The 115,343-nt window shown below is 31.6% G+C and carries 102 protein-coding genes (1 of these 102 only partly in view); 36 read left to right on the top strand and 66 right to left on the bottom strand.

Features of this window, described 5'->3' with window-relative positions; all coding sequences use genetic code 11:
- On the top strand, positions 1 to 88 hold the end of the coding sequence (locus MUN68_RS06990; RefSeq protein WP_249994338.1) for a cold-shock protein. Its footprint begins 374 nt before the window's first position; the window shows 88 of its 462 coding nt (coding positions 375-462); its start codon lies beyond the left edge, outside the window; its stop codon occupies positions 86 to 88.
- 51 nt (positions 89 to 139) lie between these two features.
- Here MUN68_RS06990 and MUN68_RS06985 read toward each other — a convergent pair whose 3' ends face one another.
- The 4 genes from MUN68_RS06985 to MUN68_RS06970 all read right to left on the bottom strand — a co-directional run bounded on the left by MUN68_RS06985 (position 140) and on the right by MUN68_RS06970 (position 4,646).
- Positions 140 to 712 (bottom strand): pseudouridine synthase, encoded by a 573-nt coding sequence (locus MUN68_RS06985; RefSeq protein ID WP_249994336.1) that lies wholly within the window; start codon positions 710 to 712, stop codon positions 140 to 142.
- Between the two features lies 1 nt (position 713).
- Positions 714 to 3,026, bottom strand: coding sequence for a type IA DNA topoisomerase (locus MUN68_RS06980; protein WP_249994334.1), 2,313 nt, complete (start codon positions 3,024 to 3,026; stop codon positions 714 to 716).
- Positions 3,027 to 3,123: 97 nt separating this feature from the next.
- Positions 3,124 to 3,768, bottom strand: coding sequence for a toxin-antitoxin system YwqK family antitoxin (locus tag MUN68_RS06975; protein WP_249994332.1), 645 nt, complete (start codon positions 3,766 to 3,768; stop codon positions 3,124 to 3,126).
- Positions 3,769 to 3,833: 65 nt separating this feature from the next.
- Positions 3,834 to 4,646, bottom strand: a complete 813-nt coding sequence (locus MUN68_RS06970; RefSeq protein ID WP_249994330.1) for a DUF1853 family protein — start codon at positions 4,644 to 4,646, stop codon at positions 3,834 to 3,836.
- Between the two features lie 156 nt (positions 4,647 to 4,802).
- Here MUN68_RS06970 and fabG point away from each other — a divergent pair, with 156 nt between their 5' ends.
- The 13 genes from fabG to MUN68_RS06905 all read left to right on the top strand — a co-directional run bounded on the left by fabG (position 4,803) and on the right by MUN68_RS06905 (position 19,630).
- On the top strand, positions 4,803 to 5,549 hold the full coding sequence (fabG, locus tag MUN68_RS06965; protein ID WP_249994328.1) for a 3-oxoacyl-[acyl-carrier-protein] reductase: 747 nt from the start codon (positions 4,803 to 4,805) through the stop codon (positions 5,547 to 5,549).
- Between the two features lie 46 nt (positions 5,550 to 5,595).
- Positions 5,596 to 7,629 carry a VWA domain-containing protein gene (locus MUN68_RS06960; RefSeq protein WP_249994327.1) on the top strand — a complete coding sequence of 678 codons (2,034 nt, stop codon included), beginning with the start codon at positions 5,596 to 5,598 and terminating at the stop codon, positions 7,627 to 7,629.
- An 11-nt stretch (positions 7,630 to 7,640) separates the two neighbouring features.
- Positions 7,641 to 8,453, top strand: a complete 813-nt coding sequence (locus MUN68_RS06955; protein ID WP_249994325.1) for a prohibitin family protein — start codon at positions 7,641 to 7,643, stop codon at positions 8,451 to 8,453.
- A gap of 9 nt (positions 8,454 to 8,462) precedes the next feature.
- Positions 8,463 to 9,008 (top strand): hypothetical protein, encoded by a 546-nt coding sequence (locus MUN68_RS06950; RefSeq protein ID WP_249994323.1) that lies wholly within the window; start codon positions 8,463 to 8,465, stop codon positions 9,006 to 9,008.
- Positions 9,009 to 9,252: 244 nt separating this feature from the next.
- Complete coding sequence (gene hisG, locus MUN68_RS06945) at positions 9,253 to 10,110, top strand: ATP phosphoribosyltransferase (protein WP_249994321.1); 858 nt, start codon at positions 9,253 to 9,255, stop codon at positions 10,108 to 10,110.
- Positions 10,110 to 11,396, top strand: a complete 1,287-nt coding sequence (gene hisD, locus MUN68_RS06940) for a histidinol dehydrogenase (protein ID WP_249994319.1) — start codon at positions 10,110 to 10,112, stop codon at positions 11,394 to 11,396. Before hisG ends, hisD begins: the two co-directional genes overlap by 1 nt.
- A 67-nt stretch (positions 11,397 to 11,463) precedes the next feature.
- Positions 11,464 to 12,513 (top strand): histidinol-phosphate transaminase, encoded by a 1,050-nt coding sequence (gene hisC, locus MUN68_RS06935; protein ID WP_249994317.1) that lies wholly within the window; start codon positions 11,464 to 11,466, stop codon positions 12,511 to 12,513.
- On the top strand, positions 12,510 to 13,643 hold the full coding sequence (gene hisB, locus MUN68_RS06930; protein WP_249994314.1) for a bifunctional histidinol-phosphatase/imidazoleglycerol-phosphate dehydratase HisB: 1,134 nt from the start codon (positions 12,510 to 12,512) through the stop codon (positions 13,641 to 13,643). Before hisC ends, hisB begins: the two co-directional genes overlap by 4 nt.
- Complete coding sequence (hisH, locus tag MUN68_RS06925) at positions 13,643 to 14,224, top strand: imidazole glycerol phosphate synthase subunit HisH (protein ID WP_249994312.1); 582 nt, start codon at positions 13,643 to 13,645, stop codon at positions 14,222 to 14,224. The genes hisB and hisH overlap by 1 nt, the downstream gene beginning before the upstream one ends.
- Positions 14,221 to 14,937, top strand: coding sequence for a 1-(5-phosphoribosyl)-5-[(5-phosphoribosylamino)methylideneamino]imidazole-4-carboxamide isomerase (hisA, locus tag MUN68_RS06920; RefSeq protein ID WP_249994302.1), 717 nt, complete (start codon positions 14,221 to 14,223; stop codon positions 14,935 to 14,937). Before hisH ends, hisA begins: the two co-directional genes overlap by 4 nt.
- A gap of 3 nt (positions 14,938 to 14,940) precedes the next feature.
- Complete coding sequence (hisF, locus tag MUN68_RS06915; RefSeq protein ID WP_249994300.1) at positions 14,941 to 15,699, top strand: imidazole glycerol phosphate synthase subunit HisF; 759 nt, start codon at positions 14,941 to 14,943, stop codon at positions 15,697 to 15,699.
- 74 nt (positions 15,700 to 15,773) lie between these two features.
- On the top strand, positions 15,774 to 16,370 hold the full coding sequence (gene hisIE, locus MUN68_RS06910) for a bifunctional phosphoribosyl-AMP cyclohydrolase/phosphoribosyl-ATP diphosphatase HisIE (RefSeq protein ID WP_249994294.1): 597 nt from the start codon (positions 15,774 to 15,776) through the stop codon (positions 16,368 to 16,370).
- Positions 16,371 to 16,474: 104 nt separating this feature from the next.
- Positions 16,475 to 19,630 carry a zinc-dependent metalloprotease gene (locus MUN68_RS06905; RefSeq protein ID WP_249994284.1) on the top strand — a complete coding sequence of 1,052 codons (3,156 nt, stop codon included), beginning with the start codon at positions 16,475 to 16,477 and terminating at the stop codon, positions 19,628 to 19,630.
- Positions 19,631 to 19,743: 113 nt separating this feature from the next.
- Here MUN68_RS06905 and MUN68_RS06900 read toward each other — a convergent pair whose 3' ends face one another.
- A complete protein-coding gene (locus MUN68_RS06900) occupies positions 19,744 to 20,979 on the bottom strand; it encodes a S41 family peptidase (RefSeq protein WP_249994273.1) in 1,236 nt (411 codons plus the stop codon).
- Positions 20,980 to 21,074: 95 nt separating this feature from the next.
- A complete protein-coding gene (locus MUN68_RS06895) occupies positions 21,075 to 21,872 on the bottom strand; it encodes a LytTR family DNA-binding domain-containing protein (protein ID WP_249994272.1) in 798 nt (265 codons plus the stop codon).
- A 101-nt stretch (positions 21,873 to 21,973) separates the two neighbouring features.
- On the opposite strand from MUN68_RS06895, the gene MUN68_RS06890 reads away from it, so the two are divergent.
- A complete protein-coding gene (locus MUN68_RS06890; protein WP_249994271.1) occupies positions 21,974 to 22,759 on the top strand; it encodes a tRNA pseudouridine synthase A in 786 nt (261 codons plus the stop codon).
- 1 nt (position 22,760) lies between these two features.
- Here MUN68_RS06890 and MUN68_RS06885 read toward each other — a convergent pair whose 3' ends face one another.
- From MUN68_RS06885 to tsaD, 3 genes are read right to left on the bottom strand one after another with little or no spacing between them, the layout of a single operon-like run.
- Positions 22,761 to 23,351 (bottom strand): hypothetical protein, encoded by a 591-nt coding sequence (locus tag MUN68_RS06885; protein ID WP_249994270.1) that lies wholly within the window; start codon positions 23,349 to 23,351, stop codon positions 22,761 to 22,763.
- The gene (locus MUN68_RS06880; protein WP_249994269.1) at positions 23,352 to 23,678 is read right to left on the bottom strand and encodes a TfoX/Sxy family protein; all 327 of its coding nucleotides are present in this window, start codon (positions 23,676 to 23,678) and stop codon (positions 23,352 to 23,354) included.
- Positions 23,679 to 23,681: 3 nt separating this feature from the next.
- On the bottom strand, positions 23,682 to 24,704 hold the full coding sequence (gene tsaD / locus MUN68_RS06875; protein ID WP_249994268.1) for a tRNA (adenosine(37)-N6)-threonylcarbamoyltransferase complex transferase subunit TsaD: 1,023 nt from the start codon (positions 24,702 to 24,704) through the stop codon (positions 23,682 to 23,684).
- A 164-nt stretch (positions 24,705 to 24,868) separates the two neighbouring features.
- Here tsaD and MUN68_RS06870 point away from each other — a divergent pair, with 164 nt between their 5' ends.
- The 5 genes from MUN68_RS06870 to MUN68_RS06850 all read left to right on the top strand — a co-directional run bounded on the left by MUN68_RS06870 (position 24,869) and on the right by MUN68_RS06850 (position 32,686).
- Positions 24,869 to 29,221 carry a translocation/assembly module TamB domain-containing protein gene (locus MUN68_RS06870; protein ID WP_272792421.1) on the top strand — a complete coding sequence of 1,451 codons (4,353 nt, stop codon included), beginning with the start codon at positions 24,869 to 24,871 and terminating at the stop codon, positions 29,219 to 29,221.
- 135 nt (positions 29,222 to 29,356) lie between these two features.
- Complete coding sequence (pfkA, locus tag MUN68_RS06865; RefSeq protein WP_249994266.1) at positions 29,357 to 30,343, top strand: 6-phosphofructokinase; 987 nt, start codon at positions 29,357 to 29,359, stop codon at positions 30,341 to 30,343.
- 45 nt (positions 30,344 to 30,388) lie between these two features.
- A complete protein-coding gene (gene gap / locus MUN68_RS06860; RefSeq protein WP_249994265.1) occupies positions 30,389 to 31,381 on the top strand; it encodes a type I glyceraldehyde-3-phosphate dehydrogenase in 993 nt (330 codons plus the stop codon).
- 78 nt (positions 31,382 to 31,459) lie between these two features.
- Positions 31,460 to 32,320 (top strand): N-acetylglucosamine kinase, encoded by an 861-nt coding sequence (locus MUN68_RS06855; RefSeq protein ID WP_249994262.1) that lies wholly within the window; start codon positions 31,460 to 31,462, stop codon positions 32,318 to 32,320.
- Between the two features lie 3 nt (positions 32,321 to 32,323).
- Positions 32,324 to 32,686 (top strand): methylglyoxal synthase, encoded by a 363-nt coding sequence (locus tag MUN68_RS06850; protein WP_249994260.1) that lies wholly within the window; start codon positions 32,324 to 32,326, stop codon positions 32,684 to 32,686.
- Here the strand turns inward: MUN68_RS06850 and MUN68_RS06845 are convergent.
- The 3 genes from MUN68_RS06845 to MUN68_RS06835 form a co-directional block, all read right to left on the bottom strand.
- Positions 32,679 to 34,409 carry a sodium:solute symporter family protein gene (locus MUN68_RS06845; protein WP_249994258.1) on the bottom strand — a complete coding sequence of 577 codons (1,731 nt, stop codon included), beginning with the start codon at positions 34,407 to 34,409 and terminating at the stop codon, positions 32,679 to 32,681. The two genes, MUN68_RS06850 and MUN68_RS06845, sit on opposite strands and share 8 nt — an antisense overlap.
- A 105-nt stretch (positions 34,410 to 34,514) precedes the next feature.
- Positions 34,515 to 34,937, bottom strand: coding sequence for a hypothetical protein (locus MUN68_RS06840; protein ID WP_249994257.1), 423 nt, complete (start codon positions 34,935 to 34,937; stop codon positions 34,515 to 34,517).
- Between the two features lie 129 nt (positions 34,938 to 35,066).
- A complete protein-coding gene (locus MUN68_RS06835) occupies positions 35,067 to 35,291 on the bottom strand; it encodes a hypothetical protein (protein WP_249994254.1) in 225 nt (74 codons plus the stop codon).
- A gap of 200 nt (positions 35,292 to 35,491) precedes the next feature.
- Here MUN68_RS06835 and corA point away from each other — a divergent pair, with 200 nt between their 5' ends.
- The 5 genes from corA to MUN68_RS06810 all read left to right on the top strand — a co-directional run bounded on the left by corA (position 35,492) and on the right by MUN68_RS06810 (position 38,518).
- Positions 35,492 to 36,562, top strand: coding sequence for a magnesium/cobalt transporter CorA (gene corA / locus MUN68_RS06830; RefSeq protein ID WP_249994252.1), 1,071 nt, complete (start codon positions 35,492 to 35,494; stop codon positions 36,560 to 36,562).
- Positions 36,563 to 36,679: 117 nt separating this feature from the next.
- Positions 36,680 to 37,183, top strand: a complete 504-nt coding sequence (locus MUN68_RS06825) for a Dps family protein (protein ID WP_249994250.1) — start codon at positions 36,680 to 36,682, stop codon at positions 37,181 to 37,183.
- Between the two features lie 169 nt (positions 37,184 to 37,352).
- Positions 37,353 to 37,514: a DUF1328 domain-containing protein gene (locus MUN68_RS06820; protein ID WP_249994242.1), complete on the top strand. Its 162-nt coding sequence runs from the start codon at positions 37,353 to 37,355 to the stop codon at positions 37,512 to 37,514.
- 48 nt (positions 37,515 to 37,562) lie between these two features.
- On the top strand, positions 37,563 to 37,748 hold the full coding sequence (locus MUN68_RS06815; protein ID WP_249994240.1) for a hypothetical protein: 186 nt from the start codon (positions 37,563 to 37,565) through the stop codon (positions 37,746 to 37,748).
- Positions 37,749 to 37,840: 92 nt separating this feature from the next.
- On the top strand, positions 37,841 to 38,518 hold the full coding sequence (locus tag MUN68_RS06810; RefSeq protein ID WP_249994237.1) for a DUF2461 domain-containing protein: 678 nt from the start codon (positions 37,841 to 37,843) through the stop codon (positions 38,516 to 38,518).
- 1 nt (position 38,519) lies between these two features.
- On the opposite strand, the gene MUN68_RS06805 is transcribed toward MUN68_RS06810, so the two are convergent.
- A complete protein-coding gene (locus MUN68_RS06805; protein ID WP_249994235.1) occupies positions 38,520 to 38,933 on the bottom strand; it encodes a glyoxalase in 414 nt (137 codons plus the stop codon).
- Positions 38,934 to 39,112: 179 nt separating this feature from the next.
- Here MUN68_RS06805 and MUN68_RS06800 point away from each other — a divergent pair, with 179 nt between their 5' ends.
- The gene (locus tag MUN68_RS06800) at positions 39,113 to 39,502 is read left to right on the top strand and encodes an acyl-CoA thioesterase (protein ID WP_249994233.1); all 390 of its coding nucleotides are present in this window, start codon (positions 39,113 to 39,115) and stop codon (positions 39,500 to 39,502) included.
- A gap of 78 nt (positions 39,503 to 39,580) precedes the next feature.
- On the opposite strand, the gene MUN68_RS06795 is transcribed toward MUN68_RS06800, so the two are convergent.
- From MUN68_RS06795 to MUN68_RS06780, 4 genes are all read right to left on the bottom strand, one after another.
- Entirely contained in the window at positions 39,581 to 40,825 is a 1,245-nt protein-coding gene (locus MUN68_RS06795) for a mechanosensitive ion channel family protein (protein ID WP_249994232.1), read from the bottom strand.
- Positions 40,826 to 41,122 (bottom strand): DUF3817 domain-containing protein, encoded by a 297-nt coding sequence (locus MUN68_RS06790; protein ID WP_249994230.1) that lies wholly within the window; start codon positions 41,120 to 41,122, stop codon positions 40,826 to 40,828.
- A 46-nt stretch (positions 41,123 to 41,168) separates the two neighbouring features.
- Positions 41,169 to 43,352: a T9SS type A sorting domain-containing protein gene (locus tag MUN68_RS06785; RefSeq protein ID WP_249994228.1), complete on the bottom strand. Its 2,184-nt coding sequence runs from the start codon at positions 43,350 to 43,352 to the stop codon at positions 41,169 to 41,171.
- 195 nt (positions 43,353 to 43,547) lie between these two features.
- Positions 43,548 to 44,375: an OmpA/MotB family protein gene (locus MUN68_RS06780; protein ID WP_249994226.1), complete on the bottom strand. Its 828-nt coding sequence runs from the start codon at positions 44,373 to 44,375 to the stop codon at positions 43,548 to 43,550.
- Positions 44,376 to 44,555: 180 nt separating this feature from the next.
- Between MUN68_RS06780 and MUN68_RS06775 the strand changes: the two genes are divergently transcribed.
- A complete protein-coding gene (locus MUN68_RS06775) occupies positions 44,556 to 45,251 on the top strand; it encodes a DUF6090 family protein (protein WP_249994224.1) in 696 nt (231 codons plus the stop codon).
- Between the two features lie 3 nt (positions 45,252 to 45,254).
- Positions 45,255 to 45,977: a hypothetical protein gene (locus MUN68_RS06770; RefSeq protein WP_249994222.1), complete on the top strand. Its 723-nt coding sequence runs from the start codon at positions 45,255 to 45,257 to the stop codon at positions 45,975 to 45,977.
- A 126-nt stretch (positions 45,978 to 46,103) separates the two neighbouring features.
- On the opposite strand, the gene MUN68_RS06765 is transcribed toward MUN68_RS06770, so the two are convergent.
- From MUN68_RS06765 to MUN68_RS06700, 14 genes are all read right to left on the bottom strand, one after another.
- A complete protein-coding gene (locus tag MUN68_RS06765) occupies positions 46,104 to 46,727 on the bottom strand; it encodes a YqaA family protein (protein ID WP_249994220.1) in 624 nt (207 codons plus the stop codon).
- Positions 46,728 to 47,739: 1,012 nt separating this feature from the next.
- Positions 47,740 to 48,102 carry a LytR/AlgR family response regulator transcription factor gene (locus MUN68_RS06760; protein ID WP_249994219.1) on the bottom strand — a complete coding sequence of 121 codons (363 nt, stop codon included), beginning with the start codon at positions 48,100 to 48,102 and terminating at the stop codon, positions 47,740 to 47,742.
- An 87-nt stretch (positions 48,103 to 48,189) separates the two neighbouring features.
- Positions 48,190 to 50,928: a S9 family peptidase gene (locus tag MUN68_RS06755; protein ID WP_249994217.1), complete on the bottom strand. Its 2,739-nt coding sequence runs from the start codon at positions 50,926 to 50,928 to the stop codon at positions 48,190 to 48,192.
- Between the two features lie 441 nt (positions 50,929 to 51,369).
- Positions 51,370 to 51,939, bottom strand: a complete 570-nt coding sequence (locus MUN68_RS06750; protein ID WP_249994215.1) for a hypothetical protein — start codon at positions 51,937 to 51,939, stop codon at positions 51,370 to 51,372.
- Between the two features lie 34 nt (positions 51,940 to 51,973).
- On the bottom strand, positions 51,974 to 52,591 hold the full coding sequence (locus MUN68_RS06745) for a hypothetical protein (protein WP_249994213.1): 618 nt from the start codon (positions 52,589 to 52,591) through the stop codon (positions 51,974 to 51,976).
- Between the two features lie 322 nt (positions 52,592 to 52,913).
- Positions 52,914 to 53,072: a hypothetical protein gene (locus tag MUN68_RS06740; RefSeq protein ID WP_249994211.1), complete on the bottom strand. Its 159-nt coding sequence runs from the start codon at positions 53,070 to 53,072 to the stop codon at positions 52,914 to 52,916.
- A gap of 143 nt (positions 53,073 to 53,215) precedes the next feature.
- Positions 53,216 to 53,659: a CocE/NonD family hydrolase C-terminal non-catalytic domain-containing protein gene (locus MUN68_RS06735; protein WP_249994209.1), complete on the bottom strand. Its 444-nt coding sequence runs from the start codon at positions 53,657 to 53,659 to the stop codon at positions 53,216 to 53,218.
- A 45-nt stretch (positions 53,660 to 53,704) separates the two neighbouring features.
- Positions 53,705 to 54,412 carry a CPBP family intramembrane glutamic endopeptidase gene (locus MUN68_RS06730; protein ID WP_272792419.1) on the bottom strand — a complete coding sequence of 236 codons (708 nt, stop codon included), beginning with the start codon at positions 54,410 to 54,412 and terminating at the stop codon, positions 53,705 to 53,707.
- A gap of 9 nt (positions 54,413 to 54,421) precedes the next feature.
- On the bottom strand, positions 54,422 to 54,985 hold the full coding sequence (locus tag MUN68_RS06725) for a hypothetical protein (RefSeq protein ID WP_249994205.1): 564 nt from the start codon (positions 54,983 to 54,985) through the stop codon (positions 54,422 to 54,424).
- A gap of 117 nt (positions 54,986 to 55,102) precedes the next feature.
- Complete coding sequence (locus MUN68_RS06720) at positions 55,103 to 55,705, bottom strand: hypothetical protein (protein WP_272792418.1); 603 nt, start codon at positions 55,703 to 55,705, stop codon at positions 55,103 to 55,105.
- A gap of 89 nt (positions 55,706 to 55,794) precedes the next feature.
- Entirely contained in the window at positions 55,795 to 56,265 is a 471-nt protein-coding gene (locus MUN68_RS06715) for a thioredoxin family protein (protein ID WP_249994201.1), read from the bottom strand.
- A 14-nt stretch (positions 56,266 to 56,279) separates the two neighbouring features.
- Positions 56,280 to 56,975: a hypothetical protein gene (locus MUN68_RS06710; protein ID WP_249994199.1), complete on the bottom strand. Its 696-nt coding sequence runs from the start codon at positions 56,973 to 56,975 to the stop codon at positions 56,280 to 56,282.
- A gap of 44 nt (positions 56,976 to 57,019) precedes the next feature.
- Positions 57,020 to 58,105, bottom strand: coding sequence for an acyltransferase family protein (locus tag MUN68_RS06705; protein WP_249994198.1), 1,086 nt, complete (start codon positions 58,103 to 58,105; stop codon positions 57,020 to 57,022).
- A gap of 12 nt (positions 58,106 to 58,117) precedes the next feature.
- Complete coding sequence (locus tag MUN68_RS06700; protein WP_249994196.1) at positions 58,118 to 58,711, bottom strand: ankyrin repeat domain-containing protein; 594 nt, start codon at positions 58,709 to 58,711, stop codon at positions 58,118 to 58,120.
- A 236-nt stretch (positions 58,712 to 58,947) separates the two neighbouring features.
- On the opposite strand from MUN68_RS06700, the gene MUN68_RS06695 reads away from it, so the two are divergent.
- The gene (locus MUN68_RS06695; RefSeq protein WP_249994195.1) at positions 58,948 to 61,047 is read left to right on the top strand and encodes a helix-turn-helix domain-containing protein; all 2,100 of its coding nucleotides are present in this window, start codon (positions 58,948 to 58,950) and stop codon (positions 61,045 to 61,047) included.
- 331 nt (positions 61,048 to 61,378) lie between these two features.
- On the opposite strand, the gene MUN68_RS06690 is transcribed toward MUN68_RS06695, so the two are convergent.
- The 6 genes from MUN68_RS06690 to MUN68_RS06665 form a co-directional block, all read right to left on the bottom strand.
- Positions 61,379 to 63,601: a CocE/NonD family hydrolase gene (locus MUN68_RS06690; RefSeq protein ID WP_249994193.1), complete on the bottom strand. Its 2,223-nt coding sequence runs from the start codon at positions 63,599 to 63,601 to the stop codon at positions 61,379 to 61,381.
- Between the two features lie 30 nt (positions 63,602 to 63,631).
- Positions 63,632 to 64,366 carry a CPBP family intramembrane glutamic endopeptidase gene (locus MUN68_RS06685; RefSeq protein ID WP_249994191.1) on the bottom strand — a complete coding sequence of 245 codons (735 nt, stop codon included), beginning with the start codon at positions 64,364 to 64,366 and terminating at the stop codon, positions 63,632 to 63,634.
- A gap of 37 nt (positions 64,367 to 64,403) precedes the next feature.
- A complete protein-coding gene (locus MUN68_RS06680) occupies positions 64,404 to 65,024 on the bottom strand; it encodes a hypothetical protein (protein ID WP_249994189.1) in 621 nt (206 codons plus the stop codon).
- Positions 65,025 to 65,170: 146 nt separating this feature from the next.
- On the bottom strand, positions 65,171 to 66,349 hold the full coding sequence (locus tag MUN68_RS06675) for an alpha/beta hydrolase-fold protein (protein WP_249994187.1): 1,179 nt from the start codon (positions 66,347 to 66,349) through the stop codon (positions 65,171 to 65,173).
- 11 nt (positions 66,350 to 66,360) lie between these two features.
- The gene (locus MUN68_RS06670) at positions 66,361 to 67,083 is read right to left on the bottom strand and encodes a LytR/AlgR family response regulator transcription factor (protein ID WP_249994185.1); all 723 of its coding nucleotides are present in this window, start codon (positions 67,081 to 67,083) and stop codon (positions 66,361 to 66,363) included.
- On the bottom strand, positions 67,070 to 68,158 hold the full coding sequence (locus MUN68_RS06665) for a sensor histidine kinase (RefSeq protein ID WP_249994183.1): 1,089 nt from the start codon (positions 68,156 to 68,158) through the stop codon (positions 67,070 to 67,072). Before MUN68_RS06665 ends, MUN68_RS06670 begins: the two co-directional genes overlap by 14 nt.
- Positions 68,159 to 68,319: 161 nt before the next feature.
- Here MUN68_RS06665 and MUN68_RS06660 point away from each other — a divergent pair, with 161 nt between their 5' ends.
- Positions 68,320 to 71,862: a T9SS type A sorting domain-containing protein gene (locus tag MUN68_RS06660; RefSeq protein ID WP_249994181.1), complete on the top strand. Its 3,543-nt coding sequence runs from the start codon at positions 68,320 to 68,322 to the stop codon at positions 71,860 to 71,862.
- Between the two features lie 607 nt (positions 71,863 to 72,469).
- Here the strand turns inward: MUN68_RS06660 and MUN68_RS06655 are convergent.
- From MUN68_RS06655 to MUN68_RS06645, 3 genes are all read right to left on the bottom strand, one after another.
- On the bottom strand, positions 72,470 to 73,612 hold the full coding sequence (locus MUN68_RS06655) for a hypothetical protein (RefSeq protein ID WP_249994179.1): 1,143 nt from the start codon (positions 73,610 to 73,612) through the stop codon (positions 72,470 to 72,472).
- A 516-nt stretch (positions 73,613 to 74,128) separates the two neighbouring features.
- Positions 74,129 to 77,230: a metallophosphoesterase family protein gene (locus MUN68_RS06650; protein WP_249994178.1), complete on the bottom strand. Its 3,102-nt coding sequence runs from the start codon at positions 77,228 to 77,230 to the stop codon at positions 74,129 to 74,131.
- Between the two features lie 386 nt (positions 77,231 to 77,616).
- Positions 77,617 to 78,417, bottom strand: coding sequence for a hypothetical protein (locus MUN68_RS06645; protein WP_249994176.1), 801 nt, complete (start codon positions 78,415 to 78,417; stop codon positions 77,617 to 77,619).
- A gap of 685 nt (positions 78,418 to 79,102) precedes the next feature.
- On the opposite strand from MUN68_RS06645, the gene MUN68_RS06640 reads away from it, so the two are divergent.
- A complete protein-coding gene (locus MUN68_RS06640) occupies positions 79,103 to 84,067 on the top strand; it encodes an FG-GAP-like repeat-containing protein (protein WP_249994174.1) in 4,965 nt (1,654 codons plus the stop codon).
- A gap of 172 nt (positions 84,068 to 84,239) precedes the next feature.
- Positions 84,240 to 84,485 carry a LytTR family DNA-binding domain-containing protein gene (locus MUN68_RS06635; RefSeq protein ID WP_249994172.1) on the top strand — a complete coding sequence of 82 codons (246 nt, stop codon included), beginning with the start codon at positions 84,240 to 84,242 and terminating at the stop codon, positions 84,483 to 84,485.
- A gap of 22 nt (positions 84,486 to 84,507) precedes the next feature.
- Here the strand turns inward: MUN68_RS06635 and MUN68_RS06630 are convergent, their stop codons facing one another.
- From MUN68_RS06630 to MUN68_RS06530, 21 genes are all read right to left on the bottom strand, one after another.
- A complete protein-coding gene (locus MUN68_RS06630) occupies positions 84,508 to 85,902 on the bottom strand; it encodes an alpha/beta hydrolase family protein (protein WP_249994169.1) in 1,395 nt (464 codons plus the stop codon).
- 88 nt (positions 85,903 to 85,990) lie between these two features.
- Positions 85,991 to 86,443 (bottom strand): hypothetical protein, encoded by a 453-nt coding sequence (locus MUN68_RS06625; RefSeq protein WP_249994167.1) that lies wholly within the window; start codon positions 86,441 to 86,443, stop codon positions 85,991 to 85,993.
- 110 nt (positions 86,444 to 86,553) lie between these two features.
- Positions 86,554 to 87,210 (bottom strand): hypothetical protein, encoded by a 657-nt coding sequence (locus tag MUN68_RS06620; protein WP_249994166.1) that lies wholly within the window; start codon positions 87,208 to 87,210, stop codon positions 86,554 to 86,556.
- Positions 87,194 to 87,685, bottom strand: coding sequence for an RNA polymerase sigma factor (locus tag MUN68_RS06615; protein ID WP_249994164.1), 492 nt, complete (start codon positions 87,683 to 87,685; stop codon positions 87,194 to 87,196). Before MUN68_RS06615 ends, MUN68_RS06620 begins: the two co-directional genes overlap by 17 nt.
- Before the next feature lie 361 nt (positions 87,686 to 88,046).
- Positions 88,047 to 88,667 carry a DUF6515 family protein gene (locus MUN68_RS06610; RefSeq protein ID WP_249994162.1) on the bottom strand — a complete coding sequence of 207 codons (621 nt, stop codon included), beginning with the start codon at positions 88,665 to 88,667 and terminating at the stop codon, positions 88,047 to 88,049.
- 283 nt (positions 88,668 to 88,950) lie between these two features.
- On the bottom strand, positions 88,951 to 89,649 hold the full coding sequence (locus MUN68_RS06605; RefSeq protein ID WP_249994160.1) for a thioredoxin family protein: 699 nt from the start codon (positions 89,647 to 89,649) through the stop codon (positions 88,951 to 88,953).
- Positions 89,650 to 89,658: 9 nt separating this feature from the next.
- On the bottom strand, positions 89,659 to 90,195 hold the full coding sequence (locus MUN68_RS06600) for a TlpA disulfide reductase family protein (RefSeq protein ID WP_249994158.1): 537 nt from the start codon (positions 90,193 to 90,195) through the stop codon (positions 89,659 to 89,661).
- 196 nt (positions 90,196 to 90,391) lie between these two features.
- Positions 90,392 to 91,126, bottom strand: a complete 735-nt coding sequence (locus MUN68_RS06595) for a LytR/AlgR family response regulator transcription factor (RefSeq protein ID WP_249994156.1) — start codon at positions 91,124 to 91,126, stop codon at positions 90,392 to 90,394.
- A 3-nt stretch (positions 91,127 to 91,129) separates the two neighbouring features.
- Entirely contained in the window at positions 91,130 to 92,104 is a 975-nt protein-coding gene (locus tag MUN68_RS06590; protein WP_272792416.1) for a sensor histidine kinase, read from the bottom strand.
- Between the two features lie 69 nt (positions 92,105 to 92,173).
- A complete protein-coding gene (locus MUN68_RS06585; RefSeq protein WP_249994154.1) occupies positions 92,174 to 93,394 on the bottom strand; it encodes an ABC transporter permease in 1,221 nt (406 codons plus the stop codon).
- Between the two features lie 2 nt (positions 93,395 to 93,396).
- Positions 93,397 to 94,140: an ABC transporter ATP-binding protein gene (locus MUN68_RS06580; RefSeq protein ID WP_249994153.1), complete on the bottom strand. Its 744-nt coding sequence runs from the start codon at positions 94,138 to 94,140 to the stop codon at positions 93,397 to 93,399.
- A 5-nt stretch (positions 94,141 to 94,145) separates the two neighbouring features.
- Positions 94,146 to 95,354, bottom strand: coding sequence for an efflux RND transporter periplasmic adaptor subunit (locus MUN68_RS06575; protein ID WP_249994152.1), 1,209 nt, complete (start codon positions 95,352 to 95,354; stop codon positions 94,146 to 94,148).
- Between the two features lie 11 nt (positions 95,355 to 95,365).
- A complete protein-coding gene (locus tag MUN68_RS06570) occupies positions 95,366 to 96,694 on the bottom strand; it encodes a TolC family protein (protein ID WP_249994151.1) in 1,329 nt (442 codons plus the stop codon).
- Positions 96,695 to 96,835: 141 nt separating this feature from the next.
- The gene (locus MUN68_RS06565) at positions 96,836 to 97,933 is read right to left on the bottom strand and encodes a type 1 glutamine amidotransferase domain-containing protein (protein ID WP_249994150.1); all 1,098 of its coding nucleotides are present in this window, start codon (positions 97,931 to 97,933) and stop codon (positions 96,836 to 96,838) included.
- Between the two features lie 72 nt (positions 97,934 to 98,005).
- Entirely contained in the window at positions 98,006 to 99,112 is a 1,107-nt protein-coding gene (locus tag MUN68_RS06560; RefSeq protein WP_249994148.1) for a serine hydrolase domain-containing protein, read from the bottom strand.
- Positions 99,113 to 99,122: 10 nt separating this feature from the next.
- The gene (locus MUN68_RS06555) at positions 99,123 to 99,992 is read right to left on the bottom strand and encodes an SDR family oxidoreductase (protein ID WP_249994146.1); all 870 of its coding nucleotides are present in this window, start codon (positions 99,990 to 99,992) and stop codon (positions 99,123 to 99,125) included.
- Positions 99,993 to 100,002: 10 nt separating this feature from the next.
- Positions 100,003 to 100,593, bottom strand: coding sequence for a hypothetical protein (locus tag MUN68_RS06550; RefSeq protein ID WP_249994144.1), 591 nt, complete (start codon positions 100,591 to 100,593; stop codon positions 100,003 to 100,005).
- Between the two features lie 15 nt (positions 100,594 to 100,608).
- Positions 100,609 to 101,868, bottom strand: coding sequence for a serine hydrolase domain-containing protein (locus tag MUN68_RS06545; protein ID WP_249994142.1), 1,260 nt, complete (start codon positions 101,866 to 101,868; stop codon positions 100,609 to 100,611).
- 132 nt (positions 101,869 to 102,000) lie between these two features.
- Positions 102,001 to 103,788, bottom strand: a complete 1,788-nt coding sequence (locus MUN68_RS06540) for a helix-turn-helix domain-containing protein (protein ID WP_249994140.1) — start codon at positions 103,786 to 103,788, stop codon at positions 102,001 to 102,003.
- Between the two features lie 214 nt (positions 103,789 to 104,002).
- Positions 104,003 to 105,112 (bottom strand): serine hydrolase domain-containing protein, encoded by a 1,110-nt coding sequence (locus MUN68_RS06535; RefSeq protein ID WP_249994138.1) that lies wholly within the window; start codon positions 105,110 to 105,112, stop codon positions 104,003 to 104,005.
- A gap of 74 nt (positions 105,113 to 105,186) precedes the next feature.
- Positions 105,187 to 106,320, bottom strand: coding sequence for an AraC family transcriptional regulator (locus MUN68_RS06530; RefSeq protein WP_249994136.1), 1,134 nt, complete (start codon positions 106,318 to 106,320; stop codon positions 105,187 to 105,189).
- Between the two features lie 205 nt (positions 106,321 to 106,525).
- Between MUN68_RS06530 and MUN68_RS06525 the strand changes: the two genes are divergently transcribed.
- Positions 106,526 to 108,709: an amino acid permease gene (locus MUN68_RS06525; protein WP_249994134.1), complete on the top strand. Its 2,184-nt coding sequence runs from the start codon at positions 106,526 to 106,528 to the stop codon at positions 108,707 to 108,709.
- Positions 108,710 to 108,712: 3 nt separating this feature from the next.
- On the opposite strand, the gene MUN68_RS06520 is transcribed toward MUN68_RS06525, so the two are convergent.
- The 4 genes from MUN68_RS06520 to MUN68_RS06505 form a co-directional block, all read right to left on the bottom strand.
- Positions 108,713 to 110,248: an SDR family NAD(P)-dependent oxidoreductase gene (locus tag MUN68_RS06520; protein WP_249994132.1), complete on the bottom strand. Its 1,536-nt coding sequence runs from the start codon at positions 110,246 to 110,248 to the stop codon at positions 108,713 to 108,715.
- Between the two features lie 132 nt (positions 110,249 to 110,380).
- Positions 110,381 to 110,572 (bottom strand): cold-shock protein, encoded by a 192-nt coding sequence (locus tag MUN68_RS06515; RefSeq protein WP_034058905.1) that lies wholly within the window; start codon positions 110,570 to 110,572, stop codon positions 110,381 to 110,383.
- 72 nt (positions 110,573 to 110,644) lie between these two features.
- The gene (locus MUN68_RS06510; protein WP_249994130.1) at positions 110,645 to 111,094 is read right to left on the bottom strand and encodes a KTSC domain-containing protein; all 450 of its coding nucleotides are present in this window, start codon (positions 111,092 to 111,094) and stop codon (positions 110,645 to 110,647) included.
- A gap of 77 nt (positions 111,095 to 111,171) precedes the next feature.
- On the bottom strand, positions 111,172 to 112,485 hold the full coding sequence (locus MUN68_RS06505) for a DEAD/DEAH box helicase (protein WP_249994128.1): 1,314 nt from the start codon (positions 112,483 to 112,485) through the stop codon (positions 111,172 to 111,174).
- Positions 112,486 to 112,703: 218 nt separating this feature from the next.
- Between MUN68_RS06505 and MUN68_RS06500 the strand changes: the two genes are divergently transcribed.
- From MUN68_RS06500 to MUN68_RS06490, 3 genes are all read left to right on the top strand, one after another.
- Positions 112,704 to 113,216, top strand: a complete 513-nt coding sequence (locus MUN68_RS06500; RefSeq protein ID WP_249994127.1) for a hypothetical protein — start codon at positions 112,704 to 112,706, stop codon at positions 113,214 to 113,216.
- Positions 113,217 to 113,356: 140 nt separating this feature from the next.
- The gene (locus MUN68_RS06495) at positions 113,357 to 113,926 is read left to right on the top strand and encodes a Crp/Fnr family transcriptional regulator (protein ID WP_249994126.1); all 570 of its coding nucleotides are present in this window, start codon (positions 113,357 to 113,359) and stop codon (positions 113,924 to 113,926) included.
- 74 nt (positions 113,927 to 114,000) lie between these two features.
- A complete protein-coding gene (locus MUN68_RS06490) occupies positions 114,001 to 114,741 on the top strand; it encodes an acyl-CoA desaturase (RefSeq protein ID WP_249994125.1) in 741 nt (246 codons plus the stop codon).
- An 18-nt stretch (positions 114,742 to 114,759) separates the two neighbouring features.
- On the opposite strand, the gene MUN68_RS06485 is transcribed toward MUN68_RS06490, so the two are convergent.
- The gene (locus MUN68_RS06485) at positions 114,760 to 115,329 is read right to left on the bottom strand and encodes a hypothetical protein (RefSeq protein ID WP_249994124.1); all 570 of its coding nucleotides are present in this window, start codon (positions 115,327 to 115,329) and stop codon (positions 114,760 to 114,762) included.
- Between the last annotated feature and the right edge of the window lie 14 nt (positions 115,330 to 115,343).

Below are 115,343 nucleotides of genomic sequence, written 5' to 3'. Positions count from 1 at the left end.
TGATGAAATTCAAGAAAACGACAAAGTACAATTCGAATTAGAAAAAGGAAATCGTGGTATGAACGCGGTTCGTGTGAAACTCGTATAAGTTTTACCAAAATATAAAAAGAAAAACCAGTGATTAATCATTGGCTTTTTTTTATGTGATATCATTTAACTCTTTAACATCTCCCATTTGTAAACCTTCTAAAGTAACCTTACCAACCCGAACACGAACCAAACGCAAAGTTGGAAATCCAACTTGTGCAGTCATTTTACGGACTTGCCTAAACTTGCCTTCATTAATGGTAATAGAAATCCATGATGTTTTTCCATGACGTTCATCACGGATTTTCTTTGCTCTTTCTGGAAAATCAGGATTTTGATATAATTGAAATACTTGACATGGTTTAGTGAGATAGGTTTCACTTTGATAGCTAATAGCAACACCTTGTTCTAATTGTAAAATGGCATCATTTGTAATTTCTCCATCTACTTGAACATAGTATTCTTTATCTGTTTTAGAACTTGTAATCTCATAACTCACTTTTCCATCTGTTGTGAGTAGAAGTAAGCCTTCAGAATCTTTATCTAATCGACCAATTGCCATTATTCCTTCAGGAAAATCATATAATTCGCCTAAGAATTTCTTATTGCGTTCGTGCTTCGCATTGGTTTGAAACTGACTTAAATAACCATACGGCTTGAAGAGTTTGAAATGACGATGCTCCATATTAGAAATCACCTTTTAAAATGGCATGCACCAAATCTTTAGTCAGTTGTTTGTCTTTAGCTTTTGATCGAATACTATCAAAAGACATTTTAAAATCACAACCCAATTTATAGTCGCTACAACCATAAGCTGTTTTGCCTTTAATGACGTTTCCTTTTGTGCATTTCGGACATTTAATAGTGTCATTTTGTTTTGCTTCGGAAGCTTTAGTTGCTTGTTTTTTTGGTTCTAATACCAATTTAAAAAGGTCATCAAAACGAATTAATCCTTCAGTAATTCCTCTTTCAGAAGAAAACCCTTTAAGGTTTACTGTTGATCCTTTTTGTAGCAAACGAATACATTGCTTTTCTGAAATCTTTTTTCCGAAGACTTTAAAAGGCATTACAAAATCACAACCCGATTTAAACTGACTACAACCATAAGCCGATTTGCCTTTTAGTAGAGTTCCTTTTTTACATTTCGGACAGAATTCAGAGCTTATTCCTGTTTTTTTAGTTTGCTTAGCTTTTAAATCTCGTTGTTTAACAACAGTAGCTTGAGAGATGTTTGCACGTTTTGTTTCACTACGAACTTCGTACACCAATTCGTCTACCATTTTTTTCATATTCTTAATGAACAAACTGGCACTGTATTCTCCTTTTTCAATATCCTTAAGTTGCTTTTCCCAAAGACCTGTGAGTTCTGCAGATTTTAATAATTCATTTTGAATAGTATCTATCAAAGCAACACCTGTAACTGTTGGAATTAATTGCTTTTTATTACGTTTTATATACTGACGTTTGAACAAGGTTTCAATAATATTGGCACGTGTTGATGGTCGACCAATACCATTTTCTTTCATCAAATCTCGGAGTTCGTCATCATCAACTTGTTTGCCTGCAGTTTCCATGGCACGTAGGAGAGAGGCTTCGGTAAATTGATTTGGTGGCTTCGTTTGTTTTTCAAGGAATGAAGGCTCATGTGGACCTTTCTCACCTTTCTCAAAATTTGGAAGTGTGTCTTTTTCAGATGTATTTGAAGAGGTCTCTTTTCCAAATTTAAAAACAACTTTCCAACCGTCTTTTAAAATCTCTTTTCCTGTGGTTTTAAAATTAACATCATCTGCTTTTCCGATAACTGTTGTATTTGAAACATCACAATCTGGATAAAACACAGCAATAAAACGTTTGACAATAATATCATAAACCTGCTGCTGGTTGTATTGTAAATTAATCTGAATTCCTGTAGGAATAATAGCGTGGTGATCGGTTACCTTTTTATCATTAAAAACCTTTGCAGATTTTTTAATTTTCTTACCTAATAATGGTTGCGTTAACTGAGAATAGTTAGTCAGTTTCTGAAGTATTCCTGAGACTTTCGGATACACATCATTTGGTAAAAACGTGGTATCAACTCTGGGATAGGTCACCACTTTTTGTTCGTATAATTTCTGTACAATCTTTAGTGTTTCATCTGCTGAAAATCCGAATTTCGTATTACAATACACTTGCAATCCTGTTAAATCAAACAGCTTTGGAGCATATTCTTTACCTTTCTTTTTAGTCGTAGATACAATTTCAAATTCCGATGCTTTTACTTTATTAGCTAGTAATTCGCCATCTTCCATTTTTAAGAAACGACCTTCTTCATAAGCAAAAAGTGTGTCACGATATAGGGTTTGTAACTCCCAATAAGGTTGCGGCTTGAAATTTTCAATATCCTTAAAACGATTAACAACCATTGCCAACGTTGGTGTTTGCACACGACCAACTGAAAGCACTTGTTTGTAACCTCCATGTTTTACAGTGAATAAACGTGTCGCATTCATTCCTAATAACCAATCTCCAATAGCACGCGAAAAACCTGCGTAATAGAGGTTGTCATAATCTTTTGAATTTTTAAGGTTACCAAAACCTTCTTTAATCGCTTCAGTCGTTAACGAAGAAATCCAAAGTCGCTGAACTTTACCTTTATAATTCGCTTGATCTAAAACCCAACGCTGTATAAGTTCTCCTTCTTGTCCAGCATCACCACAGTTAATGACTAAATCAGCCTTGTCAAATAAAGATTTTACGATATTGAATTGCTTTTCAATTCCAGCATTCCCAACGACCTTCGTTTTAAACTTTTCTGGAAGCATTGGCAAATTGTTTAAGTCCCAACTTTTCCAATATGGCTTGTAATCATTTGGTTCCATGAGCGTGCACAAATGACCAAACGTGTAAGTCACAGCATAGCCATTACCTTCATAATAGCCATCACGTTTTGAATTGGCTCCAAGGACTTGGGCAATTTCTCGTGCAACGCTAGGTTTTTCGGCAATACAGACTTTCATTTATTCTAACAACTTTGATTTAAACTGAACTGCAAAATAGGAAATTGTATGTGTTTATTGAAAGAGATTTATTGAGAGTTATTAACCAAAATCAATATTATTGTTCGAAGTGCCTCACTGTGTTTATCAATACGCCTTTATGATATGTTTTGGTTTGAAGTAACTTGCCATTATCGTCATAAACGTTCCAATCTCCATGGTCTTTATTATCAACTTTTTCTCCAGCTCTATACACTTGTCCGTTTTTGTAATAATCCATCCATTTACCTTCAGCTTTGCCGTCTAAATAAGTCTCAACACTAGCTATTTCACCAGAATCGTAATAGCTTTTCCATTCTCCATTATTTCCTTTATCAGAATAGTGACGCTCATATTTAAGGGTACCATCATTCAAATAATGTTTCCAAGCACCAATTTTCTTATTGTCTTTATGCTGACCAACCATTCTTTTTTCACCATTTAAATGAAAAACATTCCATACACCATCTAACAAACCATCTTTGTAATTTTCAATTTTATATGGTTTTGCGTTATCAAAATAATGAATCCATTCACCAGATTTCGTGTTTCCAGAATACTGTCCTTTCATTTTTAAAACTCCAGAATCGTAATAATCTTTAATTAAAGTCACTTTTTTTTCCGAAGAAATTGTAATGCCATTATTCGGATTTAATCTCACTTGATCTTTACAATTTAATAGACAAATAAAAGTCAGTATATAAAAAGATGCTTGTAATTTCATAGAGTATATTATGCTTTAAAAGCAAAGATAAACATACAACTCTGCTTATCTAATATTTAAAATAATTACCACCAAACTAAAAAACTCTTTAATAACGTATCATCTGTTTTTTTTATCCAAATTAAAGGTGATTTAGATTGCTCTAAAAACACTTCAACTTCAGTTTTAAAGGATTCAAAGTTTAACCAATTTACTGAATGCTCAGTATTCAAAAACCAATCTAACTTTGGTGGAATATGAAATTTACAGGTATTAAAATCATTTAGTTGTGCTTTGTTCATATAAAATCCGCAAACACATGCGTTATTTAATTGATTAAAATTAGCAGGTTTCAGATATGGCGTAAACAGTTGTGCTTTAAACAATACGTTTTGTTGAAAGCTTTGATTATTTAAATCCAACTCATTTAAAGCAGACTCACAGTTAGAAGAATAGAGTAGTGGCAACTGCTTATCTTTGAGTTTCGTGATTTTTTCAATTAAGCTATCGTTTCTATTTGGACCAATCCATTGTTCTATTTCAGAAGTGCCTAAGGTTGCATCATATAAATAGAATTTGTAGACGATTTCAAGATGAATAGAACCTTTATCGAACTCAATTAATGCATCTAATTCACCAAGCGTTTGTTTTTCTTTTTGAATCTGTAAGTTTTCAGCTAAAATCCTACAATTCTCAAGTTGCTCTAATTGATTGAATACAAATTGTTCTGCAAGCAAACCTAGACGCAATTTTTTTTCTAAAGACCTCTTAAACAAAAATGTGTCATAATTTTGAAACTGAAGTTGTTTCAATCCCAATACAGGATTAGAATTCCACAATAAAGGCGTATTCAAAAATCCTTGATATAAACGTTGTAAATGTGATTTAGACAAATTCATGAATTCACAAAATTACAGATAAGATAATTAGTATTTTATAATCGAATTAAATCTTCGTCAATACCTCATAATAAAATTATAAATTTTGAGGTTTTTATATTTGATGCAACTTCAATTTGCTATATTTGAAAACCAACTATATTAACACTATCATACATGAAATTATTAGAAGGAAAAACAGCAATCATAACAGGCGCAAGCCGTGGAATTGGAAAAGGAATCGCTGAAGTTTTTGCTCAACATGGTGCAAACGTAGCTTTCACATATAGCGCTTCGGTAGAAGCAGCAAATGAATTAGAAAACCAATTAAATGCTTTAGGTATAAAAGCTAAAGGTTATCAAAGTAATGCCGCTAATTTTGAGGACTCTCAAAAACTTGCTGAAAAGGTTTTAGCTGAATTTGGTAGTATTGATATTTTAGTAAATAATGCAGGAATTACTAAAGATAATTTATTAATGCGAATGGGAGAAGAAGACTTTGATAAAGTGATTGAAGTGAACTTAAAGTCCGTTTTTAATATGACCAAAGCAGTACAACGTACGATGTTAAAACAACGTAAAGGCTCTATCATTAACATGAGTTCTGTAGTTGGAGTTAAAGGAAATGCTGGTCAAACAAATTATGCAGCTTCTAAAGCTGGAATTATTGGTTTCTCAAAATCTGTAGCTTTAGAATTAGGATCTAGAAACATTAGAAGTAACGTGATTGCTCCTGGTTTTATTGAAACAGAAATGACAGCAAAACTAGATGAAGAAACTGTAAAAGGATGGCGTAATGCAATTCCGTTAAAACGTGGTGGAACTCCTGAAGACATTGCCAATGCATGTGTGTTTTTAGCTAGCGACATGAGTGCTTATGTTACTGGCCAGACACTTAACGTTGATGGTGGAATGCTAACTTAGAATTTTAATACAGAGGTCACCTTGAGCGCAGTCGAAAGGTAAATGAATGCAAACAGACACAATAACATATATCATTATATCTGGAATATTAGCGCTAGTATTAGCGCTTTTTCAGTATATTTTTAAATCAAAAAAGACAACCAAGATTTATTGGTTTCTAGCATTCTTAAGGTTTGTTAGTATCTTTTCTATTTTAATGCTTTTAATCAATCCTAAGTTTGATAACGTTTCATTTTATGATGAAAAACCAAATTTGATTATTGCAGTAGACAATTCAGAATCTATCAACTACCTCAATCAATCACAAAACACAACAGATTTAATAGAGACATTAAAACAAAATCAGCTACTTAAAGACAATTTTAATCTGGAATATTACACTTTCGGAAAGTCTGTAATTCAAAGTGACTCTTTAGCTTTTAATGAAAAACAATCTAACATTGCCGAAGTGTTAGACCGTCTATCTGAAGTTTATAATAATTCGGTGTCTCCTACATTGCTAATTACAGATGGTAATCAAACCTATGGTTATGATTATGAGTTTATGACCAACCGTTACAAACAAGCCATATTCCCTGTTATTTTGGGAGATACAACAACCTATACAGATATAAAAATTCAGCAACTAAATGTCAACAGATATGCCTATTTAAAAAATAAATTTCCTGTTGAAATTATTGCAACTTACAATGGAAATAGTACTGTAAATTCTCAATTGAAGATCCAGTCAGGAACCACAACAGTGTTTTCTCAACCTATTACTTTCAGTAAAAATCAAACATCTCAAATAGTTAATTTAGACTTGCCTGCAAATCGAGTAGGAGTTGGAAGTTATAAAGCTGAAATCATTCCGTTAGTTAATGAAAAAAACACTGTCAACAACGTTAAAAACTTTGCTGTTGAAGTTATTGATCAGAAAACAAATGTCGCTATAGTTTCAGATATTATGCATCCCGATTTAGGTGCTTTGAAAAAATCTATTGAAAGTAATGAACAACGCAAAGCAACTATATTAAATACAGTTGATTTTTTAAAGCAATCCGAAGATTTTCAATTAGTTATTACCTATCAGCCTTCAAACAACTTTAGGTCATTATTTAAAGAAATTGATCGTTTAAAATTGAATAAGTTAGTCATTACTGGTACGAAAACAAATTGGTCTTTATTGAATCAATTGCAAACTAATTATAGTCAGCAAATCACAAATCAAACAGAAAATTTTCTGCCTACTGTTAATCAAAATTATAGTACGTTTATTATTGACGATTTAAACTTTGATGAATTTCCTCCTTTGCAATCTGAATTTGGTGAAACAACATTTACTGTTCCTTTTGAAACCTTACTTTTCAAAACTGTTGATGGTACACAATTGGAAGAACCACTTTTGTCAACTTTTGAAATGAATGATAAAAGAGAAGCTTTGCTTTTAGGTGAAGGACTTTGGAGGTGGAGAGCTCAAAGTTATTTAGATGAAAAATCGTTTAATACATTTGATAATTTTATTGGAAAATTGGTTCAATATTTAAGCTCTAAACAAAGACGTTCTCGATTAAATGTTAGTTATGAATCCTTTTATAATGGGAATGATAATGTAAAAATCACAGCACAATACTTTAATAAAAATTATGAATTTGATGCAAATGCGAATATCAATATTGTTTTAAAGAATAAAAGTAACGCTGATATAACAACATTTCCATTTGTATTAAAAAACACAAATTATCAAGTAGACTTAAGCGGTTTAGAAGCTGGAGCATACAGCTTTACAGTAAAAACATCAAGCGGAAATATCTCAAAATCAGGAGAACTTAAAATTCTAGACTACAATGTTGAGCAACAGTTTCTAAATGCTAATGTTTCAAAACTTGAAAACTTGGCGACTAATAGTAATGGTAAGTCATATTTTATTAATAATACAAGTACAATTATAAACGATTTATTATCCGATTCTAGGTTTGCTACTGTTCAAAAAAGCAGTAAAAAAGTCGTACCTTTGATCGATTGGAAATACCTTCTTGCACTCATCGTATTTAGTCTAGCGACAGAGTGGTTTATTAGAAAATATAACGGACTAATATAAAAACAAAAACTATGGAAAAATTACCTAAAGTAGCATTACCTGTAATAATTGGTGCTGTTGTATTAATCATATTATTAGCAAAATCAGCAGTAACAATTGGTCCTGGTGAAGGCGGTGTTTTATTTGAACCGTTTGGTAATGGTATTAATACTGAACGAACTTACGGAGAAGGATTCCATATTGTTGCGCCTTGGAATGATATGATTGTACAAAAAGTGAGACAACAATCAATTTCTGATGATATGAATGTGTTATCTGTAAATGGTTTAGATATTACAGTTAGCGGAACGATTTGGTTTCAACCAGAGTATAAAAACTTAGGTAAATTAATTCAGACTAAAGGTGAAGATTATATTCGTGAATTATTGAGTCCTGCAATTAATGCAGCTGCAAAAAGTGTTGTAGGTCGTTATACACCTGAGCAATTATATTCTAGTAAAAGAGATGTCATAGAACTAGAAATTTTAGAGCAAGTAAAAATAGAACTCGATGGACAATATGTTGTTGTAAAGCGTGTTTTGGTAGAAAATGTAAAGCTACCAACTACAATTAAAGACGCAATTGAACGCAAATTGAAACAAGAACAAGAGTCTTTAGAATATGAATTTAGATTGGAATCAGCAAAAAAAGAAGCTGAGAAAGTAATTATTGAAGCACAAGGTAAAGCAGATGCAAACCGCATTTTAAGTGCGTCATTAACAGATAAGATTCTTCAAGATAAAGGTATTGAAGCTACCGTAAAACTTTCAGAATCACCAAATAGCAAAACTATAATTATAGGTTCTGGAGATTCAGGACTACCTATCATTTTAGGAAACCAATAGCATCGTATCTTGAAATGTTTTAGACTTCTATTATTATTATTATTTAGTATTAATCTTTTCGCACAAGAAAGCGATACAATTCATTATAAAAACTTAGTAGAAGCCTATTACGATAAAGAAACTAAAAAGCCATTATATATCTATGATAATATCAAAGGTATTATCGTAGATACTTTAAAGAATATAGACACTAAAAACTCTTGGTATAAAATTGCTATTTTAGATAGTGAATATGGTTGGTTTAAAATTAAAAACATCCAGAGGTTGCCAAATGCTTACAAAAATTATGGCTACGAAAACTATTGGGTTAAAACTTCAGATTTTTTAATATCTGTTGATCATATTGACAAAAAACATAGAGCATATCTCTATGACGAACCAACGAACGAATCCAATAAAATTCATAAAATAGACAGCTTCAAAACAGTACATGTGACTGAAACTATAGATTTGTGGGCAATGGTAAGCTTCAAAGTTGGAAAGAAAACAATTAGAGGTTGGCTGAGTTTTAAAGATCAATGTGCTTATCCTTGGACAAGTTGTACTAAATATTAAATAATTTATAAAAAATTTGAATGCATTTGGAATTGTAAATTATTATTTGCAATCTTTGTTCAACAAAAAAAACAAATGACTTTTATTCAATTACATCATCATTTTCATACTAGCGCTCAAGCGAGGTGAGAATGTATTGAATAAAATCAACATATTTTAAAAACCGTTTGAGTAAATCAAACGGTTTTTTGTTTTTATAACATTCTGCTTAAAAGATTTACTCAATCAAAAATCAAAAATAAAAATGAGTAAATTAAAAATTGCTGTACAAAAATCGGGAAGACTTCACGATGATTCTATGACCATATTAAAAGATGTTGGAATTTCTATAGACAATGGAAAAGATCAATTAAAGGCATCGGCAAAAAATTTCCCTCTTGAAGTATTTTATCTTAGAAATGGAGATATTCCACAGTATTTAAAAGATGGTGTTGTAGATGCAGCTATCATTGGAGAAAACGTTTTAATTGAAAAAGGAAACGGAATTTCAGTTATAGAAAAACTTGGTTTTTCATCTTGTAAAGTATCCATTGCAGTACCGAAATCTTCAAATTACAAATCCATTATTGACCTAGAAGGTAAGCGTATTGCAACATCTTACCCAAATACTGTTAATCAATTTTTAAATCAAAATAATGTAAACGCAAAGCTACATATCATTAATGGTTCTGTTGAAATTGCGCCAAATATTGGATTGGCAGATGCTATTGTAGATATTGTTTCTAGTGGAAGCACATTGTTTAAAAACGGCCTCAAAGAAGTTGACATTCTATTACAATCTCAAGCTGTACTTGCTGTATCACCACTAATAAATTCTGAAAACCAAAACATTCTAAATAAACTTCAGTTTAGATTACAGTCTGTTTTAAGAGGACGACAAAACAAATATGTGCTCCTTAATGCACCTAATAAAAAACTAGATGACATTGTGAATATTTTACCAGGAATGAATAGTCCAACGATTTTACCTCTAGCAAAAGAAGGTTGGAGTTCATTACATTCTGTGATTAATAAAAATGCTTTTTGGGAAGTTATAGATGAATTAAAACTAAATGGTGCTGAAGGCATTTTAGTTTGTCCAATTGAAAACATGGTGCTCTAATGAAAACAATCATAAATCCAAGTAAAAATGAGTGGTCAAGACTATTAAAACGACCTACACAAACTGTTGAAAACATTGAAGACACTGTAAACGAAATCTTCAATGATGTACAAAGAATAGGAGACAAAGCCATTTCAAAATACACTAAACTATTTGATGGTGTTGCTTTAGAAAACAATGAAGTAACTTCGAAAGAGATTGAAGAAGCCATAAGTCTTGTATCTACTGAATTAAAAAACGCTATACATACGGCTAAATCAAATATCGAAAAGTTTCATGCAGCTCAAAAGACGCAACGTATAACTGTTCAAACAACACCAGGAATTACTTGTTGGCAGGAAAAACGTCCCATACAAAAAATCGGATTATACATTCCAGGAGGAACAGCACCTTTGTTCTCAACAGTCCTAATGTTAGCTATTCCAGCTCAGTTATCAGGCTGCAAAGAGATTGTATTATGTTCTCCTCCAAATAGCGAAGGAAAAATTGCAAAAGAAATTTTATATACAGCACAATTATGTGGAGTGACTAAAATCATAAAAGTTGGAGGCATTCAAGCAATTGCTGGTCTAACATTTGGAACCAAAACCATTCCTCAAGTCTATAAAATTTTTGGACCAGGAAACCAGTTTGTAACAGTCGCAAAACAATTAGCCACAAAACATGGTGTAGCTATAGACATGCCTGCTGGACCAAGTGAATTATTAGTTGTTGCTGACAATTCAGCAAAGGCTAATTATGTTGCTTCAGATCTATTGAGTCAAGCCGAACATGGTGCAGATAGTCAAGTGATTTTAATTTCAACATCAAAACAATTATTGTATGCTGTAGAGAAAGAAATACAAATACAACTTTCAGAATTACCTAGAAAAGAAATGACTAAAAAAGCAATTAATAATTCTAAACTCATCTATGTTGAATCGAATCAAATTGCTTTAGATATGATTAATGAATATGCTCCTGAACACTTCATCATTTGTACAAATAACAATGATTTTTATATTAAAAATATCGAAAACGCAGGATCAGTTTTTATAGGCAATTACACACCTGAAAGTGCTGGAGATTATGCTTCAGGCACAAATCACACCTTACCTACAAATGGATTTAGTAAAGTCTATTCTGGAGTGAATTTAGATAGTTTCACTAAGAGTATAACCTTTCAAAAAATAACAAAAGAAGGTCTATTAAATATTGGTCAGACTATTGAACTTATGGCAGAATCAGAAGGCTTACAAGCTCACAAAAATGCGGTTTCATTGAGATTAAAAGATTTAAAAGAATAACGTATGCTGTATGTGTTTTAGCATGACACAAAATTATGAAACACTGAAATAATTTAGTAAAATAGATATGACAAAAGAATTCAGATTAAATAGTTTAATAAGAGATAATATAAAAGCCATGAAGCCGTATTCATCTGCTAGAGATGAATATAAAGACCTAAACGATGACATGGTGTTTTTAGATGCTAATGAAAATCCTTTTAAAAATGGTTTAAATCGATATCCTGATCCGCAACAACAAAAAGTTAAATCCTTGCTTTCAAAATTAAAGAATATTCCAACGAACCAAATATTATTAGGTAATGGAAGTGATGAAGTTCTTGATTTAATTTATAGAGTATTCTGCGAACCAAGGCTAGATGAAGTCGTAATTATTCGTCCAACTTACGGAATGTATAACGTATTTGCCAATATTAATAATGTTAATATTCGAGAAATCAACTTAGATGCTAATTTTGATATAAATGTAAATACAGTTTGCAATCTCAAAAATAAGAACGCCAAGATTTTATTTTTATGCTCTCCTAATAATCCAACAGGACAAAGCGTTGATCCTAAAAAAATGGAACGTTTATTAAATAAATTTCCTGGTATAGTAGTTATCGATGAAGCCTATATTGATTTTTCAGAAAATGAAAGTTGGTTATCACGTATTAATGAATTCCCAAATTTAATAATCACACAAACCTTATCTAAAGCTTATGGAATGGCAGGAATTAGATTAGGAATTTGTTATGCTTCAAAGAAAATTATTGCTGTTTTAAATAAAATTAAACCACCTTATAACATTAGTGAGTTAACACAACTTAAAGCTATAGAACGCTTATCAGAAACAACAAAAATTTCAGAAGAAATACATAGAATACAACAACAACGCAATTGGTTAATATCTGAATTTAAAACGATTCCGCTTATTCAAAAAATATTCGCTACTGATGCCAATTTTATTTTAGTAAAAGTTGACAATGCAAATAAAAGATATCAAGAGTTAATTGACAAAGGAATCGTTGTTAGAAACAGAACCAATCAACCTCTTTGCGAAAATTGTCTGCGAATAACAGTGGGATCAAAAATTGAAAATATAAAACTAATCACAGCATTAAAATCATTAAAATGAGACGCGTATTATTTATAGACAGAGACGGAACACTCATAAAAGAACCAGCAGATGAACAAATTGATTCCTTTGAAAAATTAGAGTTTTACCCTAAAGTATTTCAATATTTGAGTAAAATAACTAAAGAGCTAGACTTTGAAATCGTTATGATTACAAATCAAGATGGTTTAGGCACAGAAGTTTATCCTGAAAACACTTTTTGGCCTGTTCATAATTTTGTTTTAAAAACTTTCGAATCTGAAGGTATTAAATTTGAAGAACAATTTATAGATAGAACCTTAGCTAAAGACAATGCTCCAACTCGTAAGCCGAATACTGGATTATTGACAAAGTATTTTTCTTCAGAATATGATTTAGAAAACTCTTACGTAATTGGTGATCGATTGACTGATGTGGAACTAGCAAAAAATTTAGGTTCAAAAGGGATTTTCATAAATGACAACACCAATTTAGGTACTGATGAAATTACTGTAAAACGAGAAACTTTAGTAGATTTTATTGCATTAGAAAGTAATGATTGGGAAACCATTTACACCTTTTTGAAAGCTAATGCTAGAACTGGAAACATTGAAAGAAACACCAACGAAACCAAAATTAAAATCGATTTAAATCTTGATGGAACTGGTCAAAGTAATATCGACACTGGAATTGCCTTTTTTGATCACATGCTTGATCAAATTGCGCGACATGGTCAGTTAGACTTAAACATTAAAGTCAATGGAGATTTAGAAATTGATGAACACCACACCATCGAAGATACTGCAATTGCTTTAGGTGAAGTGTTTGCTAAAACTTTAGGAGATAAATTAGGGATTGAACGTTACGGATTTGCACTTCCTATGGACGATTGTATTGCTCATGCTGCAATAGATTTTGGTGGAAGAAATTGGCTAGTTTGGAAAGCAGACTTTAAACGGGAAATGATTGGTAAAATGCCAACCGAAATGTTTTATCACTTTTTTAAATCCTTTACAGATGGCGCAAAATGCAATCTCAATTTAAACGCAGAAGGCAGTAACGAACATCACAAAATAGAAGCCATTTTTAAAGCCTTTGCAAAAGCAATAAAAATGGCAGTTAAACGAGATGTTGAAAAAATGATTTTACCAACTACAAAAGGCATGTTATAATGAATGTAGTTATTATAGATTATGGAGCAGGTAATATTAAAAGCATACAGTTTGCTTTTAAGCGATTAGGAATAGAAACTACATTATCAAATAACCCAAAGGTTATTAAAAATGCTGATAAAGTCATTTTTCCAGGTGTAGGCGAAGCAAATTCAGCAATGAAAATGTTAAAATTAAGCACGCTTGACACACTCATTCCTGATTTAAAACAGCCTGTATTAGGAATATGTTTGGGCATGCAACTCATGTGCAATTATACTGAAGAAGGCAATACCAAAGGGCTTGGTATTTTTAATGTTGATGTAAAACGTTTCAACGATAAGCTTAAGGTTCCACAAATTGGATGGAACACTGTAAAAAATTTAAAATCAGACTTGTTTAAGAATATAAAAGAAGGGGATTACATGTATCTTGTGCATAGTTATTATGCTGAAAACTGTATAGAAACTATTGCCAATTCAGAATATGGTTTAGAATATGCATCAGCTTTAGTAAACAACAACTTTTATGGTGTGCAATTTCACCCAGAAAAGAGCAGTACAAAAGGAGAACAACTATTAAAGAACTTTTTAGAATTATGAGAATTATACCAGCAATCGATATTATAGAAGGAAAATGTGTTCGACTTACCAATGGTGATTATAACACAAAAAAAATATACAATGAAAACCCTGTTGAAGTTGCAAAAGAATTTGAAGCATCAGGAATACAATACCTTCATTTAGTAGACTTAGATGGAGCAAAAGCTAAACATATAGTTAATTACAAAGTTCTGGAACAAATATCTTCAAAAACAAATTTAAAAATTGATTTTGGAGGTGGTCTAAAAACTGATGAAGATTTGCACATCGCATTTAATTCAGGAGCAAAACAAATTACTGGTGGAAGTATTGCTGTAAATAAACCAGAAATATTTGAAAGATGGCTTTCAAAATATGGAGGCGTAAAAATAATGCTTGGAGCAGATTGCAATAATGAAAAAATTGCCGTAAACGCTTGGCTAGAAGATAGTGATATGGAAGTCATTCCTTTTATAAAATCCTATGAAAACAAAGGAATTAATTATGTAATTTGTACCGACATTGCTAAAGATGGCATGCTCGAAGGACCATCTTTTGACCTTTATAAACGTATTTTAAATGAATCAAAAAGCATCAAATTAATAGCATCTGGTGGTGTAACTTCATTAAACGACTTAAATGCATTAGAAGATCTAGGATGTGAAGCTGCTATTATTGGTAAAGCGCTTTATGAAGGCAAAATTTTATTGCGAGATTTAGAAATCTATTCATAATTTATGTTAACAAAACGTATAATTCCGTGTCTGGATATTAAAAACGGCAGAACCGTTAAAGGCATCAATTTCATCAACTTACGTGACGCTGGTGATCCTGTTGAATTAGCAAAACAATATGCAAAACTAGGAGCTGATGAATTAGTGTTTCTAGATATATCAGCAACTATAGAAGGACGTAAAACCATGCACGATATGGTTCTAAAAGTTGCAGAACATGTAAATATCCCTTTTACGGTTGGAGGTGGTATTTCGTCAATTGAAGATGTTGATGATTTGTTGCATTGCGGAGCCGATAAAGTATCTATAAACTCAAGTGCAATAAAACGTCCTGAATTAATTAATGAATTATCAAATAAATTTGGTAGCCAATGTATTGTGGTTGCCATTGATGCCAAACAAATCGAAAATGAGTGGTTTGTTCACTTAGCTGGAGGAACTATTCCTACAGAAATTAAATTATTCGATTGGGCAAAAGAGGTTGAAAAAAGAGGTGCTGGTGAACTATTGTTCACTTCAATGAATAATGACGGAACAAAATTAGGTTTTGCTAATGAAGCTTTATCCAAACTATCAGAAATTGTAAACATTCCTATTATTGCTTCTGGTGGAGCAGGAACAGTTCAACATTTTATAGACACATTTACAAAAGGCAAAGCTGATGCTGCTTTGGCTGCTAGTGTATTTCATTTTGGTGACATTAATATTTTAGAATTAAAAAAAGAATTAAAAGAAAATAGAATAGAAGTAAGATTATTATAATGTCTTTCTGAGTGTAACGATGAATCTAAAAAAATAGATGCTTCACTTCATTCTGAATTATAAAACAAACTAATATGAACATAGATTTCAATAAAAATAACGGACTAGTTCCTGCAATTATACAAGATGCTACGACAAACAATGTATTAATGTTGGGTTATATGAATGAAGAAGCCCTAAAAAAAACTATAGATTTAAATTTAGTAACCTTTTTCAGCAGGACGAAACAACGCATTTGGACTAAAGGAGAAAAAAGTGGAAATGTTCTCAACTTAGTAAGTATAAAACTAGACTGCGATAATGATACGCTCTTAATTAAAGTGCACCCAAAAGGACCAACATGCCACAAAGGCTCAGACAGTTGTTGGAACGAAAACAACTCTCAGCAATATGGTTTTTTAACCGAATTAGAATCCATAATTGAAACAAGAAAAAATAGTGCTTCAAAAGATACGTCTTACATTGCTTCATTATTTTCAAAAGGAATTAATAAAATTGCTCAAAAAGTAGGAGAGGAAGCTGTTGAAGTTATCATCGAAGCAAAAGACACTAATGATGATTTATTTTTAAATGAAAGCGCAGATTTATTATTTCACTATTTGATTTTATTGCAAGCCAAAGGTTACAAAATAGAAAATGTAATAGAAATCTTACAAAAAAGAAGTAGATAATCGTTAGTATTTTCATTTAATCGATAAAAATTCATCGATTATTGTTTATAGTAGGTATATTTCTGTTATATTAGCAAAAATATAATCAACCTAACAAACTCATTATGAATTTAAAAACAAGTTTAATTGTACTAATATGCCTTTTTAGTATCAGTACTACTATTTTAGCTCAAGAATGTGGATTTGACAAACAAAGAGATTTACTGCGTCAAAATCCAGAATTCGTTCAACAAGAATTACAATTTGAACAAAAAATTCAAAATCGCATATTACCAGAAAACATGCAAAGCAGAAGAGCTACTGGTGTTTTAACAATTCCTATTGTTGTTCACGTACTACATTTAGGAGAAGCTGTTGGTTCTGGAACCAATATTTCAGATGCTCAAATTCAAAGTAGTATCGATAATCTTAATGACTTCTACAGAGGTCAAACTGCAGCTAGTCCACTAGATTTTGAAATGGAATTTGCTCTAGCTCAACGTGATCCAGATTGTAATGCTACAACTGGTATAAACAGAATTGATGCTTCAGCAGTACCAAACTATGCTACTGATGGTGTATCTTTTCAAGGTTCAGGAGCAGATCAAAATACATTAAAAGATTTAAGTCGCTGGCCAGAAACAGATTACTTCAATGTTTGGATTGTAACTGAAATTGATGGCAACAATGGAGGTGGAGGTTTTCAAGGCTATGCCAATTTTTATAATGGAAATTTCCGTGAAGGTTCTGTAATGATGTATAGTGTTTTTGGATATGATCCAACGAATGCAAATCCGTCTTGGCCTTTAAATTTCGCAAGAGATAATAGTACTGTTAGCCATGAAGTTGGCCACTACTTTCATTTATACCATACATTTCAAGGTGATGATGCTGACAATAATGGTATTTCAGATCAATGTCCAGACGATAGTGACGTTGGAACTAATGGTGATGGTTGTGCAGACACAGTACGACACCAAAGAGAAACAAGTACCTGTCCAGCAACAAATGCTTGCGATAGTGGAAACCCATGGGCTGATGATAATACCATAAATAATATTATGAGTTATTATTCATGTACAGATTTAATGACTAACGATCAAAAAACAAGAGTTAGAGCTGCAATGGAAGGTACATCACTTGTAAATTCTAAAGGTGATGAGCCTGTAGATCCAACTTATGCAGCTCCAGTTGCTGTTTGTAGTAATAACTTAACTTCTACTAATTCTGCTGGTATTCTCGGTGTTGAATTAAACGGAGTTTCATTTACATCGTTTTCTTCTGCTAGTGATGGCGGAAATATTGATGATTCTGGAAATTGCTCTAATTATTTTGAAATCGATGCGTCAACTTCAAATACAATAAATGTAACTATGTTTCCAAGTAATTTTCAACAATTAGCAATTTGGATTGATTGGAATGACGATGGAGATTTTAATGATGATGCAGAAAAACAACATTATTCTGAAGATATTCTTGAAGATTCAGTCGTTCCTGTTACTTTAACTTATCCTTCATCTATTCCTTATGATGATTATGTTAGAATTCGATTACTTACTGAATTAGATAATAGATATGGTGCGAGTAGTATTGACGATTTACCTTGTGATATGTCTTTACAATATGGACAATCAGAAGATTATGCCATTTATGTGATGCCAGATCTTGCAGGTCCAACAACCTACACCTATAATAATGGATGGTCACCAAGTGATCCAAATGGCGTTGCTACTGCTGGCGAAGATATTATAATTGCTTCTGGAAATGCTAGTATTAATTCAAATACAACTTGTAATAGTTTAACAGTAAATGCTGGAGCTGGCCTTACAGTCGATTCAGGAGCGACACTTACGGCTTCTAACGGTTTAACTTTAGAATCTAGCTCAACGTCTTACTCTAGTTTAATTCTTGATGGGTCTGTTGCTGGAACAATTAATTATGAACGTCATGTAAACATCAATGGTTCTGGTGAAACTGGAAATAACGATTTAATTTCTGCGCCTTTAACTGGTCAAGAATTTGATGACTTTGTAACTGCTAATCCAAATATTTTAAACAATGGCACCTTATATTTATTTGGTCCTTTTGACAAAACTATAGGAGACTATACAACCTACAATGGTTCAGCAACAACAACTCTAGATGCAGGTATTGGTTATAGAGCAGCATCAAGTGACAATGACACATTTACATTTACTGGAGCTGCCAATAGCGGAACAGTAACTCAAGATATTACATATTCTGGACCAACAGATGAACAATGGAACCTTGTTGGAAATCCATATCCTTCATATTTAAATGTGCAAGCATTTCTTAATCACGAAGTAAGTTCTGGTGTGAATAATTTAGATTTAATGAATACAGGAACTGCTGCGATATATGGATATGATGGAAATGCTGCAGACGGTTGGGTTATTTATAACCTAGCAAATACTAATGCGTCAACTGTAATTGCACCTGGTCAAGGATTCTTTGTAAGTGCAGACCCAACGAATGCACCGCTTTACGATTTAGAATTCACACCTACAATGCGATCTACTGGTACAAGTGACGATTTTATTTTAGGTCGTTCTGCAAATTCAACAAATTCAGTTTTAAGCAAATTATTTTTATCAAATTCAACTAAAACGTCAAATACAAGTATCTACTTTATTGAAGGTACAACGAGAGGTTTAGATAATGGCTATGATGCTAGTTCTTACCAAAGAATGTCTGGTGAACTTTCAATATTTACGCATCTTTTAGAAGACAATAATGGGTTAGATATCGCAATTCAATCATTACCATACAATGACTTTAATGATGTTGTGATTCCTTTAGGCATAAACGCAGGAGCAGGAAATCAAATGACTATAGGTCTTGAGACTAGTTCATCGTTACCTTCTAACATTAATGTATATTTAGAAGATACTCAAAAGAATACGTTTACATTACTGAATACTTCAGATTATGTATTTACACCTACAACTGATCTAGCTGGTGTTGGTCGTTTCTTTTTGAGATATTCTTCAAATACTATTGCTTTAAATTCAAATGATGACCTTAATGAGTTAATCATTTATCCAAATGAAAGTCATAACGATATTATCATTAAAGGGATGCTAACTGCAACAACAAATGCTGATTTGTATGATATTCAAGGACGTTTGGTATTAAGTAATACATTAGATCAATCTAACTTGACCAATACAATTGATGTATCATCAATTAGTTCTGGCGTTTATATTATTAGAGTTTCTAATAAAAATAGCACTAAGACACAAAAACTTATTATTAAATAGTAAAAAATTTATTCTTAAAAAAATTGAAATATAAACTGCCACTAAACTTAATTAGTGGCAGTTTTTTTTTCTAATGTAGAACGTTTAATCTTACATTAGAACCACATAAATTATTATTTATTATTCCCAATAATAGTAAGCGTTTGATTTATCCAATCACTATCAAAATCTAATGCTATCTCAGGAGTAATACCTTTGCCCTCATATTCATAAAATTCGTGGAAGTTCATGTCTGTAGGTGTTATTCTAAAATAACCTGAAGGTGTATCATAGCTTCTGCCGTAATTAAGTCCATAAGCGATGATTCCAAAAGTAGCTTGACCTAAGTGTTGAGTGTTTTTTAAATTTTTAAGTTTTACTGTAAATTGCTCACCATTACTCCCTGTAAAACAATTAGTTAAAACATAAATATTTTTATTTTTTAAAAGCTTCAAAAACGGGTCTGAGAATTTTTTATTTCCACCACTATTACTTCTAAGGTCAACGATAACATTCTCAGCAGTAAGTTTATTTTCAACATCTTTAAAGAATTTTTGATGTTCACTTTTCTTACTGTTACTGAAATCTCCAAAGTATAAGTACTGTGTATTCTCATTGATTTGTTTAAAATCTAATTGAGGCAAACTAGCGTCACGAAATTCGTTGTTATCTGTGTTCCCTTCTTTTTTATAAGACCATAATCTGCCATTTTCAAAAGTGAAGCTTTTTACTTGACTAGGTGTTCTAGTAATTCTATCATAATGATATACATTATATTTATGACCAGTTGTATGTGTCGCGTAAAATCTAATTTCCCCAGCTTCCCATTGATTCAAACTACTTTCTAAAACCACACCAATTAAGTCTTTTTGGTTGCCTGCATAATAGATACCAATTTTTTGCTCATCACCATAATAATCATAAATCCCTTCTATATCTTCTAGTGCTTTTTTAGATAATTCTTCTTGTAATTCTGAAAGATTACGAGTAGTTCTAGGATGGTTTTTATACCGCTCTGTAGCCTTGAAAGCTGCTAACTTAATCTCATCTTTTGAATCTTCTTCAGATAAATAAATTTCATTTACTTTAATTGATGCATGGTTATCATTAATGAAAGACATTTGTTTTAATAGCATTTTATAGCAATCTTCAATTAAAATGGGCTGTTGCATTTTAGTTGAAAGTGTATGATATGAATTTGTAAACTGAGTCGCTTTTTCGCCTTTTATTTGCTTCTTATATGAAGGCATTTTTTTAATTTTTTGAACTATAAAATCCAAATCAGTTTTGCAATCGCAGGTATGAGATTGAGAAAAAGCTGAAGCTACTGTGAATAAAAAAATGATACAAATTGCTGTTGAAATTTTCATTATTAATTGATTTATGTGATTAAATTTTCTGAAACAAATATATTTCAGAAATCACATATAATCGAATTACAATAGGTGTTTGGGACGAAACACACTTAATCTGTGGCGGAATTTAACTGTGCTTTTACATTATCTAAATACGTTTTAGAAATTGGCACTTCAATATCGTATGCGAGTAATAAAAAATGTTTCCCTTTTTCAGTTTTCCAAGATTGAAAATGAAATGGGTTGATAATAAAACTACGATGTGTTCTTAATAATTCTGGAAATGATTCGTCAATAACAGATAATTTATTTCTGATGAGTGTTTTCTTTAAATTAGCTCCATTGAAATAAAAAACTTCGATATAATTATCAGAAGATTGAATGCAGATTAATTCATTTAACTGAAGTCGTAAACTTTCATAATTGCCTTCCCCTTGAATTTCAATTTTTTGTTCTTCTAATTTCTTCTCTTTATATTTTCCGAAGGCAAAGCGACCTATTATTACAATTGGCAATATGGTTAGCATCGCAGGGAAAATAATTGATTTCAGATGATACCAAAAAGTGTAAGCATTTGGATGCCATTCCACAATGAAATGCAAGTAAAAAAGACGTAATCCAAAAATTGCAAAAACTATAAATAAACCTAAAACGAGTAGTTCTTTTGAAAGTTTCCATTTAGCGTTACTTTTTTTTAACAACCACATCTGAAACGGAAGAACCATAACATACAACAAGGCTCCTATTAATCCGTAAAGAGGTAAATATATTAATTTTTCTGTGTTTTCAAACTCATTCACATCAAGTGGTTCTGTGAAATATAGAAATACAAAAATCCAAACACATAAACCTAATGCAATGAGCAAATGGTGTTTTATTGAAGGATCAAATGGATATGTTTTAGACACTAGTAAATTTTATGCTTAAAAATAAAACTTCAATATAGAACTACCAATAACAAAGACATCAAAAATTTTGTAAAAACTCATAAAATAGCGTTCTTGCTAATATGTTTAATAAGAAACGTTACTATTATTTAATTAAGATTCAATACTTAGGATATCGATTTCATGGTTGGCAAAAACAACCTAAACTGAAAACGATTCATTTAATGATAGATAGAACACTAAATTTCATTCTTAAAGGCAAAGATTTTAAAACCTTAGGCTCTGGAAGAACTGATGCCATGGTTTCTGCAAATGAAACGGCATTCGAACTTTTTATTTATGAAAAGATAGAAGACGAAACGGCCTTTTTAGAATTGTTTAATCACAACCTTCCACAAGACTTAAGAGCTTTAGCAATAGAAGAAGTTGATGCCGAATTTAACATCATTCAGCATTCAAAAATTAAAGAATATATTTACCTATTCACATTCGGACAAAAATGTCATCCGTTTTGTGCACCTTTAATGACTACCATTCTTGATGATTTGGATATTGAACTTATGAAAAAAGGTGCAACTCTTTTCGAAGGAGTGCATAATTTCAAACCGTATTGTTTTAGAGCTACAGACAAAGGGTTGTATATTCGAGAAGTTGAAAGCTGTCAATTGGTTGAAAACACTTTGTATACTGCAAATTTCTTTCCGAAGCAAACATACACGCTAATTGTAAAAGGAAAAGGTTTTGGACGTAATCAAATTCGGCTAATGATGGGAACACTAATCAAATTGGGTAGAGGAGAAGTGGACTTAAATTACATTCAAAATTCATTAAAACCTGAAAGTACAGAAGTGATGGATTTTATTGCTCCTGCTTCTGGACTAATTTTAAATTCAGTGAATTTTGAATAAGCTAGTCTAGTTTTCTATTTTTAAAAATTGCCCAACTCACGAATACCAAAGCACTAAAAAGTATAGAATTCTCTATAATATACGATGCAATAATAATTATGATATCAGTATTAAACTGATTTGTTTCCATCATGTAATCTCTATGATATGATGCATTAATAATTACTAATTTTTCAAACATTGATCCTGAGAAAAGAGAAACAATAAACACTAAAAATGTAATGCTAAAAATATTTAGCATTTTATTAGCGATTCTTTTTAACCAGAAAAACTGAAGCAATCCACAAAAAACAATTGGCCTGATTAACATAAGCCAATAAGCCCAAGCATATGGACCAGTAGCTCTTTCAGAAAAGAAATCAAATTCTTTCGAAGCGTAATAAAAACCTAAAGACACTGTATAAATAACCATGTAAAAAATGGCTAAGTTTCTTGACACAAAAACTGCATACTCAATAAATATTTTTAGTTCTTTCTTTTTAAAGAAAACAAAAACCACTAAAGCCAATATTGTTACTATACCAAATCCGAAAAACAATCCTTCAAGAAATTCACAGATAGCTCTAATTATTTTATATGCCTGAGTATCCATTTACAATTTACTTTTGGCATGCTCTAGACCCAATTCAATATAATACAATAATTCTATTTCGGTTGTAATACCATCTTGTGAAACATAAACAAATTCTTTCATTGGTCGTTTTGTAAAATCCATTGGTCTTACATTATCTTTGACTAATTCTGCTTCTATTTTATCTGAAAGAATTCTTACCATTAAATCTTCTTTAACGATACCAACAGTCATTTTTCCATTATATAAATAACAGATGCCTCCAAACATTTTCTTTTCAGTGAATGCCTCAGGAAATAATTTAAGCTGTTCTCTTATTCTGTTTGCGAGTTGTTCGTTGAAAGCCATAATTTAAATTTTCAGCCTTGAAGATGCCATGACACGTTGATCTGCGTAATTACCTTCTAAATATTTAAAATGCCCAACGATGGCTATCATTGCGGCATTATCAGTCGTGTATTCAAACTTTGGAATGTAGGTCGTCCAGCCAAACTTTTGTTCTCCATCTTTCAATGCTTGCCGAATTCCAGTATTTGCCGAAACACCTCCACCAATTGCGATATGAGTAATGCCAGTTTCTTTAGTCGCTAGTTTCAACTTGTCAATTAAAATTCCAATAATTGTATATTGGATAGAGGCACAAATGTCATTCAAATTCGCTTCAATAAAATTCGGGTTGGCTTTAACTTGTTTCTGAATGAAATATAATATCTGAGTTTTCAATCCTGAAAAACTAAAATTCAAGCCGCCAACTTTTGGCTTTGTAAATTGATATGCTTTCGGGTTTCCTAGCTTTGCTCGTCTATCAATTTCTGGTCCAGCAGGATAACCTAAACCTAAAATTTTTCCACTTTTGTCAAATGCTTCACCAACAGCATCATCAATAGTTTCTCCTATAACATCCATTTCAAAATATGAAGACACATTTACAATTTGCGTATGTCCTCCAGAAATGGTCATTGCCAAAAACGGGAAAGGCGGTTTAACAAAATCTGGTTCTTCAATAAAATGAGCCAAAATATGAGCTTGCATATGGTTCACATCTATCAAAGGAATATCTAATCCGTAAGCCAATGATTTTGCAAAAGAAGTGCCAACCAATAACGAACCCATTAATCCTGGTCCACGAGTAAAAGCGATGGCACTTAATTGTGATTTATCAATATTCGCTTTTTTTAGCGCTTGATCTACAACAGGAACTATGTTTTGTTGATGTGCTCTTGATGCCAATTCAGGAACAACGCCTCCATAAGCTTCATGTATTTTTTGAGTCGCTACAATGTTGCTCAAAATTTTACCGTTAAGCATTACTGCTGCTGCAGTATCATCACATGACGACTCAATTGCAAGAATATATATATTTTGTGAGCTCATTAATATAAATTAGGCACAATAATTGTTAATTTTGAGGTCAAAGTTATAACTTTTAAAGGCGTATCAAAAAATTCCTAAAAATACTATCAAAAATAGTAGCAATTGTTTTATTGCTGTTCATCATTTTGGTGCTAATATTATCTATTCCTGCAGTTCAAACTTCTTTGGGAAAATATGCAACAAATTGGGTTAATGATGAATTTGGTACAAATATCAATATTGGAAAAGTCGGACTTCAATTTAATGGTGATGTTGAGTTAAAAGAAATCTACGTTGAAGACTATAAAAAAGACACCCTTATTGCCATTCAAGAATTAAACACTTCAATTCTTAACTATAGGAACCTTTCAAATGGTAAACTCAATTTCGGTGACATTGATATTATTAATTTAATATTCAATATTAAAACCTATGAAGGAGAATCAGATACTAATCTAGACGTATTTGTTGCAAGATTTGATGAAGATAATCCACGTCCTGGAAAAAGCGGATTCTTATTATCTTCTAGTGATGTTTCAATTTATGAGAGTACATTTCGACTTATTGATGAAAATAGAGAAACACATAAAGTTTTAGAGTTTACCGATTTAAATATAAACGCAACAAATTTTGTAATTGATGGTAGCGATGTAAGAACCCGAATTAACACATTGGCATTTGTAGATAGTAGAGGTGCTCATATTAAAAATCTCATGACAGATTTTGAGTATACGCTTACGCATATGAATTTTAATAATCTAAGCATTAAAACCGATAAGTCAATTTTAAAAGGGAAATTACGTTTTGATTACAATCGTGAAGATTTCAAAGATTTTGAAGATAAGGTACAAGTCACAGCAGATTTTTTAGATTCTGAAGTCGCTTTAAATGATTTAAATACATTTTATAATGAATTCGGTATCGATCAAAAAGCAACACTTAATGTGAATTTAACAGGAACTTTAAATGATTTGAACGCCAATAACCTTCAATTAAATGCCAGTGGAAGAACTCAAATTTTTGGCGACTTAAATTTCAAAAACCTCTTTAGTAGTGCTGAAGGTGATTTTTCTATGAATGGACGCTATGACAACCTAACGTCAAACTATTACGATTTAAAGGCACTGCTACCAAATATTTTAGGCGAATCAATTCCAACCGTGTTTTCAAAACTTGGAAATTTTAAAATTACAGGCACATCTTACATAACTGATACAACTATTGATGCAAATATTAACATTAATACCGATTTAGGAATTATTGTTTCTGATATGAAAATGACACATGTTGACGATATTGATAATGCAAATTATATAGGAAATGTCGTTTTTGATGAGTTCGATTTAGGTGTATTATTAAACGATCCAGTAGTAAAAACGACATCTTTTGACTTAGATGTTGATGGAAAAGGATTTACAGTTAAAAATTTAAGCACTCAAATTTCAGGTGAAGTTTTTCAAATTGAATACAATGATTATAACTATCAAGATATTAATGTTTCTGGTAAATTAGGAAATCAAGTCTTTAATGGACTTCTTGAATCTAAAGATGAAAACTTTAAATTTAAATTTAATGGTTTAGCCGATTTATCAAAAGAGATTAAAAGCTTCGACTTTAACGCAGATGTAGACTATGCAAATCTTAAAGCTTTAAATTTTATAGAAAAAGATAGCGTTTCAGTATTTAAAGGCATTGTAACAATGTCAATGAAAGGATCTGGTATCGATGATGCTTTTGGTTCTCTAAATTTTAAAAACACTACTTACATCAATGAAAATGACAATTACTATTTTGAGGATTTTATAGTAACATCTTCATTTATTGGCAAACAACGAACTCTAAAAATAAATTCACCAGATATTATTGAAGGCACCATGAAAGGTGATTTCAAATTTGTAGATCTTGCTAAACTTGCAGAGAATTCAGTAGGAAGTATTTATACCAATTATTTACCTCATAAAATTGAAACAGATCAATATGTAGAATTCAATTTCAAGATTTACAACAAGATCGTTGAAGCATTTTACCACGATTTAGAATTGGGTCCCAATACCACTATAAAAGGACGAATTGAAACCAACGAGAAAAAATTCAACCTTACGTTTAAATCACCTCATATAAAGCTCAAAGATTATTATGCAAATGATTTATCTGTTTTAGTAGATAATAGTAATCCTGTTTTCAACACCTATATTGAAGTGGATTCATTGCAAACAGATTTTTATAATGTATCCGATTTTAGCTTAATTAACGTAACGCAAAGAGATACTTTATTTATTAAATCTGAATTTAAAGGCGGAACGCAAAATACTGATAATTTCGATTTAAGTCTATATTATACCATAAATGAAGAACAGAACTCTGTTGTAGGATTTAGAAAATCTGATATTACTTTTAAAGAGAACACATGGACAATTAATGAAGATAAAAATAATGCCAATAAAATAACGTTCGATAGAAATTTCGAATCTTTTGACATTGACAATATTATGATGACTCACTTTGATGAACAAATTGAACTTTATGGCAATATTGATAATGCAAAAACAAAAGACATCAATCTTAATTTTACAGAGGTAGATTTAACTAAGATAACTCCTAGAATAGACAGCCTAAGCTTAGCAGGAAAAGTCAATGGAGGTCTTAAAATCCTGCAAAAAGATGGTATTTATTTACCAACATCTAGTGTTACCATAAGTGACTTAAGGGCAAATGACTACGAACTTGGAGAACTAAAAGCTATCGTTTCTGGAAATCAATCGCTAACCAATTATGTTGTAGATCTTAGCTTAAAAAATGATAATTTAAAATCTTTAGCAGCCAAAGGCACGATCGATGTTAGCGAGAACAATTCTAATATTGACCTAAATGTTAATTTTGATGAGTTTTTATTAGATCCATTGGATCCGTTTGGAGAAGGTGTTATTACGAATATTAGAGGTTTAGTAACTGGTAATGCCAAAGTAACTGGAAGTTTGGAAAACCCTCAATTTAATGGCGATTTATTACTAGATAATGCTGGCTTAACAATTCCATACCTTAATGTTGATTATAGTTTTGATTTTGATTCTCGTGTAAAATTAGAATCTCAAAAATTCATTTTTCAAAATGTAGAAATTACTGATTCTGAATATTTCTCAAAAGCGACTCTAAACGGTTTCATAGGTCATAATAACTTTTCAGATTGGAAACTAGGTTTAGAAATTGATACGTCTAGACTTCTAGTATTGAATACAGAGTATGATGAAGAAGAGTTGTATTACGGAACAGGTTTTGTAAACGGGAAAGCAGATATAATTGGCCCTACAGATGCTCTTAAAATTGTTTTTAATGGTAGTACTGCTGAAGGTACAATATTTAAAATCCCATTAAGTGACTTAGAAACTTATGGTGACAACTCATACATTCGATTTTTATCACCTGAAGAAAAGAATGCAAGAAAGAACGGAGAAATCATTCAAGAAAATGAATTCAAAGGTTTAGAATTGGAGTTCAACTTATTTGTAAATCCTTATGCAGATATTGAAATCGTAATCGATAAAAATTCAGGAAGTACAATTCATGGCAAAGGAAATGGGAATTTACTATTTGATATTAATACCAACGGAAAATTTCAAATGTTTGGCGATTTTCAAATAGAAGAAGGTGATTATAATTTCGCTTATGGAGGATTAGTCCAGAAAAAATTAACCGTTGTTCCTGGTGGTTCCATTCGTTGGGAAGGTGATCCGCTTAAAGCACAAATAGGATTAACTGCCATATACAAAGCACAAGCAAATCCTTCAGTATTATTAGACAATCCAATTAATAGAAATATTGATGTTGAAGTAAAAATTAATCTTGCTGGACAATTAGAACAGCCAGAACCAGATTTCAGTTTCGATTTCCCAAATGTGGATTCAAATATCAGATCTGAATTAGAATACCGATTAGAAACCAAAGAGTCTAGAGAGTTTCAAGCACTTAACGTCTTGTCTTTTGGGTCTTTTGCTAGTGAATTTAGCTTAGGTCAAAATGCCTATGGAACGATTTCAGATCGTGTGAACTCACTGTTTAATAGTATTTTAGGTAACGATGGCAGCGATAAAATTAATATTGGTGTTAATTATCAAGTTGGTCAACAAACCACAGAATATGAAACAAATGATGAAATTGGACTCACTCTCAGCACCAAAATTAGTGACAGAGTACTTGTTAATGGAAAAGTTGGAGTGCCAATAGGTGGTGTGAGTGAAACCGTTATTGCAGGTGATGTTCAAATAGATGTACTTTTAAATGAAGAAGGAACACTAACTGCCAAATTTTTTAATAGAGAAAATAACATTAGAAATTTTGGAGAAGAAATTGGTTATACTCAAGGTGTTGGTTTATCTTATAATGTAGAATTTGATACTTTTAAAGAATTAATTCAAATCATTTTCACTGGAAAAAACAAAAAAGAAGAAAAACAAAAAGAAGAGAAGCCGAAAGAAGATGAAGAAAAACTACTACCAGATTTCATAAATGTGAAGTCCAAAAATGATAAAAAGAACAAATAATCTTCTGCTTTTATCATTATTTTCAATTAGTTATTAACGAAAACGTTTGAAATTTTTTCGTGCTGTTAAATTATCACAAATACCACAGTTAATTTAGTTTATGTTTACTAATTTTACTAAAACAAACGTGTTTTTATGTTACACACCATTAAGAAAATAGGAGTATTAACCTCTGGAGGAGATTCTCCAGGAATGAATGCTGGAATCCGTTCTGTCGTAAGAACATGTGCGTTTCACAACATCGAATGTATCGGTATTTATAGAGGCTACGAAGGCATGATTGAAGGGGATTTCAAATCCATGAATGCACGTAGTGTAAAAGGCATTATTAATAAAGGTGGTACAATTTTAAAATCAGCGCGTTCAAAAGAATTCAGAACAGTCGAAGGACGCAAAAAAGCACATGAACAACTTGTAAAAGCAGGTATTAATGCCTTTGTAGTTATTGGTGGTGATGGTAGTTTTACTGGAGCAATGATTTTTAGTCAAGAGTATAATATGCCAGTCATGGGTATTCCTGGTACGATTGATAATGATATCTTCGGAACCACGCATACTTTAGGTTACGATACAGCTTTAAATACAGTTGTAGATGTCATCGATAAAATTCGAGATACTGCAAGTTCTCATAACAGATTATTTTTTGTTGAAGTCATGGGAAGAGATGTCGGACATATTGCATTAAATGTAGGTGTTGGAGCAGGAGCTGAAGAAATCTTAATTCCTGAAGAAGACTTAGGTTTAGATCGTCTTTTAGAATCTTTAAGGCGCAGTAAACAATCTGGAAAATCATCTAGTATAGTAGTTGTGGCTGAAGGTGACAAAATCGGAAAAAGTGTATTTGAACTAAAAGATTACGTCGAAGAACACATGACCGAATATGAAGTACGTGTTTCTGTACTTGGTCATATGCAACGTGGTGGTTCTCCTTCCTGTTTTGATCGCGTATTAGCGAGTAGAATGGGAGTGAAGGCTGTTGAAAGCTTAATTACAGGAAAAACAAATTGTATGGTTGGCTTAAAAAATGATGTTATGGCATTGACGCCTTTAGATCAAGCTATTAAAGGACAATCAAAAATAAATTTAGAATTATTACGTGTATCAGATATCATGTCTATATAAGTAATCTCAAAATAATTGAATATAAATAATTAGAAAACTAAAAAGATGAAATTAGGAATAAACGGATTTGGTAGAATTGGTAGAATCGTATTTAGAGCAACTGTAAAACGCAATGATGTTGATGTTGTAGCAATTAACGATTTATTAGATGTAGAACATTTAGCATACTTATTAAAGTATGATTCTGTTCATGGAAGATTCGATGGTGACGTTGAAGTTAAAGATGGTAATCTAGTAGTTGACGGAAAAACAATAAGAGTTACAGCAGAAAGAGATCCTAAAAATTTAAAATGGGATGAAGCTGGTGTTGATGTAGTTGCTGAATGCACAGGTATCTTTACAACTTTAGAAACTGCTCAATATCATATAGATGGTGGTGCTAAAAAAGTAGTAATCTCTGCACCTAGTAAAGATGCTCCAATGTTTGTAATGGGCGTAAATGATGATAAATTAACTGCTAGTCATACGATTACATCTAATGCATCATGTACAACAAACTGCTTAGCGCCTTTAGCAAAAATCATTGAAGATAACTTCGGGATTGAAGAAGCTTTAATGACTACAATCCATGCAGCAACTTCTACACAATTTACAGTAGATGCACCTTCACGTAAAAATTACCGTTTAGGTCGTAGCGCATTAAATAATATTATACCAACGTCTACAGGTGCTGCAAAAGCTGTAGGAAAAGTAATTCCTGAATTAGATGGAAAATTAACTGGTATGGCTTTTAGAGTTCCAACTGTAGATGTTTCTGTAGTTGATTTAACTGTTAAAACTTCAAGAGAGACATCTTTAGCAGAAATTAAAGCTGCTGTTAAAAAAGCTTCTGAAGGATCAATGGCAGGTGTAATGGGATATACTGAAGACGCTGTAGTATCTCAAGATTTCGTTAGTGAAGAAAGAACAAGTGTTTTTGATGCAGATTCTGCTATTGAATTAAATTCAAAATTCTTTAAGCTTGTAGCTTGGTACGATAACGAGTTCGGGTATTCAAATAAATTAGTTGATTTAGCTCAAAAGGTTAATTCATTATAAATAGAATTCATTTTAAATCTGTAGTTGAAAACTTAATTTGTTTAATCAACTACAGATTTATTTATTTAACCCATAACTATGATTTTAATAACAGATAGCGGTTCTACAAAATGTGATTGGATTGTAATTGACAAAGAAGGAAGTCAAATGCATGAAAAAATTCGTACAAAAGGTCTTAATCCTGCCATTTTAAAAGAGAAAAAGCTTTCTAAAATCATCAAAAAAAGTGATGAGTTAATGCAATTTAAAGATAAAGTAACTCATATTTTTTTTTATGGTGCAGGTTGTGGTACTGCGAAACCAAGATTAGCACTCACTGAAATTTTAGAATCAATTTTTACAAATGCAATAGTTGATGTTCAAGAAGATACAATGGCAGCTATAAGAGCTACTATTAATCATAATGCAGAAGCAGCTGTAGTTTGTATTATGGGAACAGGATCTAATTGTAGTTATTTTGATGGTAATAAATTACATCAACGTGTTGTATCGTTAGGATACACACTAATGGATGAAGCCTCTGGAAATTATTACGGAAAGGAATTAATTAAAGATTACTATTTCAACAATATGCCAGAAGATATTAAAATAGCATTTGAGCATAAATATAATGTAGAAGCAGATTACATTAAATACAATCTTTATAAACAGCCTAATCCAAATGCTTACTTAGCAAATTTTGCTGAGTTTATGTTTTTAAATAAGGATTCTGAATATATTGTTGAATTGATAAAAAAAGGATTCCGCCTTTTTACTAATAACATGATTTTTCAATTTAAAGAAGAATTAAAAACGGTTCCAGTTCATTTTGCAGGATCTATAGCTTATTTTGCAAAAGATGAAATAATCCAAGTTGCTAACGAGTTAGGTTTTACAGTCGGCAATTTTGAAAGACGACCAATTGAAGGTTTAGTTAAATATCACACTAACGAATTATAAATCATGGAAATAGCTATTATCGCACATGATGGAAAGAAAGCTGAAATGGTTCAATTCTTAAATGAACATAGAGCAATTCTACTCCACAAAAGTATTAATTTAATTTCTACAGGAACTACTGGAAAAAAAGTTAAGAAAGCTGGATTTGAAGTAGAACGTTTACTTTCTGGTCCTTTAGGAGGTGATGCACAAATAGCTGCGAGAGTTGCTGAAGGTAAATGTGATATGGTGTTATTTTTTAGAGATCCTCTTGAAAAACATCCTCACGAACCAGACGTACTTATGCTAATGCGCTTATGTGATGTTCATGATGTTCCTTTAGCTACCAATCCTGCTACAGCAGAATTATTAATCAAAGCTATTTAGATTCTGCTTTAAATGATTTAATAATTACAAAAGCACATACTCCTGTTATTGCTAACAATCCAAAAGCTAATGCTGTTTTTCCGTAGATAAAGTTTCCAATTGCAAATAATGTACAATACACACCAATAACTCCACTAAAAAACCCTAGAATTTTCATTCCGAAGCCTTTAAATTTAGATTCTTTTCCAAAAATTAAAGCATTAAACGTTTGAAGCGTATCATCATCAGTAGGCTTAGTCAGTAATGTAACAATCAACCATCCAATAGTCGTAACAACAACACCAAAGACTAATTGCCAATGACCAGCAAGTTCTATCATTGGAGTATCTAGCTTTCCGTTAACAAAAAAGAACACTGCAATTACAAATGAGATAATCATAGCTGCAATTTCACTATACGGATTAATTCGACTCCAAAACCATCTTAAAATAAACAGCAAGCCTGTACCTGCACCAATCTGTAATAATAAATTGAGAACTTCACCTGCCGATTGTAAAAAGAATGAAAATAATGCAGCGCAAATCATAAGTACTACAGTTGAAATTCGCCCAACTAAAACTTCATCTTTATCAGTAGCATTCGGGTTTAAAAAACGCTTATAAAAATCGTTTACGATATAAGAACTTCCCCAATTTAACTGCGTTGAAATTGTACTCATAAAAGCTGCAATAAGTGATAATAAAACAATACCAATTAATCCTGAAGGCAAATAAGTCATCATTGCAGCATAAGCGACATCTTCACCTTGCATTGAAGAAGATAGTCCAGGAAATGCATGGTTTATACTTTCTAAACTAGGAAACACGACTAAAGATGCCAAACTAACAATAATCCATGGCCAAGGACGAATAGCATAATGTGCCACATTAAAAAAAAGTGTAGCCCAAGTGGCATGCTTTTCATCTTTTGCAGCTAACATTCGTTGTGCTATATAACCGCCTCCTCCAGGTTCTGCTCCAGGATACCAAGTACTCCACCATTGAACAGCTAAAGGAATAATTAACATGGTCACTAAGGCTTCAGTATCGCTAAAATCTGGAAAAAACGCTAATTTATCACTCACATTTATATGTGTTAATAAATTTGTAGTGCCTCCAATTTCTGGCAAGTTTACAATATAAATGGTTGCCCAAACGCTTCCAATCATTGCGATAATAAACTGAATAAAATCCGTTATCAAAACACCTTTCAAACCTCCAAAAGCAGAATAAATGACTACAATAATAGAAGAGTAGAGAAGCATTTCTCCTTGAGATATTCCTAAAAGGATATTTGCGATTTTTGCTCCAGCCAAACAAACTCCTGCCATTGTTATAACATTAAAAATAACACCCAAATAAATCGCTCTAAATCCTCTTAAATAGCCTGCAATTTTTCCGCTATAGCGTAATTCATAAAATTCTAAATCTGTTGTAATTTCACTTTTCCGCCAAAGTTTAGCATAAAAAAATACAGTAAGCATACCTGTTAGCAACATTGCCCACCATACCCAATTTCCTGAAACACCATTTTGTCTTACAAGTTGAGTTACTAGTCCTGGAGTATCAGCAGCAAACGTTGTTGCCACCATACTAACACCTAGCAACCACCAAGGCATATTGCGTCCTGACAGAAAAAATGCTTTAGAGCTTTTTCCAGCTTGTTTAGATACATAAATTCCGATGCCAGCAAAGAGTATTAAAAAAGAAATTATAATAACCCAATCAAGTGTAGAAATAGTCATAATAGAAATTGAAGTGTTAGTGTCACAAATCTAATATATAAATTGAAATAAAAAAGGCATCAGCGCTTAACTAATACCTTTTAGAAATTTTGATTTGTAAACCTCTTATTTAAGCCATCCTTTTGCGGAAGACATTTTTGAAAACCATACTAAAAACGCACAAACTATAATAACCATTAATGGCATTACTGGACTTGCTCCTTCTACAGTAGCTATAATATATACTTGTTGAATTGTAGCGGTTACAAATGAAATTAGAAAGAGCATAAAAGCCCATTTTTTTCTAATTAACAAGGCAAGACAGCCTAGAGCTCCACAAAAAACTGCTAAAGCAAATGCAGCTGTATACCAAGAAGGGTGTTCAATTAAAAACTCAGCTTGTTGTTCTTCTGGTAATGCTGCAATCATATCATCTGTCATAAAAGCATGAGTGAGATACATTAAAACTCCCATACCATTCCAAATAAGGGCAACTACAGCAATGATCCAAAACCAAACAGGTGGTTTTGAGTTTGAATAATCAGTCATAATATTTTACATTTAGTTAGTTATTGACAACAATTTATGAAAATAATTGCTAAAACATAAAAAAACCTTCCTTGTATTTACGTTTTACGCAAATTCAAGAAAGGAATAACTTATAAAAAAAATATGTAATTAATCTTCTACGACATGCAAAACAGGTGTTTTAGTTACCCATTTTCCATTTTTAGATTCACCAAGAATATATACGTCTTTAGTTAGTTCGTACTCCTTAATGGTTCTTAACATTTGTTCTTTAGTATCTCTATGTAACTTAATACCAGAATTTTTTCCTTTGTTTCTTAATTCGATATAAAATCCATCTCTGAATTTTATAGGTTTCGTTGGAGGTCTTCCCATGTGTAATATTTTATGAAGGATTGAATTTGCATATTAGTGAAAATAAAATAAATATGCAAGCCTTACTTTAATTTATCAAAAGTAAATCAATAACAAATACTAAAACAGCATTTTTTATAGCTAATAGTTATTAATAAATTGATTAATGCTATACCAAATAGTTTTTATACTTTTAACATAGGTCTAAAATTTAATATTTAATGAAAGTCAAAACTAAAAAAAGAGCATATAAAGCTTCAAATTTGCCTCCAGGAACAATGGCATATAGAGGAAAAAAAGCAGCTTTAAAAACAGTAGTAGATATTATTAACTATTCAAATGCGGCTTTTAAAAAAATTGATAGCAACAATGTAGAAGACGGGTTCAACTTTGAAGGAAACAAACAAGTTACTTGGATTAACATAAACGGACTCAACAACTTAAAAGATATCGAGAAACTTGGTGAACATTATAATTTACATCCATTAACTCTTGAAGATATAGTTAACACGAGTCAAAGACCTAAGCTTGAAGAGTTCCAAAATTATATTTTTATTGTTTTCAAAATGTTATATTTTAAGGATAATGATATTTTACAATACGAGCATTTAAGTATGGTCGTTGGTAAAGATTATGTATTAACATTCCAAGAAGCTGATGGTGATATTTTTGATGATTTAAGAGAACGCATTGAAACTGCTAAAGGTAGAATACGTTCGCAAGGTGCCGATTATTTAATGTACGCAATTTTGGATGCTGTTGTAGATAATTATTTTAGTGTTATTGAAGCAGTAGGAGATAAAATTGAAGATTTAGAAGCCAATATTTTTGAATCTAAAGCAGATAATACAAATACACCAAGTCAAATTCAGTATTTAAAACAAGAGGTTTTAAAAATAAGACGCTCTATATTTCCGTTACGAGAAGTCATAAACAAGCTTGAAAAATTAGACAATACAATTATTGATGAAAAATCTCTAAGTTATATAAGAGATTTATATGATCATATTATACAAGTCAATGAGTCTATTGATTTATATCGCGAAATGGTCTGGAGTTTAATGGATATGTACATGACCATCATTAGCAATAAAATGAATGAAGTCATGAAAGTACTAACCATTATTGCTACTATTTTTATTCCTTTAACTTTTATTGCAGGTATTTACGGTATGAATTTCACTAATATGCCAGAGCTACAATCTCAAAATGGATACTACATTTTACTTGCCGTTATGTTTGTTCTTTTCATTTTTATGTTAATTTATTTTAGAAAGAAGAAGTGGCTTTAACATAATTTATGTTAAACGAATCTTGATATCGTTAAAGGTCGTTAAAACGCTTGCCAAATCTCAAATATCCTATAGTTTATATAGTGTAATTAATTATTAACACTAAAAATAAACACGATGAGTTATTTGAATATGAAAGATGAAAATTTAATCCCAGTTGTTGTAGAATTAAATACACTATCGGCTAACTACCATGTATATTACCAAAAACTAAGAAGTTTCCATTGGAATATTTTAGGAGAAAATTTTTTCGATTTACACACTAAGTTTGAAGAATTATACACTGATGCTCGAATAAAAATAGATGAAATTTCAGAACGAGTATTAACACTAAGGCATCATCCAATGAGTAAGTTGAGTGATTACTTAGAAATTTCTGAGGTTAAGGAAGTATCGCCTCTAAAATCTGACAGAGATATGGTCATTGAAACCCTTAACGATCATAAAATATTACTTAAACAAATGAGTAATGTGATTAAAAAAGCCGAAAATGCTTCAGATGAAGGCACTTTAGATTTGATTGGAGCTTATATCAGAGGCTTGGAAAAATCAAGTTGGATGCTAAATGCATGGACAAAAAACACGTCTGATAAATTGAAAGTTGATATGATTGAATCTTAATTCGACACATCACTATTTGCATACATAAAGGCAAATTCAACAAAATCTATCTAGCAAATTACAACAATATCATCTACGTTTGATAGGTAACTATTCTATAAAATTATTAGAAATTCAAGAGTTCTGATCGTCAGACACACTCAATACTAATCATTAAAATTTTAAAATTATGTTACGTTGGACAATCACATTTATAATTATAGCAATTATAGCTGGAATCTTAGGTTTCGGTGGAATTGCTGGAGCATCAGCAGGAATTGCTAAAATATGTTTCTATATTTTCATAGTCCTTTTTATATTATCCTTATTAAAAGGCATCGTAAAAAAATAGGAGCAGAGCACTTTAAAAACAAATTACAACTATTAAAAACCATTCAAAATGAAAAAATTAACATATTTATTTATCGCATTATTTAGTTTAAGTTTATTAACTACAAGTTGCAGAGAAGAAAAAACTGCAAGCGAAAAAGTTGAAGAAGCTATTGAAGACACAGGCGATGCTATCGAAGATGCAGCAGATGACGTTGAAGATGAAGTTGAAGACATCACTGATGATAATAAATAATTAATACAATTGTATTAGCTTAAGTCTCGGCACTATTGTCGAGACTTTTTTTGTACTTTTAATCACATATTTGCAATTAGACAAAAATTAATATGAACGAAACGATACCTAGAGAAACCTTTACTTTTTTTAAAACCTTAGAGAAGAATAACAATCGCGATTGGTTTAATGATCATAAAAAAGAATTCAAAGAGATTGAAGCTGAAGTAAAACAAGTGTATCATCAATTATTTGAAAAACTTAGTAAACATGACCAAGTAGATAAATTTAAAATGTTTCGGATTTATCGTGATGTGCGCTTTTCAAAAAACAAATTGCCTTACAAAACACATTTTGGTGGTTCTTTTGGACGAAAAAAACCAGAATTAAGAGGTGGTTATTATTTACATATACAACCTAATAACGAATCGTTTATTGCAACAGGTTTTTGGGAACCTAATAAAGATGACTTATTAAGAATTAGACGCGAATTTGAACAAGATGCTGAAGACATTAGAAAGATCATCAGTCAAAAAGCTTTTAAATCGGTTTGGGGAAACATTGTCGGTGATGAATTAAAAACTGCTCCTAGAGATTTTGATAAAGAACATCCAGCAATTGATCTAATACGAAAAAAGCAATACATTTTTACGAAAAAATATACAGATAAAGAGGTGCTTAGTAGTGATTTTATAGACAATGTTAATGATTCATTTAAAGCAATTCGTCCGTTTTTTGATTATATGAGTGATGTACTCACAACCAATCTTAATGGTGAATCGATTATTTAAACTAAATCGCTTTCGCTAAAGGCTCTGCAAACACTTGTATATTACGAACCAAACGTTCTTTTACGATACTCATCATTCGTTTATTTAATGCTGAAGAATTTTGAATATAAAGTTCATATTCTTCCACAGTAAATTGTCCGATAATCATTCCTTTTATTGAGTTTCTAAACTTCATATCTTTATGAATAGCATTCTCAATATAAGCCAATTGTTTTTGTAAGGATAAATCATAAAATACATTTTTCCGTTTCGTAATATAATTTCTAAATACTAAAACGAGTAAATGATTTTGCATTTTAACTATTGGACGTATGGTTGCATTCTGAAAGCATTCGTCTGAAGACATATTATCATTAACTAGAGCTGTTGCTATAATGGGTCTGATGGATTTCAAATTCGTAGATCGATCATTCATGGCTTTAATTTTAACTAAAAATAGAGATTATGATACGCTTATATATTGGGTCTGTTTTATCTTGTTAACTGTCTTATTAACAAATACAATATTATTATTACAGTATTGAACATCGTAATATCTTTTTGTAGCATAAAAAATCACAAAGAATTATCTTTGGTGAAAACAATGAAACAACTATGAGATTCCACACACGTAAATGGGTTAAACCCGAAGATTTAAATCCAAATCAAACTTTATTTGGAGGACAGCTTTTAGCATGGATTGATGAAGAAGCAGCACTATATACGATTATTCAATTAGAGAATTCAAAAATTGTTACGAAGTATATTTCAGAAATTAACTTCATGTCATCAGCAAAGCAAGGTGATATTATTGAAATAGGTATTGAAGTTATAAAATTTGGTAAATCATCATTAACTCTAAAATCTGAAGTACGAAATAAAATGACAAGAGAAACCATCTTAACAGTCGATAATATCATCATGGTAAATCTTGGTGAGGATGGAAAACCAAAACCTCATGGAAAAACAGAGATAGAATTTGTAAAAGATAGATTAGAGGAATAGGTAACCTATTATAGAGAAGCTTATCATTTTAACATAGGCATTTGTCACCTTGAGCACTACTGAAATAAAAATATATTTTTATTGAGTATCCATAAATTTAGTTGGATACTCAAATACTTCTAAATCAAAATATGAGACTGCTGCTAAGGCATGATCAAAAATATCTGCCATAATATATTCATAGTTTTCCCAACGTTTATCACTGCTAAAACAATAAATCTCTAAAGGCAAACCATATGGTGTAGGTTCTAGCTGTCGAACCATAATTGTCATGTCTTTATTAATTCCCGAATGATTTTCTACATAGGTTTGCATGTACTTTCTAAAGACTCCAACATTAGTAAGATTACGACCATTAATTAAGGCCGATTTATCAATTTCTTTTTCAGTATTATAGTCAGAAATATCTTTTTCTCGAGCGTCTAAATATTTTGTTATTAGCTGAATGTCTTTCAGTTTTAAAATATCATCCGCTTTTAAATATTTAATGCTTTTCGCCTTCAGAATAATGGAGCGCTTAATTCGTCTACCTCCTGAAGATTGCATGCCTCTCCAGTTTTTATAAGAATCTGAAATTAACGCAAACGTTGGGATATTGGTAATGGTCATATCAAAATTCTGAACCTGAACTGTAGATAAATTAATTTCAATCACTTCGCCATCAGCACCATATTTTTCCATTGTAATCCAATCGCCAATTCGAACACTATCATTTATAGCCACTTGAATGCTTGCCACAAAACCAAGAATGGTATCTTTAAATATCAACAGTAATACAGCAGAAGCTGCTCCAAGTGTTGTGAAAAATTTAATAAATGATAAATCAATAATAATGGCTAGCATTGATGCAACACCAATAATCCAAATAAAAAGCATAGCAACTTGTATGTAGCTATCTATTGGTTTATCTTTTAATTTTGGTAAAGTTTTGAAGTAGGATTCAAATGTTTTAAGAATACTTCTAATAATCCAAATGGTCAATATAATTCCATAGACTTTTATGAGCATAATAATATATGTCTCAAATTGAGGAAAATCATGAAATACTATTGGAAATAGTTTAATAGTAAGTATTAAAGGAACTAAATGTGCAATGCGTCTTGGTGCACGATTATTGACTAATAAATCATCAAAGTTTGTTTTTGTTCTTTCAGAAAAACGGTTAGAAAACGTTATAATAATCTTTCTAGTAATTCTATCAGCAATAAAAAGTAGAATCGCTAATATAATTAGTAAACTTATCATGTTTAGGTACTTTGCCGAAACTTCTGCAAGACCAAACGACATAAAATAATCATAAAAAAAATGACGAATAGATTCCATTTATTTCGTTTTTTTCAAGTAAGTTTTATCCACATAGAATGTTCCAAACGGGATAATTGATGCTACAAGTACGATTAATAAAGTTTTACCATTCCACTTTAGTTTAGCTGCGAGCAAAACTGCTAATACGATATAAGCCATAAATAGCAAACCGTGAGCCATTCCTATTGGAAACAACAAAACTTGATAAATATCTAAAAAATAAGGCTTAATAAAAAGCATGTTCCCAAACAAAACGAGATAAGAGATACCTTCTAAAAGGGCTATTGTTTTAAAACTATTAAATAACGAAAACATAAGGCACTAATTTGAATGCAAAAGTACCTTATATGACTTACTATATCTAGTTTTTAACAACTTTTTTAACGAATACAGTTGAGTTATTACTATCAATGAATTTAGCAAAATACAAACCTGAAACCAAAGATGATAGTTGTAATTGAGTACTATTTTGAAAAACATCAGATAGATACACTCGCTTACCGTCAAGACTATAGAGTTCTACACGCAAAGGCTTGTTACCAAGATTTGAAATTACAAGCTCATCCTTAAATGGAATAGGATAGAGGCTAATTGCATCTTCTATAGCAACTGTAGAATTGCTTAATGTTCCTTCGAAAAAACCTAAAGCAAAATCAAACGCATCATTACCTATTTTATCTCCAATAATTCGACCTCTAATATCATCGATAGGAGGATGAATTCCACCCCAAATTCTTGATAAACTAGTTTGATCTGAAGCATCACGATACGTAGCCCATTGTAATGTCATGTTTTCAGTAGGACCAACTTCAAACACTAAAAAGTCATTTTGTACTAAATCGAAAGTCCCCATTCCTCCTGGAAAAAATGGATCTCCAGTTAAACGTGTCAACACTTCAGAAGCCGCTCTTGAAAATGCAGAATGACCTGATAAGTAGCCTGCAAAAGGTGGCGTAACAAATGTTCCTCTTTGGTAAGGCCACCAATGTTCACCTAAAATCCAATCTACACCAGCAACATCAGTTTCTGGATCATTAATAAAGTCTGGACCTCTCCAAGCAAATATTTTGATTTTTCCAACATTTTCATCTCCAGCTCCAGCTAATTCTTCACCTGATTGCACTTGCTCTATTAATCCTGGAATTAATGGCATACCATGAGGATCATAATTTGGTAACATTGCATCGCTACTTTGACCTTTTCCAGCCATATATCTTATGGCAGAAATCGGACGAATATAATCGTAGTAACCTTTAATTCCCCATATATTCACTGCAGAATCATGCATAGCTCCACCAAGTGCCAAATAACACTTTACATCCCATTCTAAATCATCTAGTGTAGAACCAACTCCACCAATTTTTTTAACGACATCTGGATGATCACTCACGTAATTCATTAAAGTAAACCAGTGTCCTGGAGGTGTTTCAGAATCTGGTCCATCTGCCCAAAACTCAGCTAGAACTCTAGCATAATCTGAACGCTTCACCATATTTGGCGCATAGGCTAAACCTGTTGATGGATTTAATGCATGACCTGTACTAGCATCACCTCCATTAGTGAAATCATAAAATGTTTTATATTCTTCAAAAGTTTCTGGAAAATTAACTAAATCAAAATTCCCAATAGCTCCAGGAGAAATATCTATCATTGTTGGATCTGTTGGATCTAAATGTGACGACCAAGAAGCTACTAAAGCAAAATTCCACTTATAAGGATCATCAATTCCATCTTCATTAGAATTTTGAATATAAGCAGGAGGTCCTGGATCATTATAAACATAACAATCAAAACCATCATTTAAAACATCTAAATCTTCAGGAACTAAACAAAACGGTTTTACAGTTCCCCATTCTGGACTTAAAAAAGCTGGTGTTTCACTAGGAAAAATATGACCACTTTGATCTACAAACATATCAAATGCTAATGGTTGCCATTTATTTGGATTAATTCCTGTATTATCTTGATACAATTCTAAAATGAGAGGATCATTCTCTGGTGTATAATATGAATTAGGATATCCAAACTGTTCAAAAGAATTATCATCCAATCCAAAAGCAATCATTTGGGCTGCTAAATAATTCCCTAAAGCAGCATAGGACCCTGTACTATAATCTTCAGAAGTTATAGCGTCATTATAACCATAACTTGAAAATAAATCATCAATCTCTATGGTGATTTCAGCATTACCAGGAGAATTAGCAAATCTATGTTTAAGAAGTCGTAACATCGCATAACTAATCACTTCATGTGTTGCTGCATCTGTATCTGAAGGTGTTGAAATTCCGTTAAATACACAATTGTAGCCATTAAAGGTTTTTCCTAAGAATACTGTTTCTGCTTGAGAATCAAAAATAGCCCAAGCATCATACATTAACACAGAGCTGTGAAATAAATTTCTTGCATGTACAGTAGGTCTAGCAAAGTCTGAACGAACGGCATCTAATAATACTTCATTCCACTCACGCGCAACAGATTGCTGTGCATTTGCTAAAGAAATTATAGAGGTGAATACGATAAAAAATAATAATGTAATTTTTTTCATTGGTAATCAGTAGGTTAAAAGTTATACAGTAAAATTAAAAAAGTTTTTGAATTGACAAAAAAATACTTACACAACTTCGATTAAATGTCTAATATTTAGACAATTAACTTGTAAGAATAAAAAAAGACTACTGTTTAAAACAGTAGTCTTTCATGGATTAACTAAAAATTTATATAGGGATTTTTCAATTACATTTTATTCTTTTGAAGCCATCATCGCAAAGAATTTGTCAATATTTGGTAAAATAACAATTCGTGTTCTTCGGTTTGTTGCTCTATTTTCTTTTGTATCATTGTTAACTAAAGGTTGGTAAAAACTTCGTCCAGCTGCAATAAGTTTTTCTGGAGCTACATTGTGCTCACTTTGCAATTTTCTAACTACAGAAGTTGCACGCAATACACTTAAATCCCAATTGTCTTTTACTGAAGCTGTATTTTTCATTGCTTTATCATCAGTATGACCTTCGACCATAATATCTAAGCTTTCTTCAGAATTTACAACATTTGCAATTTTTTGTAGGATTACATTTGCCTTATCACTTATTTTATAACTACCAGATTTGAATAACATCTTATCTGAAATAGAGATCATCACTACAGTTTCTTCTATTTTAATAGAAATATCATCGTCTTCTTCAATGTTTCCCATGGACTCTTTTAGGTTGAATTGAATCGCAAGATTCATTGAATCTTTCAACGTTTTTGCTGTAGCAAGGTAAGCAGGAGGTACCTTTTTAAGAGATTCTTTTAAGGCTGCCTTTTGGTTTTCTGAAACCATAACTCCATCAACATTTACAAGTTTAGCATTGTTGTCTTCGGTAAGTGAATTAATTTTAGAATTATAACTATCTACACGAGCTTGAATGGCTACAAATTTGCCTTCAAGTTCTTCTTTTTCAACTTTTGTTTTAGTGAGTTCGCTTTTAATCTCACCGTTTTCGGTTTCAAGAGCAACATACTTTTTCTTTGATACACAAGCTGTTAAAAACAAAGCTGATAATGCAATTACTGAAATTCTTTTCATAATGTTTCAATTTGAGTTTTAGTTTATATAGATATCTACGCAAGCAATTACAATATGGACTTCATACAAAGGCATTTTTTATTAACAAGCAGTTTTTAATTCTGAATAGTTCAGTTATATTTATACATCTGCAATGAATGTGATGTAGTTATGAGTATTTTTAATAAAAACAGAAAAATATTGGTCACCAAAAAAAGTTTTGGAAAGTATCTATTATATGGAATCGGAGAAATTATTCTTGTCGTTATTGGTATTTTGATTGCTGTGAGTATTAATAATTACAACGAAAAAAAAGCGTCTAAAAACCAACTAGAATCTTATTTACAAGTCTATAAACAAGATTTAGAAGTAGACACATTGGTTGTTGGTCAAGTTTTAAAATATTTAGATGAAAGAAAGGCGCACTTTCAACTTTTTTTAGGGGATAGTGTTTCGGCAAAAACGTATCAAGAAAATCCTGAAGGCTACGGAATTATATTATCTTATTTTCCATTTAAACTTCAGCAAAAGGGCATGGGTCTACTAGAAAAATATGTCAATGATACTGAAATTGAGCAAGACACTTTAATTTCAAATATATTAGCTACTCATAGATTTCATGAAAATTTAATCAAAGAAACCGTTGACCGTGTTAGTGATGATATCGATAATAATTTGACGTATTTTAAAGAAGAACAGCCATGGATTGGCGATTTACTTACAGGAAAAATTGACCATCCAGATATGATGCCATATTTACTAAGTCAAAACTATAAAGCACGATTAGCAGTACATTCTACCTTTGTATATGGCAATTTAGAACCGCAATTAAAAGCTATTCAGTCATTTAACAAGAAAACTATAAGTGAATTAAATGAACGTTTAAAACAGGAGTAGAGCATGAAAATATTTAACAAACAAAGATTTCAACTCATGAACGGAAAGCAATTTCAGAAGTATTTAGTATATGCCATAGGAGAGATTATCTTAGTAATAATTGGCATATTATTCGCTTTAGGCATCAATAATTGGAATCAGAAAAATCAATTAGAAACCGCAAATCTAGAGCTTCATAAAAAGGTGTTAGTGCAATTGGATAAAGACATTGCTTACATTAACGATTTTCAGAAGGATTTAGATACCTTAGGTCAGACATATCGAAAGGTATTAGGTCGTGAGTACGATAAAAGCATGGTTAATGATAATGGCGTATTATCTACCGTTTTATTTCAAGTCACTACGCTATCGTTAGATAGACATCTTACAAATTTGATAGACAACTCTGAATTAGATGATAGTAAAGCCTCTCAAGAATTGATAGAACTTAATGGTAATTTTAAATTGTATCTGAAGAATATACAAGATATTGAAGATATTATCTTTACGAAAATAACAGCTAATCTTGAACACATTGAAAAAACACAAGATTGGTATACGGAGTTGATTACTGATTTTGTGTGTAGAAATGATTGCATTAACTACTTGCTAAAAGATGAAGGTCATAAATCTAGAATAGCCTCTTTACGATTTTTATATGTTAGTGGCTACGGAGAAATTGTTGAAGAATTTAAAAATGATTTACAATCCTCAAAAACTGATTTAGAAGCGTTGATCTCTGAATAGGGATGCTTAGAGATGATTTGAAATCAGCAATGCTGACTATTTAAACAAAAGATTTCTTAATAATAGTCTTGTTAGACTACAATTTTACTAGTTTATTATTTTACATGAGAAGACATAGGCTCTCTACTAAAGGACATTAAAAATAACGATGCCATAGCCAAAGATGCGTAAGACTCTTAATGAACCATAATAAGCCACACTTTTAAAAGGATATTTTATTAAGCCAGCTGTCATGCAAGACACAGCAAAGGGCACAGGTAATAAAGCGCCAACAACAATTAGAAATCCACCCCATTTTTTAGAATTTTCAAGTTGTTTTTCCATTTTGTTCTCTAAATAACGATGTATTGATGGAAGCTTTGTAGATAGTTGCCCTAACCAATATGACATTAAACCACCAGCATACGACAATAGTGCCAAAATACTAAGAAACACCCAAGGTGTCGCCATTTTCCCAGACCAGGCTATAAACATTTCGGGAGGAACGAGACCAAGAATGGTTTCAGACATGAAAAAGAAACTCAATACACCATAAACTGGTAAGACTTCAGTAAGACGCACTAAAAGTGTATTGATATTAAAAAATTGATTAATCGTTACTAAAGCCACAATACATATAACAATATATGGAAACGCTGTTTTTAAAGCATTCCAAATGAAGTCATAAAAACCAGTTTGTATATTATATTGGTGTAACGCTTGAAATCGGGATTTACTTGAAAGATCACGTGTACGAGTAGTAGGTTTCATTTAGGTTAAAGGTTTAGTTGGTTTCTTTTGGGTGTATAAATATAATATATGAATTATAAATCCGATGTAATTATTAAATTATTCGATGAAGTGCATAGTTAATTATAGTATTGATAAATTTTTGTAGCATGAAACACAGACTATATAATAATTATAATGGTATTTTCATTTTATCATACTATCCTAGAAGTGATCATCCTGTGGATGATTGATTCTGGATACGCAATTAAATTCTATTTTACATACTATCTAGAAGTAATCATCCTGAGGATGATTGATTCTGGATACACAATCAATTATAAAGAGGTTGGGTTTATTGAATAATTCTATTTTACATAATATAAATTATAGTACAAATGTATTCGTACGAGTAAAATAGCGAATAGAACTTTTGGGTTCTATTTTACATAGTTGCAGATATGACGCCTTTAGGTTCATATCGATAGCAATTATGTAACAGCTATTTTACGGGAAGCTATTAGTTAACATTCGTAAGCTATAATTCTATACTATGTAAAATACCCCAGAAACATTAGTCTACTAAAGAATATACAGAATTTGGGGCAATTAAACTTATAAGCGGTTTGCTTCGCAGAGTTGTTTCATTTGTAACTATAATTTGACGTTATGTAAAATATCCGCTGCCAACGCTTATTGTTTTTACAATTCAAATTGCTTATTGCAATTTATTTATAACTCAATTTCCAGCCGCTTGCCAGCGCATTTAAAAAGCTAGTTTTTGATTGTTATTCAAAATTTGGCTTATTTGAGTATTTGTGCGTTATATTTTTTTCTAAGCAATTCTCAGAGACTTGCCATAAGAGCTTAAATTTAAAAAAAATAAAATTCTAAGCACTTATTGTATTTTCGCTATTATTTGAACCTTTCTGAACTATCTCTTTATTATGTAAAATAGAAGTACCTGATTGTATTTGAAAAATTGATACTCAATCAATTCTTTCAAATAATATGTAAAATAGAATTTTAAAGTTTTGAACTATTTAAGTTTTTATTAATTCTGTTTTTCTTGATAAAAAAAGAAATCGAAATTGATGATATCAAAGAATTCTACAATTTCGTAACCAGCATAATTTGGCATTTGTACATCTAGAAAAACAGCATTAGGTTGTAATTTCTTTATTTGCTCTACACCATCTTCTAAATTATTACAAGTAGCAACAATATTGATATTTGAAGATGTTCTCTTTAACAGATTGGCTAAAACACTTATCGCACTTGGTTCATCATCTATTAATACCGCTTTAATTTCAGCCATAAACGTAAAGATATGAATTGTATATTGTTTATTAGAAAAGATTTTATGAATGGTAGGATTGGGTTTGTGAGATGCATGAACACCTTTAAATAAAGCCAATAAATATCAACAAGTACTTTATACAAGACTATTAAATTTATAACAGATTTATAATGAATGTTGGTTCAACGTAGTAATCGCTTATTTTTAATCCTCCTTCTCCAACACCTCTGGTCCTAAACGCTTTTTATCTAAATGCTCAATACCATTTGTCATCCAAAGTGGTGCAGGTGCATCTTTGAGGTAGTGATCAAAATACTGTTTCATACGGATTTGGAAATCCTTTTGATTGTCTTCTTTTTGTAAATGATGTGGTTCATCTGGATATGATAATAGGATGACTTCTTTACCTAATCGTCTAGCCGCTGAATAAAACTCTAAGCCTTGATTCCAATCTACTGCTCCATCAGCTGTACCATGCAGAATAAGAAACGGCGTTTTGATGTTGGGCGCATGATGCAAAGGTGATTGACTTTGGTAAAGCTCCATGTTTTCCCAAGGGCTTACTCCCATTCTACCTTGTGACCATTCTAAAAGTGGTCCATTTGAACTCCCAGAACGTTTGTAATTCACATTGTACATACTGATTAAATTGGTTAATGGTGCACCTGTTACTACAGTGGCAAACATATCGGTTTGAGTGACGATAAAAGACGTTTCGTAACCTCCCCAACTATGACCTTGTAAACCAATTTTATTAGGATTTGCATAACCTTGTTTGATGACTTCTTTTACTGCGCTTGTCACATCATCTAAAGCTGAAGAACCTGGTAAACCCACATCAAATATGATATCTGGCATTAATACCAAATACCCATTACTTGCGTAGGTTGACATGTGTGGTCTGTCATCATACGTTGGCATGGAATACACGTGATGTCTTTGAGACATTCTTTCATAAAAATACACGACCATTGGATAGGTTTTTCCAGGCTCATAATCTGCAGGTAAGGCTAAGGTTGCTTGTAATTCATGTCCACGTTCATCTGTATAATCTATCAATACTCTTTTTCCCCATTTGTAATTGGACTGCTGTGGATTAGCATTCGTTATTTTTTTAGGCTTTTCGAATGACAGATCAGAAGTCCAATAATCTGGGAAGTCTACAAAAGTCTGTTCTGTAAAAATAACTTTATCTGCATGTTTAGCCTTAGTAACTCTGCTAGTCATTTTATCTTCATAACGCAACACCTTTGGAGTATTGCCTACTTCTACTTCATAATAACCTCCTTTTTTAGTCTTATCTCCATAAGCAGAAAGTAATAAAGGCTTAGTTAGGTCAAATGCTTCTGCCTCAGGATCAAGTTGCACCAATCTGAAACGGATGCTTCCTTCATTACCTAAACCTTGTGTAAGATTAGCTGTCATGTCTGAATTAAGAGCAATCGTCCATAAATCATATTTATGATTCAAAAGTAGTGTATTGCCATCTTTAGACCATCCAGCCACACCATAGGTTGGTTTTTCAACAGGTTTATCATTATCTTCATCACTAAAGTTAATTCCTGTTTTAGCCGTTAGATTGGTTAAGCTTCCTTTTTCGAAATGATATCCCATTACCTCACCATCTTTAGAGAATAAAGTCCAATCACCATTAGGCGACATGCCCATATTTCTATATACATTTTTAGCGATAAGCTGCTTTGCTCCTGTTTTGGTATTGATGCTGTATAAATCTTCAAATCCGCCAGGAATGTTTACGTTTTTGCGATATAGTGTGTCTACACTTCCAACAGCCCAGATATTCTTTTCGCTAGTGTTAACGTAAGTCATATTGTCATTTTCTAATTGGAAAAACGTTTTGTTTTCTAGGTTTAAAATAGATTTAAATGTTGCTTTTTGATCTCTTTTAGCTTGTACGATTTGACGTGATTGAAGGCGTTCATCTTTCCAATGCCAAACATCTACATTGGCTTTAAGTTCATCGTCTTCTTTTAATTCGGTTTGTTGTTCTTTTACACCAAAGACTAGTTGAGTACCAGCTTCATTAAAATTAAGACTAGCGTACTCACTGATAACCATATTTTTAGGAAACTTAGCATCTTTTTCTGATGCATACGTTGCTTGATTACCTACAGTTGTCATACCAGGAGTAAGGTTTGAAGCCCAATAGATTGTGTTGTTAAATTCAATATTTCCTTCATCCTTTGTTCCGAATAGGACTGCTATTTGTTTTTTTTCTTTATTCCATGACATTTGATTATAGGTAAACGCACCTGTATGTAAAGGCCATGTACGCATGTTACTCAAATCTATTAAGTACATTCCATTTCCGTTGTCTCCATCTGCATCCACTAGATAAGACAAGAATGTTCCTTCTTTATTAAAGGCGAAATTTGAAACGTTACCAATATTAAGCGTCTTATCGCCTACTAAATCTTTAAGCAGTAAATCACTTCCTTTATGATCTGCTTTTTTATCCTTTGAATTTTTATGAATGGCGATGAACTTGGCTGTTTTTGAGAAGCTAAAGTCCTTAACGCTTGTAACTTCAGACACTACATTAGATTGAAGATTTACAATTTGCAAATCACTTAATACTGGATCCTTGGCTTTTTTAAGTTTTTTTATAGCTTCTTTAGTTGGATCAACAAAAAATGCCAACCATTTACTATCCTCTGAAAAGGCTACTTTTTTTCCGTTAATGACAGTTCGTAATGTATCTGCATCAAGTTTACGAATGTGCAGTGTAGCATCGCCTTCATTTGGTGTATAGGCATAAGTCATATAGTTTCCATCTGGTGAAAGCGCTGTATTTCTTATTTGATTCCATTGTGCGTAATCCTCTAGTGTAAGAGGTTTTTGTGTTTGACCGAAACTTAATTGGCTACAGATTAGTAGTCCGAAAATTATTTTGAAAAGTCGTTGGTTTAGGATGGCTCTCATAATTAATTGGTATAATGGATTGATTAATATGTGGTATTTCACAAATATAAGAAATGTAGACAGTAAGTGGTTTAGGATAGCCAGCTTAAAGAAGTTAATTTCAATAGCCTAAGAAACTATTTGCTTTTCCATACAATAAAATGGATATGCTCTATCTGGAAAGCACACATTACCACGTATAACATAATTACGCTTAGTATAAAACTCGATGGCACTTTTGTTCGTCGTATTTTTTTAATCTGATTTCATTAATAACTTTATTTATATCCTCGAGCATATCATATAATGCATTAAAGTTTCTAAAAAACTTTAATGCGTTATATAATAATTCAGTTATAATAGAATACTTCATTACTCCTATTCTAGATAATGAAGTAAAATATAATGCTCCATAGATACTTGCTTCAAAAACACTATTTTGAATTGTTTTTTTTATCTATGCTAAAAACTATACCCTATACGCAAGTGCATATTTAATTCCATTTCACTTTTGTTTTTTAAATAACCAGCGCGTTTTGCAAATGTGTAACTAAATCCTGCACCAAGACCTGCTTCATAATTAAAATGCTTTCCTAAATTTCGCCTAATTCCCCAAGTAGGTATAATAGAAAAATCACTTACAATAGGAGCATTGTCTGTGTTAAATAAGACAAACCAGTCAGGATGATAACTCATTTTTAAAGCAATAAAATTGCCACTATTGCCATCAATTCTTTTTGAGTTCTCTGAGCGTTTTTTGAGGTTGTAATAGAACCTTGGTTCCACAACTATAACAGGTGTTAATAGAAATGGTGAATCATAATCATCGTAAAAAGTTGTTTCCCAAATACCAAAATCAAAACCAATCTCTGTTCTCAATGCTATGGTATTTGATAGTTTTGCTTCATTATATGCCCAGATTCCTAAAACGCCTGTTTGTAATCCATATATTGATTTTTCTACACTTGTGTTTTGAGATTTGGCGATTAATGTTAGTCCGCATAAAATCAAGGTAAATACTGTTTTTTTCATAATAAAAATTTTAAGTGAATTTGTTAATTCTAATCTATAACCAACTAAACCCTAATCCTATATTAAAGATTAAAGCATCTCTATGTTCATCTCCATCAAAAGACGTACGACCAAGCACTAATTTAGACTGTACATTAAGCGCAAAGTTTTTCTTTTTGTAAATTTCGTAACCTGTACTTGCCATAACAGCGCAACCAAAGTTCCAATCGTCATTTACATCGTCTTTAATATCATAAAGTGCTGGCGAATCTATAGCTAAACCAATACCTCCATGAATCCACCAACGATCTTTTACCCAATATTGTAGCGATGGAATAAAACCTCCAAAGTTCCTGTCATTATCCTGAAATTCATAAATGTTTCCTGGCATTGAAAGAGTAATAGCGAGTTTCTCGTTTAACATGTAGCCAAACTTCAAATCTGGAAAAACGAATGTTCCTTGAGATGTATCAAATGTTTGAATACCTGCACTATCTTCTATACTGATAATGCCTCCACCTACTACGAATTCGAGGATGAAACCATCTCTTTGTGTTGTTGTTTCTACATTTGTGTTTTGTGCATATGCTATACTTGATACTAATGCCAAGACTATACAAGCCATTTTTAATAAAATTTGTTTTTTGATTGTTTTCATTTTAATTGATTTCATAATTGTTTGTTTTTTGATTGTTTTTTGATTATTGATTTTTATAATTACGGTGCAAACTTCCTGTAAAAACAGGCGATTATGAAGTTAACTTTCCGAACTGTTGATTTAAAATAATGAATTGTTGATTGGTAATTAAATTCTGAATTTACTTTGTGATTCTTAACTAAACTCAATGGCCTAATTATAAAACCATGGAGTTATCACGAGAAGTTTATGTTGCCTGCAATTTATATATTCATTTCCATTTCATATTGATTTACCGTATTGGCCAATCCTAATGCATTAATCATATTTATTTTATGGTTTAATATTGTATCAATATTTAGGATTGATTATTAGTTAAACCATATTCTAATGCCGCTCCAATAGCGATTCCTAGAACAAACCATAATTGCATATTTGAGGTTATATAGCCTATTATGGTGCCTAGTATAATCCCTATTCCTAATTTAACGCCTTTCTTACTTTTTTTAGTTTTCATTTTTATTGATTGTGATAATTGCTTTCAAAAGTAGGATGAATGATAGAGTTTAAAGTTCTAATTTAAGAATCAGAACTTATTTATAAATCTAGATTTCATTCAAAAACAGATACGCTTGAAGCAAATTATTATAACAGAATATTTTATTTGTTAAAATTCCAGACTGGTAAAGAAATACTACTCTTCCCTGTAAAAGTTATTTTTAAAGGAATTTCGGCATCTTTAACGCTTTCGATATTTACATCTTTACCTGTGCCATAATTAAGTTGCGCATTGTTGTTTTTATTAACGTTAAGCACTACCACTATCCTACTGCCTTTTTCTAACTTTTTACTAATTAGTTTTGAATTGTTAAAAGATACTTGTGTAATGTCATTAGGCGTTAACAAATTTCTATGCTCTCTATCTATGGCATAACTAGCTCTGCCTATATAGTAACTTAAATGAAAGTATGTTCCTTCTGGCGTTAGTTGATAGACGATTACCGAAAAATCCACATCTTTTTTATTGATTGTAAACGCCAAGTTGCAAAAAAATGATCCATTTATAATGACATCATCTTTTAAGGCTTCAGATTTAAAAACCAAACCATCCTTTAATTTGATATTCTCCTTTTCTAAAGGCCAAGAGCTCTAACTTATAATGCCATCATTTAGGTATAATCCAATAAGACTGAAAGAATTAATAATTCCATGTGCAATTATTATAGGAAAAAGTTTTCGCTTAATTATAAAATAGACTGAACCAAATATAAGGGCAATACAACCAGTGGCAATAACACCTGCTAGTCCCTGGTAAATATGTAGCATTCCAAATATTACAGCATGTGTAATTAATGCCATAATTATTCCCAATTTATTATTTCCAGAACAATCAACCAATCTATTTAGTAAATATCCACGAAATAACAACTCTTCACCTAACGCTGCACCAAACCAAACAACTGTAATTAGGTAACCTATAAACACAAGAGGTTTTCCCATAAAAAAGGCAAATCTATCAGCTACACCTGCTGGGTTAGTTAGACCAAAACTTTCCAAAATTGGTTTTACAATTAGTCCCATAATTGAAAAAACTAGTATTACAGTGCCAAGTGCTATCAATATATTAATCAACCAATTTTTTGTGCCTTTTGGAATCTTAGGTCCAAACGCTTTCCATTTTATTTTATTTTGTTTCATAAAAATTGTACTAACTATAATTCCACACCAAATTGCTATTGAGCCAGCACCAATCACTTCGAAATAATCCGCAAGGTGTTTTATGCTCACTATAGTTAGGAATACAATTGCTACTTCTGCAAGTATTTTAATATTAAAGGGTTTCTTTTGTGGTTCCATATCATTCATCTAATTGTTTTTTTTATTTATGGTTTTTAGCCCAAGTATCATTAAAACGATAATTAGGGTAATAAAAAAAGTAGTTGTCGAAATACTTTTTATCAGTGAAAATAAGCTAGTCGTTTTTACTGAAATCTCTGTCAAATCAGGGTAACTTTTTAACATTCTGATAATTCCGAAATTCTCCAAATAATCCGCAATCCCTGCAATTATGGGTAATAGACTGAGATAGATATAAGGGGAATCTAATTTGTTTAATTTTTTTAAGAAATATCCCAAAAGCAAACAGTAAGAGAGTCCGAATAGTAGTGGGTAAATCATATCCACAGGTATTTGATTGGTCAGATACGTCAAACGTCCATTTTCTCCAAGCGAAGTCAATAATTCACTTACATAATCCCAATCATATCCTGTAGGCATCATATCCAGTAATTTCATTCCGTTAGAGAATTCCATTGTTTTAGGAATTGTAACAGTCAGCATAAAGGTGTAAACAACATTGGTTAAGATAAAAAGTCCTAAAACTTTTTTTCCTGAACTATTCTTTTCTATAAATTTGGTTAATTGTTTCATTTTATTCATCATTAATATCAAACCCTAATTATGCAATACAAAATCTATTACTGTATAGAAATACTGTAAATACTAAAGTTATATTCCGATCTTCTATTGCATAATTAGGGTGAAAATTTATAACCAACTAAACCCTAATCCTATATTAAAGATTAAAGCATCTCTATGTTCATCTCCATCAAAAGACGTACGACCAAGCACTAATTTAGACTGTACATTAAGCGCAAAGTTTTTCTTTTTGTAAATTTCGTAACCTGTACTTGCCATAACAGCGCAACCAAAGTTCCAATCGTCATTTACATCGTCTTTAATATCATAAAGTGCTGGCGAATCTATAGCTAAACCAATACCTCCATGAATCCACCAACGATCTTTTACCCAATATTGTACGGATGGAATAAAACCTCCAAAGTTCCTGTCATTATTCTGAAATTCATAAATGTTTCCTGGCATTGAAAGAGTAATAGCGAGTTTCTCGTTTAACATGTAGCCAAACTTCAAATCTGGAAAAACGAATGTTCCTTGAGATGTGTCAAATGTTTGAATACCTGCACTATCTTCTATACTGATAATGCCTCCACCTACTACAAATTCGAAGATGAAGCCATCTCTTTGTGTTGTAGTTTCTGGATTTGTGTTTTGTGCGTATGTTATACTAGATACTAATGCAAAGGCTAGACAAGCCATTCTTAATACTATTTGTTTTTTGATTGTTTTCATGATTGTTCGTTTTTTGATTGATTAAATTGATGATTACTTTTTTATATTAAATTTTTATAATTTCTGTTTTTTTACTTCTCTGTAAACCCTTATTGATTTTCAAGCATTTCTAGGAATTTTGTCTTCTCTACTTTTCCAACAGCGTAAGAAATTACCTTTCCCTCAAAATCAATAAAGATGGTTGTTGGTGTAGCACCAATATTATATTGCTTTACAAGTTGTTCATTATTAGGGTCATCAATGTCAATTTCAACTGGTACAACTTCCGCATCCATAGCTTTCATAACTTCGTTATCAGCAAAAACTTGACGTTTCATAATGCGACAAGGTGAGCACCATTCCGTAGTAAAGAATATCATAATATTTTTATCAGAATTGCTGGCAAGTTTTTGAGCAGATTCAATGTCATTTGTCCAAGTAATATCATTTGAAGGCGCATAAAATGAGTACCATGCATACCAAAGAGAAACGACAAGAAATGTTAACCAGAAAAATTGCCAAAAGGGATGCGATTTCTTTTTTGATTTCTTTATAGTTGAGCTATTTTTTTTATTCTTCATTTTTAATTTGTGTTTTATAATTCAGCATAAGTATTTTTTAGGTTTTCTAAGGATTCAATTGCATTACTGTAGGCCTCTCGATTTTGTGCAATCGTTGTCATTCTCGTTAACACCATATTTTCAAAATAAATGTCTTTTTCGTAAGTGTCTGACGATATGCCCATATCCCTAAATTTAACGTTTCGCATCAAAAAATTTTCGTAATAGGCCTCAATTGCCTGTTGTTCTGAAGATTCTAGTTTTTCTATTGGGTTAAATGTTTCGTAGGTTTCAGAGATAGCGTTACGTAAGTTTAAATCGTCAAACAATTTTAAATCACCTGAAAACTTTAAATTTTCATAGGTTATCATAACTGGATAAAACTTTTTAGACATTATTAAATAGAATGATTTTGTCGATAATCTTGGGTTATCATAATCTTTAAATAATAATATTTTGAATACTGTATCTAACTCTTTGAGCATTTGCTTTGACTCATTATCTAGAATTGCTAGCTTTTTTAGATTACGATCTGCTTCATCATTCAACTGAATAATGTATGAATTTCGTAACTCTAATTTCTTCTCGCTATTTGAATGTTCATTAATTGCTAAAGCAATAAGAATTCCTGCAATAACCAGAATAATTTCTCCCGCGGCATAGGCTACATAATTCCCGAACTTATTATTAGTCAGCATTTTTTGTCTATTTTTTCTAAATAATTTTATCATGACTTAATGGTTTATCAATTTGAAACAGAGTATTGGATTTGACTCTAAATATTCTTTAATCTTTTCTGTTCGACACTTTTAAATTTCCATTTCAATCCAAACAATGGTCTTAAAATATTAATTCGTCTAAGGATAAATTCATAAATAAGAAAACAGACGATAAACGTAAATAGGGTGATTGCAATAAACTCTAGCATAGGATGAAGATCTAATGGCAGAATGAGTAATGCTCCTGCATATAAAACAAACATGTGAATAATATAAACAGGATAAACAGCTGCACTCAAATAACTTAGTAAGCTACTTGGTTTATTAAGGTAGCTATATCCTATTCCGAATAAACCTAATATCCAAGCATTAGATTCTATTGTAGTGATATACATATTTGATATAGATTCATATCCTGTGAATCGAAGCGTAAATAAAACCGCTGCTATTCCTATATACAACCATTTCCACTTTGAAACGGTTTGCCAGAATGCTTTACCAGTAAACACAAAAAGAAAACCAAAAAAGAAAGCCAGAAATCCTATAAAAAAGCCATGCCAAGTTTGAGCGTACAGTTCAAATAGTTGTGGTTTTACTAAACCTATTTCCAACATAAAAAAAACAGATATGGTTAGTGGACCAAAAGCATAGGTCATGACTTTCGAAATTACTTTCTTAAATTTTCCATTTTCATTATTCTTTAAATAGAAAAAAACAGGTGACAACACTACGACATATACAAAGATGTTTCCTAGAAACCATAAATGGCCCATATGCGGAAAATAGCTTAAAGACATATTATAGTAGTTCTGAAAAATTAAAAAATGTAATGGTGTAATTGCCAAAAATCCGAACACAAAAGGTAAAAGAATTCGTTTTCCTCGCTCGAAAAATAACTGCTTCCAATTTCTTTTTTTCATTGCAAAATAGAGCCCCATTCCTGATACAAAAAAGAGTAAGGGTATTCGCCAAACATTAAGCATTGTCATTGGTTTCCAAAGTCCTTCTAATGCGTCATCACTTTTTATAAAACCTATAAACAATGCCCAAGGTTGAAATATAATGGCTATATGGTAAATCAGTAATAAACCAATAGCAATGACTCTTAACCAATCTATATCGTATCTTCTTTCTGTGGTCATCTTAAATTGTGTTTATTGTAACATCATTGCAACAACAGGACGTGCTTTTTGCAATTCATTAAGGTCTAATGTAAAACCCATTGGTTGTAATTGTTGAATTAGCATTTCATAAATAGGTTTCATTTGATCGAAATCTACCATAACTATTTCTCTTGCTGTAGCTCCAAAATTATTGCGAACCGTTTTATCTGCTTTTGCATCAATCAATAACTGTACAATTTCAATACGTCCAAAGAATGCTGCTGTATGTAAAGCCGTTCCTCCATCATTATTCTTTATAGACAAATCTGCATTTGCATTTATAAGGGCTTTAGCTATTTCAGGTTTATTAAATGTGGCTGCAGACATTAAAGGTGTAGATCCAGACATGGCCTCTTTTTGATTAATATCTGTCCCAGCTTCAATATGCTGCTTAACGGCTTCCAAATTTCCGGTTAATACTGCAGCATGTATATCTAAACTTGGTTTGTTTACTGTCTTTGTTGTATTAGCAATATTATCTGAGTCTGTTTTTTTATCAGATTGTGCACATGAACTTGTTAATAAAAGCGCAAAGAATACCATCTGAATGGTCATTTTAATTGAAGTAATTTTAAGTGTTTTCATAATTTATTTGTGTAATGATTAATAACTTGATTTTTGTTTCTACAAAGATGCGACACTAAGCTACTTGGCTTGTAATGCGCATGAAGCCTATTATATCAAGTTTGATGACGAGTTGAAAATTATGACGCAGAAGTATAAATTATGACGCAAGCAACTGTTTTTGACATAGAATTTTGAACTTTAAGCGGTAGAATGTTTCAATATAAATATTTACATTTGACATAGTACAAAACAACATGTCTAACATCCCACATCAAGGAAAATTTATAGAACTGGCTGAGGCTCTCATTTTAGAGAACATCTCTAATGAGCAATTTGGGGTTTCAGAATTGGCAGACTTGATGAATATGAGTCGATCAAACTTGTTGCGTAAGATTAAGAAACAAACACAAGGTAGTGCCAGTCAGTTTATTCGTGAAGTTCGATTGCAAAAAGGCATGACTCTGTTAGAAGAAACGGAACTTACGGTTTCTGAAATTTCTTATCAGGTTGGATTTAGTAATAATTCTTATTTCATTAAATGCTTTAGAGACTATTATGGGTATTCACCAGGCGAATCTAGAAAAAAGATAGACGAACAAGTAGAATTAATACAAGAAGATAGCCAAAACACAGACACTATTGAAGTTGCTAAAAAAGGATTTTTTCAACAGTACCGAATTCAAATACGATTAGCAGCTGCCTTAATAGCAGTCATAGTAGTATTCCTGTTTTTTCCAAAAGAAACACTTAATGCTGATAAAAAAGATACCAATCTTAAAAAATCCATAGCTGTATTGCCGTTTAAGAATATGAGTAGTGATTCGAATAACTTGTATTTTGTAAACGGACTTATGGAGTCCACACTAAACAATTTACAAAAGATAGAAGATCTTAGAGTAATAAGTAGGACATCCGTAGAAAAATATAGAGATACAGATAAGACCATCTCAGAAATAGCAAAAGAACTTAATGTTAACTATTTGATTGAAGGAAGTGGTCAACGTGCTGACAATAAGGTTTTATTGAATATTCAATTGATCGATGCCTCAAATGACACGCCCATATGGGCGGAACAGTACAATCATAAAACTAAAGATATTTTTTCTGTACAGAATGAAGTTGCTAAAAAGATTGCTGAATCCATAAAAGCAACAGTAACTCCAGCTGAATTACAACAAATTGATAAGAAACCAACAGAAAACGTATTGGCTTATGATTATTACTTAAAAGGGCTTGAACGACTTCAAGAAGAAACTAAAGAGGGTTTAGAAGCTGCTATTATTTTATTTGAAAAAGCGATAGAACAAGACCCTGAATTTGCACTCGCATATGCTCAAATTGCAACATCATACTATTATTTAGACGTAAACCAAGCACAAAAGCAATTTACAGATATCATTAACAAAAATGCAGATAAGGCATTGCTTTATGATTCAAAATCTGCCAACAGCCTCATTGCAAAGGCACTTTACTATATAAACAGTAATGAGTTTCGATTAGCTATTCCACATTTAGAAAAAGCCTTAGAATATAATCCCAATGCGTCTTCTGTTATACAAATTCTTGCTGATCTGTATTCACGAGCAGTTCCTGATACAGGTAAATATTTACAATATGCCTTAAAAGGTTTGCAACTGGATATTGAAGCGAACGATTCAATTAACAAAAGCTATATGTATTTGGCCTTAAGTAATGCCTTTGTTCAAAATGGCTTTACAGATGAAGCACAGAAGTATATAGAGTTGTCATTAGATAATAATCCAGCGAATTATTATGCACCATTTTTAAACGTATTTATACAATACGCACAACATCAAAATATGGAAAAGGCTACTGGTGCATTAGTTAACGAATGGAAAAAAGATACAACACGTCTAGACATAATGCAGGAAGTGGGCAAGTTTTATTATTTCCAAAAAAAATATGATAGCGCTTTTTACTACTATGATAAATTTGAAAAAATTAAGGCAAGTAATGGACTAGATATGTATCCTCAAGAAAATCTAAAGATTGGATTGGTATTCGATAAAATGGGCTTAAAGGATAAAGCCAAAGATTATTATAGAGCCTATGCGGCATATTGTGAAAATGATAAATCTATATACCAGCCAGCTAGTTTGGCTATGAAATACTTGCATGAAGGAAAATCCAATCTAGCAATAGAGCAATTGAAAGTATTTTCGACCAAAAATAATTACCAATATTGGTTTCTGCTATTCATTGAAGAAGACCCCTTAATGAAAACTTTAAAAAGTCATCCAGAATATGATGAAGTAATTCAAAAAATTAAAGATAGATTCTGGGAAAATCATAATGAGCTGAAAAAATCATTAAAAGATAAAAACCTATTATAATTCATTTGATTTAAAATAAGTTTTTAAGGATTTTTTAATAGAAAAAAGCAGTTACAATATTTAGTTTATGATATTATTGCCATTCCACACACATTTTCCTCCACTCCTCTGCCCTTTCTTAAAAAGAGTGTTTCATTAACTTTAGTAGAGAAACATTTGAAAAGAAAAAAATATAGAAAAGTAATATTTAAAATGCGCATTTAACCAAAGCCCATCTTTACATAACGCAAGTACATTATAGTACAAATGCATTCGTGTAAGTAAAATAGCGAATAGAACATTTTCGTTTTATTTTACATAATGTTATTCTAAGAAGTTCAATTAAATCGAATTATTTTATTGAATTCCAAATTGGTAAAGAAATACTACTGTTGCCTGTAAAAGTTATTTTTAAAGGAATTTCGGCATCTTTAACGCTTTCGATATTTACATCTTTACCTGTGCCATAATTAAGTTGCGCATTGTTGTTTTTATTAACGTTAAGTACTACCACTATCCTACTGCCTTTTTCTAACTTTTTACTAATTAGTTTTGAATTGTTAAAAGATACTTGCGTCTTTTGATTAGGAGTTAACAAATTTCTATGCTCTCTATCTATGGCATAACTAGCTCTACCTATATAATAACTAAGATGAAAATAGTTTCCTTCTGGAGTTAATTGATATATAATAACAGAATAGTCAACATCTTTTTTATTGATTGTAAACTCTAGGTTGCCAAAAAATGATCCGTTTATAATGACATCTTCAAGTAATGCTTCAGATTTAAAAATTAAACCATCCTTTAAGTTGATATTCTCCTTTTCTAAGGGCCAAGGATAATAATCCGTATTGGTCATACTTTCCCTATCTTTAAAATCAACAGACATTTGAATCTCTGAATTATTTTGTTTCGGTTTTAAGGCATAAAAATCTTTGATTTTATCAGAACTTAAATGAAACGTCAACGTATCATTTGTCATGGCATTTAAACTTGGTTTATGCATCCAAGTATTGGTATCCATGACCTGAAAATTGACTTTATCTTTTAAAATGCTAGGTTTTTCTTTTCCATTTAAAATGTAATCAAACCATTGATAAATAACATCTTCTTCAATGTTTATCAAAGCAGCTTTATCTAATTTGTAATTTCTTAGGCTTTCTTCCGGTTTGGTTTGCGCAGTCCAATGATCATAAGGCCCAACTAATAAGTAATGATTTGGTTTTTTTGTGTATTTATGATGCTCATTAAAATAATACATAGCTCCTCGTTGCGAGTCATCATAATAACCAGTGATCGTTAAAATAGGAATATCAATTTTAGCAAACTCCTCCTCATATGGAATCATTTTTTTCCAATAATCATCATAACTAGAATGTTGCATATAGGTGTTCCATAATGTATTGACTTCTCCATCTAAACTATCCAATTTATTAAAGGCAACCCCTGTTTTATACCATTTATTTTTTAAGGTATTCCAACGTTTAAAATCATTTGAAACTTCAAAATCTAAAAACTTATTATTGGTGACATAAAAATTCCATGAATACGAATAATTATGAAGTATATTGTTTTCCATCGGATAATCTATTCCAGGGGCAACAGCCACCATTGGCACAATGGTTTTTAATGCAGGATGCACGTTGTGTTTCATTGAAGCCCATTGTGTAAAGCCATTATAGCTACCACCAACCATGGCTACTTTTTGATTAGACCATGATTGTTTGCTAATCCAATCGATGACTTCATACACATCTGTGTTTTCATATTCAAGAGGCTTTATATCACTTGTACTCAATCTTTTTCCTCTGGTATTAGCAATAACTCCAATATATCCTTTAGATGCTGCTAACATGGCAGCCGTTTCATTAGTTCCTGCGTAAATAGAAGAAACTAAAATGGTCGATTTTTTGGTTGTTGTATTTCCTTTTCGTTTTACAACTACAATTGAAACTTCTGCACCATCTTTCATAGAAATTACAATACTATCATTTATGGCATACCTACGTTTATGATCTTGTGCTATTTCTTCAAAATAAATTGCTCTAGTTGATGAAAACACCATACTTAAAAAGTATTTTTTTACTAAATCTATAGCGATTTCTTGTGATATTTTGTCAGATGTAATGTTTTGATAGGTATTCTTAAAATTACCAACATAATAATCTGTAGGATCTCTAATGATTAATGCTTTGTCTAAATTAATCACTTGTATATCATTAGAATTCTTTACGTATTTTCTATATGATTTTTTAAATGCATCTTTAAAGCTCTTAGATAATTTAGCTTCCACATAATGCATATAAACATCTAAATACTGTCTTTGTTCTGTTGGTGTTTCTTTAATTCTTTTTTGAAAAGTAATCAATGCTTCTTTATAATTACCTTTAATTAACTGAAACTTAAACAAGTCTAATTCAGATAAATTTCGAGTATCACATCTTGTTGCCAATTGCTGCATTTGATTTTCAAGTGCTACTGAATCTGATAGTTTCACCTTTTTAAATGGCAATTCTTGTGCAAAAGAAAACGTGTTAATTGCGAATAAAAGTAGTAACAGAAATGTCTTTTTCATTGATTTTTTTTATGGTGCAAATAGATTAAATTAAGCAAGAATATCCCAACCTGTAAAACCAATAACAGTATAAAATAAGTTGCTTAAGACATGTATTAGAATGGCCATTTTTAAAGATTCTGTTCTTAAATATATCCAACCCCAAGTTATACTAAATAGAAAATACATTGGCCATAAAATCATTGGGCTATGGCCAGCAGTAAAAACAACAGAAGTTATTAATATAGCTGCCCAAGCAGGTATCCGCTTTGTTAATGACGATTGCAAATATCCTCTAAAAACAACCTCTTCCATTATAGGACCCACAATAAGTGCCAATAGTAAAAATCCACTCATTTCAAGTGCTCCTCCGTTGGCATGAATAAAACTAAACATTTTAGACCCACTGCCGATAATACCTGCTTGGTCAAAGCTTGGTAAAATAACCGACCTATATATCCAGGCTAAAAAATGTGTCAATACCAATGCCGCTATCACTAATAAAACTGCTTTGTTATTTTTGATTTTACTAGCTTGCAGTCCTATCTGTGCATATAATGATTTGCCATACCTATTTAGATCCCACCAGAATAGAAACAATATCATAATGCCGCTTAACAAGACAGACGTCACTCCAATTATTTCAATAGGAACCGTCTTTGACGGAACAAACAACTTAAAAGCATAAGAGGTTATAATTCCTGCTAGAAGCTGACATACGTACATACCAACAATGGCAAGAATTCCCTTTTTTATTGTTAACTGTGCTTTTTTTTCTTCACCCATATTGATTAATTTGAAAAGTGAGAAGTAATAGTATATATTACTTTTTACTTGGATTTACGTACTTAATTAACTCTTCATTGTATAAAAAGCCATCTTGAGTTTGCGTCATTTTAATGAAATTTTTTATTTCTGGAGCATACAACCAAACTTCATCGGTTTGTGCGTTATATCCTCTTGAATTTGAAACGGTTCCTATGTATTCAATAGTGTAAGCCATAAATGTTCCTGCTCCAACCGTTTCTTCTTTATAAGATAACACTTTTGCATCTTGACTTTGTGTTCCTGTGGTACCATCTTGACTTGTCCAGTTTTTTTCATATTTCCAAGTTTTACCAACTTTTAAAGGCCATTTATATCTTGGTGTTTCACTCGCTTCTGGCTTTACAATGTCTGATAGTGGAATTGTATCGTTTCCGACAGTCATACTTAATACACCATTTGTGCTAATTATTTCTTTTGTGTCTTCTCCTTCTGAACGGACTTCGCCTTCAGTGGTTACGCCTTTATATTTCCAAACCCATTTCTCTCCAACTGAATAATCAGCTAAGGTGAGTTGATTTGCGACTAAAGCGGTGTTTATACAGAAAGAATATAATAGGGGAATTATAACTGCAACAATGATTTTTACTAATTGAAATACTCCTTTTAAATAACTCATAATATGATTTTTTATTAATTATAGCACAAAGAAATAGATTATATAAATAGTTAAAAAGAGAAAGTACAGCAACGTAGAAATATGCTTACAAGCGTTAAAACATTAAATTTTAAAAGGAGCATAGATTATACTTATTTGAAAAACAGTTAGTTTAGTTTCTCTATCATTTTTAAGGCGTTTTTATTATTCGGATCTAAATCAAAAGACGTTTTATAGCTCATTAACGCATTCACTTTATCACCTAAATTAAAATATACTTCTCCTAAACTATCAAAAGCATTAGATGATTTTGGGTAATTTTTTACATTTAATTTAAAGTACGTCAATGCTTTCTTAGGGTTATTAATTAAAAAGCTATACCCTAAAGAATTTATATCGTTTTCTGGAGGTAAAAAACTTCCATTATAATTGTTTTTATAATAAAGTTCAATTTCATCAATAGAACTACTATTCATATTTTTCATTTTAAGACCTTTGTAGATGAATTGCATTCCATGATACAAACTCATTAGAGCAACTGTCCAATGATTTTCTTCTTTAAAATATTCTAGTGCAATATTTGAAGGTGAAAACCCCTTATTTTTTAAGATTGTATTAAATTTCTCATGGCTATTAATGTTTGCTGTAAACACATGTGGAATTCTATCAAAGTTTTCAAATTTATCTGCAGTGGATAAATAAAATTTTTTGTTTTTTATTTGATTCAAATCCGTTTTCTCCAGTTGTTTTACTACGTGTTGATTGTCCCACCAAAAACTTGGATCCATAGATACAAAACCATTAAATGTAGTTTCTTTTGATAAAAAAGCAGATCCTACTAACAAACCACCATGTGAAATTCCTACTAAAGTTTTAAATCCGTTAGTTCTATACTTTTTTTCAACAATAAGTAATAATTCTTGTTCTATAAATTGTAAAAATTTTGCGCTACCTCCTGTAGTTTTATGGTTTTCTATTGCACTAGATCCATTTAAATTGGTTAAATATTTTGTTGGTGTATAATCTCTGTTTCTATCTACATTTGTAATGGCAACAATAATCATTTCAGGAATTTGACGTCCTTGTGTCATATGGTTTAATATTCCTGAATGAGAGTGATAACTCATTTCTCCATCTAATAATACTAAAATAGGATACTTTGTTTCACCTGTTTTATATGAACTTGGTAATTCAAGAATATAAGTACGTTCTTCATTTAAAACTTTGGACTTAATTTTATAAGTTTTTCCTATTGAATAAGAAGTTGCATTTTGCGAAACTACTGTGTATTGCAAGAACAACAAAAACACGATAAGCATTTTTGTTTTATAATTTTTTTGAGTCATTTTTTTTGAATTTAAAGACTATTCCAATTTTTAAACTTTACAGATTGTCTACTTGAAGCTTCTAAAGTTTCGCCTGTTATTAATTTAATTTGAAGTTTATTATTGAAATATGGGTGAATTTCTTTTATAAAATGTGTATTTATTATTTGACTTCTATTAATTCTAAAAAAAACAGTGGCATCTAATTTTTCTTCCAATAATTTTAAAGATCTTTTTATCATTGCCTTTTTATCTCCAAAATACAAACGAACGTAGTTACCAATAGATTCTATAAAATAGATTTCTGATAAAGGAATGAAAAAACATTTTTCACCATCTTTTATGAATATTTTACGATTCATAGGTAAAACATCTGTATTTAATTCCTTTTTTTTTGTTAATTCTAATTTTACTTTTTCTATAGTTTTTGAAAAGCGTTCATTACGTAAAGGTTTTACTAAATAATCTAACGCATTCATTTCAAAAGCCTTTACTGCATATTGATCGTAAGCTGTTGTAAACACCACTTCGGGAACAGTCGTCAATTCTTCTAACAAATCGAATCCAGATTTTTCTGGCATGTGAATGTCTAAAAAAAGAATATCTGGTTGTTCTTTTTCAATGATAATTATAGCTGAATCAACATTATTGGCTTCACCAACAATATCAAACTCTGGATAATTTTTTAACGCACGTTTTACTTCTTCTCTTGCCAAACGCTCATCATCAATAATTATGGTTTTAAATGTTTTCATTAACTGTAAATGGTATTTTTATTTTTGCTTCAACTTCATTTTTATTTAATTCAGTTAAACTAAAATCAGCGTTGTTTTTATATTGAATAGCTAATCGCTCTTGTAAATTTTTTAAGCCTAATCCAATAGTTTTTTTATTGTTTATTTTCCCTGGATTTGTAACAATAATTTCAATAAAACCTTGTTGTTTTTTTATTACAAGATTGATAATTCCTCCTTTAACAATTAAATCAATGCCGTGTTTAATGGCGTTTTCAACCAATAACTGAATACTTAATGTAGGAATTTTGAATCTGTTTAATGTTTTATCAATTGTTATTTCTAATTGCAAACGTTCTTCAAAACGCATTTTTTCTAATTCAATATAATCATAAACTAAAGCAAGTTCATTTTTAATAGAAATTAAACCTTTGTCTTTTTCATATAATGATGACCGCAATAAATCTGATAATAAATCAATTGCTCTTCTTGCAACCTTAGGGTTTTCGATGACCAACGATTTAATTGAGTTTAAGGAGTTGAATAAGAAATGTGGATTTAATTGAGCCGATAGATTATCTAATTGAGCTTGTTTCGCTATTAAAGATAATTGCGCATTTTCTTTAGCAGTAACAACTTCTTTTTGATAGTAGTGATACAAGTGATACGCCAATATCCAAATAGACATTAGTCGAAGTCCTGTAAGTAAAATTGGATCCCAGTAAATAATAGATTCCCATATGTTTTCATCCTCGCCTGCAATAAAAGTCCAGTACACATACCATTTTAAATTGTTTATTATTACATATAAAATAGCTAATAAAATTATAGTAGGGACTAAACGGATTAGTAATTTTTTTATGGGTAAACTACTCCATTTTGCTTTTAAGGCAAATTGTCTATACATATGTGTTAAGAATATTCCTATAGAAATGTCTAATACATAATTTAACAACGTATAAAAAATGCCGTAATTATCTCTTGTATATACTGTATAAGCCCAATAAACTGAAACGATACTCCATCCAATTAATTGACATTTCCAATAAAGAGATATCTTCGTATTACTATTATTTGTTTTTTTATTGATATCCATTCTTAAAGCAAAACAACAAAATACTTTTAAATATTGAAAGGAAAAGTACAGGAACGTAAGATTTGAGGTTTAAGTGTTATTTATAAAAACGATATATTTGACAAACTGGTTTTTTGTTAAACCAACATATACGATTTTGAAAAAAACAATCATATACTATTTTGAAAAAAACAATACTTCTTTTACTAATCTACTTTAGTTACCAAAATTCATATTGCCAATGGGAAAACCTTGACTCAGGAATAAATGACAATTTATCAGGAATAGTCTTTTTTGAAGATACTGGGATTGTTTCTGCTGAAAATGGATTGTATTATACTTTAAATGGAGGAAATGGCTCTTCTAACTGGCAACGATTCGAAATTACAGATAACACACAAAATGCGACGCTTTATAATAATACAGCATTTAATAAGTGCTTCAGTAATCCTGACAACACTGATAATACATTTAAGATTTTTGCTGTAGGCCGAAACACAACTACTAATAAAGCCGTAATTTTAAGTGTTGAGTTTCCGTCGTTAAACTATGATATAGTGACAATAAATGTATCTAATAGTGGTCTAAATGATATTGCATATAGTAGCACTTTTGATAGATATTTTGCAGTTGGAGACAACGGAATATTTGTAAGCATTCCAGATAACATTTCTAATTATAGTGTTTTAAATACTAGTTTTACAGAAGATTTAAAAGCCATTAGTTTTAATAATTCAGGGCTTTCAGCTAAAATTGGTTCTGTAGAAAAACATCATAAAGTTAGCATTAATAGCGCAACTTCTCAAATTTCTACAACTTATGAAACTCCTAACGAAACCTATACAGACATTTTATATAGTTCTACATCTTCTGCTTACGGTGTTAATGACAGGTATTTACGGTTATATTTAGCTTCTGTGGTTGAATATCCCAATTACAATTATGGTACACTCAATGGAAACACCATTTTTAGTAGAGATAATAGGAACTTTATTGGCACAGATCATGGTATATTTATGTCTAACACCTCAAAGGATATTCTCGAATATCAACCAAGTTCTTTAAACTATAATATCACTGAGTTTTGGAATGTAAATTTAGATGATTCTACACTATACGCCTGTGGCTCTAATGGTGTCATTTTAAGAAACTTAGATCCAACTAACGAGGCAGAACCTTTTGCATTCATTACTTCCGCTGAAGGACAATGCGTTTCTACACTTGCTACTGAAATTGAAGCTGAAATTGGTAGTTCTACTTCATGTAATTGGTACATTAACAATGTTGTACAAAGTTCAAATTGCGAATCGTTTAATTATATTTTTGATACTGTAGGTATTTATGAAATTAAACTACAAGTAGAAAATAATGGTTTGTTTACTGAGCATACTAGATCCATTCATGTTGTTAATCCACCACAGATTGATAAACCTATCAGCATAATAGATGCTATTTTATGTCATGAAGAACCTTTAGAAATCCAACTTGAAAATTCTGAACCTGATGTTAAATACTTACTCTATAAACAAGGTTCTAATGAAATATTTGGTGCAAGTGTTGAAGGTAATGGAGCCACTATAACCTTTAATACTGCTCCTTTAAATGAAACGGGAACCTATTATTTAAAATCTCAGAATGTCTTTGCTACTAATTGTGATAATTCTTTCACAAATACATTTGATATCATTGTAGAACAAACAGAAGCAAAATTTCATACAGGTTTAATTAATGCAGCAACAAATGAAGTGATTGATTTTTTTGAGCAATGTACTGAAGCTAGTTACTACAATTGGGATTTTGAAAATGCTACAACTGTATCAAGTACATTGGCAAATCCAACAAACGTTTTCAACTCGAATGGGACATATGATGTGACCTTAACTGCTAATTCTGAAAACTTTTGCGAAGATCAAATAACATTAAGCAGCCCTTATATTTATAATGAACCATCAGACGATCAAACATGTTGGTCTTATTTAAATGAAAGTAAAAACCCTTCTTGGACTGGATTTGGAAATAAAGATATTTCAAATTTAACAAAAGTTTCCGATGGTTATCTTACTGGTGGATTTTATAGAAATGAAGTTTTTGGTACAAATCATGGTGTGTCCCTTAATCTTGAAAACAATCAAGGTGGTTTCTTATCAAAACACAATTTTAAAGGAGTTTTAAAGTGGTTGGTCTATTTTACAGGATCACCACTTAATGGTAATAGTTCTGGTACAAATTCTATGAATGCCTCAGTGGAAGATCAACTAGGCAATATTTATATAGGATTTGACATTAATACAAACTCAGGTAAGTTTTACGATAATACAGGAAATTCAGTTGATTTAAGTTCAGGTGGATATATTATAAAATTAAATAGTAAAGGTGAATTTATCTGGTCTATGAGGATAAGAACATTTTATCCAACTGGGTTGACAGTGGATAATAATAATGACTTAATTATTACTGGAACTTATGACCTCTCTAATGATAATAATCACTTTGTTTATCTTGATGATGTCCAAACTGATGAAGTTGGAACCATTATTTTTCCTAACAATAGTAACCGTTATTGTAATGGTATCATAAAATCTGATCCAAATGGTAATATTCTTTGGGATAACGAAATTTTTTCTACATCAGGAACTTTTGGTACACCTTATCATGCAGAACGAATTGGTGTTGATTCAAACAATAATTATTATGTTCAAGGACAATACAAAAATGAAATGTTCATTTATCATACTGGTTCTAGTGTGTCTACCGATTTAGACTACCATGTTTATGAGCCTGGTGGCAGCTATTATTCACACCTTTTTAAACTCAATAGTTCTGGAGCTTTATCATGGGTAACACGAAGTTATTCTACAAATTCTGGCGAATATAATAATGTACAAATGAATGATGCTATTACTGATGACAATGGAAACACATATATAACTGGTACTAACCGTTACTTCAATACAAATTATAACCACATTCATACAGTTGAAAATGCAGATGGTACTCTCTTTACAAATTCAAGTTTAGCTAAATCCTATTATTTAAAAAAAATTGGTGCTGATGGCTTCTGTGATTGGATTATTGGTTCAGATTCTGAAAATTCAGATGTTAATACGGTTGGATATAAATTAGACCTACTAAATGATAGGATTAATGTCATGTGTGCTTCAAAAACTACAACTGATGGTAGTGAGAGCATAATTTTTAATGATATAAATAACAACACAACATCAATATCTATAGAAAACACAAGTGTTTTTATTGGGAATTATACAACTGAAGGTTTATTGGCAAAGGTTAATGTATTTAACAATGTAGATTTAGGCAATATAATATCTTTTCAAGGTTTTTTTTGTAACCCCTTAAACAACTATTATGTAGGAACGTATTCTGGTGATAGTTCAAGTTCTACTGATGGTTTAATGCTTTTTTTTAACGACACTTGTGCTACCATATACGATAATAATTTATCTGTAGATGATTATAATATTACAGCAGGAGATCTTTTGCTATTTCCAAACCCAAACAATGGAGATTTTACGTTAAGAATAAATAAAAATTATGCTCAAGTAAAAATTAAAGTCTATAATCTACTTGGACAAGTAATAGTTAATAATCAGCATAACAACAAAAAAGACATACCTATCCAAATTGAAGGAGAGACAGGTGTGTATATCGCTGAAATTATTATTGATAATACATACAAAAGAAATATTAAAATATTAAAATATTAAAAGAATAATAGATATAAAATAAGCAATAGTTACAGTTAAACATAGCTTACTTCCCACCGAGTATTAGGTTGTATATTATTGAAAAAAAGAGAATTTAAATATCAAAACATTTCATTATTTATAACCACTCCACACACACATTACACTTCCCTCCTACGTCGTCGCATAAAAAGTGTTCCATTAACAATGTAGAAGAAACTTTTGGAGTAAATTTTTTCAAGAATCATTGGTAACAACTTTCACTTTTACCAAATCGACTTTAGGAGATTCACGAACTCCACCATTAAAGTTTTATGAAATAATTAAACACATGAGTAAAGTAAAATTCTAAGCACTTATTCTATTCTCGTTACTATTTGAACACTTTTAAATAAACTTATAGTTATTATGTAAAATAGATTATAAGAGTTATGAACTGGTCAAGGTTTTATTAAATCTTTTTTTCTTGATAAAAAAAGACATCGAAGATTCACGAACACTTAAAACATTATTAACGCGTGAGCTAAACAAAAAAATCAAGTTAGGTATTCTCGACATTGATACTCAATCAATATCTCAAATAGTATATGATTTTGGAAACAATAACGGTTCGTTGCACTATATAAGGTTATAGTTTAAATAAGTCATAACCGACACCAATACCTAACCAAGGTTTACCATTATATATCCAAGTTTTAGCAACACGACCTACTCCTTTATCGATACCGCCAAATAATCCAACACTTATTTTGTTCCAACTTTTTACATAACCAATTCCAAAACTTATTGTTCCAAAAGTTCCTTCTCTATCCCCTTGTGGTTGATCCAAAGTTATGTCAGTATTCGTTCCCTTCAATTCAACAGCAGAAGAACCTATAAAAACACCAAGGGTATTTTTAGAAGTAAAAGTCCTGTTTCCAATCTTTTTACGATGAGTAAATTTTGTATTCCCCCATGTATACCCTCCAAAAAAAGCAATATTTACAGATGTACTAAATTCCTCACTTTCAATTGAAACTTGCAATGGGTTTTCCTCATCAGATGCATCAATAGCAGCTCTATTTGTTCTAAATCTATATTTCAAAGGAATAGTGATTGCTGTCAAGGTAACCTCAGTAAACTTTAATTTGGCGGTATGATCATCTGGTATTTCATAAAATAGTACTTCTCTGGTATCTTTAGTTTTATTGAGGTCATTGTCATCAGATATTACTTTGTCTTCATCATCTATAGTGACTGTTTTTTTAATTCCCAATTGCGCTTGATCATCATCGCTATCACTGTCACTAGATTTTTCTTTAAATGGCCATAAATTCACATATAGTTTATTCTCTTTAAATAGCAGACCCGCTTTATAGGTTTTCTTATTTTCCTTTGAATTTCCAAATGTTCCCGCTCTCAACATTTCTTTCATAACTATTAATTTTTTCGTCGCTGGATTATTAACATTTGATTTATCAATGCGATAGACATTTCCAGCACAATCTTTTAATTCAATGCTTGGTATTACGCCTTTTGCTACAAGATCGAACTTAGCATCTATAGTATTCTGGTTTTTCACAGATAAATCTTCATAGGCAGAGCATTTCTCTTTTAGTAAAAATTTTACTTTCGTCTTTACTTTATCGGTGAGACTATCAAAATCGTATTGATGTTTATCGTCATTCAAAAAATCAATAAAGTTGGTTACCTTATAGTTCTTATAAAGTGTTTCTTGTCCAAAGCTGCAAAATGATATTCCAAGTAAAAAAATTAAATATAACTTCCTCATAATCTTTATTTTGAGCACGCAATTTAATATTAAAATCTGAAGGCAACAATACCTATTAAAGGGTATTTTTATGAAATCTGAAATGACAGTAGAGTTTTGTTAATATTTATTTATAATTCTAATTAGTCTTTTTTAACTTTCAATATCTTTTGTCTTGAAACAAAAGAAATCGACTTTAGGAGATTCACGAACTCCATTAAAAAATAAACGCGTGAGCTAAACAAAAAAATCAAGTTAAGTATTCTCGACATTGATACTTAATCAATATCATAAATAGTATATAATTTTGGAAACAATTACGGTTCGTTGCACTATATTTCAGACTATTTGACGTTAAGAAATTGTACCCAAAGTACATTTTTTGCTAAATATGATTTGAAGCAATCTTTTACTTAAGTGTTATATACAAATACAATATCCTCAGGATAATTGCATTTGTATAGCCTAAAATATTACGTTCCTCTCTCCTATTGTTTTAGCCAAAATTTTATGAGGTCGAAATAATTTGGTAATATATTATTGCTTTTTGTTTTTTATTTTATGTGCAATACCCTTTTGAATATCACCTACATCAGTTTTGTTATTAAATTTAAGGTATTGGCTTTGAATATTATTTTTTAATTCACGCTTATCAGTATTGCTTAAATTATTTTTAAAACCTAAATAATAATTTAATTTTAATAAAAAGGAATATTTTATAATTGGAATCTTAATTAAAGGTATCATTTCTTCAACAATAGCTTTATGCTGTAAATAATTAATATCTAAAAGTAGAAAAGTGTAAATGAATAATTTAAACTGATTATTTTTATAGTCAGTTTTAGACTTTTCTAATCGTTCAATTATTATGCCTTCCAAATTAATATGTCCAAGCATATCGTAAAGCCTTACTTGTACTAACGTTGGTATTACATTTGAAATAAGTTTTAAAAGACCTTGAGCCTCTCCTTTACTATCTGTTTTAATTATTTCGGATATATCCATTTCTCCAAACTCATCTAAAAGTTTAAAACTCCATAAACAAGCATTTTCAATTATATAATCAAAAATTTTATATACTAAATCAGAATCATTAATATCATCAGTATTTCTAAATACTTTTCCTAAAATTGTCAAACTCTCTTCTAATGAATTTGATGATTCGTTGAGCGAATTAATTTTTTTCATTTTAACCTCACTATGATTCTCATCAAGTTTCATCTCTTGATTCATTTGCTCTTCAATTTCATCCTGCTGAATTTCAGATAAACTATCTTGAAATTTTCTAGAATATTTTTCAATTAACTTTCCTAGTTTATCAGCTTCAACAATTTTGCTTATTAAAACAGTATCTATTGAAGTAATTTTTAGATCATACTCTTGATTTAGATTAAAAAAATGATTTTTTGTTTTATTATAAATTTTATTTAGAAACTCTACATTATCTCTCTTAAAACCTGCGTAAAGTTCAAATTCGTTTGAAAATGACAAATAGAAGTTTTCATCTTCAATAGCTTCGTTTAAGAACACTTGGTCGAAAGTCATATAATATGCAACAAAATACTCAAAAACACCATTTAACCGAAAAGAATAATAATCAGGATCTTTTTTTCGCAATAAACTTTTTGAATCTAAGTAATCAAAAATATCTCTTGGATCTATTCTTAATCTTGGGTTTTTATCCAGATATTTCTGAATAAATTCAATAATATCTGAGTACTTAGCATAATAAGAATTCTTGTGATTTTCTTTTAATAAAAAGTAAGCAAAATGCGCCAATAATTTTTTGTAATTATTAAACGTGAATGAAGATGCCGAAACAGTTAACTGTTCCTTCTCTAAAAGTTTTTCTACATAAAGATTAATTAGATCTACATCGTTGTGAAGTTTGTTATTAGCATCTTTATTAAATACCCACAAGAATATTGAAATTGTCCAATAATTAAAAGGAATAGAAAGTTTTTTAAAAATTGTATTTATTTTTTCAACTACCTGATTCTCTTTCTCCTCTGTGAAAGAATAATTTCTTTTGGTTAATTCTTTAATGTGTATTTTACGTAAACGATGAAAATATAACTTGTTTAAATCTCTTCCATCAAATCTTGCAGTATCCAATGAATTTAGAGAGCTATTTATTGAACAAATTATTACTCTAACATTATCATTTTCGCTTACTATTTTTTCAAGAACATCTTTCGTTTTATTATCTTCTAGATGAAAATTATCTAATAATAGAATGAAATCTTTTTCTTCAAAAAGTTTAATTGCCGCATTAGCATTTGTATAATAATATTTTGATAATTCTTTAAAAAAGTTAAAATCGTTTATGGAATTACTCCAGTATTTTAAATCGATATAAAATGGTATTTTATTATAAATAGAAAAATCCCTTAAAAGTTCTAATTCTATTTTTTTTAGCATAATAGTTTTGCCACATTTATCTTTGCCATAAGCAATGAAGTCTTTTTCAAATTTGAAAAAATTAGCCCAAAGATAATCAGGATGACTACTATCATCATTTAATACTTCGGAAATAGATTTTTCTTTAAGAACTGGGTTTGTACTTAATTCTAGTAAATCTTTTCGATTTTCCTTATTATCACTTTCTACAAAAAGAGATTTTGAATCGTCTAGCTCATCTAAAAAACGTCTTCTAATGTTTTTTCTTAATTCATTTTGTTTTGCGAGAACTTCATTAGTTGGGATGTTATATTTCTTGCTATCTAATGGATAAAAAACTTCATTTTTTAAATCATACATTCGAAAATCAACACTAAACATATCTTCGATATAATCAAGGTTAATTAAAGAATATCCTATTTGAGATTCAACTTCAAAAGATAGATTTGCAGAAGAACCTAATTTAATAACTCCATCATTAGGCGTTAAATCTAGACTCAGATTGTTTTTATGAATGTGTCCACTTAACATAAAATCGAATCTTTTATGAAGTAAATCCTCAACCTTGTATAAATTCCAAGGACGCAAATCTTTTAAAGGATGATGATGTAAAACAATTTTTATGTCACAAGATAATATTCTATCTAATGCTTCATCAATTTTGCTAATAGGATATAATAAATTATTATCATCATTTATTCCGACTGATCTCCAAGCTGTATTTAAACAAACAAAACCAATTTTTCCTGAACTAGTATTTCTTATATGAGTCGAATACATTTCTTCTACATAGTCAAAAGAATTAGTGCATTCTTTAAAATAATCATTTACAAAATTCCTATAGTTTTCTAAAGGCTTATGACTGTTAATTAAATCAGTGTTACTTTGTTTAAAAATATCATCCAGTTTTATATTATCATCAATCTCCTCATCTAAATACTTAATTAATGATTTTGAAACCACGCTTCTATCTATATCATGATTACCAGGACATATGAAAATATTTTCTTTGCTAATTTTTGTTACAGCTACTATCTTCTCAAGGAAATTAACTTTTGCAAGTTCAAAATCTTCAATTTTGTCCCCTCTTTGGACTAAATCACCTGAAAATATTACAAAGTCAATTTTATCAATATTTTTTTCTAAGTCATTGAAGAAGTTGTCTAGTAATTTCTTTTGTTTTGTTCTTCCTCCAATTTGGTTAGTATAATGTAAATCTGTAATGTGTAATATCTTCATCTATGTAAATTTAATCACTAAAAATAAGAAAGTTTGATTTCTTAATAAGCAGTAAAATTTATATTTATAAACAATATATTAACCAATTAATCCATTCCTCACACATTCCACTACGCTCCTATCGTCGCTACGTAAAAAGAGTGTTTATTCGCAAGATTTTTATTGTTTTAGAGGAGCTCATGAACCGCAAGCGGTTCCATTAACATCGTAGAGAAACAGTTGTAAAGAAAAAAATAAAGAAAAAGAAGATTGAGTTTTACTTTAATGCATGAAGAAAAGCAACCTTAAATAATTAAGATTGCCTTTCCTCACATAAAGGTTTCCACAAACCTTATATTTTAAACCGCTCTCTGCCCTTAGGAAAAATGCCAAAGGCAGATGGCATGTTATCCAATACTCTCTATTTTCATAGCATTATCACTTGCCAATTCGTAAAACAAAGAATTTATGTCTTGGTAAAAAATAATACCAACAGCATTAATAACAGCAACTGTTGCTGGTAATGCAGCTGCAAAACCTAAATCTACAGTTAATGTAGTATCTGCGCCTACCATACCATCTAGTGGAAGTTCTGCACTAAAAGCAATGCCATTGGTTTCATTTTCATCGGCATTAGTGGCTTCATACTTCCCTAAAGGTGTATTAAAGGCATAATCGCTTAAAACAGTACTAACTAATACCAATTTAAAATGGGTTGCGCCTTCAGGTGCATTTATATAGTTAGAAGCATTAAAATCTGGTACAACCCAAGTGGCCACACTCCTATTAGCATCTAAAGTTGGTGCTGTGTTTGGTGCATAAAATATTGCATCTAAAGGCATTGTTTTGTTAAACTCAAAACCTTCTAATAGTATTTTATTTGGCATGATTTCAAAAGCACGTTGCCCTCTTATTCCTGTCCCAACAGAATTTATTTTTTTCATAAGCCCAGTTATTCTGCCAACAATACTGTTATCGCTCATAGTTTTGATAATATTTGCAAATCCCATGCGCAATGCTTTTCCAACAGTTGCAGAAGCTCCAAACTCACTCATATTCTCACGAGTACGTTTAAAAGCAGGATCGTTTTTTATCCTATTTTTATCGACACCTCCAGTAGTTCTAATTAAATCATTTCCGTTATTCTTGTAAAAAGTAAGTCCTCCCAACGAACCTTTTAACCTGATAAAACCTTTTTGCTTTGCCATAATTTCTAAATATTATGAGCCAATACTATAACTCATGTTATGAGCTTATTTCATAGCGTTAGAACTCTAGTTAAACAATTTCAATTCTCTTTTATAAAGAATCAATAATTATCAATAGGCCTATTGATTTTCAATACGGCTTTGTGGAAATCATGTGTATGTGTATTTGCAATTATTTGATAACGAAGCATTTATCTCGATTATTACATTTCAAAATGCTAAATAATGTTAATGTTTGTGATCTATTTCTTAATTTTTTTAAGAATTTACAAGTGTTTAGTTAATGGATACGCCATAGATACTTCATAGATACGCCATAGTAAAGCCACCTATAATGCACGGCAATGCACCTATAGATTATAATAGAATTAATTTTATGAAGCAGGAACCAATCCTTTTTCTACCCCTGTCTCAAGAACTGCTAAAAAGTACTACAACCTAAAAACCAATACGATAAACGAAAATATTACCATATAACGTAATTATATGTCATCTTGTAGAGCACGTTTCGTTTGAAATTAATTCAAGCCAACTTAACAAACCAACAATCAATAAACCATGACAAAAACTACACGCTAAATTCTTCATTAATGCTTTTGTTTTATTCGATACATTTTCTTTTCTGATGATGTATAAATAGCACATGATTTTTTTGCATGTATTTTTTGTTAATTCCACAAATAAAATGGCTAACAAGAAATTTATTACATTTTTAACTCTAGCAGCAATTGCAGCGCTTTCAGTTCTATATTTTAATGAATCACAAATTAATTCTTCACATTATTCAGAATATGAAAGTATAGAGGTTGCAGATTATAAAATGCTAGCTTTAGCGTCCTACGAGGTTGAAGAATTACTAGCCGAGTCAGCCATGAACGCTGAAGCGATTGCAAAATTTCTTAATGGAAATTTACCAACGACAACACCTTCAGGCAACACTGGTATTCCAGCCTTATTGTCACAAACTGGAGCCTTTTCCGATTTGGTTGCGTTAACTCCAAGCCTTGGGCTCATTCCTTATGATATGATTGAACCGTTTTGGTCTGATGGAGCTGACAAAAAAAGATGGATGGCTGTACCAAATGATGGCTCATACAATACTGCTGACGAGCAAATTACATTTTCAAATGATGAAGCTTGGGACTTCCCAAGAGGCTCAGTCCTAATTAAACATTTTGAAGTTGGTGGACAACGTCTTGAAACACGATTTGAAGTTAAAGGTGACGATGACATATATTACTATTTAACGTATAAGTGGAATATAGCCCAAACAGATGCAACACTATTAAATGCTGCTGTTGATGAAGATGTCGTTGTTAATGGAGTTACCCAATCTTGGCATTACCCAAGTAGAACCGAGTGTGTTTCTTGTCACTTCCCTCAAAATGGTAGTGTTCTAGGACCAAAAACAAGAAACCTTAATAAGTCTATCCTTTATCCTAGTACTGGAATTACAATGAACCAACTAGTGAATTTTAGTGAGCTCGGACTCATAACTGAAGCGATTACCAATGGCAATGTAAGTACCTATTCAGCCGTAGCTGCAAAAGACGATTTAAGCGCTTCTATTGAAGATAGAGCTAGATCTTATATTGATGTGAACTGTGGAAGTTGTCACAACCCAACAGTCGATAATATAGCTATGTTTGACGCTCGTTTTACAACGCCATTAGGAAATCAAAATATTATTTATGGTGATGTTGTATATGATGAAGGTTTGAGCGATCCGAAAGTTATTATTCCGCAGGATGTTGCAAATTCAATGGCTCATTTTAGAATGAATTCTACACAAACTGGTATTGAAATGCCACCAATAGCAAAAGATGTTGTAGATACAGCTGGTGTTCAATTAATTCAAGATTGGATTAATAGCCTTACACCTACGACGTCTTCTCCACCAATAGCTTTGTTTTCAGCGTCTACAGTAAATGGCTCAGCACCTTTAAGTGTTGATTTTGATGCGTCAGCTTCAACAGATGCTGATGGCGACACACTAACGTATTCTTGGGATTTTGGAGATGGTAACACAGCTTCAGGTGTTACGACTAGTCATGTATATACGAGTTCGGCTGAGTTTACAGCAACATTAATTGTTAGTGATGGATTACAATCTGACCAAGCTACAACTACAATTGCAGTAAATAATACTAACCCTGGAGGAAATATAGTAGGCTTTACAGATGGAACTGCTCTTCTAGGTCAAGACAACTTTAGTGGATTGCCTATGGGAGTCATCGATATGAATGGCGATGGAAAAGATGATATTGTACAGTTTAATAATGCTAGAACGCTTCGTATCCAATATCAAAATGGAGCTGGACAACTATTTACAAGCTTTGAACACGGTAATGTAAGTAACCAAAACCAATGGGGTACTGCTATTGCTGACTTTGATCATAATGGATACAATGATATTATGGCTGGTGGAGCTTATGATAACTTGAAAATTATTAAGAATAATAATGGTAACAACTCATACTCGCAGTCTAATCTATTTAATTCAAATATATTCTTACAAGGTGCCAATTTTGCAGATATAAATAACGATGGTTGGGCTGATATTTTTGCTTGTCATGACGATGCAGAAGCACGAGCATTTCAAAATAATCAGGATGGAACACTCTTATTCAATGAGAATTTAATAAGCACTGAAACGACTCCAAGTAGTGACAATTCTGGAAATTATGCAAGCATGTGGATTGATTATGATAATGATGGTGATCTTGATCTTTATATTTCTAAATGTAGAGGTGGTGCAACCAGTAGTACTGATCCGCGCCGTATTAACATGTTATGGCAAAATGATGGTGATAATAATTTTATTGAAGTTGCTGAACAAGCTAATCTTAAAATAGGAGCTCAAAGCTGGTTATCTGATTTCGGTGATATTGATAATGATGGTGATTTAGATGCCATTATAATAAACCACTATGAAGGTCCTAATTTAATGAGAAATAATGGTGACGGAACCTTTACCGAAATCACTTCGGGAAGTGGGCTTTTACCAACTCTAGATTCACAAAATATTACTGGAATTCAAGGTTTCTTTAAAGATTTAAATAATGACGGATATATAGATTTAATGGTATCAGGAACCGATAGTCACTTCCTTTTCTATAATAATGGAGATGGTACTTTTCAGAATGCAATAAATCCGTTTAACTCCGATCAAATTCATTCGTTCTCTGTTGGAGATATCAATCACGATGGTTTCTTAGATATTTATGCTGGATATGCTAACGGATTCAATTCACCAACTACAATAAAAGATAGAATTTGGCTAAATCAAGGGAACTCAAACAACTTTCTTAATATTCAATTAGAAGGAACAGTCAGTAATATAAATGGTATTGGAGCCCGAGTGGAATTACATGGTACTTGGGGTATACAAATAAGAGATGTAAAATCAGGTGAAGGATATGGTTTGGTAAATTCGTTTACACAACACTATGGAATTGGAGTAAGCTCTCAAGTAGAAAAAGTAGTTGTTCGCTGGCCTTCAGGTATTGTTGATGAAATTATGAATCCGGCAATTAATCAATTCTTACAGATTATTGAAAGCCAACCAACGCCAACATGTACTGATGGTATTCAAAATGGTGATGAAACTGGAGTTGATTGCGGTGGGTCGTGTCCAGATGCTTGCCCAGTAACGCCGACATGTACTGATGGCATTCAAAATGGTGATGAAACTGGAATTGATTGTGGTGGGTCGTGTCCAGATGTTTGCCCATGTACAGAAAACGTGATCGTGATTTCTATTACATTTGACGACTATCCACAAGAAACAAGCTGGTCAATTCAAGACAACTCTGGCGCTATTGTAGCTTCCGGCGGAACTTATGCTGATCAAGCAGATGGCTCTACGATAAATATTGAAGAATGCCTTGCTGATGGTTGTTATGACTTTATCATTAATGATACTTACGGAGATGGTATTTGCTGTGGATATGGCAATGGATCATTTACTGTAACAGCTAATGGAACAACAGTTGCTTCCGGTGGGAGCTTTTTAGGCTCTGACACCACTAATTTCTGCGTAAATCCAATAGCTTATACCTTTAATAATAACGTTTGGTCTCCGAGTGACCCTAATAACGTCGCTAGTAATAACGATACTATTGTAGTCGAAGCTGGTGAAGCTGTAATTTCTATGAATACTGCAATTGATGTTATAACAGTTGAAGCTGGTGCAGCTTTAACTGTAAATACAGGCGTTACGTTATCAGCAAATACAACGACTTTAAAATCAACATCTCAATTGTATTCAAGTTTAATTCTTGATGGATCTGTTACAGGTACAATTAACTACGAGCGCCATGTTAATATTAATGGTTCTGGTGAGACTGGAAGTAATGACTTAATTTCAGCGCCTTTAACTGGTCAAGAATTTGATGATTTTGTGTTAGCAAACCCTAATATTTTAAACAATGGCAACTTATATTTATTTGGTCCTTTTGATAAAGTCACGGGTGATTACTTAACTTATGCTGGTTCTTCCACAACAGCATTAGATGCAGGTATTGGATATAGAGCTGCATCAAGTGACAATGACACCTTTACTTTTACAGGAACTGCTAATAATGATATTGTTACTTATAATATCACTAATTCTGGACCAACGGAAGCTGAATGGAATCTAGTTGGTAATCCATATCCTTCCTATTTAAACGTTCAGGCTTTCCTTAATCATGAAGTGAGTACAGGTCTTAAAAATATTAATTTAATGAATACTAGTACTGCTGCTATATATGGATATGATGGTAATGTACTAGATGGATGGATTATTTACAATTTAGCTACTACAACACCTTCGACACTTATTGCTCCAGGTCAAGGATTCTTTGTTAGTGCTGACCCAACTCATGTACCGCTTTACGATTTAGAGTTTACTCCAACAATGAGAGCTACTGGAACAAGTGATGATTTTATTATAGGACGTTCCCAAAATGGAACTAGTTCAGTATTAAGCAAATTGATATTATCAAACAATACTAAGACTTATAGTACAGATATTTATTTTATTGAAGGGACTACAAAAGGTTTAGATAAAGGATATGATGCAAGTGCTTATGGAGGTGTGTCAGGTGATTTTTCAATATTTACAAATCTTGTTGAAGATAATCAAGGTTTAGATATTGCAATTCAATCGTTGCCATATAATGATTTCAATGATGTTGTAATTCCGTTAGGAGTAAAAGCACAAGAAGGAACAGTTTTAACAATTAGTTTAGGAGATGACTCTACGTTACCAACTAATGTGAATGTATATCTTGAAGATACGTTATTAAAGACATTAACCCTTTTAAATGATTCTGATTATGTGTTTACTCCAAATACAAATTTTGCGGGAACTGGTCGTTTCTTTTTAAGGTATTCTAATGAAAACATAACGACACTAATTTCTGGGTTAGATGACATTTTAATTTATTCATATAATTCTAGTAGTGAAATTATTATAAAAGGTCAATTATTAGAACATAGCACTGTGAATATTTATGATATCCATGGTAGATTGGTAATTAATCAAACTCTTGATAATTCAAACCTTATAAATACTGTTAATGCTAATGTTTTAAGTAGCGGAGTTTACATCGTGCAATTATCAAATGGAAGTGCTTATAAAACAAAAAAAATGGTGATTAATTAGATTATTTATTAAAACCATTTAGTTTTGAACGCTTTTTAGGTGCCATAAACAAAGTAACAGCTTCTAATACTGCTACACTAAAAAATGAAAGCAACGGAAATACAAAACCTAAAGAAAAGCATGTGTTTTTAAACAATATAATAGTTACATTCAAATAGATTTAGATGCAATCTTGTTTATTGAAGCTTCAGGAAATTATACTAAAGTTATTACTACTAAAAGTAACATAACCATCCGCGAAAAAATATCTGATACCATACAATTGCTTTCAGATCATGATTTTCTTCAAGTACATAAATCGTTTGCAGTTGCCAAAAAGCATATCAATAGTATTGTAGGAAACAGAGTTTATATTCAAGATCACATTGTGCCAATAGGAAAATTATATAAAGCAAATATCAATCAACTTTTCAAATAAATTTGAATGGATTATTACCATTTTAAATTCTTTTTAAAATCCAATTAGAAATTTCTTTCAAAGCAGTTGGAGAAAATGTTTGCTCAATTTTTCTATATTCATCCAACTTTCCTGTTTCACATTCCTGAAAAAAGTGATTTAAATTTTCTAATTCAATAATCTTATAATCTTTATTACCTCCTTTGATTAATGCATTTCTTATGCCTTCTTGATTTATTTTTGCATTTACCTGGGAATCTTTACTTCCGTTTAATGACAATACCGGAATTTGTAATTTCTCAATTTCATCAGCAGGATTGTATTGTAAAAAATAACGTGACCAAGGTTGTAAACTTGTTTTTAACTGACTATATATAAACAAGTTAACCTTTTCTTCTGGCACATTTAAAGACATTAAAATTGGTCTTATAAAATTATTATAATGTGTTGTTAATTCATTTTTAATTTCTGTTTCACTTTTATTTGAAGTAACAATTGCAATCGCCTTTCTTGTGTTTTTTTCATAAGTTACTTCATCTTTAACAGGAAATTGTCTTAAAGTTTTAGATTGCATTACAGATAATTCTGCTCCAGATATTCCTGTAGAAGCTAACAATACCATAAAAGCAACATCTTTAGAATTGTTTGCAGCTAAAGGTGCAATAATACCACCTTCACTATGACCAATTAAACCAATGTTTTTTATGTCTACATCATTTCTAGTTTTTAAATAAGTGATTGCACTTAATACATCTTTAGAAAAATCTTCTGTTGTTGCATTTCCAAAATCACCAGTAGATTCTCCTTGACCACGATCATCAAAACGTAATACTCCAATGCCTTGTCTTGTTAAATGGTCTGCCAACACTAAAAATGGTTTATGTCCCATAAAACTTTCATCTCTATCTTGTGGGCCACTTCCACTAATTAAAATTGCAACAGGAAATTTCCCATTTTCACTAGGTAATGTTAATGTACCTGCTAATGATATTTTTGCTTTTGCATTTTCAAAAACTACTTCTTCTTCATAATAAGGGTATGGTTTTACAGGCTCTTGAGGTCTTCTTGACTCTTCAATTTTCACAGACCCTTTTTTTAAATTTAAAACCATTTCAATTCCGCCTTCTTTATACGTTCCTTCAAATTGTTGCGTTTCATTATTAAAAATGCCTTCATAGTACATTCCAACATTAGAACCATCGATTGTTAGCTTTCCATTTGCAAAAGTTGTAGTTGAAGGTTTTATACCAGAAACTCTAAAAGTGGGTACACTCATAGTAGTTAAATAGGTAGCATTCTCTTGTTTTATGTTAAAAACGAATGTGATTTCTTTATCTCCACGTTTGGTTTTTCCGCTCCAATTTCCTGAGATCTCTTGAGAAAATATGTTTACTATGGATAGTATAAATATAATTATAAGTGCTGCTACTGTTTTCATTTTAGGCTGTTTTTTAGCTGACCGAAAGTTATTCGGCATTTTAATTTTAAATAAATAATGTGATTCTTTGTGTTTCTTTTACTGCTAATTATAGCAAGTTTCCAGTTGCTTTAGCTTGATCATCCTTACGACGACCAATAAACGCGCCAATGAACAACCCTATACAAATCCCTACGGAAAGTCCCATGGATTTATCAAAACGCTGACCTATAAGAACTCCAAAAACAACTCCAAATAATATTCCTAAGCTCACACTCATGTTAGTATAGTAATCTTTGGAAGTCAAGGGAAATGTTTCCTTTAAATAGCTTTCAAATTTACTTAGTGCTTTTTTGAAGAATTTTTTTCTGTTATCAGGATTTGATTTCAAATTTAAATTACTCAATTCCGTTTCTAAAGATTGAATTTCATCTGTTGTAAAGGTTCTATCTTTCAATGCAGTTAGAATATAAATAAATTTCTCATAAACCTTAACTTCAGATTTTTTAGTTGTATTATTTTTTAAATTTTCAAAAAAGTTATTTGCTTCTTGTAGTGTCATAATGATTAATGTTTTCTTGGTTAGTGGCAGAAGACAAAAAATATTACATGCAAAAGTTATTTTTTTTGAATTAATTTAAAAATCAAGTATTTATAAGGTTTAAAGATGTTTTAATTTCTTAAACTTTCTATATCAGTCATCATTTCTTCTAGTTTTTTAAACACTCTTCCATATACTAGGTTTAAATCCCATTTATAAATACGACCTCCAAAATACGCCAGTAAAACTAAAATAAATAATGCGATAACGATTCCTATTAATGGGATTCCAAATACTAAATAAATATCAGGAAACCCAACAAGAATTTCACCTACAAGTCTTTCGCCCAAAGGCATGCCTTCTGCATCTTTAAACCAAAAACCAAAAACCATTGAAATAAATATTATTGGATACAAAAATCTGGATATTTTTATATTGATTGCTATCTGCTTTTTTATCCACTCATTAAATGATTTTAAATATTGATAACTACTTGCTCCTTTATCTATTTTATCTAAACCATTTAATAACTGCTTATTAATAAACACAAGTACTGAAAGCGAAACAAAAAACATTATACCTGTAATTGGTATGCCAACAAAGAAAGAGACAATTAAAAAGATACATGAGAATGCTATAATGGCAATCAAATTTATTTTAAACATTCTTTTAAATTTATCAATAATATGAATTGATTTTTGGTTGTAAAGGTTGTTTATTTTTGGAGCTACTAATGCGTCACTCTTAAGAAAACCCTCTTTCCAAATGCTTTCAATTGATCTTTCCATCTAATATTTTTTTTAATCTATTTTTAATTCTTTTAACACGTACACCAATATTATTAGGATTAGTTCCAATAATTTCAGCAATTTCCTTTTGCGATTTTTCTTCTAAATACAACATAATAATTGCTCTATCAATTTCTGATAGTTTTCTAATAGCATCATATAATAAATTTAGTGATTCGTCTGAAAACGCGTAGTTATCTTCGGTTTCTTCAACAGTTATAGAATCAGACACAAAATATTGAACATTGTTTTTCTTTTTCTTAAGTAAGGTCAAACAAACGTTTAATGAAATACGATACACCCAAGTACTCCATTGCAATTCTTCACGAAAATTGTCTTTACTCCTCCAGATTTGCAAGCACACTTCTTGATAATAATCTTCAAAATCTTGTTGCGAGTTGGTATAAGCTCGGCATAATTTGATGATTATTCCTGAAAATGGTAAAATAGATGCTTTATAAAAATCGCTACTCAATAGTGTTGTTTTTATTGGTTAGTGGCGTAAATGAAAAATTATTACACTATAGCTTTAAAATATATGAAAAAAATTGAGTTTGAGTCAATATTTACTTCAAACTATTCTTGCTTCTTAAATTCATTTAAACATGTCCTAACAAATCATGCCACAGAGATTTTACTTCACTCTTTTACATTGTAGCATAAAAAATGTACCATTAACATTACAGAAATACCATTTGGAGTAACTTTTTCAATAAACTGTAACAACTTTCGCTTTTAATCAAAGCTCGAGTGACATCTTGAAAAACATTTTAAAACAAAAAGGAGAATAATTAATAAACTACTCTCCTTTTCAAACTACTAACCAATCAAATCAATTATTTATATTCCATATCAATAATTCCAACTACTTCATAAGCTCTGGCACCATTTATTTGTACTTTTTCATATAATATATTTGCATACTCATAATAGGTTAACCCGTCAATAATTACTTTTTCATAATCATCAGGAAGCTCGTAAACAATCGTTCCTATTTCTGGATCTACAACTTCATATTCGTTATTAACTTGAACATAAAAAACACCTTGCGCATTGTAGTAATTAAACGTATTAAACCTAACCCTTGTATACTGTGTTGGCAATACATGAACTCTAAAACCAACCTTTGGTGCTATTACGATATATCGACCTCTAGATTGTGTATAATATTTATTATTTGAATAATAATAATTCTGACCTCTATGAGTAATAACCGTTCTATTAGGAAGGGTTCTTACAGAAACTACTTTCCTTTTTGGTGTTTTATAAGTTACTCTAGTATTAGGTATTCGCTTCGTGGCACTACTTTTTGTGGTTTCAACTTTAGCTGTATTAGTTCTTGTCGTTTTTACGGTTCTATTAGTTGTAGTCGTTCGACGTGTTTGTGCTGTAACTTGCGAAATAATGGCTACCATAAATAAACTTGGTAAGACAAATGCTTTTATATAGGCTTTCATAATTTTAAAATTTAAATGATTAAACATCCTTCATATCGTATCTATAAATTAAGACACCATTTTCTTTTTATAGTTTAAAGGTATTTCAATAAAGAGTTGAAAAAAACAGAAATAGACGAGTGCTTATTTTTAATCTACGATTACGATTATTTTATAGACAACACTTTTATTCAGAAATGAAAGGGAGTTCATTAATAGCCATTATATAAAAAAGGTGTACTACTATAAGTACACCTTCTTTTTAACAAATTCAATTAGGTTGTTGTATGACGCTTTAATTATCTTAAATAGCTTTTACAGGACAACCAATAGCTTTCGTAAAATTAGGTTCTGGCTGTTTTCCATTTTCTAAAGCATGTATCGCATTTTCTACAAAGTTAACCTTAGCGTCTTCTGAAGACCTAGCATTATCATCAATAGTTCCTATGTATTGAACCTTTCTTTCACTATCTAATAAAAAGACATGAGGTGTTCTTACTGCACCATATTTTGGAAATACCTCTTTGTTTTCATCTGCTAAATACACAAACGGGAATTCTTTTTCTTTTGCTCTTTTTTGCATAGCAGCAAAGCTTTCTCTTTCATTACCTTTACTAACATTAGGATTAATAGCAATTACTGAATACCCTTTAGAAGCATATTCATTATGAAGTGCAATTAAACGGTCTTCATATAGTTTAGAAAACGGACATTCATTACAGGTGAAAACGACAATGTATCCTTTTGCATCTTTTATATTGGTTAAAGAAAAAAATGTGCCATCTACATTTTTTAGTTTGAAATCGGTTGCAACTTCTCCAATTTTATAACCTCCAATTTCTTCTAAAGTTTTAGTTTGCTCTGGACTGTGACCACCTTTTGGAGGTCCTTTACGCTCACCGTTTGGAGGTGGTCCTTTTCTCTCTTGGGCATTAGCTGTAGTTGTTATTAACAAACCGCTTAATAAGATCATAGCTGCGAATATTACATTGTTTTTTTTCATTGTTATTTGTTATTTGTTATTTATTGTAGTATTAATTTCATTTTTTAAATCTGTAATATTATTAAAAGTACGTTCATGAAAAGAACGGTTTTTACTGTTGAATATAATAGTAAATGGTATGGCACCAGACCAATTTGGATCGATCTTGTCTATCCAACTGTTAGAATCTGGGTCGTCTAAAAGAATTACTTTTGAGGTGATTCCTTTTTTCTTTAAAAACGGTTTTAGTTTAGTTTCAACATCTTCAGGAAAATCTAGACTGACCAGTGTGACTTTTACATTCGGATTGTTTCTTTGATATTCCTGAAACACGGGTAATTCTTTAACACATGGCGCACACCACATCGCCCAAAAATTAACAATCTGAATGTCCTCAGATTCAGCATATAACAAAGGTTCTAAAGCATCAAAATTTAGAATAGGAATATCAGTATCATTAGAGGTGTAATATTCTATTTCTATATTGCTCGAGGTTACAAAACCAAGACATAAAACTGACATTATTAATAGAATTCGCTTATGCATTTTATATCTTACTTTTATCATAGTCTTAAGACTACAAGTTTAATTGTTTTAAATTTTAAATACTTAAGCTTGACTTTCTTTTGCTTCAATTTTTAGTAGTCATCTTAAAATCAGAATTTAAATGTATTTGAATGAAGTCTTCTGAAAAAGACAAATAGACGTTTAACTATTTTCCGTCTATAAATAGAATGATTTTATAGATAGGCAAATAAGCATCTTAAGAGTTAAGTGAGTTATTATTAATAAATGCTAAAAACTTAGGTTTATATTGCTCTGAAACCGTAATACGTTGTTCGTTGATAATGATCTGACTACGTTCAATAATATCAATATTGTTTAATGATACAATAAACGAACGATGCACACGCATAAATTGTGTTTCAGGCAATTCTTCTTCCAGAGATTTTAAACTCATCAGTGTTAAAATAGGCTTCGGATTGTTCTTCAACCAGATCTTAATATAATCCTTTAAGCCTTCAAAATACAAGACATCAGCTAATTTAATGCGCAATTGTTTATATTCAGATTTTACAAAAAGGAATTCCTTTTCTTCAGAGACGATACTTTGTTTTTTTCCTTTTACCAATTCAAACCAAGTGTTTGCTTTATTTGCTGCGGAAAGGAACTCTGCATAATCAAAAGGTTTTAAAAGGTAATCTAATGCTTCTACCTTAAAGCCTTCCAAAGCATACTGATCAAAAGCTGTGGTAAAAATAACACGTGTTTCTTTTGGTAGCATTTTAGAAAATTCTATACCTGTCAAGTCTGGCATCTGGATGTCTAAAAACAGTAAATCTACAGGTTCGGTTTTTAAAAATTCCATCGCTTCAATCGCATTACTGCACTTCTTTTTAAGCTCTAAAAATGGTGTCTTTTCTACATAGCTTTCTACTAAATTAAGCGCCATTGGCTCATCATCTACAATAACACAAGTAATTTTTAAGTTGCTCATAATCTAGTTGGTTTGAATTTCTAAAGTTGCCACAAAACGATCATCTCTTACAAGGGTTTTAAAACTATTTTTATTTGGATACAATAATTGTAAACGCTTTTCAATATTTGGAAGCCCAATACCTGAACCACTTTTATCGTCAGTCTTTTTAGGTAAGTTATCATTCTCAATAGTTAATAGAACGGTAGTTCCATCAACTCTCATTACTATGTGTATTTCGCTTAATTTGCTTGCCGAAACACCATGTTTAAATGCATTTTCAATCAATGAAATAAATAGCAAAGGTGCAATACGAATTCCAGTGTCTTCAGAAGGAAACTGATAAATAACCTTAGTTTTATCTGAAACTCTCAACTTCATTAACTCGATATACTTTTTCATAAAATCGATTTCTTTAGATAATGGTACCGATTCTTCATTCGTTTCATACAGCATATATCTCATCAACTTACTCAAACTATGAATGGACGTTTTAGCTTGATCTGGTGAAATATCGACCAAGGCATAAATATTATTTAAGGAATTAAAAAAGAAATGCGGCTGCAACTGATAGTGTAAATGTTGTAACTCGGACTGTAATTTAAAATTAATGGCTTCTTTTCGTTCCGCTTCCGTTTTTACCAAACGTTTTGTGCTTTTTATGGCAATTGAAAATAATAAAGGTGCCAGATAGGATAAGGTCTGCACATAAATAAAAATTTTAAATGGTGGTCCAGTAGCACTATCTCGATTGGCGCGTTTTAGTGCTAATTCTGAAAAAAAAGTAGTTTCAATTAATTCTTTCAATAATAAGAATGAAACAATAATCGCAACATTTATAATCATAAATGCAACCATCTTTTTGGGAAAGAGAAACCTATCTATCAGTACAAAATAATTAAGGTAAAATAGTACTGCTGAAAATACTAATGGAATCCAAAAATGGGCAATCATTCTATTAATGTCTTGCTCTTGTCCATAAGATAACAAGTAAGGCATACTGAACAGTACTAGCCATACTAGTAAATGTGATAGGACTGTTATGTTTTTATTTTTATACATCATATGTTATTCGTAACGTAACGCTGTTATTGGGTCTAATGCTGATGCTTTTCTTGCAGGATACCATCCAAAAAAGATACCAGTTACTGCACATACAGCAAATGAAATCACAATGGAATAAACAGCAACACTTGTAGGCCAATTTAAGAATTTTTCTATAAAATAAGTGGAACTAAGACCAAGGATTACTCCTAGCACACCTCCTGTTATACTAATTAATATGGCTTCTATTAAAAACTGCATTAATATATCTGAACCTTTTCCTCCTACAGCCATACGTAAACCGATTTCTTTGGTACGTTCTTTTACCGAAACATACATGATGTTCATGATACCAATTCCTCCAATTAATAACGATATACTTGCCACTGCTACTAACAGTATTGTTAACATTTCACTAGTAGAACTAAACGTAGAAATCAACTCTTCCATAGAACGGACTGTAAAATCATCGTCTTCATAATCCATTAATTTGTGCTGAGAACGTAAAAGATTTATCACTTGTGTTAACGCTTCAGGCGCATCGTCTTCACTTATTGCCGAAGCTATAATTTGATTTAAGTGATCTATAGCCAAAATACGTTTTTGTACTGTGGTATAAGGAGCAATCACCACATCATCTTGATCTTGTCCGAAAGTATTTTCACCTTTTTCTTCTAATACACCAATCACTTTAAAGGGAATGTTATTAAAACGAATCATTTGCCCAACAGGTTCTTCTCCATTTGGAAAGACATTTTCAACAACGGTCTGACCGATGACTGCAACTTTTGATGCCGATTTTACCTCAGCATCAGTAAACATACTTCCGCTTTGTAAATCGACGACTTTAATATTTAAATACTCAGGGTTGACACCATAAATAGTACTTGGCCAGTTATTTGAGCCATTAATGATTTGGCCTCCACCATTAACCATTGGTGTGATATAACTCAATAACGTTGCTTGTTCTTTTATTACTTCATAATCTTTGAGTGTTAAGGTTTGTACATCACCTCCACTTCCTCTTGCTGGACCTCTATCATCTGCTCCTGGTCTAATGGTAATCATATTAGAACCCATTGCAGAAATAGTTGTACGAATACTTTCTTTAGAGCCTTCACCTATGGCTAACATCGCTATTACAGAAGCCACTCCAATGATAATACCCAGCATCGTAAGCAAGGTTCTTGTTTTATTAAGAACGATAGCTTTTGTTGCGATTTTAAATAAATTTAATAGTCTCATAATTAATCGTCTTGTTGCGGTAGTTTTGCTAGCTCTTCAGCTGCAGAAAGCACCTTATGATTTTTATAATCTTGCATAATATTCCCATCTTTCAACACAATTGTTCTGCTGCTAAATGCGGCAATATCGGGTTCGTGTGTAACAAAAGTGATGGTAATACCTTGTTTATTTAACTCTTGAAACAAGGACATGATCTCATATGAGGTTCTTGTATCTAAGTTTCCCGTCGCTTCATCAGCTAGTATCATTACCGGATTGTTTACTAACGATCTTGCAATAGCAACACGTTGTTGTTGTCCTCCCGAAAGCTGCGAAGGTGTATGATGCAATCTATCCCCTAAACCAACCATCTCTAGGGCTTTAATTGCTCGTTCCCTTCGCGCTTCAGAAGTTACTCTGCTATTATATAATAAGGGTAATTCTACATTCTCAATAGCAGATGTTCTTGCTAGTAAATTATAGGATTGAAAAATAAATCCAATCTTTTCATTTCTTATCGTTGCGAGTTCGTTTTTACTTAAATTTTTTACGCTCACATTATCAATTTCATAAGTCCCAGAAGTTGGCTGATCTAAGCAACCCAAAATATTTAACATGGTACTTTTTCCAGATCCACTGGATCCCATAATGGTTACAAACTCTCCTTCCTTTATGCTAAATGAAATCCCTCGCAACGCATGAACCGTTTCGGTTCCCATTGTAAACTCTCTCTTTAGATCCTTTATTTTTATAGTGTCTTTACTCATGGTCTTTATCCTTTTTTCTTTCCTCCAGGTCGTTGTGGCATAAACGGGCTTTCATTTGATTCTGCTGGTGAACCTGCTTCCGATTTAGAAACCCCTTTTAAACTGTATACTAAGGCATCTCCTTTAGACAAGCCACTTAAAATTTGAACGTTTACACCATCACTCGCACCAAGTGTTACTGTTTTTGGTGTGATACTTTTGTTGTCCTCAAGTATCCAAAGTGTAGTTTCTTCTTTTGAACGTTTATTGGTACTTTCTGTCAATTGATGTTGTAAATTATAAGTTGCTAAAGTTTCTCTATCTGGCTTAAAATTAATGGCTTTTGCTTCTACCGTAAGCACATCATTTAATTCTAATGTATAAATAGAAATGGTTGCTGTCAATCCTGGCTTTAGTTTTAAATCTTCATTCTCTGCTTTAATTACAACAGTGTAAGTCACTACATTTGAAGTCACTGTAGGATCTAAGCGCACTTGTGTCACTACACCATTAAATGTTTCTCCTATATAGGCATCTACAGTAAACTCTACCCGTTGGCCTTCTTTTACTTGTCCAATATCTGCTTCATCAACATCTGCTTCTACTTGCATTTCTTTTAAATCCTGTGCTATTGTAAATAAGGTTGGTGTACTATAACTTGCAGCAACAGTTTGACCTTCATCTATATCACGAGATAAAACAACACCATCTATTGGCGAATAAATATTGGCATACTCTAAATTAGTTCTAGCCGATTGCAAATCTGATAAACGCTGAGTAACCGTTCCTTTTGCCGTTTCGTAATTAAATTGCGCATCATCAAAATCCGACTTACTGATCACTTGATTATCGTACAACGTTTGCTGTCTTTCAAAAATGGTTTTCATATAATTTCTCTGACTTACAGCATTGTCATAAGCCGCTTGTGCTTGTGTTTTAGAAGCATTTAGATTTGTTTTATCAAGCTCCGCTATAAGTTGCCCTTGTTTAACCTCGCTATTATAATCCACATAAATTTTCTTTACAACTCCCGAAACTTGTGTACCCACTTCTACTTGTGTGATAGGCTCAATGGTTCCTGTAGCAGTAACCATAGTGGTGACATTTGCTTTTTTGACCGCAACGGTTTTAGCTTCTATTACAATAGCATCGTCTCCTTTTAATAAGGCATATGCTATAATTGCAAGTACAACGAGTAAAAGGCTACCTATGATGATGTTTTTTTTAGTTTTCATAACTGTGTTGATTAAAGTTTAATATCATTTCCTTGATAAAATTGTAATAATTGATGGTATAATACATTCAAGTATTTGGCTTGTAAATAGTTTTGCTGTGCATTGGTATACGTGTTTTGATTAATCACCAAATCTGTGGTACTTAAATCACCTAACTCATACTTTTTTTGTGCTAGATTATAAGATTGTTCTGCAGCATCTTTAGAGGCTTCTGAAGCAATTAATTGCTCTTGTGCAGATAATGCATTTTGATAAGCGGTCTCTACTTTTCTATAGATGTCTTTTTTGGTAGCTAACTGAGAAATTTCTGCCTTTTCAATGTTTATTTGTGCTGTTTGTACGACTGCCTTCGTCTGGTTTCTATTAAAAATTGGAATGTTTAACGACAAACCTATACGTTGATTAAAATTCACATTAAACTGATCTGTAAAATTGTTATCATTCACACTGGTATAACCAGAACCAAGACTACTCGTCAATGATAAAGTTGGCAAATAAGCACCTTTAGCTATTTCTAAATCTTTTTCACTCGCTTCGACTTCTAATCTACTTGCATTTATTTCTGGTAAAATACCTAGAGCTTTATTGTAAATAGTTGTTTTATCAATTTCAAGACTCACATAATCAAAGTCAGCATCTAAATCTTGAATCTCAATATTTTGAGTTGGGTTTAACTCTAATAATTGTTTAAGTGCTATTATGTATTGTTGATATATATTTTTTGAAGTTATAACAGCATATTTATTTGTTGCTGCCTGACTTTGAGCTTCAGTATAATCGCTCAACGCAATTGAACCTGCATCCAATCTTGCTTTTGCTCGTGCGACTTCTTTTTCTGAAGCGATCATATTGTTTTCAGCAATTGCAATACCTTCTTTAGCATGTAATATTTGTAAGTAGTTTTCTAGAATACTAATAATAATATTATTCTTCGCTGCTTCTTCTAAAAAAACACTCTGATTCAGTAATAATTCATTCTGTTCTATTTGATTATTAAGTTGATACCCTTGAAACAAGGTCAGAGAACTATTTAAACTCACATTGGTACTATAAATCTGCTCAGTAACATAATCACTTGTAAAAGGATCTACAGAGTTTCCATTTGTAAAAAATTGTGTGGCTGAACCATAAAGGTTTGGAAGTCTAGAAGATTTGGCTTTACCATAATCAACAATTGCCTGTACTTTATTTAAAGACGCATCTTTAATCGTAATATTATGCTCTAAGGCATATTCAAGACAATCATTTAATGTCCAAATTTTGGAAGTAACTAAACTGGTCTCTTGTCCTAAAACAAACTGACTAGCCAACAGTAGTACGATGATAAAAAAACGTTTCATTTATTGAGTGTTTTTAATTTAACACTTCAAAAGTGAAACAATAGACAATCTTATTAAACTGTAATAGATGTTTAATAAGATTGTCTATACTAAAGGAGGAATTATATCGATGAAGTTTTTATTATTTTAATCAAATTTCATCTATTTTTTAGATTCACATGCATTCGCGTAAGACACCAAACCTAGAATATCAAAAAAGCTACCAATATCGCTTTTCATTAGAGATACAATTGTATGTTGTGCCAATAACATTCTATCAACAGGTTTATGTTCCTTGAGCAGCATATTTTCAATCATAGCTTTTGCTTCATCTTTACTTTGAGCATAATAGATGGATAAAACTGATATGGCATTCTCTTCGGCTGTAACGGCTCTATATTTTGGCGCATAGCCTAATTGTTTAATCATTTGTTCTGCCAATAACCAGGTTGACCATGGATTTTGACCAGTGATTAAATTTTGGTCCTGACTTACATTTTCTAAATACATGATGCCTTCATTAAAATTTGCACCTTGTGCTATGATTTCATCTTGTAGCAGAAATGGAAAAATAGATTTTGCATCTGAAATTAAAAGCAGTTCTTCTTCATTTGTAAATGCACTTATGGTTTTATTTTCTAAAAGTGATTTACCATTATCTAAAGTAACATTTACTAAAGCTGCTGGCCCATGACATACTGCACCTATCACTTTATTTGATTGATAGTAATTTTTAACAATAGCTTGTATGTCTGTATTATTCGGAAAATCAAACATCGCACCTTTTCCACCAACAAAATAAATGGCTTGATAATTATCTGCAATGACATCTTTTATAGGTATAGTGTGTGCTATTTTTTCTTGTGCAATAGAATCGTTTAAGAACGCAAAATCAAAAACACTCATGTCATCATCATCAATTACTACTGGTGGCTGTCCTCCTAACGGACTTGCCACATCGACTTCAAATCCATTCGCCTCAAACACATAATAAGCACGTGATAACTCAGTTAATTCATAGCCTGTTTTTTTATCACTTGCTCCCATAGTATCAGTACTTGTAACTACTGCTAAAATTTTGCCTCTTGTTGGTATAATATTTTCAGATAAATATGGCAAGTCATTAACAACAGTTGTTTCTGCTGCTTCATTTATTGGTGGTAATAAACTCACAAACCAAACTACAAAGCATACGACAATAACAATTATACTAATTAATGACACTCCTATCCATTTAAGGATTTTAAATTTTTTAAACATACTATTTCATTTTAATTAATGATCTGACCAATAACATAAAGCCAGTTAAATGCTTTATCACTACGACTTGTTTTATATCCTTTTTGTTACATCACTTATAAACTTATAAACATTAAAATTTGGTAAAGCTTGGCTAATACAATAAGAAATTGTTTTTTTATTTTTAGGGCTATACCCAATAAATGAGCCGTAAAAACCAAAATGACCATAGTAAACTTCTCCATTAATAATAAGCTCATAAACTCCTAAACCATAACGACTTTCATTTGTTTTAGTAAACTTCACATCAATCATTTTATTAAGAGACGTCTTGTCTATGATACTTAAATTAAAAAGCCCTTTTATAAAAATTGCCAAATCAGAATTAGTCGAAACCAAACCACCTCCAGACCAATCAAATGAGGTATTGATCTTAGAAAAATTAGTATCACCTACATATTGTTGTATTGTTTGTATGTTCTTTTTTGGTGTTTCATAGTATTCAAAATAGGTGTGCTCCATATGCAAAGGCTCTAAGATTCTGTTTCGTATGGATGCTGAAAGTGTAGATTGGTCTAATTGTTCAATAATCAATCCTAGTAAAACATAATTCATATCAGAATAATGCCAACCTTCCTGAGGTCTAAAATGTGGCGCACTATTTAAATCATATTTCTTATACAATGCAATAATTGATTCCGGAGAATATTGTGTATTCGGATTTTCAAAAATCAAACTAAAAAACTCGTCTTCCTTATCTGTAAAAATATCTGCTAATCCCGAACGATGTGACAACAAGTGTTCTATGGTAATCTCTTCCGAATAATTTATTCCATCTAAAACATGAAAATCATCAAATGACAGGTTCCCTTTTGGTTTCAAAATTGAAAATGCCTTATCTTTCAAATTAAGCTTCCCATCTTCTTCAAGCTGAAGAATGATTGTCGATACAAAAAGTTTAGTACTACTTGCTATTCTAAAAGCACTATGTCTTGTAACTGGTTCTCCTTTTTTATCGACTAAACCGAAACCTTCATTATAAGTAAACGCTTTGTTTTCATCATGAACATAGAATAAAATACCATGCACAGGATGTTCCGATTGATGGTCAATTTTGTTCTGTAATCGTTTACTAATAGAATCTGATTGTCCAAATAACAATAGAGACTTAAGTAAAAAGCAGTATGCTATCGTTTTCATAAGATTATTTTTAATTGTGTGCTGCGTTTTCTCTAAAAAAGTGGCGTAACCGTCGAGTTCCAAATCTAGGCGCTATATGATCATCTGCCATTAATGTTAAAAAAAACTCGATAGGACCATAAGTCTTAGATGAGGTAAATGTTCGTAATGTCCAAATTAAGAATCGCCTAGACCAATCTGGCAAATGACAGATTTTAATTGGCTTTTGTAAGGTTTCTAAAGCCATTTCGCTAATTTCATTAAAGGTCAGTACATCTGGGCCACCAACAATGATCTCGCTTTTATGACTATCAATTGCTTGCAAGCAAACAATTGCTAAATCTTCACCATGAATAGGGTTAAATTTTTGTTCGCCTTTTCCAAACAAGTAAACACGTCCACGTTTTGCCATTTGTAAAAAATCCTTCATATCTGAGAAAAAACCGTTCGGACGAAGAATGGTATACTCTAATCCAGAAAGCTTCAAAACGTCTACAAATTTTTCTTTAGCTTCAAATATCTTTAGGTGTCTATACTTATTTCCACTAATTGCAGATAAATATATAAACTTTTTAACACCTGCTCTTTTGGCTTCATTTAGCAAATTCAAATTAGCTTGATAATCAACATCCATATAGGTCAAGCCATCTTTTTGTCGTGTGATACCAATTGTAGAAATAACTGTAGTTACACCTTCACAAACGTTAATTAAGGTGTTAGGCTTTGTTACTTCTGCTTGTATTATTTTAACCGTTTTACTTTCTAATGCCTTAAGTTTTTGAGGTGATCTGGCAATTAATTTAGTAGCAATTTGTTCTTGTGACAAGATTGTAGCAATATAACCACCTAAATATCCTGTAGCACCAGCAAGTAAAACGGTTGGCTTGTTGTTACTCTTCATAAGTCTTAAATTATAACCAACTAAAACCTATTCCTACGCTAAAAGAAACAGCATCTCTATGAGCATCGCCTTCTAAAAATGCTCTTCCAAGGAGTAATTTAGATTGTATATTTATTGAAAAATCACGCTTCTTATAAATATCATAACCTGTACTAGCCATTATTGAACATCCAAAATTCCAATCATCATTGGAGTCACTTATATCATATAAGGCTGGAGCATCTATGGCTAATCCTACACCTCCATGAATCCACCATTTATCTTTTACCCAATATTGTACAGATGGAATAAAGCCTCCAAAATGCCTGTCGTTATTCTGAAACTCATAAATCATACCTGGCATTACAGCAGTTATAGCTAATTTCTTGTTTAGCATATACCCAACTTTTAATTCTGGAAAACTAATACCACCTTGCGCAACATCAAAGGTTTGCATGCCTTCACTATCTTCAATACTTATGATACCGCCTCCAAGACCTATCTCAAATAGAAAGCCTTCTCGTGAGTTTGTAGTATCATCGTCCTTTTTTTGCGCATATGTAATTGTGGAGCTTAATAGTAATGCGACCATACTAAACGCTATAATTATCTTTGTTTTCATTGTAATATTTGTTTTTTAATTGTTTGAAATAAATTCTTCTATGGCATCTGAGATACCTGTTTTTACAGTTTCCCATTTTATATCGTTCTCATTAAACGTTCCATCCATATTTGAAATAATAAAGAATCCCGATGAGCCATCTTGTCTTAATTGTAAGTGTGTAGAAACGCCTAAACTATTTCCGCCATGCATAAGGTTTCCGTCTTTCATATACCAAAACAAGCCATGATTTTCGGCAAACTGATGAGGCACTATTCCGTCTGCTAATTGTTCTTCAAATAATAAATCATAATATGTTTCAGAAAACAAAACACCCGATTCACCTCGAGCACCTCTCATCATGTCTAATAAATACTTACTCATATCATCACTATTACTGTGCAAACCTCCTTCTACGTAACCGTGATTTCCGTATCTTGGAAATGCAGAATTGGCATCATAATATTGTGTCGCCATAATTTGAAAATTAACTGCATCCATATCAAACGTAGAATTAAACATTTGTAAAGGGTTCAGTATATGATTAGCCACATAGTCATCATAAGATTCACCAGACACATACTCAATAATATATCCTAACAGGGTCGTTGCATCATTTGAGTATGCCCAAGTTTCTCCTGGTAATGCATCTAAATAGTTATCTAAATTGTATAGATCTCCATCTTCGTCAAAAATCTCTAATAAGTAGTCACCTAAAGCCACTTGCTGCATTTGTTGCATTCCTAAATCATTTACCAAAATGCTACCAATACTTGTTGTTACATCTTCACCTGGTAATATGTAATAGTTACTCGCAACGTAAGTAGAAGGCACATCTACAATTCCAGATGTATGAGTAACCAAGTGTTTTATTTTAATAGAACCGTTAGGCTGTTTCGGATTAATAACTGCCACAGGTAATACATCATTAATATTAGTTTCTAATGTAAAGTAACCTTGCTCAATTGCCTTTGCCGTTGCAGCTCCTAAAAATGTTTTACTTACAGAAGCCAAATTGTTTAACGTTTGGTTGGTGTAAGGTGTCTGATTAGCAATATTGGCATAGCCAAAAGACTCTTGAAATGCAATAGTATTTCCTAAGCTTACATTTACTGAAAACCCAGGAACAGCATTAGTATTTGCTAAATGCTCTAGATAAGCCGATAGATCTTCGGCAGTTACGATAGGATCTCTTTGTTGGCCTCCAGAAATAGCATCATCATCGTTAGAACAAGATGTAAAAATGCCTAAAAGCAAAATCAGTAAAAGAACCAATTGTTTTGAAATTGTTGTCATAATTGTCGTTTTATTTGTTTGAATAAAATTATTTGATGCAAATATGCTGCATAACAACACACGCGTCGTTCGACATTATGATTCCGAACCTTTTATATGAAATTCAGAACTTTATTGAATATGTAAATTTGCTTAGGATTGTAACTTAACCCATTGCCGAGGCGTAAGTCCTGTTTCTTTTTTGAAAAAGGTATTAAAAACAGTTTTGGAATTGAAGCCGCTTTCAAAAGCAATTCCTAATAAGGTGTAATGGGAGTTTTCTGGCTTAAGCACCTCTAGTTTAAAGTGCTCCAAGCGGTACCTATTTATAAATTCGTTAAAATTAAGAGATAAATGTTCATTTAGTAACCACGACAATTTATTAGGATGCAAGTTAATACTCGCACTTAGATCCTTTAACGAAAAACCAGAACTCAGATACAGCTTATCTTTTTGTATTGTCCTTTTCAAAAGTTTTATATAGACATCTATTTCTGTATTAGGAATGGGTTGAGTTGCCAATTTCACGTCAATAATTGGTTCTTCTACAGTTCCTATTTGATAATTTGAAAAAAGTGCTTGCTCAATAGATTGATAACTTGCAAACGAGCGTAAAGGTTCTAAAAAAGGATCTAACCTAAAATTTACTAGTTGCCCAATTTTTAAAGCAACCTTCTCTTCAAAAATATGTAAAGCCTTATCAATCTGTCCGCAATATATCAGAGCATAAAAATGCCAAGGGTAAATACTTTTAAAACTAGCATCAACATCTAAAGCTAAGGCTTTAATATCTTGTGACGTATAAATCGTCTTTGTATGCATCAAATTAAATAACACCTCACAAACTTTCGGACTTATCAACTGTGGCATTGTAGCCACATAATTTCCATACTTAATGGCATCATTCATTAGCATAAAGCAGGCAAGCTTTGTTTCAATAGCTAAAGTAAAATTTGGATCTATTTTTAAGCATTCATCCAAATAGATAATTGCATTTGCATAGTCTTTCTTTAAGAAATAAATATTCCCTTTGGTAAAATGATGATTAGGAGATAACGGACTAATATCTAATGCCAAATTAATAGTAAGCATAGCCTTTTCTAATTCGCCTGTGGCCATATATATTTCAGAAATTCCTTCGTAGGCAATCGCAAAACTAGGGTTTATATTTAAGGTCTTTCTAAAATTAACAATTCCATTGGCATAATCCCAATGGTTCCAAAAAATAATAGACGACGTCGAAAAATAGCCCAAATAAGATGTCGGATTAATACGCATACCTTGAGCTAAATAAGTACTGGCGTACTGTTCTCCTTCTAATTTATCAATATAACCCCAACTTGCCAAAATACCATACGATCTACTCAATGAAAAATAAGCATCATAAAAGTTGTGATCTATAGCTATACTTTGTTTATAGCAGTCTATAGCTGTAATGTAATCGTCTAAATCCCAATTAAGTTGATACGAGCGTCCTTTTAAATATAATTTATAGGCGTCAATGCTTTTGGTACCTATAACTGAGATGTGATCCGAAATATCTAAATGTCCAAAATTCTCTCTTATTTGTTCTGCTATAATAAGGCTAATCTCGTCTTGAAGTGCAAAGAGATCTTCTAGGTCTCGGTCAAATTTTTGAGTCCACGTATGAAAACCATCACTAGTTCTGATGAGCTGAACGTTAATTCTAATCTTATTCCTAAAGATTTTTATACTACCCTCAAGTACAGTAGCAACACCTAATTGGTTGCCAATATGCCTCACATCTTTTGTCGTGTTTTTAAATGCAAACGAAGATGTTCTAGCAGTAACCTTCAAGCCTTTAACCTTAGTTAATGCATTAATAATCTCTTCAGTGATACCATCACAAAAGTACTCGTTATCAATAGTATTACTATGGTTAACGAAAGGTAAAATAGCGATAGACTTCTGGTTAATCAAACGACAGCTTTATATAAACAAAAATATAAAAAAGTCAAGAAAATAAGTTGGAGTGTTATAAAATTATCGAATGCAAAATACATTTTGAATTCGATACTAAAACGCAGTTAAAAAAATCACATCTACAACGTCACTTTGAGTGATTCTTAAGGAACAAACAAATAATATCGTAAAGTAACTAATCACATTAAGAACAAACATAAAGTACTAAACCTTACTTAAACGACTCAAGAATCTTATTCCAAATCGCATAAGATCTTCGGTGAGAGTGCCTTTCACCATAAGCACCAGAGCTTACCGCAATAACAAGCTCTTTATCAGGAACCACAACCAAATGATTCCCTCCATATCCAGAAGCGTATATATAATCTATAGCGTCGCCGTCAAAAACCTTAGTACTTTTATACCATAGCATGCCATAATAGGTTTCAAGCCCAAATGCATCAGTCAAATCAAATGTTCTTTCAGATAAGCGTTTTATATAATCTGGAGCAATAATTTGTGTGTCACCACATTTTCCTTGATTACTAACAATCAATCCAAGTTTAGCAAAATCAAGAGTCGATAAAAATAAATTTCCCGCACCACCTGTTTGGTTTGAAACATTAGTGTACCAATGAAACTGTTGGATTCCTAAAGGATCAAAAAGTTTTTCCTTAGCATAATCCCTAAGACTCATCCCAGAGGTTTCCTCAATAATAGCGCCAATCAAAACAGCATTAATATCTGCATATACCCATTGTTTTCCTGGAGTTCCTGTTAACGAAACACTAAGAATGTAATCTTTCCAATCATCTTTAGCTATCCAATGACCTGCATGACCAGTGGTATTAAAATCGTCTGTATCTGCATCCAACCCAGAAGTCATATTTAGCAGATGCTTGAGTTTCACCTTCTTATAACCTTCATTGACAGATGGATAGGCATCCTTCGAAAAAAAAGAATACACATCTTGGTCTAAGTGATCCACCAAACCATCTTGCATCGCAACACCTAATAACAATGCTGTAATGCTTTTACCAGCAGACCTCACATCATTAATTGATAATCTCCAAAAGGAATTATAACCTTCCTCTAATACAATTTTGTTTTTTTCTATAACAACCAAACCTCTTAAATCTCCATGTTCTGAAAATACACCTCCATGTTCACGATCTGAGATTCGGTTTAATAGATTAATAATAGAATCAAATTTCAAACTTGAATCCTCTAATCTAGACTCCTCAAGCTCAGGAATCGTACGATCTAGTATTTTGCTTGATGCTATTTGTCCAAATGAACAAGAAAAATAGAATATACTAAGTAATAGAGTCACTGTTTTCATATCTGTGTTGTTTACATTCAAAAGTCTGCGTTTACCAATAAATAACAAAGTCAAAACAAATTTATATGGTCTCATTACGTGTGATGAGACTCTTTTAATACTGATTTCCTATACGCTAAAGGCGACATCTGTGTACGTTTTTTAAATATTCTATAAAAACTACTCTTAGAACTAAAACCGCAAGTAAGTCCAATTCCAGTAATCGAATGACTTTCTACAACATCAGATTTTAAAAGCGTTTTGGCCTCTTCTACTCGAAATAAATTTATAGAGTCATAAAAACTTCTGTGCATAACTTCACTAAAAAAAGCTGAAAGTTTCCGTTCCGAAATTCCCATAGCATCGGCGAGTACTTTCAAATTCAAGTCTGGTGACAAGTAAATTTTGTCCTCCTTCATACACGATTGAAACTTAACTTTCAAAGCATCATGCTCAGACGTTTTCAAATACAAAGCCTGTTTCTGCTCTTCAATTACCTGTTCATCATCAGTCTGTATTAAGAAACTGGGAATAAAAACTGTAGATTGTTTTAGCCCGTAATAACCGAGATAAGACATCGCAATAATCATAAACAAAACAGTAATATATCCATCCCAATCCACATTATAACCAAAGTACATTTCAGTTATTGTAATGATTAGATCAACAATAAGAACGATTAAGAAACTAATCAGAAACTTCTCAATCCATAAAAATTCCTTTTCCACAATATTCGAATAGCTTTGCTTCATAAGGCGACTCACCTTATAAAATAGCTTTAGTGACAGTATAAAATATACAATTCCAAATATATCTTGAACCAATGCCCAATTCGGTATGTATTCTTGATACATATAAATGTAATTTGAATCAGGAATCAATGACTTAGGAATCGTATAACTAATAAAGTAAACGCCAAACACTATAAAATGTTTCAGGCTCTTTTTTAGTAAGTTGTGGTCATCTATAAAAATGGACTTCACATATAAATAGAGCAATGGAGGAATTAAGAACCTTACGCCGTTTTCTAAGTAATACATGATAAATTGAAGCATCTTTAAATCATGTAAACTCGCATAGAAATAAGCAATAACACTAAGAATCAAAAACCAAAAGACAACCAATATATACTGAGGTGTTTTTTTCTGATTAAGACGTAAAACACCTATTATCGCAAAACTGCTCAATAAAATACCTGTTACTAATATAAAATCGACAGTTAATTTCATTTAAACCTAATTTTGATAAAATTAAAGTAATTAAAATTCGACATTAAATTGAATTTAAAAAGATGACACTTAATATAGTAAGCACTAAATATACAGATTTTTAATGGCAGTAAATAGTGCATTATACGTACATATTCCACGTATAATAAAAAGAATACCTATATTCACTTCCTAATTACCTTCTTCTAAATATGCAAGTATCATAATGCCACAAAATAAGAAATTTGGAACCTTCGCTGGTGTCTTCACGCCTTCTGTGTTAACCATTCTGGGTGTTATAATGTATATGCGTTTAGGTTGGGTTGTTGGTAATGCTGGCTTAATAGGAGCCATTGTCATTATCATAATTGCTCATGTCATTGCTGTTACTACAGGCTTAAGTGTCTCATCTGTTGCTACAGATAAAAAAATTGGTGCTGGTGGTATTTATTATGTCTTATCGCGAAGTATGGGAATCCCTATTGGAGGTTCCATTGGCATTGCATTATTTGTAGGCACAGCCTTTTCTATTGCATTATATTTAATAGGTTTTGCCGAAAGTTTTAATGCCTATTTAGGCTTCGGAACCACTATAAGCGATTTAAGACTCACAGGAACCATTGCGCTTTCTGCACTTACAATCTTAGCTTTAATAAGTACTTCGGTAGCACTTAAAACACAGTTTATCATTCTTGCAGCAATTGGTATTTCGCTTATTTCTATATGCTTTGGTTCTACTGAATTTGTGCCAACAACAGTTCATTTCTTCTCTACCGAAAACGCAGTACCTTTAGAAGTTGTATTTGCAGTATTTTTCCCTGCAGTTACTGGTTTCACTGCTGGAATTGCAATGAGTGGTGACCTAGAAAACCCTAAGAGGTCTATTCCTCGCGGCACCTTATATGCCATAGGTGTTGGTCTTCTCGTCTATCTGTTTCTAGCTGTATTTATGGCATATACAATAGATGCTGAAGTATTAAAAACGGACTATAATATCCTAATGAAAATTGCTCTTTTCGCTCCTGCTGTAGTCGCTGGAATTTGGGGAGCTACATTATCGTCTGCTTTAGGTGGCATTCTTGGTGGTCCTAGAATCTTACAAGCCATGTCTATGGATAAAGTCACACCTACATTTTTCAGTAAAGGAAAAGGACAAAACAATGAACCTGTTAATGCATTATTCCTTGCTTTTGTAATTGCCGAAGTTGGCATTCTTATTGGTGAACTTGATATCATTGCTCGTGTAGTCTCAATGTTTTATCTAACGGCTTATGGATTTATTAATATTTCCTTTTTCCTTGAAAGCTGGGCAAATCCTGACTTCCAACCTAAGTTTAAAGTGAAACGCTGGATTGGCCTAATCGGTTTTATAGCCTGTTTTACTATCATGTTTAAATTAGACATGATCGCCATGATTGCTGCTTTAGCAATTATTAGCGCGATGTATTTCGGACTCCAACGTAAAGAAGTCAAATTACAGTCTAACGATGTTTGGAAAAGCGTTTGGGAAAATGTCGTAAATAAAGGTCTAAAAAGAATTGATGCCCAAGTTGAAGAAAACTCAAATTGGAATCCTAATATCATTCTCTTTAGTGGCAAAAGTGATCATCAAAAGTATTTATTAGAATTATGTAAAACCGTTTCTGGTCGCACTGGAATTGTAACCAATTTCAAACTTATATTAGATAAAGAAAATAGCAAGCCTCCACTTAAAAAAATTGACCAAATTGTGAGAGACGAACAATTTAAAGACTTAGGAATTTTTGCCAGACAAATAAAAGTAGATAACATCTATAACGGAATTAAAAACATTGCGTCAACCTTTGGTTTTTCTGGTGTAGAACCCAATACCATTATGATGGGTTGGCCTAAAGGCATTGAGAATTCTGAAGAGTATTCTAAAATGACACAAGCCCTAATTCATTTAGATTATAATTTATTGTACCTAGATTTTGACAGAGTTTCAAAGTTTGGCAACTATAGTTCCGTAGATTTTTGGTGGCGAGAAACAGATAGCAAAAATGCGGAAATGATGCTTAACATTGCTCGTTTTATCATTGCCTCTCCTAGATGGAATGACACTAACATTAGAGTCCTTTTTGTAAACAATAATAATGTAGATGTGTCAATTATTGAAACTAAAATATCAAAACTTGTTGAAGATTTACGGGTCAATGTAAACATAAAGATTATCAATAATGCTGTAGAACAAAAAACGTTTTATACCATTATTGAAGAAGAATCAATAGCGACAAATCTTACCATTGTTGGCATTCCCGATTTCAACCCAGAAAAGCAAGCTGAGTTTGTTCTCAAAACAAATAGTTTATTCGAATCAATAGGCTCTACACTTTTAGTTAAAGCTGCTCAAAATTTTAATGAGTTAGATTTAGATTTGCTCAATAAGTAAACACTACCAATCTATAGGGAAATAATCTTTCAAAAATTGACCAGACCAATGTTTTCCAGTATTAATACCATCAATTAAAGGATCCATTACTCTTGCTGCGCCATCTACAATATCTAATGGTGGCTGAAAATCGTGAAGTTCTACTTTCTTTTTAGATAATGCCGCTGGATCTTCATCTGTTACCCAACCTGTATCTACAGCATTCATATAAATACCAGACTTAGCAAAAGTAGATGCAGAAGTATGTGTTAACATATTTAAAGCAGCTTTAGCCATATTGGTATGTGGATGTCTATCTTCTTTTTTAAATCTATGAAACTTCCCTTCCATTGCTGTTACATTGATAATGTGCTTTTTACCAGTATTTTCTTTCTTCATTACATTAAATAAACGATTACACAATACAAAAGGAGCAACAGCATTTACCAACTGTACTTCTACCATTTCAGTGGTTTCAATTTCACCCAATTTTAAACGCCAACTATTCGTTTTTCGTAAATCTACTTGTTGTAAATCGGCATCTAATTCACCTTCAGGAAATACTTCAGCAGCTTGTAACGAATTATCAAAACTATAAGGTATTTGTGACAACTCAGCTGAATTACGCAATCCAATTCCAGGTTCAGGACCATGCCAAGTCACTGGTAGCACATTATTTTTACTTGTTTTTGAAGGACCAATACTTAAGCTTGACAATTCTTCTAAACAACTTTCATGATCTTTTAATAAAGTTTGCGCCAATATAGGTAATTGATCTATTGGAAGTTTTTCATTTTCCATTAAATGGAAATAAAAGCCTGAAGGTCGTCTAACCGTTTGCGCAGCATTATTAATTAGAATATCTAATCGGTCGTATTTTTGCTCGATATAATTGCAAAAAATCTCTACACTTGGTATGTGTCGTAAATCTAATCCGTGAATATGTAAGCGATCACTCCAATCTTTATAATCATCTTCTTTTGAAAACCGAATGGCAGAATCTGCTGGAAAACGTGTTGTAGCAACAACAGTAGCTCCAGAACGCAACAACATTAATGTAATATGATAACCAATCTTTAATCTAGAACCTGTTATTACTGCGACTTGACCATTTAAATCTGTAGTTTGAAAACGTTTTGCATAATTTAAATCGCCACATGATGTACACATCGTATCATAAAAATGATGCAGTTTAGTATAAACTGTTTTACATACATAGCAATTTCTTGGTGATTCTAATTCTAATGTGTTTTTTGGTAATGCTGCTGCACCTAATAATTTTGGAGCTACAAATAAAGTAGCCTCACGCGCAGAACGAATACCTGTTGTTTTCCTGGCATGCTTATCTCTAGCAATCATTTTACGTTTCGCAGATTTTTTAGCATCTTTTCTACGACGTTGAAACTCATCACGATTTGGCCTCGTTAATGCTCCTGCAGCTTTAAAAAGCGCAACTCTTTGCGCTTCTGGTAATTCGAAAATTTGATTGGTATCTTCGAGTAATTTCTGAAGTGTAGTGATACAAGATTCAATATCTATATTATTGCTGTTTTCGCTCATGTTAACAACTTACAATTATTCTTTATTAGAAATTTCAGTAAAGATAACCACAGTTTTAAGAACACAAACTATAGTATAAAAAAAGAGTCCATCTGTGAAGATGAACTCTTTTTGATAACATATAGATATATATTAGATAACTTTTACGTTTACTGCGTTTAATCCTTTGTTTCCTTCTTGTAAATCAAATTCAACTTGGTCACCTTCTCTAATCTCATCGATTAATCCAGAAATGTGTACAAAATGATCTTTATCAACACCTTCTTCAGTGATGAATCCAAAACCTTTAGCGTCGTTGAAAAATTTTACTGTTCCTTTACTCATTGTAATATAATTTATTATTAATACTTATTAGGTTACAAAGATAGTGCCATTAATTTAAACTACAACCAACTATTATGCTTCTTCATGAATACGTTTCGATTTTCTGTAAGTATATTTTGGATAAATAGTACGCTTAGCAAAACGATTTAAATTTCCAGCATTGATCATTTTATGATAGATCTGTTTTGTTATTCCAAAAAACTCATAAGTTGTACCATCTAAAAAAGTAATTTCTAATAACAAACCTTTATGTTGGTAATCAGCAATTGGTGAATTGGTAATCGTTTCTGTGTATTCTGACAGGTTTTTCTCTTTAGTTTCTGGAGCCATGCTGACAAGAAAATGGTAACCATCAATAATCTTTCGGCTTTGTAGCTCTGCTTCTTCCTGTAAAGCGTCTCCATTTTGAAATTTATCAGGATGCCATTCTTTAACCAAATTACGATAACTCTTCTTTAGAGACTTTAATTCAATGTCTTTGTCTACACCAAAGAGTTTCTTATATTCGTTTATACGCTTCATATCATTTTTTTGAGGCTGCAAAAATACATGTAATAATTAAATGAATTACAAAAGAATACAACAAAAAGTTCTCCTAACTATAAAACAGTTACACGAACCTTCTTCTTCTTCAAACGTGTATTATTCAATTTATCAACCAAAGTACTAGCAATACTCACAGGAACTCCTACAAAAGCACAGTCTTGTTTCAATTCAATAACACCTAACTGATCTTTATTAATTCCGCCTTGTTTAAAAAACAGACCTGCAATATCACCCTTTGAAATTTTATCCTTTCGGCCACCAGAAATAAATAAGGTCGTCCAAAATTCTGGCTTACGTGTTTCATTTTTAGAAAGCATTTGTACTTTCGGCTGACCTACAAAGTCAGGAAAAACCTCTTGTGCACCTTTAATTAAGTAAGCCGTTCCTTTAGAATTTACTCTGGCAGTTCTACCATTTCTATGCGTATATTCTTGAATTCCAGAAGGAATTTCATAATGTATAATGTATTTCATTTCAGGAATATCAATTCCTCTAGATGCTAAGTCACTCGCTATAAGAATTGAAACACTTCCATTTCGCAATTTAATCAAAGCACGCTCTCTATCACGCTGTTCCATACCAGCATAAAAACAAGTATGCGCAATGCCTTTCTTCTCTAAAAAACGACTCAGGTCTTCAATACGCTCTTTCTGATTACAGAAAATAATACCAGGATCATTTCCTACATGATTTAATAAATCTATAACCGTATTATGTTTGTTTTTGGATGGAGACAAAACCGTTTTCACCATCAATTGAGAACTAGGTCTGTTTTTTAAAAAATTTAAAATTTCTGCCTTGGCCATTTTCAAATAACTTGGGATTTCTGTGCCTTGAGTTGCAGAAGTTAAGATGCGTTTCGAGATATGTGGTAAGTAACCCATGATACTTTTTAGCTCACCTCCTGCACCAACTTCAATAGAGACATCAAACTCATCAATCACTAATGTCTTGACGAACTTTGTTGTAAAACGACCTTGTTCTAAATGATCTGCCAATCGTCCTGGTGTTCCTATTAAAATTGCTGGTGTATGTTTGAGTTCAATTTTATCTTTTGAAATGGCTCTACCTCCATAAATGGCATTGGCTTTATAACCAGAACCCATATTTCTAATAACCGTTTCAATCTGAATAGCCAATTCTCGAGAAGGTACGATAATTACTGCTTGAACTTCTGTACATTCAGGATCTAAACACCTTAATAATGGCAGTAAAAAAGCCAAAGTCTTACCTGTTCCAGTTGGCGACAAAAGTATAGTATTCGTAGTCTCTTCAATCACAGCCAACGCTTGCTCTTGCATTGGGTTTAGAGCATATATATTTAGTTTTTCAAGGATATCTTGTTGCGCTTTGATGTTATTTGCCATATTAGATTCTAAGTATTATTAATAATTTTATCTTCAATATTAATTCTAAAATCGAAGCATAATTTGGCAAAGGTAACGATACTGTATTTGAAAAATAGAAAAAACAACTACCAGTAAATCGCTAGGTTTTAATTCATAGATATATTACAAATAAAAGACTGATGACAAAACAGATTACCTTCGATGTTAATATATAAACCAACAAAAATATTTACATAATGAAACATTTTTTCTGCTTGCTTAGCCTTAGTTTATTCATCTTTAGTTGCTCTTCAGACGACAGTAATTATGACAACGATGATAAACCCAAAAGTGGTCACTATACATTAATTGTCAATGGAGATGGCCTTACAGATAAATCTTTTGTGTTTAATAGAGATAATATTTTAGGTGGTGATTTAGGTCTAAAATTTACTTCAAGTGATGACCCAAATAACAACCTATATTTTGTCCTTCCACCACCTATTGAGATAGGCAATTATGAGATTATGCCATATAATATTAATAACACTAGCGTCTCATCTGTGAGCATTATGGGAAATGGAATTTACCTTTCTGTAGATGGTAGCATAACATTATCTGAAATAGCAACAGCAGACACTTGCGTTACAAATTATATAGGCACTATAAATATAAATTACAGAAGGCAAGATAATGCACCTGGAGCCATCAATGTACAAGGAACATTTGACATACCTCCTTACTCCTATTGCGAGCCAAACCAAGACTAATAGTTGTCATTATAGCTTGACAAAAAATTCATTTTTCATTACCATTAAAAGGGAAGACTCACTAATAAATTGGTACTATTCCCTTTAAATGGTTTTCCGAATCCTTATCTTTGTAAACTCAACACATAAGTATACTCCATTTGCAACAGATAAAAGACTACTTAGACCAAATTGCTACGATATCAACTTCAGATTGGGAGTTTTTTACGTCTAAATTACAACGTCGTGTCATTCCTAAGAAAACAGTGTTTTTAAAATTGAATGCCATTGAAAATCATATTTCTTTTATCGAATCTGGTGTGGTTCGCTTATTTATTCCAAAGGAAAATCCAGAAAAAGAAATCACCTTTGGATTTAGTTTTAAAAACCAATTTGTTAGTGCATACGACTCTTTTTTAACGCAAAAACCTTCTGCATATCAATTACAAGCGTTAACAGAAACAACTATTCTTAGCATGACATATGCCGATTTACAAGACGTTTATAAAACCACGCAAATAGGAAATCTTGTAGGTAGATTAACTGCTGAACGTCTCTTTTTAATAAAATCCAAACGAGAGCAAAACTTGCTAAACCTTACTGCTGAAGAACGTTATCTCAAACTATTTAAAGAACGTCCAGAGCTATTAAAAGTCATTCCGCTTAAATACATCAGTTCTTATATTGGTGTAACAGCTCAAGCTTTAAGCCGAATTAGAAAACGTTTATAATAAAAGCCATTAATTAATTGATTTGGGTTCATTGTATCACTCATAACATCAAATTATCTTTGTAAAAAAAAGATATGTTGATTGTTATTTTCGTTTTAGTGCTCTGGTATGGAAGCTTATTTTTCCAGTCGTTCTTTTTGCATCGTTATGCTGCACACCAAGTATTTACAATGTCAAAAGTTATGGAACGAATTACTTTTGTTCTTACATGGATTTTTCAAGGTTCAAGTTACTTAAGCGCATATGGTTACGGAATTATGCATCGCATGCATCACGCGTATACAGACACTGAAAAAGATCCACATTCACCATCACATGATGCTAATTTATTTGCAATGATGTGGAAAACAAAAACCATTTATCAAGATATAAATAAACAACGAATAACCGTTGACGATCGTTTTACTAAAAATGTTCCACAATGGAAAGGTTTTGACAAGTTCGCAAGTTCTCGCTTTTCACGATTGCTGTGGATTTCAATTTACATTTTAGTATTCGTTTACTTTGCAACCGCTTGGTGGCATTGGTTATTATTACCAATAACATTTTTAATGGCACCTATTCATGGTGTAATTATCAATTGGTTTGGTCATATTTATGGCTATGTCAATTACCAAATGAAAAACACCAGCAAAAATCTATTTCGTTTTGACTTTTTAATGATGGGAGAAGGCTATCATAACAATCATCACAAACATGCAAGTAGAGCAAATTTTGGTGTAAAATGGTATGAAATAGACATCACCTATTTAATTATCAGACTATTGGATGCTTTAGGTTTTATTCATTTAAAACCAATAAGACTTAAAGATTGAGTTTTACATCTAGAAAATTTAATCCTTCCAACCCCAAGGTTCATCTGGAGTTTCAATAGGTTTTGTAAGATCCATAACCACTTTAAAAACTCGGTCTGTTCCTAAACGACGTAAATTATAAGTAAAACTTGTTTCGTCTATGGTAATCCACCAAACGTTAGTTGCAGCATCAGGTATAAGAGTTTGTGTATGCACATCTGCAGGAAAAAACTGAACATCTGCCTTTCCTTCATTGGTTGCAGTTCCGCCATAAAAGTTAACATCATCCATTGTTCCATCTTCATGACGATGGTCGTGCTTTAAAGAAATAATGCCATCAGCCATCGTTAAAATCCATGTTCGCGACTTATCTTCTCCAACATAAAAAGGTATTCTTATGGTATTCTCACTGCAAGATTTGACATGCATTACTAAAGTTTTTCCTCCAAAAGCTTCATCCTCTTTCGGAATTTCAAGTATTCCTGAATAAGCCTTACCACAATGAGATTTTAAAGTATTCCAAAACGAAAGTGAGCGTTCATTATCTTGACCTATACTTTGCAATGCTGAAAGTAAGGCAATTAAAAGTAAAACACGTTTCAATAACATAAGTTTGAATTTAG

Source organism: Psychroserpens ponticola (genome assembly GCF_023556315.2).
GTDB lineage: Bacteria > Bacteroidota > Bacteroidia > Flavobacteriales > Flavobacteriaceae > Psychroserpens > Psychroserpens ponticola.
The sequence above is the reverse complement of the archived record's forward strand: the minus strand, read 5'-3'. Positions and strand labels throughout refer to the sequence as shown.

Bases quoted from the DNA above. Each gene is read 5' to 3' on its own strand.
- MUN68_RS06985 (WP_249994336.1), bottom strand. From the start codon at position 712: ATGGAGCATCGTCATTTCAAACTCTTCAAGCCGTATGGTTATTTAAGT.
- MUN68_RS06980 (WP_249994334.1), bottom strand. From the start codon at position 3,026: ATGAAAGTCTGTATTGCCGAAAAACCTAGCGTTGCACGAGAAATTGCC.
- MUN68_RS06975 (WP_249994332.1), bottom strand. From the start codon at position 3,768: ATGAAATTACAAGCATCTTTTTATATACTGACTTTTATTTGTCTATTA.
- MUN68_RS06970 (WP_249994330.1), bottom strand. From the start codon at position 4,646: ATGAATTTGTCTAAATCACATTTACAACGTTTATATCAAGGATTTTTG.
- fabG (WP_249994328.1), top strand. From the start codon at position 4,803: ATGAAATTATTAGAAGGAAAAACAGCAATCATAACAGGCGCAAGCCGT.
- MUN68_RS06960 (WP_249994327.1), top strand. From the start codon at position 5,596: ATGCAAACAGACACAATAACATATATCATTATATCTGGAATATTAGCG.
- MUN68_RS06955 (WP_249994325.1), top strand. From the start codon at position 7,641: ATGGAAAAATTACCTAAAGTAGCATTACCTGTAATAATTGGTGCTGTT.
- hisG (WP_249994321.1), top strand. From the start codon at position 9,253: ATGAGTAAATTAAAAATTGCTGTACAAAAATCGGGAAGACTTCACGAT.
- hisD (WP_249994319.1), top strand. From the start codon at position 10,110: ATGAAAACAATCATAAATCCAAGTAAAAATGAGTGGTCAAGACTATTA.
- hisC (WP_249994317.1), top strand. From the start codon at position 11,464: ATGACAAAAGAATTCAGATTAAATAGTTTAATAAGAGATAATATAAAA.
- hisB (WP_249994314.1), top strand. From the start codon at position 12,510: ATGAGACGCGTATTATTTATAGACAGAGACGGAACACTCATAAAAGAA.
- hisH (WP_249994312.1), top strand. From the start codon at position 13,643: ATGAATGTAGTTATTATAGATTATGGAGCAGGTAATATTAAAAGCATA.
- hisA (WP_249994302.1), top strand. From the start codon at position 14,221: ATGAGAATTATACCAGCAATCGATATTATAGAAGGAAAATGTGTTCGA.
- hisF (WP_249994300.1), top strand. From the start codon at position 14,941: ATGTTAACAAAACGTATAATTCCGTGTCTGGATATTAAAAACGGCAGA.
- hisIE (WP_249994294.1), top strand. From the start codon at position 15,774: ATGAACATAGATTTCAATAAAAATAACGGACTAGTTCCTGCAATTATA.
- MUN68_RS06905 (WP_249994284.1), top strand. From the start codon at position 16,475: ATGAATTTAAAAACAAGTTTAATTGTACTAATATGCCTTTTTAGTATC.
- MUN68_RS06900 (WP_249994273.1), bottom strand. From the start codon at position 20,979: ATGAAAATTTCAACAGCAATTTGTATCATTTTTTTATTCACAGTAGCT.
- MUN68_RS06890 (WP_249994271.1), top strand. From the start codon at position 21,974: ATGTTTAATAAGAAACGTTACTATTATTTAATTAAGATTCAATACTTA.
- MUN68_RS06885 (WP_249994270.1), bottom strand. From the start codon at position 23,351: ATGGATACTCAGGCATATAAAATAATTAGAGCTATCTGTGAATTTCTT.
- MUN68_RS06880 (WP_249994269.1), bottom strand. From the start codon at position 23,678: ATGGCTTTCAACGAACAACTCGCAAACAGAATAAGAGAACAGCTTAAA.
- tsaD (WP_249994268.1), bottom strand. From the start codon at position 24,704: ATGAGCTCACAAAATATATATATTCTTGCAATTGAGTCGTCATGTGAT.
- pfkA (WP_249994266.1), top strand. From the start codon at position 29,357: ATGTTACACACCATTAAGAAAATAGGAGTATTAACCTCTGGAGGAGAT.
- gap (WP_249994265.1), top strand. From the start codon at position 30,389: ATGAAATTAGGAATAAACGGATTTGGTAGAATTGGTAGAATCGTATTT.
- MUN68_RS06855 (WP_249994262.1), top strand. From the start codon at position 31,460: ATGATTTTAATAACAGATAGCGGTTCTACAAAATGTGATTGGATTGTA.
- MUN68_RS06850 (WP_249994260.1), top strand. From the start codon at position 32,324: ATGGAAATAGCTATTATCGCACATGATGGAAAGAAAGCTGAAATGGTT.
- MUN68_RS06845 (WP_249994258.1), bottom strand. From the start codon at position 34,409: ATGACTATTTCTACACTTGATTGGGTTATTATAATTTCTTTTTTAATA.
- MUN68_RS06840 (WP_249994257.1), bottom strand. From the start codon at position 34,937: ATGACTGATTATTCAAACTCAAAACCACCTGTTTGGTTTTGGATCATT.
- MUN68_RS06835 (WP_249994254.1), bottom strand. From the start codon at position 35,291: ATGGGAAGACCTCCAACGAAACCTATAAAATTCAGAGATGGATTTTAT.
- corA (WP_249994252.1), top strand. From the start codon at position 35,492: ATGAAAGTCAAAACTAAAAAAAGAGCATATAAAGCTTCAAATTTGCCT.
- MUN68_RS06825 (WP_249994250.1), top strand. From the start codon at position 36,680: ATGAGTTATTTGAATATGAAAGATGAAAATTTAATCCCAGTTGTTGTA.
- MUN68_RS06820 (WP_249994242.1), top strand. From the start codon at position 37,353: ATGTTACGTTGGACAATCACATTTATAATTATAGCAATTATAGCTGGA.
- MUN68_RS06815 (WP_249994240.1), top strand. From the start codon at position 37,563: ATGAAAAAATTAACATATTTATTTATCGCATTATTTAGTTTAAGTTTA.
- MUN68_RS06810 (WP_249994237.1), top strand. From the start codon at position 37,841: ATGAACGAAACGATACCTAGAGAAACCTTTACTTTTTTTAAAACCTTA.
- MUN68_RS06805 (WP_249994235.1), bottom strand. From the start codon at position 38,933: ATGAATGATCGATCTACGAATTTGAAATCCATCAGACCCATTATAGCA.
- MUN68_RS06800 (WP_249994233.1), top strand. From the start codon at position 39,113: ATGAGATTCCACACACGTAAATGGGTTAAACCCGAAGATTTAAATCCA.
- MUN68_RS06795 (WP_249994232.1), bottom strand. From the start codon at position 40,825: ATGGAATCTATTCGTCATTTTTTTTATGATTATTTTATGTCGTTTGGT.
- MUN68_RS06790 (WP_249994230.1), bottom strand. From the start codon at position 41,122: ATGTTTTCGTTATTTAATAGTTTTAAAACAATAGCCCTTTTAGAAGGT.
- MUN68_RS06785 (WP_249994228.1), bottom strand. From the start codon at position 43,352: ATGAAAAAAATTACATTATTATTTTTTATCGTATTCACCTCTATAATT.
- MUN68_RS06780 (WP_249994226.1), bottom strand. From the start codon at position 44,375: ATGAAAAGAATTTCAGTAATTGCATTATCAGCTTTGTTTTTAACAGCT.
- MUN68_RS06770 (WP_249994222.1), top strand. From the start codon at position 45,255: ATGAAAATATTTAACAAACAAAGATTTCAACTCATGAACGGAAAGCAA.
- MUN68_RS06765 (WP_249994220.1), bottom strand. From the start codon at position 46,727: ATGAAACCTACTACTCGTACACGTGATCTTTCAAGTAAATCCCGATTT.
- MUN68_RS06755 (WP_249994217.1), bottom strand. From the start codon at position 50,928: ATGAGAGCCATCCTAAACCAACGACTTTTCAAAATAATTTTCGGACTA.
- MUN68_RS06750 (WP_249994215.1), bottom strand. From the start codon at position 51,939: ATGAAAAAAACAGTATTTACCTTGATTTTATGCGGACTAACATTAATC.
- MUN68_RS06745 (WP_249994213.1), bottom strand. From the start codon at position 52,591: ATGAAATCAATTAAAATGAAAACAATCAAAAAACAAATTTTATTAAAA.
- MUN68_RS06740 (WP_249994211.1), bottom strand. From the start codon at position 53,072: ATGAAAACTAAAAAAAGTAAGAAAGGCGTTAAATTAGGAATAGGGATT.
- MUN68_RS06730 (WP_272792419.1), bottom strand. From the start codon at position 54,412: ATGGAACCACAAAAGAAACCCTTTAATATTAAAATACTTGCAGAAGTA.
- MUN68_RS06725 (WP_249994205.1), bottom strand. From the start codon at position 54,985: ATGAAACAATTAACCAAATTTATAGAAAAGAATAGTTCAGGAAAAAAA.
- MUN68_RS06720 (WP_272792418.1), bottom strand. From the start codon at position 55,705: ATGAAAACAATCAAAAAACAAATAGTATTAAGAATGGCTTGTCTAGCC.
- MUN68_RS06715 (WP_249994201.1), bottom strand. From the start codon at position 56,265: ATGAAGAATAAAAAAAATAGCTCAACTATAAAGAAATCAAAAAAGAAA.
- MUN68_RS06710 (WP_249994199.1), bottom strand. From the start codon at position 56,975: ATGATAAAATTATTTAGAAAAAATAGACAAAAAATGCTGACTAATAAT.
- MUN68_RS06705 (WP_249994198.1), bottom strand. From the start codon at position 58,105: ATGACCACAGAAAGAAGATACGATATAGATTGGTTAAGAGTCATTGCT.
- MUN68_RS06700 (WP_249994196.1), bottom strand. From the start codon at position 58,711: ATGAAAACACTTAAAATTACTTCAATTAAAATGACCATTCAGATGGTA.
- MUN68_RS06695 (WP_249994195.1), top strand. From the start codon at position 58,948: ATGTCTAACATCCCACATCAAGGAAAATTTATAGAACTGGCTGAGGCT.
- MUN68_RS06690 (WP_249994193.1), bottom strand. From the start codon at position 63,601: ATGAAAAAGACATTTCTGTTACTACTTTTATTCGCAATTAACACGTTT.
- MUN68_RS06685 (WP_249994191.1), bottom strand. From the start codon at position 64,366: ATGGGTGAAGAAAAAAAAGCACAGTTAACAATAAAAAAGGGAATTCTT.
- MUN68_RS06680 (WP_249994189.1), bottom strand. From the start codon at position 65,024: ATGAGTTATTTAAAAGGAGTATTTCAATTAGTAAAAATCATTGTTGCA.
- MUN68_RS06675 (WP_249994187.1), bottom strand. From the start codon at position 66,349: ATGACTCAAAAAAATTATAAAACAAAAATGCTTATCGTGTTTTTGTTG.
- MUN68_RS06670 (WP_249994185.1), bottom strand. From the start codon at position 67,083: ATGAAAACATTTAAAACCATAATTATTGATGATGAGCGTTTGGCAAGA.
- MUN68_RS06665 (WP_249994183.1), bottom strand. From the start codon at position 68,158: ATGGATATCAATAAAAAAACAAATAATAGTAATACGAAGATATCTCTT.
- MUN68_RS06655 (WP_249994179.1), bottom strand. From the start codon at position 73,612: ATGAGGAAGTTATATTTAATTTTTTTACTTGGAATATCATTTTGCAGC.
- MUN68_RS06650 (WP_249994178.1), bottom strand. From the start codon at position 77,230: ATGAAGATATTACACATTACAGATTTACATTATACTAACCAAATTGGA.
- MUN68_RS06645 (WP_249994176.1), bottom strand. From the start codon at position 78,417: ATGGCAAAGCAAAAAGGTTTTATCAGGTTAAAAGGTTCGTTGGGAGGA.
- MUN68_RS06640 (WP_249994174.1), top strand. From the start codon at position 79,103: ATGGCTAACAAGAAATTTATTACATTTTTAACTCTAGCAGCAATTGCA.
- MUN68_RS06630 (WP_249994169.1), bottom strand. From the start codon at position 85,902: ATGAAAACAGTAGCAGCACTTATAATTATATTTATACTATCCATAGTA.
- MUN68_RS06625 (WP_249994167.1), bottom strand. From the start codon at position 86,443: ATGACACTACAAGAAGCAAATAACTTTTTTGAAAATTTAAAAAATAAT.
- MUN68_RS06620 (WP_249994166.1), bottom strand. From the start codon at position 87,210: ATGGAAAGATCAATTGAAAGCATTTGGAAAGAGGGTTTTCTTAAGAGT.
- MUN68_RS06610 (WP_249994162.1), bottom strand. From the start codon at position 88,667: ATGAAAGCCTATATAAAAGCATTTGTCTTACCAAGTTTATTTATGGTA.
- MUN68_RS06605 (WP_249994160.1), bottom strand. From the start codon at position 89,649: ATGAAAAAAAACAATGTAATATTCGCAGCTATGATCTTATTAAGCGGT.
- MUN68_RS06600 (WP_249994158.1), bottom strand. From the start codon at position 90,195: ATGATAAAAGTAAGATATAAAATGCATAAGCGAATTCTATTAATAATG.
- MUN68_RS06595 (WP_249994156.1), bottom strand. From the start codon at position 91,126: ATGAGCAACTTAAAAATTACTTGTGTTATTGTAGATGATGAGCCAATG.
- MUN68_RS06590 (WP_272792416.1), bottom strand. From the start codon at position 92,104: ATGCCTTACTTGTTATCTTATGGACAAGAGCAAGACATTAATAGAATG.
- MUN68_RS06585 (WP_249994154.1), bottom strand. From the start codon at position 93,394: ATGAGACTATTAAATTTATTTAAAATCGCAACAAAAGCTATCGTTCTT.
- MUN68_RS06580 (WP_249994153.1), bottom strand. From the start codon at position 94,140: ATGAGTAAAGACACTATAAAAATAAAGGATCTAAAGAGAGAGTTTACA.
- MUN68_RS06575 (WP_249994152.1), bottom strand. From the start codon at position 95,354: ATGAAAACTAAAAAAAACATCATCATAGGTAGCCTTTTACTCGTTGTA.
- MUN68_RS06570 (WP_249994151.1), bottom strand. From the start codon at position 96,694: ATGAAACGTTTTTTTATCATCGTACTACTGTTGGCTAGTCAGTTTGTT.
- MUN68_RS06565 (WP_249994150.1), bottom strand. From the start codon at position 97,933: ATGTTTAAAAAATTTAAAATCCTTAAATGGATAGGAGTGTCATTAATT.
- MUN68_RS06560 (WP_249994148.1), bottom strand. From the start codon at position 99,112: ATGAAAACGATAGCATACTGCTTTTTACTTAAGTCTCTATTGTTATTT.
- MUN68_RS06555 (WP_249994146.1), bottom strand. From the start codon at position 99,992: ATGAAGAGTAACAACAAGCCAACCGTTTTACTTGCTGGTGCTACAGGA.
- MUN68_RS06550 (WP_249994144.1), bottom strand. From the start codon at position 100,593: ATGAAAACAAAGATAATTATAGCGTTTAGTATGGTCGCATTACTATTA.
- MUN68_RS06545 (WP_249994142.1), bottom strand. From the start codon at position 101,868: ATGACAACAATTTCAAAACAATTGGTTCTTTTACTGATTTTGCTTTTA.
- MUN68_RS06535 (WP_249994138.1), bottom strand. From the start codon at position 105,112: ATGAAAACAGTGACTCTATTACTTAGTATATTCTATTTTTCTTGTTCA.
- MUN68_RS06530 (WP_249994136.1), bottom strand. From the start codon at position 106,320: ATGAAATTAACTGTCGATTTTATATTAGTAACAGGTATTTTATTGAGC.
- MUN68_RS06525 (WP_249994134.1), top strand. From the start codon at position 106,526: ATGCCACAAAATAAGAAATTTGGAACCTTCGCTGGTGTCTTCACGCCT.
- MUN68_RS06520 (WP_249994132.1), bottom strand. From the start codon at position 110,248: ATGAGCGAAAACAGCAATAATATAGATATTGAATCTTGTATCACTACA.
- MUN68_RS06515 (WP_034058905.1), bottom strand. From the start codon at position 110,572: ATGAGTAAAGGAACAGTAAAATTTTTCAACGACGCTAAAGGTTTTGGA.
- MUN68_RS06510 (WP_249994130.1), bottom strand. From the start codon at position 111,094: ATGAAGCGTATAAACGAATATAAGAAACTCTTTGGTGTAGACAAAGAC.
- MUN68_RS06505 (WP_249994128.1), bottom strand. From the start codon at position 112,485: ATGGCAAATAACATCAAAGCGCAACAAGATATCCTTGAAAAACTAAAT.
- MUN68_RS06500 (WP_249994127.1), top strand. From the start codon at position 112,704: ATGAAACATTTTTTCTGCTTGCTTAGCCTTAGTTTATTCATCTTTAGT.
- MUN68_RS06490 (WP_249994125.1), top strand. From the start codon at position 114,001: ATGTTGATTGTTATTTTCGTTTTAGTGCTCTGGTATGGAAGCTTATTT.
- MUN68_RS06485 (WP_249994124.1), bottom strand. From the start codon at position 115,329: ATGTTATTGAAACGTGTTTTACTTTTAATTGCCTTACTTTCAGCATTG.